At 71.0% G+C, this 112,801-nt stretch carries 110 protein-coding genes, 1 tRNA gene and 3 pseudogenes (2 of these 114 cut by a window edge); 70 read left to right on the top strand and 44 right to left on the bottom strand.

What is annotated here, in order from left to right; translation table 11 throughout:
- Together OG598_RS24915 and OG598_RS24910 are read right to left on the bottom strand one after the other, a co-directional pair.
- Positions 1-183, bottom strand: partial view of a hypothetical protein gene (locus OG598_RS24915; protein WP_328651316.1) — the beginning only. It extends 540 nt beyond the left edge of the window; only the first 183 of its 723 coding nucleotides appear in the window; the start codon lies at positions 181-183; its stop codon lies off the left edge, out of view.
- Between the two features lie 79 nt (positions 184-262).
- Complete coding sequence (locus OG598_RS24910) at positions 263-481, bottom strand: helix-turn-helix transcriptional regulator (protein ID WP_328651315.1); 219 nt, start codon at positions 479-481, stop codon at positions 263-265.
- Positions 482-1,010: 529 nt separating this feature from the next.
- Between OG598_RS24910 and OG598_RS24905 the strand changes: the two genes are divergently transcribed.
- Positions 1,011-1,226 (top strand): hypothetical protein, encoded by a 216-nt coding sequence (locus OG598_RS24905; protein ID WP_328655428.1) that lies wholly within the window; start codon positions 1,011-1,013, stop codon positions 1,224-1,226.
- Here the strand turns inward: OG598_RS24905 and OG598_RS24900 are convergent.
- From OG598_RS24900 to OG598_RS24885, 4 genes are all read right to left on the bottom strand, one after another.
- A complete protein-coding gene (locus tag OG598_RS24900; RefSeq protein WP_328651314.1) occupies positions 1,223-1,906 on the bottom strand; it encodes a recombinase family protein in 684 nt (227 codons plus the stop codon). The genes OG598_RS24905 and OG598_RS24900 overlap by 4 nt on opposite strands.
- A gap of 8 nt (positions 1,907-1,914) precedes the next feature.
- Positions 1,915-2,181, bottom strand: a complete 267-nt coding sequence (locus tag OG598_RS24895; RefSeq protein WP_328651313.1) for a hypothetical protein — start codon at positions 2,179-2,181, stop codon at positions 1,915-1,917.
- 75 nt (positions 2,182-2,256) lie between these two features.
- The gene (locus OG598_RS24890) at positions 2,257-2,502 is read right to left on the bottom strand and encodes a hypothetical protein (RefSeq protein ID WP_328651312.1); all 246 of its coding nucleotides are present in this window, start codon (positions 2,500-2,502) and stop codon (positions 2,257-2,259) included.
- Between the two features lie 94 nt (positions 2,503-2,596).
- On the bottom strand, positions 2,597-2,890 hold the full coding sequence (locus tag OG598_RS24885; RefSeq protein WP_328651311.1) for a hypothetical protein: 294 nt from the start codon (positions 2,888-2,890) through the stop codon (positions 2,597-2,599).
- Positions 2,891-3,014: 124 nt separating this feature from the next.
- On the opposite strand from OG598_RS24885, the gene OG598_RS24880 reads away from it, so the two are divergent.
- Complete coding sequence (locus OG598_RS24880; protein ID WP_328651310.1) at positions 3,015-3,686, top strand: hypothetical protein; 672 nt, start codon at positions 3,015-3,017, stop codon at positions 3,684-3,686.
- A 2-nt stretch (positions 3,687-3,688) separates the two neighbouring features.
- Here the strand turns inward: OG598_RS24880 and OG598_RS24875 are convergent, their stop codons facing one another.
- On the bottom strand, positions 3,689-5,350 hold the full coding sequence (locus OG598_RS24875) for a recombinase family protein (protein WP_328655427.1): 1,662 nt from the start codon (positions 5,348-5,350) through the stop codon (positions 3,689-3,691).
- On the opposite strand from OG598_RS24875, the pseudogene OG598_RS24870 reads away from it, so the two are divergent.
- The 6 genes and pseudogenes from OG598_RS24870 to OG598_RS24845 all read left to right on the top strand — a co-directional run.
- Positions 5,338-5,775 (top strand): annotated as a pseudogene (locus OG598_RS24870) (ATPase, T2SS/T4P/T4SS family); the annotation flags it as partial. The gene OG598_RS24875 and the pseudogene OG598_RS24870 sit on opposite strands and share 13 nt — an antisense overlap.
- Positions 5,776-6,206: 431 nt before the next feature.
- On the top strand, positions 6,207-7,070 hold the full coding sequence (locus tag OG598_RS24865) for a type II secretion system F family protein (protein ID WP_442931367.1): 864 nt from the start codon (positions 6,207-6,209) through the stop codon (positions 7,068-7,070).
- 80 nt (positions 7,071-7,150) lie between these two features.
- Positions 7,151-7,797, top strand: a pseudogene (locus OG598_RS24860) (type II secretion system F family protein).
- A 22-nt stretch (positions 7,798-7,819) separates the two neighbouring features.
- Complete coding sequence (locus tag OG598_RS24855; protein WP_081883916.1) at positions 7,820-7,987, top strand: DUF4244 domain-containing protein; 168 nt, start codon at positions 7,820-7,822, stop codon at positions 7,985-7,987.
- Positions 7,988-8,034: 47 nt separating this feature from the next.
- Complete coding sequence (locus tag OG598_RS24850; RefSeq protein ID WP_328655425.1) at positions 8,035-8,430, top strand: TadE family type IV pilus minor pilin; 396 nt, start codon at positions 8,035-8,037, stop codon at positions 8,428-8,430.
- On the top strand, positions 8,424-8,843 hold the full coding sequence (locus OG598_RS24845) for an Rv3654c family TadE-like protein (protein WP_442931366.1): 420 nt from the start codon (positions 8,424-8,426) through the stop codon (positions 8,841-8,843). The genes OG598_RS24850 and OG598_RS24845 overlap by 7 nt, the downstream gene beginning before the upstream one ends.
- 421 nt (positions 8,844-9,264) lie before the next feature.
- Here the strand turns inward: OG598_RS24845 and OG598_RS24840 are convergent, their stop codons facing one another.
- From OG598_RS24840 to OG598_RS24830, 3 genes are all read right to left on the bottom strand, one after another.
- Positions 9,265-9,843, bottom strand: a complete 579-nt coding sequence (locus OG598_RS24840) for a hypothetical protein (protein ID WP_091395469.1) — start codon at positions 9,841-9,843, stop codon at positions 9,265-9,267.
- Positions 9,844-10,006: 163 nt separating this feature from the next.
- Positions 10,007-10,216 (bottom strand): hypothetical protein, encoded by a 210-nt coding sequence (locus OG598_RS24835; protein ID WP_328651309.1) that lies wholly within the window; start codon positions 10,214-10,216, stop codon positions 10,007-10,009.
- Between the two features lie 99 nt (positions 10,217-10,315).
- Positions 10,316-12,688, bottom strand: a complete 2,373-nt coding sequence (locus OG598_RS24830; protein WP_442931531.1) for a DEAD/DEAH box helicase — start codon at positions 12,686-12,688, stop codon at positions 10,316-10,318.
- A 188-nt stretch (positions 12,689-12,876) separates the two neighbouring features.
- Here OG598_RS24830 and OG598_RS24825 point away from each other — a divergent pair, with 188 nt between their 5' ends.
- The 9 genes from OG598_RS24825 to OG598_RS24785 all read left to right on the top strand — a co-directional run bounded on the left by OG598_RS24825 (position 12,877) and on the right by OG598_RS24785 (position 23,192).
- A complete protein-coding gene (locus OG598_RS24825) occupies positions 12,877-13,233 on the top strand; it encodes an STAS domain-containing protein (RefSeq protein WP_091395433.1) in 357 nt (118 codons plus the stop codon).
- Positions 13,230-13,667, top strand: coding sequence for an ATP-binding protein (locus tag OG598_RS24820; RefSeq protein ID WP_238684776.1), 438 nt, complete (start codon positions 13,230-13,232; stop codon positions 13,665-13,667). Before OG598_RS24825 ends, OG598_RS24820 begins: the two co-directional genes overlap by 4 nt.
- 316 nt (positions 13,668-13,983) lie before the next feature.
- Complete coding sequence (locus OG598_RS24815; RefSeq protein ID WP_328651307.1) at positions 13,984-16,344, top strand: sodium-translocating pyrophosphatase; 2,361 nt, start codon at positions 13,984-13,986, stop codon at positions 16,342-16,344.
- A gap of 103 nt (positions 16,345-16,447) precedes the next feature.
- A complete protein-coding gene (locus OG598_RS24810; protein WP_328651306.1) occupies positions 16,448-16,987 on the top strand; it encodes a hypothetical protein in 540 nt (179 codons plus the stop codon).
- Positions 16,978-17,724, top strand: a complete 747-nt coding sequence (locus tag OG598_RS24805) for a hypothetical protein (protein ID WP_442931365.1) — start codon at positions 16,978-16,980, stop codon at positions 17,722-17,724. Before OG598_RS24810 ends, OG598_RS24805 begins: the two co-directional genes overlap by 10 nt.
- A gap of 442 nt (positions 17,725-18,166) precedes the next feature.
- Complete coding sequence (topA, locus tag OG598_RS24800; RefSeq protein WP_328651305.1) at positions 18,167-21,001, top strand: type I DNA topoisomerase; 2,835 nt, start codon at positions 18,167-18,169, stop codon at positions 20,999-21,001.
- Between the two features lie 168 nt (positions 21,002-21,169).
- Complete coding sequence (locus tag OG598_RS24795; RefSeq protein ID WP_328651304.1) at positions 21,170-21,799, top strand: TetR/AcrR family transcriptional regulator; 630 nt, start codon at positions 21,170-21,172, stop codon at positions 21,797-21,799.
- Positions 21,796-22,095 carry a hypothetical protein gene (locus tag OG598_RS24790; protein ID WP_328651303.1) on the top strand — a complete coding sequence of 100 codons (300 nt, stop codon included), beginning with the start codon at positions 21,796-21,798 and terminating at the stop codon, positions 22,093-22,095. The genes OG598_RS24795 and OG598_RS24790 overlap by 4 nt, the downstream gene beginning before the upstream one ends.
- Positions 22,092-23,192, top strand: a complete 1,101-nt coding sequence (locus tag OG598_RS24785; RefSeq protein ID WP_328651302.1) for a GDSL-type esterase/lipase family protein — start codon at positions 22,092-22,094, stop codon at positions 23,190-23,192. Before OG598_RS24790 ends, OG598_RS24785 begins: the two co-directional genes overlap by 4 nt.
- A gap of 26 nt (positions 23,193-23,218) precedes the next feature.
- Here OG598_RS24785 and OG598_RS24780 read toward each other — a convergent pair whose 3' ends face one another.
- Positions 23,219-24,535 (bottom strand): D-arabinono-1,4-lactone oxidase, encoded by a 1,317-nt coding sequence (locus OG598_RS24780; protein WP_328651301.1) that lies wholly within the window; start codon positions 24,533-24,535, stop codon positions 23,219-23,221.
- 226 nt (positions 24,536-24,761) lie between these two features.
- Here OG598_RS24780 and OG598_RS24775 point away from each other — a divergent pair, with 226 nt between their 5' ends.
- Complete coding sequence (locus OG598_RS24775) at positions 24,762-25,367, top strand: TetR family transcriptional regulator (protein ID WP_328651300.1); 606 nt, start codon at positions 24,762-24,764, stop codon at positions 25,365-25,367.
- Positions 25,368-25,417: 50 nt separating this feature from the next.
- On the opposite strand, the gene OG598_RS24770 is transcribed toward OG598_RS24775, so the two are convergent.
- Positions 25,418-26,626: an amino acid deaminase/aldolase gene (locus tag OG598_RS24770; protein WP_328651299.1), complete on the bottom strand. Its 1,209-nt coding sequence runs from the start codon at positions 26,624-26,626 to the stop codon at positions 25,418-25,420.
- A 307-nt stretch (positions 26,627-26,933) separates the two neighbouring features.
- Here OG598_RS24770 and tmk point away from each other — a divergent pair, with 307 nt between their 5' ends.
- The 6 genes from tmk (at position 26,934) to OG598_RS24740 (ending at position 32,917) form a co-directional block, all read left to right on the top strand.
- Entirely contained in the window at positions 26,934-29,033 is a 2,100-nt protein-coding gene (gene tmk / locus OG598_RS24765; RefSeq protein WP_112677647.1) for a dTMP kinase, read from the top strand.
- The gene (locus OG598_RS24760) at positions 29,033-30,295 is read left to right on the top strand and encodes a DNA polymerase III subunit delta' (protein ID WP_328651298.1); all 1,263 of its coding nucleotides are present in this window, start codon (positions 29,033-29,035) and stop codon (positions 30,293-30,295) included. The genes tmk and OG598_RS24760 overlap by 1 nt, the downstream gene beginning before the upstream one ends.
- 122 nt (positions 30,296-30,417) lie before the next feature.
- Positions 30,418-30,747 (top strand): YbaB/EbfC family nucleoid-associated protein, encoded by a 330-nt coding sequence (locus OG598_RS24755; RefSeq protein WP_007454690.1) that lies wholly within the window; start codon positions 30,418-30,420, stop codon positions 30,745-30,747.
- A 1-nt stretch (position 30,748) separates the two neighbouring features.
- Positions 30,749-31,054, top strand: a complete 306-nt coding sequence (locus OG598_RS24750) for a type VII secretion target (RefSeq protein ID WP_328651297.1) — start codon at positions 30,749-30,751, stop codon at positions 31,052-31,054.
- Positions 31,054-31,734 carry a hypothetical protein gene (locus tag OG598_RS24745; RefSeq protein ID WP_328651296.1) on the top strand — a complete coding sequence of 227 codons (681 nt, stop codon included), beginning with the start codon at positions 31,054-31,056 and terminating at the stop codon, positions 31,732-31,734. The genes OG598_RS24750 and OG598_RS24745 overlap by 1 nt, the downstream gene beginning before the upstream one ends.
- 343 nt (positions 31,735-32,077) lie before the next feature.
- On the top strand, positions 32,078-32,917 hold the full coding sequence (locus OG598_RS24740; RefSeq protein WP_238684762.1) for a PSP1 domain-containing protein: 840 nt from the start codon (positions 32,078-32,080) through the stop codon (positions 32,915-32,917).
- A gap of 160 nt (positions 32,918-33,077) precedes the next feature.
- Here the strand turns inward: OG598_RS24740 and OG598_RS24735 are convergent, their stop codons facing one another.
- The gene (locus OG598_RS24735; RefSeq protein WP_328655423.1) at positions 33,078-34,772 is read right to left on the bottom strand and encodes a metallophosphoesterase family protein; all 1,695 of its coding nucleotides are present in this window, start codon (positions 34,770-34,772) and stop codon (positions 33,078-33,080) included.
- Between the two features lie 204 nt (positions 34,773-34,976).
- Here OG598_RS24735 and OG598_RS24730 point away from each other — a divergent pair.
- Positions 34,977-35,050: transfer RNA gene (locus tag OG598_RS24730), tRNA-Thr, on the top strand.
- A 32-nt stretch (positions 35,051-35,082) separates the two neighbouring features.
- Here OG598_RS24730 and OG598_RS24725 read toward each other — a convergent pair.
- From OG598_RS24725 to OG598_RS24705, 5 genes are all read right to left on the bottom strand, one after another.
- Positions 35,083-35,334 (bottom strand): tyrosine-type recombinase/integrase, encoded by a 252-nt coding sequence (locus OG598_RS24725; protein WP_328651295.1) that lies wholly within the window; start codon positions 35,332-35,334, stop codon positions 35,083-35,085.
- 51 nt (positions 35,335-35,385) lie between these two features.
- A complete protein-coding gene (locus tag OG598_RS24720; RefSeq protein ID WP_328651294.1) occupies positions 35,386-36,681 on the bottom strand; it encodes an MFS transporter in 1,296 nt (431 codons plus the stop codon).
- Between the two features lie 303 nt (positions 36,682-36,984).
- Positions 36,985-37,203: a hypothetical protein gene (locus OG598_RS24715; RefSeq protein ID WP_328651293.1), complete on the bottom strand. Its 219-nt coding sequence runs from the start codon at positions 37,201-37,203 to the stop codon at positions 36,985-36,987.
- Between the two features lie 79 nt (positions 37,204-37,282).
- Positions 37,283-38,158 carry a patatin-like phospholipase family protein gene (locus OG598_RS24710; RefSeq protein ID WP_328651292.1) on the bottom strand — a complete coding sequence of 292 codons (876 nt, stop codon included), beginning with the start codon at positions 38,156-38,158 and terminating at the stop codon, positions 37,283-37,285.
- 84 nt (positions 38,159-38,242) lie between these two features.
- Entirely contained in the window at positions 38,243-38,887 is a 645-nt protein-coding gene (locus OG598_RS24705; protein WP_328651291.1) for a class I SAM-dependent DNA methyltransferase, read from the bottom strand.
- A gap of 71 nt (positions 38,888-38,958) precedes the next feature.
- Here OG598_RS24705 and OG598_RS24700 point away from each other — a divergent pair, with 71 nt between their 5' ends.
- Together OG598_RS24700 and OG598_RS24695 are read left to right on the top strand one after the other, a co-directional pair.
- The gene (locus OG598_RS24700; protein ID WP_328651290.1) at positions 38,959-39,366 is read left to right on the top strand and encodes a VOC family protein; all 408 of its coding nucleotides are present in this window, start codon (positions 38,959-38,961) and stop codon (positions 39,364-39,366) included.
- Between the two features lie 31 nt (positions 39,367-39,397).
- Complete coding sequence (locus OG598_RS24695; RefSeq protein ID WP_328651289.1) at positions 39,398-39,952, top strand: DUF4240 domain-containing protein; 555 nt, start codon at positions 39,398-39,400, stop codon at positions 39,950-39,952.
- Positions 39,953-39,967: 15 nt separating this feature from the next.
- Here the strand turns inward: OG598_RS24695 and OG598_RS24690 are convergent, their stop codons facing one another.
- The gene (locus OG598_RS24690) at positions 39,968-40,585 is read right to left on the bottom strand and encodes a pyridoxamine 5'-phosphate oxidase family protein (protein ID WP_328651288.1); all 618 of its coding nucleotides are present in this window, start codon (positions 40,583-40,585) and stop codon (positions 39,968-39,970) included.
- Between the two features lie 165 nt (positions 40,586-40,750).
- Here OG598_RS24690 and OG598_RS24685 point away from each other — a divergent pair, with 165 nt between their 5' ends.
- The 3 genes from OG598_RS24685 to OG598_RS24675 are packed head-to-tail and all read left to right on the top strand — an operon-like array spanning position 40,751 to position 42,920.
- Positions 40,751-41,254: a DUF2231 domain-containing protein gene (locus OG598_RS24685; RefSeq protein WP_328651287.1), complete on the top strand. Its 504-nt coding sequence runs from the start codon at positions 40,751-40,753 to the stop codon at positions 41,252-41,254.
- Entirely contained in the window at positions 41,254-41,805 is a 552-nt protein-coding gene (locus tag OG598_RS24680) for an Hsp20/alpha crystallin family protein (RefSeq protein ID WP_328651286.1), read from the top strand. The genes OG598_RS24685 and OG598_RS24680 overlap by 1 nt, the downstream gene beginning before the upstream one ends.
- Positions 41,806-41,813: 8 nt before the next feature.
- A complete protein-coding gene (locus tag OG598_RS24675; RefSeq protein WP_328651285.1) occupies positions 41,814-42,920 on the top strand; it encodes a glycosyltransferase family 9 protein in 1,107 nt (368 codons plus the stop codon).
- Between the two features lies 1 nt (position 42,921).
- On the opposite strand, the gene OG598_RS24670 is transcribed toward OG598_RS24675, so the two are convergent.
- Both OG598_RS24670 and rfaE2 read right to left on the bottom strand, forming a co-directional pair.
- Entirely contained in the window at positions 42,922-43,800 is an 879-nt protein-coding gene (locus OG598_RS24670) for a glycosyltransferase family 2 protein (RefSeq protein WP_328651284.1), read from the bottom strand.
- Entirely contained in the window at positions 43,797-45,632 is a 1,836-nt protein-coding gene (gene rfaE2, locus OG598_RS24665) for a D-glycero-beta-D-manno-heptose 1-phosphate adenylyltransferase (RefSeq protein WP_328651283.1), read from the bottom strand. Before rfaE2 ends, OG598_RS24670 begins: the two co-directional genes overlap by 4 nt.
- Before the next feature lie 181 nt (positions 45,633-45,813).
- On the opposite strand from rfaE2, the gene OG598_RS24660 reads away from it, so the two are divergent.
- Together OG598_RS24660 and OG598_RS24655 are read left to right on the top strand one after the other, a co-directional pair.
- On the top strand, positions 45,814-46,359 hold the full coding sequence (locus OG598_RS24660) for a type 1 glutamine amidotransferase domain-containing protein (protein WP_328651282.1): 546 nt from the start codon (positions 45,814-45,816) through the stop codon (positions 46,357-46,359).
- 205 nt (positions 46,360-46,564) lie between these two features.
- A complete protein-coding gene (locus tag OG598_RS24655) occupies positions 46,565-48,241 on the top strand; it encodes an MDR family MFS transporter (RefSeq protein WP_328651281.1) in 1,677 nt (558 codons plus the stop codon).
- A gap of 64 nt (positions 48,242-48,305) precedes the next feature.
- On the opposite strand, the gene OG598_RS24650 is transcribed toward OG598_RS24655, so the two are convergent.
- A complete protein-coding gene (locus OG598_RS24650) occupies positions 48,306-48,938 on the bottom strand; it encodes a TetR/AcrR family transcriptional regulator (protein WP_328651280.1) in 633 nt (210 codons plus the stop codon).
- A 125-nt stretch (positions 48,939-49,063) separates the two neighbouring features.
- Here OG598_RS24650 and OG598_RS24645 point away from each other — a divergent pair, with 125 nt between their 5' ends.
- Complete coding sequence (locus OG598_RS24645) at positions 49,064-50,098, top strand: aldo/keto reductase (protein ID WP_328651279.1); 1,035 nt, start codon at positions 49,064-49,066, stop codon at positions 50,096-50,098.
- Between the two features lie 35 nt (positions 50,099-50,133).
- Here OG598_RS24645 and OG598_RS24640 read toward each other — a convergent pair whose 3' ends face one another.
- Positions 50,134-50,625 carry an NUDIX domain-containing protein gene (locus OG598_RS24640; RefSeq protein WP_030334282.1) on the bottom strand — a complete coding sequence of 164 codons (492 nt, stop codon included), beginning with the start codon at positions 50,623-50,625 and terminating at the stop codon, positions 50,134-50,136.
- Between the two features lie 71 nt (positions 50,626-50,696).
- On the opposite strand from OG598_RS24640, the gene OG598_RS24635 reads away from it, so the two are divergent.
- Complete coding sequence (locus OG598_RS24635; RefSeq protein ID WP_328655422.1) at positions 50,697-52,331, top strand: fatty acid--CoA ligase; 1,635 nt, start codon at positions 50,697-50,699, stop codon at positions 52,329-52,331.
- 183 nt (positions 52,332-52,514) lie between these two features.
- Here OG598_RS24635 and OG598_RS24630 read toward each other — a convergent pair whose 3' ends face one another.
- The 6 genes from OG598_RS24630 to ku form a co-directional block, all read right to left on the bottom strand.
- Positions 52,515-53,525, bottom strand: coding sequence for an NADPH:quinone reductase (locus tag OG598_RS24630; protein WP_328651278.1), 1,011 nt, complete (start codon positions 53,523-53,525; stop codon positions 52,515-52,517).
- Between the two features lie 28 nt (positions 53,526-53,553).
- Positions 53,554-54,207, bottom strand: coding sequence for an HAD family hydrolase (locus OG598_RS24625; RefSeq protein WP_328651277.1), 654 nt, complete (start codon positions 54,205-54,207; stop codon positions 53,554-53,556).
- Between the two features lie 32 nt (positions 54,208-54,239).
- The gene (locus OG598_RS24620) at positions 54,240-55,067 is read right to left on the bottom strand and encodes an SCO6745 family protein (protein ID WP_328655421.1); all 828 of its coding nucleotides are present in this window, start codon (positions 55,065-55,067) and stop codon (positions 54,240-54,242) included.
- Between the two features lie 189 nt (positions 55,068-55,256).
- Positions 55,257-55,925, bottom strand: coding sequence for an FKBP-type peptidyl-prolyl cis-trans isomerase (locus tag OG598_RS24615; protein WP_328651276.1), 669 nt, complete (start codon positions 55,923-55,925; stop codon positions 55,257-55,259).
- A gap of 146 nt (positions 55,926-56,071) precedes the next feature.
- Entirely contained in the window at positions 56,072-56,710 is a 639-nt protein-coding gene (locus tag OG598_RS24610) for a DUF4241 domain-containing protein (protein WP_328651275.1), read from the bottom strand.
- Positions 56,711-56,783: 73 nt separating this feature from the next.
- A complete protein-coding gene (gene ku / locus OG598_RS24605) occupies positions 56,784-57,824 on the bottom strand; it encodes a non-homologous end joining protein Ku (RefSeq protein WP_328651274.1) in 1,041 nt (346 codons plus the stop codon).
- An 85-nt stretch (positions 57,825-57,909) separates the two neighbouring features.
- Here ku and ligD (OG598_RS24600) point away from each other — a divergent pair, with 85 nt between their 5' ends.
- Both ligD (OG598_RS24600) and ligD (OG598_RS24595) read left to right on the top strand, forming a co-directional pair.
- The gene (gene ligD, locus OG598_RS24600; protein ID WP_328651273.1) at positions 57,910-58,851 is read left to right on the top strand and encodes a non-homologous end-joining DNA ligase; all 942 of its coding nucleotides are present in this window, start codon (positions 57,910-57,912) and stop codon (positions 58,849-58,851) included.
- Complete coding sequence (ligD, locus tag OG598_RS24595; protein WP_328651272.1) at positions 58,841-59,755, top strand: non-homologous end-joining DNA ligase; 915 nt, start codon at positions 58,841-58,843, stop codon at positions 59,753-59,755. The genes ligD (OG598_RS24600) and ligD (OG598_RS24595) overlap by 11 nt, the downstream gene beginning before the upstream one ends.
- A 56-nt stretch (positions 59,756-59,811) precedes the next feature.
- On the opposite strand, the gene OG598_RS24590 is transcribed toward ligD (OG598_RS24595), so the two are convergent.
- On the bottom strand, positions 59,812-62,118 hold the full coding sequence (locus tag OG598_RS24590) for an esterase-like activity of phytase family protein (RefSeq protein ID WP_328651271.1): 2,307 nt from the start codon (positions 62,116-62,118) through the stop codon (positions 59,812-59,814).
- 54 nt (positions 62,119-62,172) lie between these two features.
- Positions 62,173-63,252, bottom strand: a complete 1,080-nt coding sequence (locus OG598_RS24585; protein WP_328651270.1) for a hypothetical protein — start codon at positions 63,250-63,252, stop codon at positions 62,173-62,175.
- Positions 63,253-63,396: 144 nt separating this feature from the next.
- Here OG598_RS24585 and OG598_RS24580 point away from each other — a divergent pair, with 144 nt between their 5' ends.
- The 6 genes from OG598_RS24580 to OG598_RS24555 all read left to right on the top strand — a co-directional run bounded on the left by OG598_RS24580 (position 63,397) and on the right by OG598_RS24555 (position 72,197).
- Entirely contained in the window at positions 63,397-64,149 is a 753-nt protein-coding gene (locus OG598_RS24580) for a TIGR03089 family protein (RefSeq protein WP_328651269.1), read from the top strand.
- A 159-nt stretch (positions 64,150-64,308) separates the two neighbouring features.
- Complete coding sequence (locus OG598_RS24575; RefSeq protein ID WP_328651268.1) at positions 64,309-65,271, top strand: zinc metalloprotease; 963 nt, start codon at positions 64,309-64,311, stop codon at positions 65,269-65,271.
- A 245-nt stretch (positions 65,272-65,516) separates the two neighbouring features.
- Entirely contained in the window at positions 65,517-66,236 is a 720-nt protein-coding gene (locus tag OG598_RS24570; RefSeq protein WP_328651267.1) for a hypothetical protein, read from the top strand.
- Positions 66,237-66,387: 151 nt separating this feature from the next.
- Entirely contained in the window at positions 66,388-67,533 is a 1,146-nt protein-coding gene (locus tag OG598_RS24565) for a hypothetical protein (RefSeq protein ID WP_328651266.1), read from the top strand.
- Between the two features lie 80 nt (positions 67,534-67,613).
- Positions 67,614-71,318: a carbohydrate-binding protein gene (locus OG598_RS24560; protein ID WP_328651265.1), complete on the top strand. Its 3,705-nt coding sequence runs from the start codon at positions 67,614-67,616 to the stop codon at positions 71,316-71,318.
- 159 nt (positions 71,319-71,477) lie between these two features.
- Positions 71,478-72,197, top strand: a complete 720-nt coding sequence (locus OG598_RS24555; RefSeq protein WP_328651264.1) for a hypothetical protein — start codon at positions 71,478-71,480, stop codon at positions 72,195-72,197.
- Positions 72,198-72,341: 144 nt separating this feature from the next.
- On the opposite strand, the gene OG598_RS24550 is transcribed toward OG598_RS24555, so the two are convergent.
- On the bottom strand, positions 72,342-72,713 hold the full coding sequence (locus OG598_RS24550) for a DUF4267 domain-containing protein (RefSeq protein ID WP_112735691.1): 372 nt from the start codon (positions 72,711-72,713) through the stop codon (positions 72,342-72,344).
- An 89-nt stretch (positions 72,714-72,802) separates the two neighbouring features.
- Between OG598_RS24550 and OG598_RS24545 the strand changes: the two genes are divergently transcribed.
- Complete coding sequence (locus OG598_RS24545) at positions 72,803-73,378, top strand: TetR/AcrR family transcriptional regulator (protein WP_328651263.1); 576 nt, start codon at positions 72,803-72,805, stop codon at positions 73,376-73,378.
- A gap of 30 nt (positions 73,379-73,408) precedes the next feature.
- On the opposite strand, the gene OG598_RS24540 is transcribed toward OG598_RS24545, so the two are convergent.
- On the bottom strand, positions 73,409-73,675 hold the full coding sequence (locus tag OG598_RS24540; protein ID WP_328651262.1) for a hypothetical protein: 267 nt from the start codon (positions 73,673-73,675) through the stop codon (positions 73,409-73,411).
- A gap of 489 nt (positions 73,676-74,164) precedes the next feature.
- On the opposite strand from OG598_RS24540, the gene OG598_RS24535 reads away from it, so the two are divergent.
- On the top strand, positions 74,165-74,374 hold the full coding sequence (locus OG598_RS24535) for a winged helix-turn-helix domain-containing protein (protein ID WP_328651261.1): 210 nt from the start codon (positions 74,165-74,167) through the stop codon (positions 74,372-74,374).
- 315 nt (positions 74,375-74,689) lie between these two features.
- Here the strand turns inward: OG598_RS24535 and OG598_RS24530 are convergent, their stop codons facing one another.
- Positions 74,690-76,369 carry a DNA repair helicase XPB gene (locus OG598_RS24530; protein ID WP_124854244.1) on the bottom strand — a complete coding sequence of 560 codons (1,680 nt, stop codon included), beginning with the start codon at positions 76,367-76,369 and terminating at the stop codon, positions 74,690-74,692.
- Between the two features lie 172 nt (positions 76,370-76,541).
- Between OG598_RS24530 and OG598_RS24525 the strand changes: the two genes are divergently transcribed.
- Positions 76,542-77,420 (top strand): L,D-transpeptidase family protein, encoded by an 879-nt coding sequence (locus OG598_RS24525; protein ID WP_328651260.1) that lies wholly within the window; start codon positions 76,542-76,544, stop codon positions 77,418-77,420.
- A 97-nt stretch (positions 77,421-77,517) separates the two neighbouring features.
- Positions 77,518-77,754, top strand: coding sequence for a hypothetical protein (locus OG598_RS24520; RefSeq protein WP_328651259.1), 237 nt, complete (start codon positions 77,518-77,520; stop codon positions 77,752-77,754).
- Positions 77,755-77,784: 30 nt separating this feature from the next.
- Here OG598_RS24520 and OG598_RS24515 read toward each other — a convergent pair whose 3' ends face one another.
- Positions 77,785-80,268 carry a helicase-associated domain-containing protein gene (locus OG598_RS24515; protein WP_328651258.1) on the bottom strand — a complete coding sequence of 828 codons (2,484 nt, stop codon included), beginning with the start codon at positions 80,266-80,268 and terminating at the stop codon, positions 77,785-77,787.
- A gap of 83 nt (positions 80,269-80,351) precedes the next feature.
- On the opposite strand from OG598_RS24515, the gene OG598_RS24510 reads away from it, so the two are divergent.
- Both OG598_RS24510 and OG598_RS24505 read left to right on the top strand, forming a co-directional pair.
- On the top strand, positions 80,352-80,975 hold the full coding sequence (locus OG598_RS24510) for an HAD family hydrolase (protein WP_328651257.1): 624 nt from the start codon (positions 80,352-80,354) through the stop codon (positions 80,973-80,975).
- A 27-nt stretch (positions 80,976-81,002) separates the two neighbouring features.
- Positions 81,003-81,389 carry a cold-shock protein gene (locus OG598_RS24505; RefSeq protein WP_124816498.1) on the top strand — a complete coding sequence of 129 codons (387 nt, stop codon included), beginning with the start codon at positions 81,003-81,005 and terminating at the stop codon, positions 81,387-81,389.
- Here OG598_RS24505 and OG598_RS24500 read toward each other — a convergent pair.
- Positions 81,350-82,198: a 1,4-dihydroxy-6-naphthoate synthase gene (locus tag OG598_RS24500; RefSeq protein ID WP_328651256.1), complete on the bottom strand. Its 849-nt coding sequence runs from the start codon at positions 82,196-82,198 to the stop codon at positions 81,350-81,352. The two genes, OG598_RS24505 and OG598_RS24500, sit on opposite strands and share 40 nt — an antisense overlap.
- A gap of 440 nt (positions 82,199-82,638) precedes the next feature.
- Here OG598_RS24500 and OG598_RS24495 point away from each other — a divergent pair, with 440 nt between their 5' ends.
- Positions 82,639-83,508, top strand: coding sequence for a helix-turn-helix domain-containing protein (locus OG598_RS24495; RefSeq protein ID WP_328651255.1), 870 nt, complete (start codon positions 82,639-82,641; stop codon positions 83,506-83,508).
- Positions 83,509-83,616: 108 nt separating this feature from the next.
- Here OG598_RS24495 and OG598_RS24490 read toward each other — a convergent pair whose 3' ends face one another.
- Complete coding sequence (locus OG598_RS24490; RefSeq protein ID WP_328651254.1) at positions 83,617-84,267, bottom strand: futalosine hydrolase; 651 nt, start codon at positions 84,265-84,267, stop codon at positions 83,617-83,619.
- A complete protein-coding gene (locus OG598_RS24485) occupies positions 84,264-85,865 on the bottom strand; it encodes an MFS transporter (RefSeq protein WP_328651253.1) in 1,602 nt (533 codons plus the stop codon). The genes OG598_RS24490 and OG598_RS24485 overlap by 4 nt, the downstream gene beginning before the upstream one ends.
- An 88-nt stretch (positions 85,866-85,953) precedes the next feature.
- On the opposite strand from OG598_RS24485, the gene OG598_RS24480 reads away from it, so the two are divergent.
- A complete protein-coding gene (locus OG598_RS24480) occupies positions 85,954-86,793 on the top strand; it encodes a DUF3027 domain-containing protein (protein ID WP_328651252.1) in 840 nt (279 codons plus the stop codon).
- Between the two features lie 36 nt (positions 86,794-86,829).
- Here the strand turns inward: OG598_RS24480 and OG598_RS24475 are convergent, their stop codons facing one another.
- The gene (locus OG598_RS24475) at positions 86,830-87,075 is read right to left on the bottom strand and encodes a DUF2530 domain-containing protein (protein ID WP_091395273.1); all 246 of its coding nucleotides are present in this window, start codon (positions 87,073-87,075) and stop codon (positions 86,830-86,832) included.
- Positions 87,076-87,163: 88 nt separating this feature from the next.
- On the opposite strand from OG598_RS24475, the gene OG598_RS24470 reads away from it, so the two are divergent.
- The 5 genes from OG598_RS24470 (at position 87,164) to thpR (ending at position 91,760) form a co-directional block, all read left to right on the top strand.
- Positions 87,164-88,642, top strand: a complete 1,479-nt coding sequence (locus tag OG598_RS24470) for an NCS2 family permease (RefSeq protein ID WP_328651251.1) — start codon at positions 87,164-87,166, stop codon at positions 88,640-88,642.
- A gap of 114 nt (positions 88,643-88,756) precedes the next feature.
- On the top strand, positions 88,757-89,206 hold the full coding sequence (locus tag OG598_RS24465; RefSeq protein ID WP_030486369.1) for a MarR family winged helix-turn-helix transcriptional regulator: 450 nt from the start codon (positions 88,757-88,759) through the stop codon (positions 89,204-89,206).
- 72 nt (positions 89,207-89,278) lie between these two features.
- Positions 89,279-90,562, top strand: coding sequence for an MFS transporter (locus OG598_RS24460; protein WP_328651250.1), 1,284 nt, complete (start codon positions 89,279-89,281; stop codon positions 90,560-90,562).
- 96 nt (positions 90,563-90,658) lie between these two features.
- A complete protein-coding gene (locus OG598_RS24455) occupies positions 90,659-91,168 on the top strand; it encodes a hypothetical protein (protein WP_328651249.1) in 510 nt (169 codons plus the stop codon).
- A gap of 13 nt (positions 91,169-91,181) precedes the next feature.
- Positions 91,182-91,760 (top strand): RNA 2',3'-cyclic phosphodiesterase, encoded by a 579-nt coding sequence (gene thpR, locus OG598_RS24450; protein WP_328651248.1) that lies wholly within the window; start codon positions 91,182-91,184, stop codon positions 91,758-91,760.
- Here the strand turns inward: thpR and OG598_RS24445 are convergent.
- Positions 91,730-92,497 (bottom strand): helix-turn-helix domain-containing protein, encoded by a 768-nt coding sequence (locus tag OG598_RS24445; protein ID WP_328651247.1) that lies wholly within the window; start codon positions 92,495-92,497, stop codon positions 91,730-91,732. The genes thpR and OG598_RS24445 overlap by 31 nt on opposite strands.
- A 239-nt stretch (positions 92,498-92,736) precedes the next feature.
- On the opposite strand from OG598_RS24445, the gene OG598_RS24440 reads away from it, so the two are divergent.
- Both OG598_RS24440 and OG598_RS24435 read left to right on the top strand, forming a co-directional pair.
- Entirely contained in the window at positions 92,737-93,402 is a 666-nt protein-coding gene (locus OG598_RS24440) for a DUF4097 family beta strand repeat-containing protein (protein ID WP_328651246.1), read from the top strand.
- 15 nt (positions 93,403-93,417) lie between these two features.
- Positions 93,418-94,248, top strand: a complete 831-nt coding sequence (locus OG598_RS24435; protein ID WP_328651245.1) for an alpha/beta fold hydrolase — start codon at positions 93,418-93,420, stop codon at positions 94,246-94,248.
- Between the two features lie 54 nt (positions 94,249-94,302).
- Here the strand turns inward: OG598_RS24435 and sepH are convergent, their stop codons facing one another.
- The 3 genes from sepH to OG598_RS24420 form a co-directional block, all read right to left on the bottom strand.
- Positions 94,303-95,379 carry a septation protein SepH gene (gene sepH, locus OG598_RS24430; RefSeq protein WP_112581816.1) on the bottom strand — a complete coding sequence of 359 codons (1,077 nt, stop codon included), beginning with the start codon at positions 95,377-95,379 and terminating at the stop codon, positions 94,303-94,305.
- A 185-nt stretch (positions 95,380-95,564) separates the two neighbouring features.
- Complete coding sequence (gene serC / locus OG598_RS24425) at positions 95,565-96,692, bottom strand: phosphoserine transaminase (RefSeq protein ID WP_328651244.1); 1,128 nt, start codon at positions 96,690-96,692, stop codon at positions 95,565-95,567.
- Positions 96,693-96,888: 196 nt separating this feature from the next.
- Positions 96,889-97,995: a citrate synthase 2 gene (locus tag OG598_RS24420; RefSeq protein WP_328651243.1), complete on the bottom strand. Its 1,107-nt coding sequence runs from the start codon at positions 97,993-97,995 to the stop codon at positions 96,889-96,891.
- 278 nt (positions 97,996-98,273) lie between these two features.
- Here OG598_RS24420 and pdxH point away from each other — a divergent pair, with 278 nt between their 5' ends.
- From pdxH to OG598_RS24385, 7 genes are all read left to right on the top strand, one after another.
- Entirely contained in the window at positions 98,274-98,903 is a 630-nt protein-coding gene (gene pdxH, locus OG598_RS24415; protein WP_328655420.1) for a pyridoxamine 5'-phosphate oxidase, read from the top strand.
- Positions 98,900-100,198, top strand: a complete 1,299-nt coding sequence (locus OG598_RS24410) for an MFS transporter (RefSeq protein WP_328651242.1) — start codon at positions 98,900-98,902, stop codon at positions 100,196-100,198. Before pdxH ends, OG598_RS24410 begins: the two co-directional genes overlap by 4 nt.
- Before the next feature lie 18 nt (positions 100,199-100,216).
- Positions 100,217-101,146 (top strand): aldose 1-epimerase family protein, encoded by a 930-nt coding sequence (locus OG598_RS24405; protein ID WP_328651241.1) that lies wholly within the window; start codon positions 100,217-100,219, stop codon positions 101,144-101,146.
- The gene (locus OG598_RS24400; RefSeq protein WP_328651240.1) at positions 101,146-101,748 is read left to right on the top strand and encodes a nitroreductase family protein; all 603 of its coding nucleotides are present in this window, start codon (positions 101,146-101,148) and stop codon (positions 101,746-101,748) included. Before OG598_RS24405 ends, OG598_RS24400 begins: the two co-directional genes overlap by 1 nt.
- A gap of 187 nt (positions 101,749-101,935) precedes the next feature.
- Positions 101,936-102,241 carry a type II toxin-antitoxin system VapB family antitoxin gene (locus tag OG598_RS24395; RefSeq protein WP_030329612.1) on the top strand — a complete coding sequence of 102 codons (306 nt, stop codon included), beginning with the start codon at positions 101,936-101,938 and terminating at the stop codon, positions 102,239-102,241.
- A gap of 44 nt (positions 102,242-102,285) precedes the next feature.
- Positions 102,286-103,449, top strand: a complete 1,164-nt coding sequence (locus OG598_RS24390) for an acyl-CoA dehydrogenase family protein (RefSeq protein ID WP_328651239.1) — start codon at positions 102,286-102,288, stop codon at positions 103,447-103,449.
- Positions 103,450-103,548: 99 nt separating this feature from the next.
- Entirely contained in the window at positions 103,549-104,412 is an 864-nt protein-coding gene (locus tag OG598_RS24385; RefSeq protein ID WP_328651238.1) for a DUF4230 domain-containing protein, read from the top strand.
- Between the two features lie 100 nt (positions 104,413-104,512).
- Here the strand turns inward: OG598_RS24385 and OG598_RS24380 are convergent, their stop codons facing one another.
- Positions 104,513-104,722: a PspC domain-containing protein gene (locus tag OG598_RS24380; protein WP_030486383.1), complete on the bottom strand. Its 210-nt coding sequence runs from the start codon at positions 104,720-104,722 to the stop codon at positions 104,513-104,515.
- Positions 104,723-105,093: 371 nt separating this feature from the next.
- Between OG598_RS24380 and OG598_RS24375 the strand changes: the two genes are divergently transcribed.
- The 6 genes and pseudogenes from OG598_RS24375 to OG598_RS24350 form a co-directional block, all read left to right on the top strand.
- Positions 105,094-106,464: an L-serine ammonia-lyase gene (locus tag OG598_RS24375; protein ID WP_328651237.1), complete on the top strand. Its 1,371-nt coding sequence runs from the start codon at positions 105,094-105,096 to the stop codon at positions 106,462-106,464.
- 72 nt (positions 106,465-106,536) lie between these two features.
- Positions 106,537-107,364 carry an ABC transporter permease gene (locus tag OG598_RS24370; protein ID WP_328651236.1) on the top strand — a complete coding sequence of 276 codons (828 nt, stop codon included), beginning with the start codon at positions 106,537-106,539 and terminating at the stop codon, positions 107,362-107,364.
- Between the two features lie 142 nt (positions 107,365-107,506).
- Positions 107,507-108,112 (top strand): annotated as a pseudogene (locus tag OG598_RS24365) (ABC transporter ATP-binding protein); the annotation flags it as partial.
- Positions 108,109-110,169, top strand: a complete 2,061-nt coding sequence (locus OG598_RS24360; protein ID WP_442931364.1) for a DUF5941 domain-containing protein — start codon at positions 108,109-108,111, stop codon at positions 110,167-110,169. The pseudogene OG598_RS24365 and the gene OG598_RS24360, both read left to right, overlap by 4 nt.
- A 14-nt stretch (positions 110,170-110,183) precedes the next feature.
- Positions 110,184-112,394 carry a bifunctional glycosyltransferase/CDP-glycerol:glycerophosphate glycerophosphotransferase gene (locus OG598_RS24355; protein WP_328651235.1) on the top strand — a complete coding sequence of 737 codons (2,211 nt, stop codon included), beginning with the start codon at positions 110,184-110,186 and terminating at the stop codon, positions 112,392-112,394.
- A 128-nt stretch (positions 112,395-112,522) separates the two neighbouring features.
- Positions 112,523-112,801, top strand: the 5' portion of a protein-coding gene (locus OG598_RS24350) for an ABC transporter ATP-binding protein (RefSeq protein ID WP_091397356.1). It continues 1,020 nt past the right edge of the window; 279 of the gene's 1,299 nt are visible here — the first part of the coding sequence; it begins with the start codon at positions 112,523-112,525; the stop codon falls past the right edge of the window.

Genomic DNA, 112,801 nt, shown 5'->3' with positions numbered 1-112,801 from the left:
AATCGATAGGTAGACATAGATGTTCTGAAACTCAAAGTCCACGATGACGTAAGGGCGAGTCTGCTCGCGATGGACTCTCTGGGCGTGCCGTAGTTGCCGCCAGGCCAAGAATCCGCCAACAAGGATGGCGAGGTAGCTGCCGATGGCGGCGTAATCCGTGGCATCCAACTCTGGCAGTTTCAAGGATCCCTCCCCCGAGCTACCTCTTGCCGCAGAATCGGGCTGACCGTGCACGACCCTGGGGTTGCGTTACCGGCTGCGCTCAGGCTGGGGCTTCGTCCTCGTCGATGGGCCGAGGCTGGCGGTACTGCTTGATCCACGCCTCGACGTCCTCGGCCAACCAGACCTTCGTGCCCCGCAGCTCCTGGTACGGCTTCGGGAAGGTGGGGTACCGGGCGAGCTGCTGGAACCGCTGCCGCGAGACGCCCAGGCGCTCCGCGATCTCATACGGCCCCATGAGCTGACCTGGCCCTCGGTCCATAGCCCGAACGTAAGGCGACTCGCCCTTTCCTTTCGGCTATTGCCAGTTGACTAATCCGACCGTGGCGACGACCGTGGGTGCATGACCCGACGTGTCACTTTTGCGGAGCATCTGACGGCAGTAGCCATGACCCTGGCCCGGAGGCACAAGCCGGTGTGGTCGTGGATCAAGTGGCGGACCGTCTGCAAGTGCGGGAACGAACTGCCGTGTCGGGCCAGACACAAGATCCCGATCAACCGGGGTCACTGGCCAGGTGAGAGCTGATGACCGCGCACGGGCCGGTCGTCCCGCTGTGGCTGTGCGAAATCTGCCAGCGCCCCTGGCCCTGTGCCACACGCCGCGTTGAGCTGCTTGATGAGTACGCCGCTTCGCCGGTAGCCCTCCGGATCTACATGAGGTCGCACCTGGTGGCAGCAACGCAGGACATGTCCTGGGCTCCGGAGGGTGCCTTGCGTCGCCGGTTCCTCGGGTGGTTGGCGTGAAGGCCGGCGACCTGCTGATCATTGACCGAGCGGCCAGCGTGCAGTTCATGCGCCCCATCAAGTTCCGGGTCATCCGCCAGCTCGACTGGATCACCTACGACGGGTGGGTGTGGCTCGACGGATACGAGATCAACGACCGGGGCGACGCCGTCGCTCGACGGTCGATCTTCGTCATGAAGGCCGGGCTGCGATCCGCCCCGGCACCCGTGGTGGTTGGGCAACCGGGGCGGAAAAGGGCTCCCAGCCGTCGCGTGACGGCCTAAGCCGTACCGGCGGGTGCCGGTGGCCGGGTCCGCGCATTGGGGTCGCCTCCGGACCGACCGAGAACGCCTCGGACCGTTGAGCTGTGCCACCGGTCGCCACCGTGCGCGGTCGGCACCCGATCGGCGTTGAGCTGGTCAGCGATGGCCCGGAGCGTGTGGTCCTTGGAGCGCAGTCGACGGATGCGCCGGATTACGGGCTTGGGGACGAGGATGGGTCGCCCCAGCTTGACGCCGGACTCCTTCGCTTCCGCGAGGGCTTCCACGGTCCGCTGACTGATGATCTCGCGCTCCCACTCGGCAACGCTCATGACGATGTTGGCCACTAAACGACCGTTGACTGTAGACGTGTCGATGCCGAGATCCAGCGCCACGACGGACCATCGTTGTTTCTTCGCCAGGCGTAGCACCTGGGCAAAGTCCGCCACCGACCGCGACAGCCGATTGAGCTTGGCGATCACCAGGCCGTCTGCCTGCCCGGCCGCGAGTTGGGCCAGAGCCCACGTCAGACCCTCCCGGCGGGTGTGAGCACCAGTAGCGCCATCGTCGGCAGGCGCCCACACCAGGTGCCAGTCGTTCGCAGTGGCAGCGTTGCGGATGGCCGTGCGCTGCGCCTCGATGCCATACGCCGGATCGTCCGGGCGCTTGCGGTTCTTCTTGGACCGCCGGACGTAGGCGACCATCGTCCGCATCAGTCGCCCAGGGTGTCAGTACGGATCAGGCCGTGATCCTCGGTCCCGTCGTGCTTGTCCTTGCCGCAGGCGATGCACGGGGGAGTGACCTTCCCTAGGAGCAGCGCCGCTTTGGCGTGGGACTGGCCGATGCGAGCGAGCAACGCCCGTGCCTGGACGAAGTCGTTGTGCGCCAGGCGATCCCTCGCCGCCTCGTGCGCCCGGTCAACCTGCACCTTGAATCGATCGAACGCGGCCAGCATGTCGGGCTCTTGTTGGGTGGTCATTGGTCCACTTCCTTCCGAATGGATCAAGGCCCCGGACGCGGAGAGGTAAACTCCGGCCGGGGCCTTTCGCGCGGGTTATTTGGCGGCTTGCTCAGCAGCCTTCGTGTGGTTGGCCCGGCACGCAGCTCGGCCCTTGAGGTCGCGGGGGTGTCCACACTCCGCGTGGTTCAAGCGGCCGTTCTCAGCGACCGTCGGTGCGAAATCCGGCTTAGCCGCGGTGGCCCTCTTGGCCGGGGTCTTGCGGGTGGCAGCTTCGGTGGCCTTCGCGGTGATGGTCTTGGCGGGGGTCGGCTCCGTCATGGTGTCCTCCGTGGTCGTCACGCTCCGTAGTGGAGCGAAGCCAACGTAAGACGACTCCCGGCCAGTCCCTAATACCCTTCCCAACTGCCGGAGACTTGGCCTCCAACTACCGGGATCACGCCGCCACCCACACGCTGGGTAGGGAGCCGGTGAGGTTGCGCATGACTTTCCGTCCACGGGGGGTGTCGATCAGCGCGTCATTCAACCAGTACGAAAAAGAGGTGGAGGAACCGTCAATGCGGCGGAAGGTGTCGCCCTTGAAGGTGAACGTGTCGTGTGGTTGCGCTGCACCACCTGACCGCTTGAATTCCTTAGGTGCGCCATCCTCAGTGGTCACGACCAACCGTAGTCCACGGTTCTTCAAGCAGAAGTACAGCGGACGGCCCTCGAACATCGACTCATCAATCATGACTCCCGACCCTAGACACCATCAGACCCCCCGATACGAAACGTTTGTGACGCAGCTCACGCCTGCCAAACCATGGGCTGTCGCGTGATCAGGGGGTGTCGCATCGAGGTCCTACCCTGGCCGGGTGCTTGCTGCTGAGGCTCCGAAGATCACCGACTGGATGCAGGCGTGGGGGAGCCTGGCTGGTCTGGTGATGTCCACGGCTGCCGTGATCTTCACGGGCCTGCTGTTCCGTCATGAGATCCGGGTGCGACGCGAGGAGCAGCGAGACGGTGAAGCTGCTCAAGCTCGGTTGATTGTCTGCGGCGTTGCAGAACTGGATGTCCGGGGCGATGAGGTCCGCGGTGCCTTTTGGTATGTGGCAAACCACAGCTCAGCCCCCATTTTCGACTTAAAGGCGTGGATCGTCGCTAACTATGCGGCGACCGGAGTCATCTTTGAGGGTGACGAGGAGCTACAAACCCTTCACGTTCTCGAGCCGGGGCAGACGCATCGCGGGAGGTTGAATTTTCTAGATACATACTCGGCGGAGACGGTGGGTCTCGACCATGTGGCCTGCGCCGCAGAATTCTATGATGGTTTTGGACTTCAATGGAGAAGGGAAGGAGGGCTGCCCCCTGAGCGAATAGTCGAGTTTGATGACAAGGAGCAGAGTTTACTTAGTCTGACCTGGTCGTATCTCTGGGTTTTGTCTGACCCTTTCAAATTGCTCTGGGGTAAGGTTCTCGCCATGAAGAGTGCGGCCAGTCTTCATATGCAACTTGCGGTGCTCAAGCGAGCGAAGCGCCGAAGGTAGGCTTACGCCCACCACTGCACGTCGACCCGCTGGCCAAGTACCTGCCGGCGGTGTAGGTCCAGCCGCTGACTGAACGCCCCCGGGTCTTCGTCTCGGGTCGGGGTCAGGTTGGTTGCCACACCTGCCGGGTGCCGGGACACGTCGATGCGCTCGATGACCGAGCCGATGATGGTGCGCTTCCAGGTGTTGTCCTTGTCGTTCCACACCTTGCGCAGCTCGGTGCCGGACGGCAGGCGGGTGTGGACACGCGCACGGGTCGTCTTGGCGAGCGCTGCCCGGTCGGCGTCTACCTGCTTTATGATCTTGGATCGGCGTCGGCGGTATTCGATCTTCGTGATCTCTTCTGCGTCGTACTCGTCCTCGACCCGTTCAAGTAAGCGTTCTCCGTCACCGATCGACTTGCGCAAGGCTTGTTCGGCCTCGTCGATGTCGTCGGCCTGCGCAGACATGGCGGTACGCAGCTCGGGAGAGTCAGCGGCATGAAACACCTGCTCAAAGATGTATCTCTCCAAGTGCGCCATCTCGATCCTCATGCTGCCGCAGCCGCCGGTAGCCAACTGGTTGCAGACGAACGACACCCGGCGTACCCGCGTACCGCGCACAACTCGGGTGCTGGTCATCGACACCATGACTCGTCCGCAGGGCTTGCCATCACGACAGTCGGCCTGATCCTCCTTCGGGTGGTCGCACTCGTCGTGTCGCACTCCGGCGCAAAACACCAGGCCCGACAGGGAGTACTTCCTGGCGTTGCCGTTGTTGAACCCTCGTAGCTTTCGCTCGGGTGCGGCGAGCAGAGTGCAGACCCGCTCCCAGTCCTCGCGGTCAACGATCGCCTTCCACGTCGCCTCGTAGAGCTGCCCGTCGAGTTCCCGGTAGCCAGCGATCGTGGGGGAGGTGACCACCCGTTTCAAGGTCCGGGGGTGCCAGGCCGACTCCTCGTCGGCCTTGACGCGTCTGCCTCTGTCGTCCCGAACAAACCCGCCGGACTCAGTCCGAGCGTATTGCTTCCAGCCCGTGCGCCGGCCCTGACGATTCCAGTCGGTACAGATGCCGTACAGCGACTCGCCAGCCAGCAGACGATCGATCGCGTCCTTCACCCAGGCGGCATGTTCGGGGTGTGGGCGGAGATCGACCACACGCTCCCGGCCTTTGACTACCTCCTTGATCGCCAGGAAGCCGAACGGTTGCGTACCGCCGTGCCACTCGCCGTTCTCTGCCCGCTGTTGCGCAGCTCGGGACACCCGCTCCGATATCTCCTCCGCTTCCTCCGCGTCGCGTCGGGCGTCATCACGGGCACGGCTACGACCCCTGGCGGTGGTGTAGTCGATGTCGCCAGCCTTGACCGTGGAGATAGGAATCTTGCGTTCCTTGAAGAGCGGGATCAGCCGCTCGTGTTCCATCGGACGACGGGTGAGGCGCGAGGTCGAGTAGGACAAGATCGCGTTGAACTCGCCTGCCTCAACGCGCCGGATCATGTCCTCGAAGCCGGGACGTGGTTTGGTTGAACGGGTGGACGCGCTGATGTCGTTGTCTACAAACACTTCCAGCACATCCCAGCCGAGCCGCTGGGCGAGGGCCTCACAGTCCTGCCGCTGACGGGCTACGCCCAGCTCACGGCCTTCCTTGTCTCGGCTGATTCGGCAGTAGATGGCGGCGCGTTTCATCTCCACGGCCGGATCGTACGCCGGGGTTTGAAACAATGTCACTGGCACTGCTGGCCGCGCTCAACACCGGCCATGACGGGGGTGCCGGCACCCTGCACGCCAACACGCCGTCGGACGTGCCGGCCCGGTTGGAGGCCCTGGGCATGTTGGGTGGGCTGCCTCGCGCCGCGCTGCACGCCCAGGTGGCCGCCGCGTTGCAGGTGCTGTTCCAGGTGCGACGCAGCGACCGGGGTCGCGTCCTGGAGTCGGTCTGCCTGCTGCTGCCCGAGGGGCCCGAACGGATGGTGACAGTGGTGCCCGCCTGGGTGCGCGGCACCGGGCTCGGTCTCGCCGCCCGTGCTCTCGGGGCGCTGCTGCGGGAGCGTGGGGTGGCGGTGCCGCCCATCCTCAGCGAGCCCTGGCCCGGATCGGCGGGTCCGGCATGACCGCCGAGACGATGCTGGTGGCGGCGCTGCTCCTGGTCGCTGCTGCCCTGGTGGCGTGGCCCGTACAAAGCATTCGGACCCGCCGACGTCGCGTGCTGGCACCGGGACGGAGGGCCGGCGGCGTCGATCCGGATGACGCCCTGGTGCAGTGGATCAGGGAACTCGGTCGCACGCCGGACGGGCCAGCCGACGGCACTGGCGCCGCCCCGACCTTGGGTCATCCGGCCGGCATCGGGTTCGAGTCGGCAACTACCGCGGGCGCCAACGGAAGACGGACGGCACTCGGCTGGCCCGACCGGGACGTCACCCGCAGCCCGAGGTGGCCAGGAGCGGCAGACGGGTTCACGCGTCCGGAGGGCCCCACGCGCCCGCCGGCCCGCCGGGATCCCCGACGCCCGACCGGCACCGCCCGCCCCGAAGTGGCCCCCGCCATGCTCGATGCCGAACGACGGCCGGGCGCATCGGCGACCACGGTCACGTTCGGTGTGAGCGGCGTGGACGCGGCCGGTCGGAACGACGTCTCCGGCCCGGCAACCACCGACGGGCACGGCGACCTGGACGCCGGCTGCCGGGGCGACACGTCCGCCGGGGCGGCGGCCGACGGGTGCGCGATCGCCGACTGCCGCGCCCACGGGCGCATCGGCCCGACCGACAGAAGGCCGGGTACGCCTCCGTCGGTGCGCATCTCGCGATCGACGACCCGCGTGCTGCCGGTGGTCGGTCTGCTCGGCGGCGGTGTGGGCACCGTGATTGGCGGTCCGGTGGCCGCGGTAGCGATGGCCGGGTACGGCACGCTGGCCGTGCGCGCCGGGCTGCGTTGGCGAGTAAACCGGAGCGCCGAACGGGAACGACGACGAGGGCTGGACCAGCTCTGCGGCCTCGCGGCGGACCTACGGGCCGGCCTGCCCGTCCCACACGCGCTCGACGTCACGGCCGTCGGAAGTGACGGGGCGAGCCGCCTACGTCAGCTGACCTCGGCGGCGGTGCGCTTGGCAGACCGGACCGGTGCGCCGCTGGCGGAGCTTCTGGAGCGGATCGAGGCGGACGCTCGGGCGACCGACCGGGGTCTGGCCGCGGCGGCGGCCCAGGCGGCCGGTGCCCGGGCCACGGCTTGGCTACTGGCGGCCCTGCCGGTTGGCGGGATCGCGCTCGGGTACGGCATCGGCGTCGACCCCATGGCGGTGCTTCTGCACAGCACAGTCGGCGGCGCTAGCGCGGTTGTCGCGGTCGCCCTTCAGGTCGTGGGCCTCCTCTGGGCAGAACGGCTGGGCGCGACACCGGGACGAACCGGATGACGGCCCACGGCCCATCCGGCCAAAGCAGCCCGGGGAGCCAAGGCAGTTGGGCCGGCCAACGCAGCCCAGTCGGCCGGCCCATCTCGACGAGCCGAGCCAGCTCGGTGAGCCAGCTCAGCTCAACCAGGCGGCGGCGGCCGGACGTGATTCGGCTCGTGGCGGTGCTGGCCGGGCTCGCGGTGGCCATCGTCGTCGAGGGCTGGCTCGGCTGCTCGGCGCTCTCCCGGCCGCGTTCCTGCTCGATGTCCTGTTGCGGCGGATCGAGTCGCCCGCTGTGCGTAGGCGGCGGCAGCAGGAGGCCGCCGACCTACCGCTCGCCGCCGACCTTCTGGCCGCGGCGATGCGGGCGGGCGCTCCGGTGGATCGCTCGGTGTTGGCCGTCGCCGAGGCATTGGACGGACCGCTCGCCGGCCGGTTGGCTCGGGTCGGCCGCACGCTGCTGCTCGGTGGCGGCCCAGCGGAGGCATGGTCCGCGCTGGACGGCGTGCCCGGCGCGGAGCGTCTGACCGCGGCGGCGTTGCGCTCGGCCAACAGTGGTGCCGCCCTGGCCGGCGCACTGACCCGGCTCGCCGACGACCTGCGCGCCGACCGGGCCACCGCTGCCGAGGCGTCGGCCCGCCGGGCGGGTGTGCTCATCGTTCTGCCGCTGGGGCTCTGCTTCCTGCCGGCGTTCATTCTCGCCGGACTCGTGCCGGTGATCGTCGCCGTTCTCGGCGATGTGCTCTGACCCATCGAGAAGGGAAACAGTCATGCGCAAACTCATCGCTCGTCTGCGCGGCGATGCCGGGATGAACACGGCCGAGTACGCCGTGGGCACCCTCGCCGCGGTCGCCTTCGCCGGGATCCTGTTGAAGGTGCTGACCTCCGGCAACGTCCAGTCGGCGCTGACCGCCGTCATCGACCGGGCGTTGAAGTGATCGAGCGCCGGCGGGCCGGCCGCAATTCAAGGTCGAGTGTTCCCGGGCTGGCGGCACGCGGCGGGCGGAGACTTCGCGTCCTCCGGCGGACCGTTGGCTGGGACCGGGGGTCCTTCACCGCCGAACTGGCGGCCGGCCTGCCGGCGCTGCTCCTGCTCCTGCTGGCCGGTCTGACCGCTGTCAACGCCGTCAGCGCACAGGCGGGCTGCCTGCACGCGGCCCGGGAGGCTGCGCTCGCCGCCGCCCGGGGCGCCGACGGCAGCGCGGAGGGTGGCCGGGCGGCGCCGCCGGGGGCGGCGGTGTCGGTGTCAGTCGACGGCGACCGGGTGCAGGCGACGGTACGGGCACCCGTCCGGACGTTGGGCGGCCGGCTACCGCGAATCACAGTGGTCGCCACCGCCGTCGCCGCCGTCGAACCGGGCGCGCACGAGGGGAGTTGGTAGTGCGAAGAGATCCATCACCCCGCTCCGCTCCAGAACCGGCTGCAGGAGGGCTCGTTGCTGGCCCGCCGGACCCGCAGCGAGGTGGCGCGACGATCCTGCTGCTGGCGATGGGGATCGTCTTCGTGGTGTTCGGGACGTTCGGCGCCGCCATCGTCGCCGCCGGAATGGCGAGTCAGCGGGCGGCGGTAGCAGCCGACCTCGGTGCGCTGGCCGGGGCGGCGCGAGCGCTCGACGGCGATGCGGTGGCCTGCGCGTCCGCCGCTGACCTAGCCGGTCGCAACGATGGCCGGCTGGTCGGCTGTCACCTCGACGGGTTGGACGTGCTGGTGACGGTCGAGGTGGCGTTCACGCCACTACCCGGCCTGACCCGGGTGGCCGCGGCGAGCGCCCGCGCCGGCCCGGTGCGGGGCTGACCCTCACTGGCCGGCGCCTGCTCAAGAAGGCAAGGGCCTGGTGGGATTGGTGGGTGCTGTGGAGCTGAATCGGTTACGACATCAAGGGTGATGCGTTTACGACATCAGCTCCAAAGGGGGACCGGAACCCGTCAGGGCCGAGCCACCAATGGCCTCTCGCCTGAGGAGGGTGCACGCCCTGCAGGCCGGGGCATGCGGTCCAACGGCCTCCCGCCCGGCCGAGCGCGGTCCAACGGCCTCCCGCCCGGCTGGGCGCGGTCCAACGGCCGGCCTGCCGGGCGCGGCCAGAGCAGAGCCCGGCCCGACGGCCCGCCGGCCGGGACTTGGTCGAGGTCCAGGTCCCGGCCGGCAGCCGAGGATTGGGTGGCCGCGCCGGCGGCCGTGGAGGGTCGCCGCGCCGCCCTGGTCCGGGCCGGGTGTGTCAGCGGGCCTGGAGCGCGTCGAGGGCGACGGCCATCGCGATGACCAGCCGGCGGTCGATCTGCGGGTTCTGCACCTCGACGATGTACTTGTCGCGCAGGCCCCACTTCTTGACCACGGTGAAGACCGGCTGGCCGTTCGCGGTGAAGTCGAAGTGGTACGGCAGCCAGGACAGCGAGTCGACGAATCGACGCAGCAGTGCCACGGGCATGCTGCGCTCCTGGCCCGTCACCTGCGGCAGGCCGCCCTGCTCGACGTGCCAGGTGGACCGCAGCAGCGACTGGGCGAAGTCCTTGCGGAACAGGCCGATCGGGTTGCCGGCCGCGTCGGTGACGTCGTACGTGGCGCCGAGGTCGATGCGCTGGCGGGCCTTGAAGCCGAGCAGAGGCTGCTGCTTGGAGTCGTCCGTGTAGATGGTCACCTGCTCCTTGAAGGCGAGCCGCTTCTGCTGCGCGAACGCCAGCAGCTCACCCTCGGTGCCGTCGGGGGAGACCGCCCGGACCTCGTACTGGTTGACCATCATGCGCAAGCGCTGGCGGATGTGGAACTGGTGCTGACCCTGCAAGTTGTCGAGCTGCATGTGTACTCCTCTGGGTTGGTGCGCCGGAGTCTCGCACAGCCCGACAAGCACCGCCCTCCCTGCTGCCCATGATCAGTTGCTGCTGGGTAGCCGTCGAGGTCGCCGGACGACTACCCAGCACGGAGTGATCACTGGTGCCCTAGCAGGATCACTCCGGAAGACCTCAGCGACTGTCGACGGAGGTCGCGGCCCGCAGCGACCAGGTGTTCAGTACCTGGTGGATGCCGCGCAGCCGCTCGTTGATCTGTTCCAGCCGTTCCGCCTGGGCCAGGGCGGCCAGTGCCGACCCCAGCGCGATCTGCTGGTCGAGGGTGAGATTGTCCTGGTCGATTGTGTAAAGCAGGTCGACGGTCTCGGCGATGGTGTCGGCCACAGCTTCTCCTCGGGCACGGGGGGCGATCAGCAACATTGGCATCGATGGAAGCGCTCCCACACCATTGTGCCCCGTGCCATGCCGATTCATGCAAGCCGCTCAGTCCGGCAGGTTCGTCAACACCACGTCGAGCACCCGGATCGCGTCCGGCTTGGAGAGAGGATTGTTGCCGTTGCCGCATTTCGGTGACTGCACGCAGGACGGGCAGCCGGCCTCGCAGCCGCACTCCGCGATCGCGTCCCGGGTGGCTCGCAGCCATGCCGCCGCCGTCCCGTACGCCCGCTCGGCGAACCCGGCGCCACCCGGATGCCCGTCGTAGACGAAGACGGTCGGCGCCTCGGTGTCCGGATGCATCGCGGTGGAGAGCCCGCCGATGTCCCACCGGTCGCAGGTGGCCATCAGCGGCAGCAGGCCGATCGCGGCGTGTTCGGCGGCGTGCAGCGCACCCGGCACGTCGGCCGGCTGGACCCCGGCGAGGGTCAACGACTGCGGCGACAGGGTGAACCAGACCGCCACCGTGCGCAGCTCCCGGCTGGGCAGGTCGAGCGGCCGGGTGTCGATCACCTCGCCGGTGGCGATCCGCCGCCGCTGGTACGACACCACCTGGCTGGTCACGTCCACCTCGCCGAGGAACATGCCGACCGGTCCGGCGTCCACGTAGGAGCGCACCGACACCACTGACAGGTCGGTGACGTCGCGGGCGTGGGTGGACCAGTCCGGCTCCTCGGCGCGTACCAGCGCGCAACCGTCGGCCAGGTCGAGCTGGTCGACCACGTACGAGACGCCCTGGTGCAGGTAGACCGCGCCGGAGTGCAGCAGGAAGTGCGACGAGCCGCCGTCGACGGTGCCGAGCAGCCGGCCGGTCGACGACTCCACCACGGCGACCGGGGCCCCGCCCTCGCCGCGCAGGTCCACCTCGGGCCGCTCCCGGTGCCGCCAGTACCAACCGGTGGGCCGCTGCCGCAGCGCCCCCGCCGCGACCAGCTCGTCGACCGCCTCCTTCGCCCCCTCGCCGAACAGCACCAGGTCGGCCGGGGTGAGCGGTGCCTCCACCGCAGCGCAGGCCAGCTGCGGTGCCAGCACGTACGGGTTGGCCGGGTCGAGGACAGTCGCCTCCACCGGCGCGCCGAAGATCGCCTCCGGGTGGTGCACCAGGTAGGTGTCCAGGGGGTCGTCCCGGGCCACCAGCACCGCGAGGGCCTCCTGTCCGGAACGCCCGGCGCGGCCCGCCTGCTGCCACAGCGACGCCCGGGTGCCCGGGTAGCCGCAGATCAGCACCGCGTCGAGCCCGACCAGGTCCACGCCCAGCTCCAGCGCGTTGGTGGAGGCCAGGCCGAGCAGGTCGCCGTGCAGCAGGGCCCGTTCCAGCTCGCGTCGCTCCTCCCGCAGGTAACCGCCCCGGTAGGCGGCCACCCGGTCGCCGAGCCCCGGAACGGCGTCGTCCAGCGCTCGACGCGCGTTGGCGGCCACCACCTCGGCACCCTTGCGGGAGCGGACGAACGCGAGGGTGCGTACCCCCTCGGCGACAGTGTCGGCGAGCAGGTCAGCGGTCTCGCGCAGCGCAGACCGACGGACCTGGTGAAGCTCGTCGTGCTCGCCGGTGGCCTGTGGCGGCACCGGGGAAGAGGCCGACGAGTCGGGTGGCAGCAGCGGCGGTTCCCAGAGCGCGAAGGTCACCCCGCCGCGGGGGGAGGCGTCCTCGGTGACCGCTGTCACCGGCAGGCCGGTCAGCCGTCCGGCCGCGGTGGCCGGGTCGCCGGAGGTGGCCGAGGCGAGCACGAACACCGGGGTGGCCCCGAACCGGGCGCACTGCCGACGCAGCCGACGCAGCACGTGTGCGACGTGCGAGCCGAACACGCCCCGGTAGGTGTGGCACTCGTCGATCACCACGTACGCGAGTCGGCGCAGGAAACCGGACCATTGGGCGTGCCCGGGCAGGATGCCGTGGTGCAGCATGTCCGGGTTGGTCAGCACGAACCGGGAGTGCCGGCGGATCCACTCCCGCTCGGTGCGCGGAGTGTCCCCGTCGTAGCAGGCGGGGCGTACCCCCTCCAGCTCCAGCGCGGCGACGGCGCGCAACTGGTCCGCGGCGAGCGCCTTGGTCGGCGCCAGGTAGAGCACCGTGGCCCGGGGGTCGGCGAGCAGTGTGGCCAGGGCGGGCAGCTGGTACGCCAGTGACTTGCCGGACGCGGTGCCGGTGGCGACGACCACGTGCTGGCCCTCGTACGCCAGGTTGGCCGCCTCGGCCTGGTGCTGCCAGGGCGCGACCACGCCGCGCCCTGTGAAGGCCGTGCGCAACTCCGCCGGTGCCCACGACGGCCACGGCGCGGGCACGCCGGCGCGGGCCGGCACCCGCTCGACGTGGGTGACCGGGTCGGCGGCACCTCGGGCGCGTAGCCGGCGCAGCAGGTCGGCCGGCGCTGGCCCGGGGCCGGGACCAGCGGATACGGTGGCCGCGGACGACGACTCCAGGTCGTGGCGCGGCGTGCCGCGCGCGGAGCTGAAGTCGTTGGAGGTCACGCCCTGCACTCTCGCACTGGTGTTCGGAGATGAAAAGTCGGACACCGGGGTAAGGGGAAGCCTCCGCTGGCGTCCGCAGGCCGTCCCGGCGGTAGTGGTTAGATGCCCACGAGAGTTTACGGCTCTGGCGAGGAGGACCGATGGAGCTGTCACTGGCGACCCGCACCGTGGGCGAGCACACGGTGCTCGAGGTCGGTGGTGAGGTGGACGTCTACACCGCGCCCCGACTCCGTGAACGACTCCTCGAACTGATCGACGGTGGGGCCCGTCACGTGGTGGTCGACCTCGGTCGGGTGGACTTCCTCGACTCCACCGGGCTGGGCGTGCTGGTCGGCGCGCTCAAGCGGCTCCGCTCGGCGAGCGGTTCGTTCGCGCTGGTCTGCGACAAGGAACCGCTGCTCAAGATCTTCCGGATCACCGCGCTGGACCAGGTGTTTCCGCTGCACCCGACGGTCGACGCGGCGATCAGCGCCGACTCGGCGGGCGCCGGCGCGTGATGGCGACAGTCAAGCTCTCCTTCTCGCCCGCTCCGGTGCACGTGCGCACCGCCCGGCTGGTCGGCGTCGCCGTCGCCCGGCGGGCCGGGGTGCGTGAGGACCTGCTGGACGAGGTGCGCCTGGCCATCGGTGAGGCGTGCACGCGCGCGGTGGCCCTGCACCGGCAGTACGGCCTGGCCGACCCGGTGCTGGTGGAGATGTCCGACGGTGGCTCGTACGCCGTGCGGGTGGTGGACCGGGCGCCGATCGAGGCTGGCATCGGTCTGACCGCGCTGCCGCCGGACGAGCTGGCCAACGAGGCGCTGACCGATGAGGCGTTGACCACCGGCGTCGGGTTCGCGCTGCTCGCCGGTTTCGTCGAGGACCTCCAGGTGCGCCCGGTCGACGAGGGCATCGGCACCGAGGTACGGATGGTGTGGCCGGTCGGCCGCTGATCGATTCCGCTGCGTAGGCCGCGTCCCCTGCTGGGGATGCGGCCTTCTTTGCATGGATGGGGCCCTATATCAGATTTCGTTTCATAACACAGCGACGAAGATCATCGCGACACGGTGCCACCTGGGTGTGACCTCCAACACTGCGGAGGGCTACAGTACCCGGGTTGTCAGCAAGTGACCTATCCCGCAGCCAGCGGGTATGGGTGTTCATCGCTGGTCCGCTGGTGGGTTGGCGCGCGCTTGCGAGTCCGCATCCAGGCGTCGGTCAGTGCGTCTCCACTCACCGGCGCGATTGTTCGGTAACAGGAGGACACAGATGTCCGGGACCTTGGCCGCCGACGGCGGCGGGCTTTCCCTTACCGGAAGCAATGTCACCTACGTCGTCATCGCCGCGGTTGTCGCGCTGGTGGCACTCGGTTTCGCTGCCGCCCTGACGAAAACGGTGCTGGCCGCTGGTAAGGGCACCGAGAAAATGCAGGAGATCTCGGGGGCGGTCCAGGAGGGCGCCTCCGCCTACCTGCTCCGGCAATTCCGCACCCTGGCGATCTTCGTCGTCGTCGCCGTCGTGCTGCTCTTCCTGCTTCCGGTGCACGACACCGACGGCAGTGAGTTGGCTGTGAAGATCGGCCGCTCGCTCTTCTTCGTGGTGGGCGCCCTGTTCAGCGCGTTCATCGGCGGCGCCGGCATGTGGCTGGCCACCCGCGCCAACCTGCGCGTGGCCGCCGCCGCACGGGAGCGAGTAGGCGGCCGCGAGGCCGCCATGAAGATCGCATTCCGGACCGGCGGCGTCGTCGGCTTCCTCACCGTCGGCCTCGGCCTCTTCGGTGCGGCGCTGGTCGTCCTCGTCTACCGGGGTGACGCGCCCACGGTGCTGGAGGGCTTCGGCTTCGGCGCCGCGCTGCTCGCGATGTTCATGCGGGTCGGCGGCGGCATCTTCACCAAGGCCGCCGACGTCGGCGCCGACCTGGTCGGCAAGGTCGAGCAGGGCATCCCCGAGGACGACCCCCGCAACGCCGCCACCATCGCCGACAACGTGGGCGACAACGTCGGTGACTGCGCCGGCATGGCCGCCGACCTGTTCGAGTCGTACGCGGTCACGCTGGTTGCCGCGCTGATCCTCGGCCGCGCCGCCTTCGGCGAGCAGGGCCTGGTCTTCCCGCTGATCATCTCCACCATCGGCGTGCTGATCGCGATGGTCGGCGTCTTCATCACCCGCCTGCGCGCCTCCGACCGCAACGCCCTGACCGCTATCAACAGGGCCTTCTACCTCTCGGCGGTGCTCTCCGCGGTGCTGGTGGCCATCGCCGCCTACGCGTACCTGCCGGCGACCTTCGGCGAGTTCGAGGACGGTCTCACCACCGCCAGCGGAAATCCGCGACTGGTGGCCATCGGCGCTGTCGTCATCGGCATCGTGCTGGCCGCCGCGATCCAGGCGCTGACCGGCTACTTCACCGAGACCAACCGGCGACCGGTGCAGGACATCGGCAAGAGCTCGCAGACCGGTGCGGCGACGGTGATCCTGGCCGGCATCAGCATCGGCCTGGAGTCGGCTGTCTACTCGGCGCTGCTGATCGGCGCCGGCGTCTTCGGCGCCTTCCTCCTCGGTGGCACCTCCATCACGCTGTCGCTGTTCGCTGTGGCACTGGCCGGCACCGGCCTGCTCACCACGGTCGGCGTGATCGTCGCGATGGACACCTTCGGGCCGATCTCCGACAACGCCCAGGGCATCGCCGAGATGTCCGGCGACATCGACGAGCACGGCGCGCGCACGCTGACCGAGCTGGACGCGGTCGGCAACACCACCAAGGCGATCACCAAGGGCATCGCGATCGCCACCGCGGTGCTCGCCGCGACCGCGCTGTTCGGCTCGTACACCGACACGCTCAGCAGCGCCTACGCGACGGCCGGCGTGGGCGACGTCGGCAACGAGATCCTCAACGCGCTGAACGTGGCGAACCCGCGCAACCTGGTCGGCCTGATCATCGGCGCGGCGGTGGTCTTCCTCTTCTCCGGGCTGGCCATCAACGCGGTGTCCCGCTCGGCCGGTGCCGTGGTGATGGAGGTCCGCCGGCAGTTCCGTGAGCTGCCCGGCATCATGGACGGCACCCAGCGCCCGGAGTACGGCAAGGTCGTCGACATCTGCACCCGGGACGCGCAGCGCGAACTGATGACCCCCGGCCTGCTCGCCATCCTGGCGCCGATCGCTGTCGGCTTCGGCCTCGGGCCCGGCGCGCTCGCGGCGTACCTGGCCGGTGCGATCGGTGCCGGCACCCTGATGGCGGTGTTCCTGTCCAACTCCGGTGGGGCCTGGGACAACGCCAAGAAGCTGGTCGAGGACGGCGCGTACGGCGGCAAGGGCTCCGAGTCGCACGCCGCCACTGTCATCGGCGACACCGTCGGCGACCCGTTCAAGGACACCGCCGGCCCGGCGATCAACCCGCTGATCAAGGTGATGAACCTGGTCTCGCTGCTGATCGCTCCCGCCGTGGTGGCCTGGAGCGTCGGCGACGAGCGCAACGTCGGCCTGCGGCTCGGCATCGCGCTGGTCGCGACGCTGATCATCGTGGCGTCGGTGGTGTTCAGCAAGCGCAAGGGCATCGCGATGTCCGACTCGGACGCCGATGGCAACACCGGCGCGGGCAGCACCGATCACCGCCCGGAGACGGTCAACGCCTGATCCACCAACGGCCCGGGGTCCCCGGTCGACGTAGCCCGTCGACCGGGGACCCCGGCCGTCCGGCCCGATGCCACACCTGGCCAAAGGCCGTACGCTGCAACGCATGCGTACGTGCCGGGCGTCTGCCGCCGGAAAGCTCACGGTGGTCCTGGCCACGATCGTCGTCCTGGCCGGCTGCGGCGGGGGTCCCAGCCCACGGGCCTGGGCGGCCTCGGTCTGCGGCGCCCTCACCCCGTGGCGCTCCGAGATCAACAAGCTGACCAGCAGCACCGACGAGCAGATGACCGCGCAGACCACGCCGGCGCAGGCCAAGGAGAACCTGGTGCGGCTCTTCGACGGGGCGGAGCAGGCCAGCGAGGCCGCGCGCCGCAAGGTGGAGAAGGCGGGCATCCCGGAGGCGGAGAACGGCGAAGCCATCTCCGCGGGTTTCCGTAGCTCCCTGGGGAAGATGCGGGACGCGTACGGTCGCGCCCGGGACACCATCGACGGCCTGGGCACCGGCGAGCCGACGGTCTTCTACGACGGCGTGCGGGCCGCCGTGGCGACCCTCAACAAGGAGTACGACGCCAGCGCGCTGGACACCAGCAAGCTCAACTCCGAGGAGTTGAAACAGGCATTCGACGAGGTGCCGGAGTGTCGCTGAGCGGGCTCGGTGACACCGGGAAGGCGCAGCCGCCCCCGGCGCTGTTCCCCGCGCCCGAGTCCGACACGCCCACTCCCGGGCGACGCCGCGGCGGCGCGCCGCAGATCCGCCCGTCGCAGGACGGCTCGGTGCAGAACAGCCCGCCCCAGACCGACGACGCGGGCCGACAACTCGTCTTCTTCGGCGCGGACGCGGCCGAACCGACAGTCGCCGACCTGGCCGGGCTGCTCGCCGGGCCGGGTGAGGTGGTCCGGATGGGCGGCACCGCCCGGCTCTCGGTGCAGGTGGACGCCGCCTGGCGGGTGCACGTGCTCGTCGCCGAACTGGCGTCGCGCGGGTTGGCGGCGAGCTGGGAGCCGACCGAGGGCGCGCGACACGCCGTTCGTACGTCGTACACCCGGGTCTTGAAGCCGCTCGCGGCCGCCTGGCTGCACGGTACGACGAAACGCCCACCGGCCGCGTTTCACCTGACCGGCCGGCGGCTGCGGCTGTGGCTCGCCGCCGCCGGGACGCCGGAGCCTCCGGACTGCTTCCTGTTGCGGCTGGGCGCCGACGACCAGGAGTGTTGGGAGCCGATCGGCGTGGCGCTCGCCTCGGCGGGGCTGGCTGGGACGCTGCTCGGCCCGGCCGAGGGCGGCCCGGCGTACCGGATCGCCGGCCGCCGCCGGTTGGCGCGACTCGCCGAGCTGGTGGGCGGAGCGCCGAACTTGGCGCCGCCCGAAGCCTGGCCAACCTGATCCACTGCACCTTCACCGGGTCGATCATGGAGTTGTGCTGGGGGACGTATTGCTCGTCCGGGGTTAAAACGCCCACCATAAGTCCATGATCGACGGGGTTGGGCGGCGGCCCGGGGGTGTGCCGGCCGGGTGTCCGGTGCCGGACAGCCGGCGGGTCGATCCAGGCGGAAAACGGGCGGCTCGCACCTCGGTCATGGGCCCGCCATCGTCACAGTGACCCGCTTCGAGCCCTACCCACGGTGTACGGTGGCGCCGTCCGGCAGTGCCGAGCGCGGCGGGGCGGCGTCGACAGCCGCGTCGAAGCGGTTTGCGGCCCGCGAAACCCGAAACGCGGGCGGCGCGTTACGTTGGACATCCGGACCGCCGGTGCGACGGCGGGGTCGAAAGCGGTCGCTGTCCGGGCGCCGGCAGACCACGAGCAGGAGTGAGGTCGGGGAGAGACGTGCCGAGCAACGCTGGAACCACCCGTCTGGTCATCGTCGAGTCACCGGCGAAGGCCAAGACGATCTCGGGCTACCTTGGCCCGGGGTACGTCGTGGAGGCCAGCTTCGGTCACGTCCGCGACCTGCCGCGCAACGCCGCCGACGTGCCGGCCAAGTACAAGAAGGAACCCTGGGCCCGGCTCGGGGTGGACGTCGACAACGGCTTCCAGGCGCTCTACGTCGTCTCCGCCGACCGTAAGCAGCAGATCAGCAAGCTGGTGAAGCTGGCCAAGGAAGTCGACGAGATCTTCCTGGCGACGGATGAGGACCGCGAGGGCGAGGCCATCGCCTGGCACCTGGTCGAGACGCTCAAGCCCAAGGTCCCGGTCAAGCGGATGGTCTTCCACGAGATCACCAAGCCGGCGATCCAGGCGGCGGTGGCCAACCCCCGGGAGATCGACCGCGATCTGGTCGACGCCCAGGAGGCGCGCCGGATCCTCGACCGCCTGTACGGCTACGAGGTCTCCCCGGTGCTGTGGAAGAAGGTCATGCCGCGGCTCTCGGCAGGCCGGGTGCAGTCCGTGGCGACCCGCATCGTGGTCGAGCGGGAGCGGCAGCGGATGGCCTTCCGCACCGCCGAATACTGGGACATCCTGGCCACCCTCGCGGTGGCCAACGCCGGTGAGGGCCCGCGTGCGTTCAACGCCACGCTCATCGCGCTCAACGGTGACCGGATCGCCACCGGTAAGGACTTCGAGCCGACCACCGGTCGGGTGAAGCCCGGCGCCGGTGTCGTGCACCTCGACGAGAGCGGCGCCCGTGGTCTCGCGGCCCGGCTGGAGGGGCGGCCGTTCACCGTCACCCGCGTCGAGGAGAAGCCCTACCGCCGTCGCCCGTACGCGCCGTTCATCACCTCGACCCTCCAGCAGGAGGCGGCTCGCAAGCTGCGCCTGTCCTCGCAGCAGACGATGCGCACCGCGCAGCGCCTGTACGAGAACGGCTACATCACCTATATGCGTACCGACTCGGTCAACCTGTCGGAGACCGCCATCTCGGCGGCCCGCCGACAGATCGTCGAGCTGTACGGCGAGCGCAGCGTTCCGCCGGAGCCGCGCCGCTACACCGGCAAGGTGAAGAACGCGCAGGAGGCGCACGAGGCGATCCGCCCGGCGGGGGACAACTTCCGTACCCCGGGCGAGGTGGCCAAGGAGTTGTCCGCCGAGGAGTTCAAGCTCTACGAGCTGATCTGGCGGCGCACCATCGCCTCGCAGATGACCGACGCGGTCGGCTCCAGCGTGTCGGTGCGCATCCGGGCGGTCTCCACCTCGCAGGAGGAAGCCGACTTCGGCGCGACCGGCAAGACCATCACGGACCCGGGCTTCCTGCGCGCCTACGTCGAGTCGAGCGACGACGAGAACGCCGAGGCCGAGGACGCCGAGCGCCGGCTGCCCACCCTGGTCAAGGACCAGCCGCTGACCGCCGACGAGCTGGCCGCGCAGGGCCACCACACCCAGCCGCCGTCGCGCTACACGGAAGCGTCGCTGGTCAAGGCCCTGGAAGAGCTGGGCATCGGTCGCCCGTCCACCTACGCGTCGATCATGCAGACGATCCAGGACCGGGGGTACGTCACCAAGCGCGGCCAGGCGATGATCCCGACGTTCCTGGCCTTCGCGGTGATCGGGCTGATGGAGCAGCACTACCCCCGCCTGATCGACTACGACTTCACCGCCACCATGGAGAACGAGCTGGACGAGATCGCCGGCGGCGACCACGCGGCCGTCGACTTCCTCACGGCGTTCTACTTCGGCAGCTCCAACGGTGCCGGCGACCAGGACATCGCCCGTTCCGGCGGGCTCAAGAAGCTGGTCACCGAGAACCTCAGCGACATCGACGCCCGCAGCGTCAACTCCATCCCGCTCTTCACCGACGACGACGGCCGCGAGGTCGTCGTGCGGGTCGGCCGCTACGGGCCGTACCTGCAACGGGAGCTGCCCGGCGGCGAGCAGCCGGCACCGGCAACGGGTGAGGGCGAGGAGGGTGGCACCCAGGGTGACCGGGCGCCGATCCCCGAGGGCCTGGCCCCGGACGAGCTGACCCCGGAGAAGGTGCACGAGCTGTTCCTGGGCGGCAGCGGCGAGCGCAAGCTCGGCGACGACCCCGGCACCGGCGAGCCGATCGTGCTCAAGTCCGGCCGGTTCGGCCCGTACGTGTCCAGCGGCGAGCGGAAGTCGTCGCTGCTGCGTACGCAGACCCCGGACTCGCTGACCCTGGAGGAGGCGCTCAAGCTGCTCAGCCTTCCCCGGCTGATCGGTGTCGCGCCGGACGGCGTCGAGGTCTTCGCGAACAACGGTCGCTACGGCCCGTACGTCAAGCGGGGCGAGGAGTTCCGTTCGCTGGAGTCCGAGGACCAGATGTTCACCGTCGGTCTGGACGAGGCGCTGGCTCTGCTGGCCGCCCCGAAGGCCCGTGGACGGCGAGCCGCGGCACCGCCGCTGCGCGAGATGGGCGTCGACCCGGCGACCGAGAAGCCGTTGGTGATCAAGGACGGCCGGTTCGGCCCGTACGTGACCGACGGGGAGTTCAACGCGTCGCTGCGGCGCGGGCAGACGCCGGAGGCGCTGACCATCGAGGAAGCGTCCGAGATGTTGGCCGAGAAGCGGGCGAAGGGTCCGGCGCCGCGGAAGAAGGCGGCGGCGAAGAAGGCGCCCGCGAAGAAGGCCACGGCCACCAAGAAGACGGCCGCCGCCAGCAAGTCCACTGCCGCGAAGAAGACCACCACGGCCAAGGCGACGGCGGCGAAGAAGGCTCCGGCGAAGAAGGCCGCCCCGCGCAAGGCCGCGACCAGCACCGAGTAGCCCTTCGCGCCGTCTGATCCGTCGGGTGGCGCTGTTCCGACGCTCCAGATCTTGGACAGTTTCCGTTCAGGCAAGACGGAAACTGTCCAAGATCTATTTTGCGGTGTTTCGGGTCACGCGAGAGGCTGGTCCTTCGCTGTTTCGCCGGTACCGCCGTACCGTATGGCCATGCCGATTATCCGCAAGAGGCGTGCGGGCGGAGAGAAGCGGGACGCCGTTCTCGACGCCGTGGCAGGCGTGCTGGCGACCCGCGGGTACGAGAACACCCGCTTCACGGACGTGTCCGCGGCCGGCGGGGTCGCGATCAGCACCCTCCAGACCTACTTCGGCTCCCGCGAAGACATGATCATCGAGGCCATGCAGGTGTTCACCGACCGGGAGGTGGAGGCCCTGCGGGCCGTCTCCGCCGCCGAGGACGATCCGTGGCGACGACTCGTCGCGCTCGTCGACCGGAGTTTGCACAACTCGGAGCAGACCCGGCAGGTGCTTGTGGAGTTCTGGCGCTCCGCGATGCGCGACGACGAGCTGCGCGACTACAGCGCCACAGTGCAGGAGCGGTACCGGGCGCCCTTCCTGGCCGCCGTCCGGGAGGGCGCCGCCCTGGGTGCGTTCACGCTGGCCCACGACGCCGAGGCAATGACGGACCTTCTGCTCTCGGCGCTGGCCGGTCTGATCATCTCCCGGGTCCAGCACCACCCCATGCCGGTACCCGCGGACTTCCGCGATGTCCTCCTGACCCAGCTCCGGCTGATGCTGGGCGTCAACGGCTTCCCACCCGAACGGATCGAGGCACGATGACCACAGTCGAAATCACCCGCTTTCGCGTCCCCGCCGAGCGCGCGGACGCCCTGCTGGCCGCGCGGCCGGCGATGCTGCGCGACTTCCAGGCCGATCGTGGCGGCTTCCTCGACGCGCGACTGATCCGGCTGGCTGCCGACGAGTGGTTGGACATCGTCTTCTGGGGCTCGTCCGAGGACTACGCCGAATCCCGCCGCCGGGGGGCCAACCTGCCCGGCATCCAGACGTTCTTCTCCCTGATCGATTCGGTGATCAGCATGGAGGAGGGCACCACCACCGACCTGGACCAGCCATGATCTGGACCGCCGGTTTCCGTACCGGGGTGCTCAGCCCGTACGAGCGGCTCCAGTTCAGCGAACCCCGTGGCTTCGCCGACCAGACCATTCGTCAGGTGCTGCACCTGGCCGGCGGCGGGGAGGCCTTCCGGGTACGGCTGACGAACCGCTACGGCCGCACTCCGTTGACCATCGGGGCTGCCACTGTCGCCGTCGGTGACCAGTGGGTCGCTCTCACCGTCGACGGCGCGGAGCGCCACGTCATCCCGGCGGGTGAGGAGGCTGTCACCGACCCGGTGGACATCCCCGTCGCGGCCGGCACGGACCTGGTGCTGAGCCTCCACCTTCCCGAGCGGACCGGTCTGGCCACCCATTCGCACAAACCGGCCGAAGTCGCCCGGATAGCCGACGGCAATCACGTCACGTCGCCCGTACTGGCGGGGGCCGAGCAGGTCGAGGCCCGGTTCTACCTCGCGGGCGTCGACGTGCTCGCTCCCCGGGGCACCGCCGTCGCCGTGGCCTTCGGCGACTCCTGGTTCGAAGGGGTCGGCACCACGACGAGCGCGAATCGTCGTTCGGTCGACGTCCTCAACCGGCGTCTGAAGCGCGGGTGGGTGGTCAACCAGGGCATCGCCGGGAATCGTCTCCTGCGCGACGGCGTCGGCGAACACGCGCTGGCGCGCTTCGACAGTGACGTTCTCTCCATCCCCGCCCTGACCCACGTCCTGGTCCACTTCGGTATCAACGACCTCGGTCTTCCGGTCATGTTGGGCGAGCCGGCCGTCACCGCCGACGCCCTCGTCGACGGCTTCCGTGCGCTGGCCGACCGCGCCCACGGCGCCGGTCTGCGGATCGTCGTCGCCACCATCGGCCCCTTCGCAGGCGCCGGCCCGGAGATCAGCACCCCGGCGGGCCTCGCCACCCGACGCGAGGTGAACGACTGGATCCGTACGACGGACACCTTCGACGCCGTCTTCGACGTGGCGCGCGCTGTCGCGGACCCGCACGCCCCCGACCACATCCACCCGGCGCTGGACAGCGGCGACGGCATGCACCTGAACGACAGGGGCGCGGAGGCGATGGCCGACGCGGTGAACCTTGCCGATCTGGCGCTCTAGCGCTGGTCACACACCGGCGGGAGCTGTCAGACCCCGAGGACGTGGTTCAGGTGGGGGTTGGTGAAGACGCGGTGGGGGTCTAGCCGGTCGCGAACGGCCTGGAAGTCCGCGAAGCGGGGGTACGCGGTGGCCAGCGAGGCGGCGTCGCGGTAGTGCAGCTTGCCCCAGTGCGGGCGACCGCCCAGCCCGGCGGCCATCTGCTCGAAGGCCCGGAAGTACGGCTCGTACGGCATGCCGACGTACTGGTGCACGGCGACGTAGGCGTTGTCCCGGCCGTAGCCGTGCGACAGCCAGATGTCGTCGGCGGCGGTGAATCGCACCTCCACCGGAAAGAGCACCTTGAACGGCAGGCCGTCCACGATCCGCTGGAGCGCGGCGAGCGCCTCGGGCAACGCCTCGCGGGGCAGTCCGTACTCCATCTCCACGAAGCGGACCCGGCGCGGCGTGCAGAAGACCCGGTCGGAGCGTCCGGTGTACTGGCGTTCGGTGAGGGCGCGGGCGGAGACCGCGCTGATCCCCGGGGCCAGCGCGGGCACGGCCCGGCCGAGTCGGCAGGCGCCGGCGAAGACCCGGTTGGACAGGAAGTCGTCGTCCACCCAGCCGCGCCAGCGGGACAGCGGCCGGTCGTTGGCGGGTACCCGGTCGTTGGCCTTGACCTGGACCCGGGACGTGTACGGGAACCAGTAGAACTCCACGTGGTCGTGCCGGCCGATCAGCTCGGGCAGTTCGCCGAGCACGCCGGCCAGCTCGGCCGGGCGTTCGTGGGCGCGCAGGACGAAGGCGTCCACGCAGCGCAGGGTCACCTCGACCAGGACGCCGAGCGCGCCGAGTGACACCCGGGCGGCGGCGAGGACGTCGGGATGCTCGTCGGCGGAGCAGCGCAGAACCTCGCCGGTGCCGGTGACCACTGTGATCGCCTCGACGAAGGTGGAGAGGCAGCCGTAGCCGGCTCCGGTGCCGTGGGTGCCGGTAGAGATGGCCCCGGCCACGGTCTGCGCGTCGATGTCGCCGAGGTTGGGCAGCGCGAGGCCGTGCCGGGCGAGCAGGCCGTTGAGCGCGTGCAGGGTCATTCCCGCCGGAACGGTGACCAATCGGTGTGCGACGTCCACGCTGACCATGGTGTCCAGGTCGGACAGGTCCATCCGACGGTCGTCGGCGAGCGCGACGGCGGTGAACGAGTGGCCGCTGCCCGTCACCCGGATCCGAGCGCCGTCGGCCACGGCAGATCGGACGGCTTCTGCGACGTCGGTCGGCGAGCCGGGGCGCAGGATCGCGCTGGCGCTGCCACGCTGGTTCCCGGCCCAGTTGGACCATCCAGCCCCGAGCGGTGCGGTGCGGACCATGCGCACTCCTCATTCATGAATATGAACTGACTTCATATCAGGAACGTTCTAGCTGGTAAATACCGCAATTGCGATCCGCTCGTTGTACCGGTAGTCACGGACTCGTGACGTGGAGATATGTTCATCCGTCGAAGGGGGGTGGCGCAGAGTGTCCACACCAGCCGCCACGACCGGGCCGCTGCGCCGCGTACCGGTGCAAGGTCGAAGTGTCGCGCGGGTACAGCGCATGTTGGATGCCTGCGCCGAACTCGTCGACGAGGTGGGGTACGAGGGGCTGACCACCACCCTGCTCGCCGAGCGGGCCGAGGTGGCGATCGGGTCGGTCTACCAGTTCTTTCCGGACAAGCGGGCGATCGTGCAGGCGTTGACCCTGCGGACGATGGAGTCCTACCTCCAGCGCCTCGACGAGCGGTTCGCCTCCGACGAGATGACCCACTGGTGGGACGGCGTCGACGCGGGCATCGACGAGTACATCACGATGCACCGCACCGTCCCGGGCTTCCGTACCCTGCACTTCGGCGACGTGGTCGACCTGCACCTGCTCGACGAGCAGCGGGACAACAACGGCGTGATCGCCGACCAGTTGGCCCGGGTGCTCACCGAGCGTTTCGGGCTCACCGACGTGCCCAAGCTGCGCTTCGTGCTGGAGATCGCGGTCGAGGCGGCGGACGCGCTGATCAAGCTCGCGTTCCGCCGGAAGCCCGAGGGCGACGAGCGGGTGCTGCTGGAGGCGAAGGCGTTGATCCGGGAGTACCTGCACCGCCAGGTCGACGGCCCGGACAACGGCCGGTCCACAATCGGCAAGCAGGCTGAGGCGCCCCAACCCGCCTGAATCCGCGTGCGGCGCGGGCCTCGGCCGGCGGTGAGGGCGGCTGTCCGGTCTCAGAGGAAAGCCTGCCCCTCACCCCGGTAGGTGGGGACGGTCGCCACCACCGCGTCGCCCTCGACCAGGTGCAGCTCGTTGACCCGTTCACACAGCTCACCTGCCTTGGCGTGCCGGAACCACACCCGGTCGCCGACGCTCAGCCCGGCCGCCGCCGCTCCGGACAGTGGAGTCTGCACCTCGCCGGCGCCCTCGGTGCCGACCAGCTTCAGCCCCGCCGGTAGCCACGGCCGGGGCAGTCGACTGTCGGCGGCCGGACCGGAGGCGATCCAGCCACCGCCGAGCACCGTCGCCAGCTCCGGCGTCGGTCGGCGGACCACCGCGCAGGCGAAGAACGCCGCAGGGGTGGGCCGCCAGGCGCGGTACGCGTCGAACAGCGTCGGCCCGTACAGGCCCGATCCCGCGGTGACCTCGGTTACCGCGGGATCGGCGCTGGTCGCGGCCACGCTGCCGGTGCCGCCGCCGTTGACGAACTCCAGGTCGGCGTGCTCGCGTACCGCGGCGACCGCCGCGCCACGGCGGGCCAGCAACTCGCGGTACGACCCGCGCTGGGCCAGCCTGATCGCGCCGGCCAGCAGCGTCTTGCCCGGCGGCGCGTCACCCAGGCCGGCGATCTGCGCCTCGTACGACATCAGCCCGACCAGCCGGAAGCCGGGCCGACCGGCGACGGCTGCGGCGAGCGCGCCGGCCGCCCGCGCGCTGTGCACCGGCGAGCGGCGGACGCCGACGTGCACCCGCCCGCGCAGCGGTCGCCAGGAGGCGTCCAGATCCAGGCAGAGCCGCAGTTCGGCACGCTGCCCCGGAGCCGTGACGGCGTCGATGAGGTCGAGTTGGCCGGTGCTGTCGATCATCAGGGTGATCGCGGTGGCGAGCGTCGGGTCGGCGCCCAGCTCGGCGAGGGCGGCCCGGTCCGCGCTCGGGTACGCGACCAGCACGTCGTCGCTGACGCCGGCACGGACCAGCCAGATCGCCTCGGGCACTGTGAAGGCCATCACGCCGTGCCAGCCGGGCCGGGCGAGTGCTCGACTGATCAACTCCCGGCTGCGGACCGACTTGCTGGCGAGGCGGACCGGTTTTCCCGCGGCGCGATCGGCCAAGGCGACCGAATTGGCGTCGAAGGCGGTGAGGTCGACCACCGCGTACGGGGGGTCGAGGTGGGCAGTCGCCCGATCCAGGCGCTCGCGAAGTTTGTCGCTTTCGATGGCCACGTGTGCACGCTAACTGTCTGACGGAGAATGCGAAATACCCTCGCGTACGTCCGGGCTGCGGTCGGTACCTCCGGCGGCCTAGGCTCAGCGAGCAGGAGAATGTTGCCCGGGGGGTGGCCCCCGCCGGGTCTAGAGTGTTGCACCGGAGGTGCCCAGCGATGGGCCGGCACGTGGAGGTACGGCCATCGAAAGCCAGAACAGCGGCGAGTCGCCCGGCGTGTCGCGCTCGGGTGACCAGTCGGACAACGCCGCTCAGCAGCCCAACGGCGGTCAGGTTGATCCGTCCGGTTATGCCGCGATCCGGTCCGTGCTGCGCATCCGGCCGTTCCGACGGCTCTGGATCGTGCTCGGCGCGGCCTCCTTCGGTGACTGGCTCGGCCTGTTGGCCACCGCCCTCTTCGCCGCCTCGCAGGTGCAGGGCAGCACCGCCCAGGGCGCGGCGTTCGGCGGGGTCACCGCGATCCGGCTGCTGCCCGCGCTGGTGCTCGGCCCGGTGGCCGGCGTCTTCGCCGACCGGTTCGACCGGCGCTGGACGATGGTCATCTGCGACCTGCTGCGCTTCGTGCTCTTCGCGTCCATCCCGCTCTACGCCCTCAGTGGCGCCGCGGGCGGCCTGGTGGTCGGCTGGGCGCTGATCGCCACCTTCCTGATCGAGTCGCTCACCCTGCTCTGGATCCCGGCCAAGGAGGCCGCGGTCCCGAACCTGATCCCGCGGGCCCGGCTGGAAGCTGCCAACCAGCTCACCCTGATCACCACCTACGGCCTCACGCCGGTCGCCGCCGCCATCGGCCTTGCCGTGCTCGACCGTGGCGTCCGTGGTGCCGTCGGCGGCGACCTGCCCTCCTGGGCCGAGCCGGCCCAGCTCGCGCTCTGGTTCAACTCCTTCTCCCGGCTCGCCACCGCACTGGTGGTGGCATTCGGGATCAAGGAGATCAGCGAGGCGCAGCGCGGCGAGGCGGAGCGTGCCGAGCAGAGCATGTTCCGGCAGTTCTCCGAGGGTTGGAAGTACATCGGTCAGACCCCGCTCGTCCGCGGCCTGGTGCTGGGCATCTTCGGCGCGTTCGCCGGCGGCGGCATCGTGGTCGGCACCGCCAAGTTCTTCGCCAACTCGCTGGGCGCCGGCGACGCCGCGTTCTCACTGCTCTTCGGCGCGATCTTCGTCGGCCTGGCGCTCGGCATCGGGCTCGGCCCGATGGTCGTCAAGGAGATGTCCCGGCGTCGCTGGTTCGGCATGAGCATCGTGCTGGCCAGCGCCGCCGTGATGACCCTCGCCTTCGCCATCCACCTGTCCATGGCGATCGTCGGCGCGGTGCTGGTCGGCGCCGGCGCCGGGATGGCCTTCCTGGCCGGCACCACGCTGCTGGGCGGCGAGGTGGCCGACGAGGTGCGGGGCCGGGTCTTCGCTGTGGTGCAGATCGGCACCCGGCTGGTGCTGATCCTGGCCATCGGGCTGAGCAGCGTGTTGGTCGGTGTCGGTGGCTCCCGCAAGCTGGAGATCGCCGACCTCGGCATCTCCGTCTCCTCCACCCGACTGCTGCTGCTCGCCGCCGGTGCCGCCGGCATCTTCGCCGGGATCAGCGCGTTCGGCCAGATGGACGACAAGAAGGGCGTCCCGGTCCTCGCCGACCTGTGGGGCTCCATCCGGGGCCGTCCGCTGATGCCCGCCGAGCCGTTCGTCTCCGCCGGGCTCTTCGTGGTCTTCGAGGGCGGCGAGGGCGCGGGGAAGTCCACCCAGCTCACCGCGCTCTCCGAGCGGCTGCGCGGTCACGGCCGAGAGGTGGTGGTCACCCGCGAGCCGGGGGCCACCGGCGTCGGCCGGCGCATCCGGTCGCTGGTGCTGGACACCTCCGGCGACGACGCGCCCTCCCCCCGGGCCGAGGCGCTGCTCTACGCCGCCGACCGGGCGCACCACGTGGCCACAGTCGTCCGGCCCGCGCTGGTCCGGGGCGGCGTGGTGATCAGCGACCGGTACGTCGACTCGTCCCTGGCGTACCAGGGCGCCGGCCGGACACTGCCCGTCGACGAGGTCTCCTGGCTCTCCTCCTGGGCCACCGGTGGGCTCAAGCCCGACCTGGTGGTGCTGCTGGACGTCGAACCGCGCACCGGTCTGTCCCGGGTGGCCTCGCGCAACACCGGCACCGACCGGCTGGAGGCCGAGTCGGTCGCCTTCCACGAGCGCGTCCGGTACGCGTTCCTCGACCTCGCCGCCGCCGACCCGAAGCGCTACCTGGTGCTCGACGCGTCCCGGCCGGCCGACGAGATCACCGGGCTGGTGGTCCGGCGGGTCGAGGAGATGCTCGGCAAGCCGGGCGGCATCGTGCACCCGCGGCCGGCGCAGGGCCCGGACACCTCGGTGCAGCCTGAGTTATCCGACGCGGAGCTGGTGACGATGGAGCACAAGACCTGATGCCGGACGTCTTCGCCGACCTCGTCGGCCAGGACGAGGCGGTGGTCGAGCTGCGGCGCGCCGCAGCCGCGGCCGCCGCCGTGCTGCGTGCTGGCGCGGCCGCGTTGGTCACCGCCGGCAGGGCCAGCGGTGACGCGTCAGCTGCCGACGACGCACAGGCCGGCGCGGTGGACCCGTCCACCGGGATGACGCACGCGTGGATCTTCACCGGGCCTCCCGGCTCCGGCCGCTCGGTCGCCGCACGGGCGTTCGCCGCCGCACTCCAGTGCGCGCACGGCACCGGCTGCGGTGAGTGCCCCGGCTGCCACACCACGATGGGCGCCACCAACGCCGACGTGCGGATGGTGGTGCCGGAAGGGCTCTCCATCGGCGTCGGCGAGATGCGCGCCCTGGTGCTCCGCGCGGCCAGCACCCCGTCCGGCGGGCGCTGGCAGGTGGTGGTCATCGAGGACGCCGACCGGCTCACCGAGGCCGCCGGCAACGCGCTGCTCAAGGCGATCGAGGAACCCCCGCCGCGGACGGTCTTCCTGCTCTGCGCCCCGTCCACCCACCCGGACGACATCTCGGTGACCATCCGGTCGCGCTGTCGTGTCGTACCCCTGCGGCAGCCGCCGGCCGCCGCGGTGGCCGAGGTGCTGGTTCGTCGGGACGGCATCGCGCCCGACGTGGCGCAGTGGGCGGCGGCGGCCGCGCAGGGCCACGTGGGTCGGGCCCGCCGGCTGGCCCGCGACCCGGAGGCCCGCAAACGACGCGAGGCGGTGCTCGCGGTGCCCCGCCGGTTGACAGGTGTCGGCGCGGCGTTCGACGCGGCGTCCGCACTGATCGAGGCGGCCGAGGCGGAGGCCGAGGCGTCGGTCACCGAGGCCGACACGACCGAGCGGGCGGCACTGGAGACCGCGCTCGGCGCGGGCGGCACCGGCCGGGGCGCGGCCGGTGCCATGCGAGGCGCTGCCGGGCAGCTCAAGGAGCTGGAGAAGCGGCAGAAGTCCCGCGCCACCCGCGCCCAGCGGGACGCACTCGACCGGGCGCTGGTCGACCTCGCGGGCTTCTACCGCGACGCGCTCACCATGGCGCTGCGCGCACCCGTCGCCCCGGTGCACACCGACACTGCCGCGCTGGCCGGTGCCGGCGCGCAGAAGTGGGACGCCGAGGGGGCGCTGCGCCGGTTGGAGGCCGTGCTCGCCTGCCGTGCGGCGATCGAGGCGAACGTCAAGCCGCGGATCGCGGTCGAGGCGATGATGCTCGCCCTCTGGAAGGGCTGACCCGCACCTCCCGGCCGTTGTCCACAGGCATCGACAGGCCCGATTGCGGTGCGGTACGGTCCCTGTGCCGTGGTGACGGTGGCACCACACTGAGTGATGGATCACCCGGGAGGAGTCGGCCGATGCCGCGGGGGGAGATCGACGAAGCCTGGATCGAGGAGGCGGTGCGACGCTACCGTCGGATCGAGTCCCTCCAGGCCGAGTTCGACCAGGCGGTGTCGACCGTCGAAGTGACCGTCCGCTCGCCGGATGGCCTGGTCGAGGTGGTGGTCACCGCCGGTGGACGCATCACCGACGTCCGGTTCCTCGGGCCGCTGCACACCCGCAGCCCGCGCGACGTGGCCGGTTCCGTGCAGGCCGCGGTCACCGCGGCGGCCGACGCCGCCGAATGGGCCCGGGAAAAGCTGCACAACGAGACGTTCGCCGCCTACCGACCGCTCGCGGGGGCCTGAGATGGACACACTGCGCGCGCTCTCCGCCCGACTGGACGAGGCGAGCGCCACGCTCACCGTCGTTTCGCACACAGTCACCGCCAGCGATCCGGCCCAGACCGCGTTCGGCGCCGACGCACCCGGCCGCCCGGGCGAGATCGGTCGGGCACTGCACCGGCAGTGGGCCACCGCCACCGACGACCGGGCCCGGGAGGCCCGCGCCGCGGCCGGTCGACTGGCCGCCGCCGCAGCGGCCGTACGCGAGGCCGCCGACCGCTACGCCGAGGTCGACCGGGCGGCCCGTCGCCGACTCATCGGGGAACCGTGATGGACGCGCTGGACCGGCTCGCCGAGCCCGGCCTCGACCTGCTCCGCCGGGTGGACAGACTGATCGCGGCCGGCGTCCCCGAGGGGCACCGGGTCTGGCCGCTGCTGCGCCGCATGCAGGTGCTGCCGGGCGACGCGGTTCGCAGCTTCCTCGACCTGCACCCGGTGCCGCTCGCCAGCGCCGGCCACGCGGTGCGCCGGCTCGTCCGGGGGTACGACGACGTCTCCGCCGCGCTCACCGACTCGGTGCTCTGGTCCGGGCCGGCCGCCACCGCGTACGGGCAACAGCGGGCAGCGCTGCTACGCCACCTCGACGAGGGACCGGACAGCCTGGTCGGGCGACTCGAATCCACAGCCGGTTACGCCGACGCCCTCGCCGACTGGGTGGAAGGCAGCCGTCTCGCGCTGGCCCGCACGTTGGCCGACGTGCTCCGCTCGGCCGAAGCGGTCGCCGTGGTCGCCGCCACCGCCACCGGTGCGTCGACGCGCCCCGGGCCGGTCGGGCCCGGAGTGGCCGACGCCGCCGAGATCGCCGCACGGGTGCTGGCGGTGCTCTGCGTCGCGTACGACGGTGCGGAGACGCTGCTGCGTCAGTGGGCGCCGAGCCTGGCCGAGACCGCCTGGCGTCCGCCAACGGACGGACGACCCCGCTACGACCAGCCCACCCGGGTCGGCTGGTAACCGAGCCCGGCCCTCCGGCCGTGGCGGTGTTGCACCGGACCCCGGTCCTCTGGCTGTGGCCGCGTCGCCTCGGACAGGCCACGGCGTCGCTCGCGGGCGCTCGACCTGAAGCCGACGCCCACGGCGACGCCGTGGTCTTCCCCCTGCACCCCCCGCAGGTCTGCCTCCACTCAACGCCGCCGAGGCACGTCTTGTCTCCTGCCCGGCCGAGGATTCAACCGTCCGGGCGAGTCGCAACGGCACGACGGGACGCCCGGCAATCGGTCGAGTCGACGGTCATGAATGGCGGCGGGGCGTGGCCGGCCGCTGCGCTTCGCGGCGTGACCCGTCGTAGGGTGGGGGGATGGGCATGCTCTGCGCGGTCAGCTTCAACCGGTACGGGCGGCTCTACTACCTCGACCCGGGTGAGTTGCGTCCGCAGGTGGGCGACCGGGTGCTGGTGCCCACCGATGACGGGCCCGAGGTGGCGGAGTGCGTGTGGGCCGCGCAGTGGGTGACCGAGGAGACCGACGGCTTCCCCCGCCTGGTCGGGCTGGCCGGCGACGACGACCTCCGCCGGGACGAGGCGTTGCGTCGGCGCAAGGCCGAAGCCAAGGTGGCCGCGAAACGGCTGATCCGCTCGCACGGCCTGCCGATGAAGGTGGTGGCGGTCGACCATGTGCTCGGCTCCGCCGAGAGCGGCGGTGAGCGCAGCACCGTCTACTTCACCGCCCCGCACCGGGTGGACTTCCGTTCCCTGGTCCGCGACCTGGGCGCGACCCTGCACTGTCGGGTGGAGCTGCGCCAGCTCTCCGCACGCGACTCCGCGCGGGTGCAGGGCGGCATCGGCTCCTGCGGTCGGGACCTGTGCTGCGCCACGTTCCTCACCGACTTCGAGCCGGTGACCATCCGGATGGCGAAGGACCAGGACCTACCGCTCAACCCGCTGCGCATCTCCGGCGCGTGCGGACGGCTGATGTGCTGCCTCAAGTACGAGCACCCGCTGTACCAGCGCTTTCAGGAAACCGCCCCGGCGGTCGGCAGTCGGGTTTCCACCCCCGAGGGTGACGGTCGTGTCGTCGGCCACAGCGTCCCGAGAGACGCGGTGACGGTACGCCTGGACGCGGACGGCTCCCGCTCAATGTGCTCGCGCGCCGACGTCTGCGGTTCCCGCCAAGCCCACGACCAGCAATACACCCCCTAACCCCGGCCCGTCCCGCTCCCCTTCCCCGCCGGCCCCGGCTCCCGGGCGTCCGTCCCGCCCGCCCCTCAGCCCAGTTGATCAAGAAGTTTGCGTCAGAAATCGCGTCTCTCGTGACGCAAACCTCTTGATCAACTTGGGGAAGGGGGGTGGGTGGGGTGGGTCAGTGCAGGACTTTGGGGGGTTCGGTTAGGTGGGGGGTCAGGGGGGACTTGGGGATCAGCCAACTCTGGGTGGGCGACTGGTCGGGGTTCACCTGCCAGTCGCGGGAGACCCGGTCCACCCCCAGCGGGTAGATGGTCAGCGTGCCGTCCGGGTCGATTCGCAGTCGCAGGAACGACTTCGAATCCTCGATGCCCTGGCCGGCGAAGAGCTCATTGACGTTCACTCCGAAAGACCCCGCCACCAGCAGGTACGCCGCGACCAGTTGACTGGCGACCAGACCGATCACCGGGCCGTAGAGCACCGCTGCGGCGACCGCCGGCAGCGGCCACGGCCAGTCGTAGAACGGCAGCGCCAACCAGACCCAGGTGCCGGCCGCCGCCAGGGCCACCTGCGCCACGCCGTGGCCGACACCGAGGATCCAGTGCCGGGCGTGACGTTTGCCGCTCGCGCTCGGCGGCTTGGCGAACAGGGCCGCCGCGATCACCGTCACGAGCACCATCACCACCAGCGGGACGCTGAACAGCCGCTGGTTGGTGCTGTCGGCCCAGTTCGCCGTCGCACCGGCCATCGCCAGCATCAGCAGGGTGTGCAGGGTGCCGAGCAACGTGGTGAAGCCGGGGTTGCGGAACGGCAGCCGGGGAAAGATGCCCCAGCCGTAGCGGCGCGACCGCGCGGCGTCCGGGTAACGGGCCACCAGGTCGTACGGCTGCGCCGAGCTGGCCTTGCGGGTCAGCGTGTCCCGCGGTGGCACCTCGATGCGCTCCGGCAGCTTGTGCGTGGGGTAGAGGTACGCGCCGCCACCACCGCAGGTGATCAGCTCCCGGTCCGGCCCGGAGTAGCGGGCGTAGTGGTGCAGGTCGCCCGAGAGCAACAGCCGCACCCGCGCCCCGGTCGGGTCGATGATCGTGCGGATGAAGTAGTCGATCGAGTCGTACGCCGTGGGGTTGTCGGCGGCCTTGACCCAGGTCGGCGCTGGCGCCGCGATGATCACCTTGGACTCCGGCCCGAGCCGCCGGGCCACCTCGTCGAAGTAGGCCAACTGCGGGTCGTCCAGGTACGAGCCGGACTGGTCGTCCACACCGAGCAACCACCAGTCGGCCGGCAACTCCACGGCGAAGTACGACCGGGACTGCCCGGTGCCCCAGCCCGCGAAGTTGCGGTCCCGGGAGCGGACGAACAACCGCAGGAACGCGGTGAGGCCGTCGTACCAGTCGTGGTTGCCCGGCACCGCGAAGAGCGTCGGCTTCTCGGCCGGCGCCACCGGCAGGGCGGCCTGGTAGGGGCCCTTGCAGCGGTCCTCGTACGCGGCGTAGGCCGCCGACGGATACACCTGGTCGCCGCCCATCACCAGGGTCTGCGCCCGGGGCAGGCGGTGCCCGTCGACGGTCAGCTCGGGCTGCGCCAGCAGGTACGCCACCGAGTAGGTGGCATTGAAGCCGTCACCGAGGTCGGCCACGTAGTCGAGCCAGAGCCCGCCGTCCGGCCCGACCTGGCGGAAGACGCCGTCGCCGAACGCGTTCTGCAACTCGCGCTTGTCGAGGTACGCCCCGAAAAGCACCGCCAGCAGCGTCCGGATGCCGGTGCTGATCAACAAAAACGGCGCCAGCCACGGCACCGGCTTGCGCGGCGTGAAGCCCAACTCCAGCGGGTCGGTGCTGCGCGGCCGGTGGGCGGCGCGTTCACCGGCCGGCACGCGGTCAGGGCGTTCGGTCGTGTCGTCCTGACGTTCGGGGTGGTCGCGTTCGTCGCTCACCCGCCGCAGCGTAGTCCCGGACCCGATCATCCGCTGTCCGGTAAGCGTCCAGATGGCGGCCGATGTCCGGTTGGTGCTGGCCGACGCGGCGGGGGTATCCGGTTCGGTCGGTGCCGCCGGGGTGCCGTACACTTGCTGATCGTTGCCGCCTTAGCTCAGTCGGCTAGAGCGACGCACTCGTAATGCGTAGGTCGACGGTTCGATTCCGTCAGGCGGCTCGGTACGGAAGCCCAGGTCATTGGCCTGGGCTTCACCGTTTCCCGAGGTCGACGACACCGCCACCGGCCGTGCCAGTCCGCAAATAGTCCGCATCCCGCGCCGCGACCGCCTCGTCCAGCCGGTTGGCGACCGCGTCCAGGTCGTCACCGAACAGCCCCGCGTACACGTCCAACGTCATCGACGCCGAAGCGTGCCCGAGCATCCGCTGAACCGCCTTGACCTTCGCACCCGTCGCCACGGCCAGACTCGCCGCCGTGTGTCGTAGGTCGTGCGGAGTCAGCACGCTCTTCCAAACTGACGGTGCGGCTGGCCCCGAGGAAGTCTTGCTGCCGGGTCAGGCGCGGGCTGCTGATTCGGCGGGCGTGGTGGCAGGGTCGTCATCCGGTCCACCGTCGGGTGACGGGGCCTGCGCTCTGTCGGCAGCGCGGGCGGGAGCTACCGCCTGTAGCCGGCGGACGTCCCGGCTGGCCAGCATGCCGAGGACGGCGAGCACCACCAACGTGGCGAGGATCAGCAGCGTGTCGCGGGTGCCGATGGCCGCGGCGACCGGTCCGACCGCCACCTGGCCGAGTGGGATGGCGACCCATGACCCCAACATGTCGTAGGAGTAGACGCGGGCCAGTCGGTCGGCCGGGATGTGTTGCGCGATTGACGTGTCCCAGGCGACGGCGAACTGTTCGACGGCGATGCCGACCGCCAGTCCGGCCGCAAGGAGTACGACGATGGTGGGCGCTAGGGCCAGCCCCAACAGCAGGAACGACTCGGCGAACATGCAGGCCACCCCGAGCAGCAGTAGCCGGCGCACCCGGATCCGCAGGGCGATCAAGCCGCCGACGACCATTCCGGCGGTTTCGGCCGCCAGCACCACGCCCCAGGCGCTACGGCCGATCGTCTCGTCCGCGACAGCCGGGCCGAGCACGTTCACGCCGCCAGCGAGGGCCGCGTTGAGGATCATGAAGCCGAGCACCACCACCCAGACCCAGGTCCGCGCGGTGAACTCGGTCCAGCCCTCGCGCAGGTCGGCGACGATGCTCGTGCGGGTGCTCGTCGCTGCCGGCGCAGCGACCCGGACTCCGGTGAACGCCATTGCCGCGATAGCGAAGGTGAGCGCGTCAACGGCGAGGCCCCAGCCGGGCCCGACGGCGGCCACCAGGAGGCCACCGAGCGCGGCCCCGCCGATCATGCCCGCGTTGATGCCGAGCCGGATGAGCGCGTTGGCCGGCTGGATCAGCTCCGGCGGCACGGTCTGCGGCGTCGCGGCGGCCGAGGCTGGCTGGGCCAGGGCGCTCACGATGCCGTTGGCTGCACCGAGCGCCAGCAGCAGCGGGATCGTCGCCGTGCCGGTGAGCACCAGGGCGGCCACCGCCGCCTGGGTCAGCGCAGCCAGCACATTGGAGCCGACCAGGACCAGCCGGCGCGGAATCCGGTCGGCCACCACCCCGCCGAAGAGTACGAACAGCACGGTCATCAGCGATCTCGTGCCGACCACCAGGCCCAGGTCGCGCACCGAGCCGGTCAGATCGAGGACGGCGAAGGCCAGCGCGATGGGCGCGACACCGTTGCCCAGCATGTTGACCAGCCGGCCAGTAGCGAGGTAGCGGAACGCGCTATACCGCAGCGGAGCCAGCATCAGTCCTCCATCGGGAACAGGACAACGAAGGTCCAAGTAAGCGGTGATCGACGCACGGGTGGTGGAAGGGACAGGCGTAATGATCGGCTTACCGTGCCGTCCGGTCGAGCGATTCTTTCGACAGCAGAAGTGACCGCGCAATTTGGTTGACCAGGTCGACGGGGCGGGCATCTTGATCTCGTAATGCGTAGGTCGACGGTTCGATTCCGTCAGGCGGCTCGGTACGGAAGCCCAGGTCATCGGCCTGGGCTTCTGCCGTTTCCTGAGGTCGCCGGCAGTCTGGCGTAGCGCCGAACGGGCTTTCTACCGCAGCATGTCGACGTCGCCGGTTTCCTGATCGACAGCCACCCGCAGCGGCCATCCGAAACTCACGACGTGACAACGCCGTACACCGGTCACTGTCGCCACCTGCTCGACTGTCACCCCCTGCACGCTCGGCGGTTCGCGCGGATCCTGACGCTCGGTCAGGCGGCCGGCCAGGAATCGCATCGCGATCTGGACGGCCTCATCGGTGTCGACCACGAGCCGACACTACGTAGTGAAGGCTCAGGCCGGCCATGGCCTCCGTCGTCTTCGGACCCGCCGGCCGCAGCGCGGGGTGTCAGCCTCGCGCTTCCGGCCCCGGCATTGTCTGGGCAAGGGCGGCGGCCACTCGGGGCGCCTCGCGTCGGCCCTGATCGCGGGCTGCGGCCACGAGCGCGGGCACGACGGATCGGTCCATCACGCTGGTCCCCTGTGCTCGTTTGGAGGCCGGGTCCCGGAGCAGCACCTCCACCCGGCGATCCGTTCCCAGCGCGGCTCGCTGCTTGTCGATGCGCGCCCAGGGTCCGATGGCGGCGGTGCTCGGCGCGAGGGCGATGACCGGGCCGTTTCCGGGGGCGAGGTCGAGGTTGAGTGTCGACCGCATGCCGCCGTCCATGTAGCGGCGGTCGCCGATGCTGACCGGGGCCGCGGAGATCGGCATGGCGCAGCTCGCGGCGACGGCGTCCACCAGGGGGACGCCGTCGTGCCTGGTGATGGTGCGGCTGGCGCCGGTCTCGGTGTCGACGACCAGGATGCGAAGGTCCACGTCGTACGGCCAGGCATGGTTGGGCAGGCGGGCCTCGACTATCCGCCGCTGCCGGGACGGGTCGTCGATGCGTGCGGCGAGGGCAAGTCGACCGAGGCGGCGAGCGGCCTGCTCGGGGTTGCGCGCGAACAGTTGTGCCCGCGCGAGCCGAAGCAGGTGGAGGAGGCCCGGTGCGGGTGAGGTTTCGTGGGCGACACCGCCGCGCTGGCGCTCGAAGAGTTCCGCGAGGGGGGTGCCGCTGGAGAGCTGGGCGCCCACAACAGCACCGGAGCTGGTGCCGATGAGGACGGCATCCGGGGCCACTGTCACTCCCTCGTCCGCGAGCCCGGTGAGGATGCCGACCTCCCAGGCGATGCCGGCCACTCCACCGCCACCGAGCACCCAGACGGGCCGCACGTCGTCCGTCATCAGTCGCCCCATTCGACGTCGAATACTGCAAACGCTGTACGCAGTTGAGGCTAGCAGCGGCGGGAGAGGATTGACAACGGGCGATCAGGGCTCCCGTCGTCCGACGATGACGCCGCCGAGCCGGCTCTCCGCCGAGGTGACTGTGGTCTGCGAGTCGATCGTGAAGCCGCTCTGGCGTAGCAAGGCCGCCACCTGCGCTGGCTGCCGACGGTGGACGTGCACGTTCATCGGGTGCCCGCCGTAGCCCTCGGTCTTGACTGTCGTTTCGTCGCCCACGTGGAAGCCGAGCAGCAGCGGGCCACCGGGGCGCACCACTCGCCGGAAGTGGGCCAACACGACACCGATCTGGTCGTCGGGGATGTGGATGAGGGAGTACCAGGCGACCAGGCCGGCGACCGAGTCGTCGGCCAGATCGAGGTCGGTCATCGAGCCGACCTCGAACCTCAGCTCCGGGTGGTCACGGCGAGCCACGTCGATCATTCCGGGCGAGAGATCGATCCCGAAGGCGTCGACGCCGAGCGTGTGCAGGTGGGCGGTGATTCGCCCCGTCCCGCAGCCCGCATCCGCTACCGGCCCGCCGCCGGCACCCTGTACGAGTTCGGCGAACGAGGCCAGGGCGGCTCGTTCGTACGGTGCCTCCGCCAGGAGGTCACGTACCAGGTGCGCATAGCTGACCGCGACCGTGTCGTAGGAGGTGCGGGTCGCTGACAACCAATCGTCTACGGTCACGAGGCCAACGCTAATTCAGCGGCACACTGATGCCTGACCGTGCCGAACCGACAGTTTGGAGGCATCCACCAATGACTTCCGCGCCGGTGATCGTGAGTTTGCCCATCGCCGACCGGGCTACCTCCTACCGCTTCTATCGGGACGGGCTCGGCCTCGACCCCGTGGGTGAGTTGGCCGACGACGGCATCCCGGAGCCGTTGCAGTTCGTGATCAACGACGGGCTCCGGCTGATGCTCATCCCGACCGGTGGCTTCGGCTGGGTGATCGGCCGGCACGAGGTCGCCCCGAGGGGCCAGAGCGAATGCCTGTTCAACCTTGGTGTCGCTTCCCCGACCGAAGTGGACGCGCTCGTCGAGCGGGCGCGCGCCGCCGGGGCCGAGATCATCACCGAGACGGCAGACCAACCCTGGGCGTACGCGGGCGTCTTCGCGGACCCGGACGGTCACTTGTGGATGGTGTCCGCCGGTTCGGAGTCCTGAAACCGTCGGTGGTGGTGGTTACGGTCCGACGGTGACCGTGACCACCGATGCCCCTGGGACGCTGCCCACCCCCGCCGACGAGGCCCGGCTGTGGGCACTCGTCGAGGCGGCCTGGGCCGAGTTGGGCGCCGAGCCCTTGGCGCTGCGACAGGCCCTCATCGAGCGCGACCCCGCTGGCGACCACGGCGACGACGATGACGCCCCCGCTTACGCGATCGACGCCTGGCTTGATGCCTTCCTGGACCACCTCGGGCAGTTGACCGTCGAGCTGACCGGGCCGGAGTTGACGGATCTCGACCGGGTGGTGGAGCGCAAGCTGCACGACATCGATCGGGAGGACATCCACGAGGTGACCGACGGGTCGGACGACGGCTTCCTCTACGCCCGGGGTTTCATCGTGGCCCTGGGGCGGTCGTACTACGAGGCGGTCCTCGCCGACCCCGCGATGGCGCTGCTGGACGCCGACTGCGAAGGCATGTGCTACTTCTTCGCGCACCTGCACAACGACCGGTTCGGTTCGTGGCCGGAGACCGGCTCCGGGATCTCCCGGGAGTCGTTCGGCAACCCGGCCGGCTGGTCCGCCTGATCGTTGCCATCCGCGCTAGGCGTAGATCTTCGTGGCGTACGCCGGGCCGTAGTGCTGTTCCAGGTCTTCGAGGCTCTCCGTCGGGGCCTCGACCTCCTTGATCAGGCGTGCTCGGGACGGCAGCGCCTCGGGTTGCCAGGTCTCCGGCCGCCACAGCGCGGATCGCAGGAACGCCTTCGCGCAGTGGTAGAAGATCTGCTCGATCTCCACCACCACGGCGAGCACCGGCCGGTGCCCCTTGACCACCATGTCGTCGAACCAGGACGCGTCGCTGACCAGGCGGGCCCGCCCGTTGATCCGCAGCGTGTCGGTCCGCCCGGGGATCAGGAAGAGCAGCCCGATGTGCGGATTGTCGAGGATGTTGCGGTAGCCGTCGGCCCGCTTGTTGCCGGGCCGCTCGGGCAGCGCGATGGTCGTGTCGTCCAGCACCAGGGCGAACCCGGCCGGGTCGCCCTTGGGCGAGACGTCGCAGCTGCCGTCCGCGCCGGCCGTGGCCATCAGACAGAACGGCGAGGCACCGAGCCACTCGCGGTCCCGTTCGTGCAGCCGGGTGCGTTCCTTGTTGGCGGCTCGCGTGCTCGGCGCGCCGAGAAGCTCGCGCAACTCCTCGTGCGAGGTGATCTCCACCGTCACGTTGATCCTCCCTCAGCCGTTGACCCGGTGGCGGGCACCACCGTCGTCAGCCTAGGCCGCCGTGACCAGCGCGAGGTTTGTGCCTGGTCGCCGGGGGTACGGCCTCACCGACGCGCCCGCCGCACGAGACCGTTCCGCAGGACGACGACCAGTGGAGGCCGGGAGATGGAGAGCCGACTCAAGGTGCTGGGTCACCCAGTCCATCCGATGCTGGTGATGTTCCCGGTCGCGCTGCTGGCCACGGCGGTGCTGTTCGACGTGGTGGACACCGTCGGCGGTCCCGACTTCCTCGGCGAGGTCGCGTACTGGAACATCACCGTCGGCCTGATCGGCGGCCTGCTCGCCGCGGCGGCCGGCACATTCGACCTGCTGGCGATCCCGACCGGCACCCGCGCCAAGCGGGTGGGTCTGCTGCACGCGGGTGCCAACGTCGCGGTGATCCTGCTCTTCGCCGCCGTGTGGGCGGTGCGGCTCAACGCGGATTCCCGGGCGGCCGGCGGGGCACTGGTCGCCATCGAGGTGGTCGCGCTGGCGATTCTCGGCATCAGCGCCTGGCTCGGTGGCGAGTTGGTCGACCGGCTCGGTGTGGGCGTCGACATCGACGCCGGCCTGGACGCGCCCAGCTCACTACGGCCGCCGACGGCCGCCCAGCGGATCGGAGAGGTGTGATGAGCGAGCAGCAGTTCGGCGGCTTCGGCCGGGGGTGGCGGGGCAACCGGCAGCAGGGCTGGGACCCGATGGGGGAGTTGCAGTCGCTGCGCTCCGAGTTGAGTCGCCTGGTCGGTGGTCGCGGTGGGGCGTCCGACGTCGAGTTGACCGAGACCTCGGACGGCTGGGAGGTCGTCGTCCGGCTGCCCGGAGTGGCGCCGGAGGAGGTGGCCGTCGAGTTGGACGACCGCGAGTTGTGCGTGCGGGCCCGCTCGGAGGCGGAGGTCAACGCCGACCAGGGCATCCCCGGCGGCTTCGAGACGCGCGGCTTCGAGTACCGGGTCAACCTGCCGGCGCGGGTCGACCCGGACAGCATCGACGCGGTGATGGACCACGGCCTGCTCCGGGTCCGGCTGCCGCGGGCGACCCGGCCCGCGCCGCGCACCATCACCGTCGGCCGCACCGGGCCGCGCTCCGGCGACCTCTCCACGGGTACGCCGATGCCAGCCGATCCGGCAGCGGACCGGGAGTTGCACCGCCCGGACACCGCCGGCGAGATCGACCGGCCGTAGCGGCCCGGGTGGTCACCCCGTCCGTGCTCGGCCCGACGGCCGAGCGCCTTCCCGACGTGCGGCGGATCGCCGTGCTGCGCGCCAACGCGCTCGGTGACTTCATCTTCGCCCTGCCGGCGCTGGACGCGTTGCGCAGCGCGTACCCGTCGGCGGAGATCGTGCTGCTCGGGGCGCCGTGGCACGCGAAGCTCTGGCGCGACCGGCCCGGCCCGGTGGACCGGGTGCTGGTGGTGCCGCCGGCGGCCGGCATCCGTACGCCGGAGCCGGGCGAGCCGGAGTCGTCGATCGACGACTTCGTGGCCGCTGCCGCCGGTGCGGAATTCGACCTGGCGGTGCAGATCCACGGCGGGGGTGCCAACTCCAACCCGCTGATCGGTCGGCTCGGTGCCCGGTTGACTGTGGGCCTGCGCGCCGACGACGCGCCGCCGCTGGACCGCTGGCTGCGCTACGTCTACTACCAGCACGAGGTGATCCGCTACCTGGAGGTGGTGGCGCTGGCGGGAGCGCCGGCCACTACGATCACGCCGACGCTGGCGGTGACCGACGCAGACCGGGTCGAGGCGGCCCAGGTGCTCGGCCCGGCGAGCCGTCCCCGGGTGGCGTTGCATCCGGGTGCCACCGACACGCGCCGCCGCTGGCCCGCCGAGCGCTTCGCCGAGGTGGCCCGTGCGCTGCACGAGGACGGCTACGAGGTGCTGGTCACCGGCACGCCCTCCGAGCAGGAGGTGGTGGACCGGGTCGTCGCTGCGGCGCAGGCGCCGGTGCGCCCGCAGGTGGGCACGCTCAGCCTGGGTGGGCTTGCCGGCTGCTACGCCGACTGCGCGTTGGTCGTCTCGAACGACACCGGCCCGCTGCACCTGGCCGCCGCTGTGGGCGCGCCCACCGTGGGCATCTTCTGGGTCGGCAACCTGATCAACGGGGCCAGTCCGCTGCGCGGTCGGCACCGGCCGATCGCCTCGTGGACTGTGCACTGCCCGGTCTGCGGTGTCGACTGCACACCGGGCATCTATCCGCACCGGCCCGGCGACGGTGACTGCCCACACCGGGACTCGTTCGTGACCGACGTACCGGTGATCGAGGTGCTGGAAGCCGCCCGGGAGTTGCTCACCCGGTAGGTCAGGCCGGCTGCGGGGTGTCCTCGTCGGCGAGGACGACCTCCCACGCCTCCACGTCCCGGTCGGTGACAGTGGTGGGGGACTCCAGGTGGTACGCGCCGCTGGGCAGGATGCCCGCGCCGCCGTAGCGGGACAACACGGCGAGCTGCGCGGCAACGTCCTCGCCCTGGTGCTTCTCCTGCACCCGACGCCAGAAGTCGAAGCCGCCGGCGTCGACGAGCTTGGCCCTGTCGTAGAGCACGCACCCGCCGATCCAGGAGACCTTGTACGCCCGCCACGCCCCCGGCGGCAGCGCCAACTGCTCGGTGATGTGCAGCAGGTTCGCGGCCGAGTGGATTCGGGCCCGGTTCCACTCCGGGGTGTCGGGTCGGATCCGCTCCGGTGTGGGCGGGCCGGCCCACTCCTCGTAGTGGCGGTGCGATTCCGGCCGCACGTCGTCGGTGTACGAGAGCCCGTGCACGCCGTTGCCGACGAACCCGCAGCCCAGCTCACCGATCGCGGTGACCAGTCGGTGCAGCGCACCCGGTTCCAGCCAGATGTCGTCGTCGAGGCTGAGGACGTACCGGGCGGCCGAGGCGGCGAGCAGGTACGCCCGGTGTTCGGCCAACCCTCGTCGGGGCAGCCGGCGGGTCAGCAGCACCGGGTGACCCCGGTGTCGCAGCGCCCGGACCATGGTGGCCGCGGCGGGATGCGTGTACGCCGGATCCCCGTCGGACTGGTCGCTGACGACCACGCCGAAGCCGGGTACCCCGTCCTGGGCGGCGAGCCCGCCCAGGGTGACGGCCAGCTCGGCGGGCCGGTTCCGGGTCGGGATCAGCACGTCCACCAGCCGGTCGGCGCGGAACTCCTCCGGGGTGCCGAGGTCCAGGGGGCGGTTCACGACGCCTGGGTGCGGGTGCGCAGCGACGGGTCGGGCTCCCGGTCGTCGATGTGCGGCGACGGGTCCTGGCTGTGCGACCGGATCCGCTCGATGATCGCGGAGGTGGACCGGTCCGGCACGTACCCCAGGGTGCGCACCTGGCCGCCCAGCCGGCGCACCAGCGGCGCCTCCGGCACCAGCTCCGGCGGATAGTCGCCGCCCTTGACGTACACGTCCGGTCGGACCGCCTCGATCAGCGCGGCCGGTGAGTCCTCCTCGAAGACCACCACGTGGTCCACGCAGGCGAGCGCGGCGAGGAGGGCACCCCGGTCCTCGACCGGGTTGACCGGCCGGTCCGGGCCCTTCAGCCGTCGTACGCTGCCGTCCGAGTTGACCGCCACGATGAGCAGGTCGCCCAGTGCGCGGGCCTGCTCCAGGTAGCGCACATGCCCGCGGTGCAGCACGTCGAAGCAGCCGTTGGTGAAAACCACCGACCGTCCCGCCTCGCGGTACTCGGCGACGATCGCGTCCAACTCGTCGCCGCCGACCAGCGCGGGGTGGCTCGTGGTGTCGGTCGGCTGATCCAACGCGGCGAGCAGGTCGTCCCGTCGGCATACGCAGGTGCCGGTGTCCGAGACGGTGATGGTGGCAGCTAGTTGGGCGAGTTGCGCGGCGGTGGGCAGGGGCGCGTCGGCGGCCAGGGCCAACGTCATCGCCGCCAGGTACGCGTCGCCGGCGCCCACGGCGTGACTTGCCGGCACCGGAGTGCTGTGGCTGCGTCGTGGCTCCCCGTCGGCGCCGCCGACCACAGCGCCCTCGGTGTCCAGGGTCACCGCGACCACGTCGGCGCCGGTGTGCGCACGCAGCTCGGCCAGCCGCGACTTGGCCAGGACGGCCCGGTCGACGCCCTCTCCGGCCCGGGTGTTCACTGTGACGCCGGTGCCGGTGACGCTGAGCCCGTCACCGGTGAGGGCGACCCGTCCCTCGCCCGGGGTGGGCTCGCCGACCGGCCCCGGGCGGTCGGCCCGGCTCAACTCGGCGGCGGTGTCGTCGGCGCGTACCGCCCCGGGGGCCGCGCCGGCGGTCATCTCGGACGGTCCGTCGACGGGGTCGCCGTCCGGGTGTTCCAGGTGCAGTTCGGTCCCGCCGGTCGGTCGGGTCGTACCGCCCGCGCGGGCCAACAGCCGGGTCGCCTCGGCGAAGCTGGGGGTGACCACCGTCGGCGCGAGGCCCCGCCAGTCGGCCAGGTCGTGGGCATCCAGCGCGACAGTGGCGTACCGCTGGCGGTTCTCGACCAGCCACGCGCGGACCGGCGCGGGCAGCGCGCCCAGGCCGTAGTCGCAGACCACCAGGGTCGGCGCCTCCCCACCGGCGGCGGCGCGCAACTCCTCGGTGGCGCAGCTCAGGGCGGTGAGCAACCGGCTCACCCCGTCGTGGTCCAGGGCGTCCTCCGGGTCGCCGGAATCCTCACGCAGCAGGATCTGGTTGCCGGCCAACATCCGCCGCTTCACCGGGGTGGGTCGCCCGGGTTGGTTGACGGTGCGGTCCCAGACGCTCGCGCGGTCCAGGCAGTCGTGCAGTTCGTCCCCGGCGACGTCGGCGCCGACCGGTGCCACCAGCACCGCCCGGCCGCCGAGAGCGGCGACGTTGACGGCGGTGTTCGCGGCTCCACCGGCGGCGGAGATCCGCCGCCGCAGGGTGAGGACCGGGGCGGGCGCCTCCCGGCAGAGCCGGTCGGAGTCGGCGAACCGCCATTCGTCCAACATGGCGTCACCGACGATCAGGACTGGGCGTCCGAGCCAGCTCTCCACGACGCTGGCGAACCGGCGCTGCTCCGCTGCTGCTCCTGCCATGCCTCCCCGGGTCCCCAGCGGCCTGGCGGACAAACCTGCGCGCCGAGCGGTCCGCCGCTGGTCAGGGGGTCTTCGGTGGCTCCGTGACCGGTCCGAGCCGGTCCGACACCTGTCCGACCTGTTTCGGGCGTTCGAGGGCGGGAAGGGGATTGAGGTACCCCCGGAAAGGAGATGTACCGAGATGGCAGCGACATTGCAGGGCAAGCGGATCGCCTTCCTGGCCGCCGACGGCGTCGAGGAGGTCGAGTACGTCCAGCCACGCGAGGCGGTCGAGACCGCTGGCGCGACGGCCGAGCTGGTCTCGCTGAAGCCCGGCTCCATCCAGTCCTTCAACCACCTGGACCACTCCAAGACGTACGACGTGGACGTGACAGTCGACAAGGCCGACGCCGCCGGCTACGACGCGCTGGTGCTGCCCGGAGGGGTGGCGAACCCGGACTTCCTGCGGGGCGACCCGGACGCGGTGCGGTTCGTGAAGGCGTTCTTCGACGCGGGCAAGCCGGTCGGGGTGATCTGTCACGGCCCGTGGACGCTGATCGAGGCGGACGTGGTGCGCGGCCGGCGGATCACCTCCTGGCCCACCCTGCGTACCGACCTGACCAACGCCGGAGCCACCTGGGTGGACGAGGAGTGCGTCACCGACGGCAACCTGACCAGCAGCCGCAAACCCGACGACCTCCCCGCCTTCTGCGCAGCAATCACCAAAACCTTCACCACAACCCCCTAACCCCTCAGACCCGGCCCTCCCCCCGGGGCCCTTGCCCCGGTGATCAAGAGGTTTGCGTCAGGAACGCCGTGCGTCATGACGCAAACCTCTTGATCAACGCCAGGAGGCGGGGGCGCTGGGGGCGGGAGCGCGGAGCGGGTGCGGTACCGGGTTGGTTTTTTGGTGGTTCGGCGCATGTTCTGCGGCTCGCGGGATAGAAGGCCACATGACCACCGAAGCCTCGGATGTGCCGGTGCTGAACCGTCAGCAGATCCGGCTGCTCATGTTGGGCCTGATGACCGGCATGCTGCTGGCCGCACTCGACCAGACCATCGTTGGTACGGCGCTGCCGACCATCGTGGGCGAGCTGGGCGGGATCAACCACTACTCCTGGGTGGTCACCGCGTACCTGCTCGCCTCGACCGCGTCGACACCGCTCTACGGCAAGATGGCCGACCTGTACGGGCGTCGGCCGGTCTTCCTCTTCTCGATCGGCACGTTCCTGGTCGGGTCGTTGCTGGCCGGGCTGTCACAGAACATGACCCAGCTGATCGTCACCCGGGGCATCCAGGGTCTCGGCGCCGGTGGTCTGCTGACCCTCGCGTTCACCATCATCTCGGACGTGGTGTCACCCCGGGAACGTGGTCGGTACCAGGGCCTGTTCGGCGCCGTCTTCGGGATCTCGTCGGTCGCCGGCCCGCTGGTGGGCGGTTACTTCGCGGAGACCGACTGGCGGTGGATCTTCTACATCAACGTGCCGCTGGCGATCCTGGCGATCGTCGTCTGCTACCACGTGATGCGGTTGATCCCGTTCGAACGTCGGGACCACTCGATCGACTGGCTCGGCGCCGGCCTGCTGGTGGCCGGGGTGAGTTCCCTGCTGCTCGCGCTGAGCTGGGGCGGCAACGAGTACGCCTGGGGCTCCGGCGTGATCATCACGCTCTTCGTCGTCGGTGCGGTGCTGGGGGTGCTCTTCGTCCTCCAGGAGGCCCGGGTGGCCGAGCCGATCCTGCCGTTGCGGCTGTTCCGGAACGCCACCTTCGCGTTGGCCAACTCGGCCCTGCTCATCATCGGTCTGGTGATGTTCGGTTCGATCATCTTCATCCCGCTGTACCTGCAGATCGTGAAGGGCGCCTCGCCGACCCGCAGCGGTCTGCTGATGCTGCCGATGATGGCCGGCATCATCATCACCTCGATCCTGACCGGCCGCGCGATGACCCGGATCGGCCGGTACAAGTGGTTCCCGGTGGCCGGTTCGGTGACCCTCCTGGTCGGCATGTTCCTCTTCACCCAGTTGGAGGTGGCCACCTCGCTCTGGGTCGCGTTCGGGTTCATGGTGGTGATCGGCGTCGGGCTGGGCCTGTGTATGCAGTCGCTGATCCTGGCGGTACAGAACGCGGTCTCGGTACGCGACCTGGGCGCCGGCACCTCCTCGGCGACCTTCTTCCGGTCGCTGGGCGGTTCGTTCGGGGTGGCGATCCTCGGCACTGTGCTCTCGTCCCGGCTGACCGGCGGGCTCGCCGACCGGTTGCCCGGCGCGATCGCGCAGCTCCCGCCGCAGGAGCAGGCCGCGGTGGCGGCGAGTGGCGGCGCCAACATCTCGATCAACGACCCGGCCACCATCCTGGCCCTGCCGGGGCCGGTGCGCGCTGCCATCCAGGGCGCCTTCGTCGACGCGCTGGACATGGTCTTCCTGACCGCTGGCCTGATCGCGATCGTGGCGGTGGTGGTCACCCTGACGCTGCCCAACACACAGCTGCGGGGCGCCGGCCCGAAGGGTGCCACCGGTGGCGCCGACCCGCTCGGCGGGGAGGCCCCGGCTCCGGGCGGCAAGCCGTTGACCCGCGAGTCGAAGGAGGAAGCCGCCGCCGACATGGAGGCCAAGTCCCAGACGATGATCTGAGCGTCTCGACACCGACCGCCCCGGACCGCTCCGGGGCGGTCGGCGTCAGCCGAGCCACAGGTGGTCAGGCGGGGCGGCGGTAGGCGCCGTACCACCAGGTCGCTGCCAACTCCCGGGCGGCTGCCGCGTCGGTCTCGGGGTCGGCCGAGGTGGTGCTGACGTGGTCGGCGAGGAAGCGGTCGCCGCCGACCACGATCAGCCGGCTGGCCGTCGTCACGTCCAGGTCGGCGGGGGTACGCCCGGCCTGCTGCTCGACCCGGAGCGCGTCCTCGGTGCGACCCACGAACTGCTCCAGCCCGGCCGCCCAGAACTCCCGGACCACCTCGTCGTACGCGGCGACCTCGCTGACCGCGGCCAGCACCGGGGCGTACGTCCGGTATATCCGGATCACGTCGGCAAAGACCTCGGTGAGCCGCGCGAGCGGGTCGCCGGGGCCGCCCGGGTCCCACTCGCCGGTGCGGTCGAACGAGCTCTCCCGCATGGTGCCGGCGAGGCGCATGAGCAGTTCGGTCTTGTCCCGGAAGTGGGTGTAGAAGGTCGACCGCGCGACGCCGGCCTCGGCGGCGATCCGCTGCACGCCGAGGTCGGTGAAGCGGATCCCCTCCTTCAGGAGCCGTTCGGTGGCCGCCAGCACCCGCGCTTCCACGGCCGCGCGTCCGTCGGGGTTGCGCGGGCGGCGGCGGGTGATCGAGGGCATAGCCGGAATCCTAGGTGGCCGGGGGTCGGGTCGGCGACGTACGCTCGTTGCCGGACACAGTGTCCGACATAGTGACCACGGAGTGCCTGACCTCGGCCTCCGACCCATCATGAGGAGCAACACACGTGAAGTACCGACTGCTGGGCACCACCGGGGTGTACGTCTCGGAGATCTCGCTCGGCGCGATGACCTTCGGCGGCAGTGGGCACCCGCTCTGGGGCACCCTGGGTGGGCTGGCGCTGCCCGAGGTGCAGCGGCTGGTGGACACCGCGCTGGACGCGGGCGTCAACTTCGTCGACACCGCCGACGGCTACAGCGACGGCGAGAGCGAGGAACTGCTCGGCAAGGCGCTCGGCAAGCGGCGACGCGACGTCGTACTGGCGACGAAGGTGCACTCCCGGACGGGCCCCGGCCCGAACGACGTCGGCACCTCCCGGCTGCACATCATGCAGAACCTGGAGGACAGCCTGCGCCGACTGGGCACCGATCACATCGACCTGTACCAGATCCACAACTTCGACCAGATCACTCCCATGGAGGAGATGCTGCGCGCGCTCGACGACGCGGTCCGGCAGGGCAAGGTCCGCTACATCGGCGCCGCGAACTTCGCCGCCTGGCAGATCTCCAAGGCCCTGGGTATCTCCGCCCGGGAGAAGTTGGCCGGGTTCGTCTCGGTGCAGGAGTACTACTCGCTGCTGGGCCGGGACGTGGAACGCGACGTGGTGCCGATGGCGCTCAACGAGGGTGTCGGACTGACCGTCTGGAGCCCGCTCGCCGGTGGTTTCCTCTCCGGCAAGGTCAGCCGGGACGGTGCCGTCGCCGACAGCGGCGCGCGTAGCGCCCAGCCCGGTTACGCCAGCTTCACCCCGTTCGACCCCGAGCACGCCTTCGGGGTGGTCGACGTCCTCAAGGGTGTCGCCGAGCGGCACGCTGTGAGCCCGGCCCGGGTGGCGGTCGCCTGGTTGCTGTCCCGACCGGCCGTGACCAGCGTGATCGTCGGTGCCCGCAAGCACGATCAGTTGGTCGACAACATCGCCGCCTCGGATCTCACGCTGACCGAGCAGGACCTCACCGAGCTGGACGAGGCCACCAAGCTGCCCGTCGCGTACCCGAACTGGATCCAGGAAGGGTTCTTCGCCGGGCTCCGGCTGCCGCAGTGAGGCACGGCCCCGGGGTCGGTGGCTCCGGGGCCGCACTACTTGAGGATGAGCCGGTTCGTCTGCTCGAAGACGTCCAGGTCGGCAAGGGTCTCGATGACCGACGTGGAGAGTGGGGCGGGAAACCGGTCGCGGGCGAAGAAGCCGGCGTCGGTGGTCTCGTCGGTGACCCGGGCCAACTGCCCGTCCCACTCCTCCACCTTGAACGCCGTCGTGAACACCTGGTACGTGTGGCCGTACATGTTGGTGCTCGTCCGGTCCGGGCCGGTGTAGAGGGCGAACGCGCAGACCCGCAGCGCGCGCAGCCCGGTCTCCTCACGGACCTCGCGTACCGCGCAGTCGGCGATCGACTCGCCCAGCTCCATCGCGCCGGCCGGCATGGCCCACTGGCCGTTGTCCGAGCGTTTGATCAGCAGAATGCGTCCGGCGTCGTCGTTGACCACGGCACGGGCGCCGACGAACATCAGCGTCCGGTCCCCGGCGAGCGCGCGCAACTGCCCCACGTACGAGTCGGCCCAGGAGATGCTCACCTGCGACAACTTACGGGGGTTCCCAACGTGTGACCGCCGACACTAGCTTGTTACCCATGCGTAGCACGATGATGGACGCCCCTCTGCAGATCTCCCGGATCCTCGACCACGGTGCAGCGGTGCACGGGACGGCCGAGGTGGTCACCTGGACGGGTGCCGAACCCCGCCGGATGACGTACGCCGAGGTGGGCCGGGCCGCCGCTCGGCTGGCACACGGGCTGCGCGACGAGTGTGGGGTGACCGGCGACGAGCGGGTCGCGACCTTCATGTGGAACAACAACGAGCACCTGGTCGCCTACTTCGCGGTGCCGAGCATGGGCGCGGTGCTGCACACGCTCAACATCCGGCTCTTCCCCGACCAGGTCGTCTACATCGCCAACCACGCCGAGGACCGGGTGGTCCTCGTCGACAGCACGCTCATCCCGCTGCTGGCCCGGGTGATCGGTGAGCTGACCACCGTGCGGCACGTCGTGGTGGTCGGCGGCGGCGACCCGGCGCCGCTGGTGGCGGCTGCCGGCGACCGGATCACAGTGCACCACTGGGACGCGTTGCTCGCCGACCGGCCCGACACGTACGACTGGCCCGAGGTGGACGAGCGCGACGCCGCCGCGCTCTGCTACACCTCGGGCACCACCGGCAACCCGAAGGGCGTGGCCTACTCGCACCGGTCGATCTATCTGCACTCGTTGCAGGTCTGCATGCCGGAGGGTTTCGGTCTCGGGCCGACCGACCGCGAGCTGGCCATCGTGCCGATGTTCCATGCCATGTCGTGGGGCCTGCCCTACGCGGCCTTCCTCTCCGGCGCGTCGCTGATCATGCCGGACCGGTTCCTCCAGGCCGCGCCGATCGCCGAGATGATCGCCGCCGAGCGGCCCACGCTGGCCGGCGCGGTGCCGACCATCTGGACCGACCTGCTGGCCTACCTGGACACCCACGACGTGGACACCTCGTCGCTCGGTGAGGTCATCGTCGGCGGCTCGGCGTGCCCGCCGGCGCTGATGCACGCGTTCGACGAGCGGCACGGGATCGACGTCATCCACGCCTGGGGCATGACCGAGATGTCCCCGCTGGGGTCGGTCTCGCGCCCGCCCGCGGGTGCGACAGGTGAAGAAGCCTGGCGCTACCGCTACACCCAGGGGCGGGTGCCGGCCGGCGTGCAGGCGCGGATCGTCGGCCCGTCGGGCGACCCGATGCCCGCCGACGGCACGGCAGTGGGCGAGTTGGAGGTCCGGGGGCCGTGGGTGACCGCCCGGTACGTCGGTGACGACGCCCCGGACGAGGAGAAGTTCCGCGACGGCTGGCTGCGTACCGGCGACGTGGGCACCCTCTCGCCGGACGGGTACATCAACCTGACCGACCGCGCCAAGGACGTGATCAAGTCCGGCGGTGAGTGGATCTCGTCGGTGGAGTTGGAGAATACGCTGATGGCCCACCCTGCGGTGCTGGAGGCGTGCGTGGTGGGGGTCCCGGACGAGCGATGGGACGAACGCCCGCTGGCCACAGTGGTGGTCCGGGAGGGCGCTTCGGTGACCGCCGAGGAATTGCGGGACTTCCTGGCCGGGTCGGTGGCGCGGTGGCAGTTGCCCGAGCGCTGGGCGTTCATCGACACGGTGCCGAAGACGAGCGTCGGCAAGTTCGACAAGAAGGTCGTCCGTTCGCGGTACGCCGAGGGCGAGCTGACTGTCCGGGAGCTGACAGCCCCGTAACGTTTTCCCCGGCACTGTCGCCTGTTGGGGCGGGAGTACTCCTGAACCCTCCCCAGGGGCGGCCCCGGCGTTCGCACCGCGCCGGGGCCGCCCGCTCCACGCGGGGTGACCCGCACCGTCATTGTTGCGAAAGTTGTTCGCTTCTGTCCTGCTGACGGGGAAATCGGGTGGTCAGCGACCCGATCAGGCGTCGCTGGTGGTGATGAGCACCTTGCCCACCGTCGAGTCCTCCACCGCCTGGTGCGCCGCGGCCGCCTCCGCCAGCGGGTAGTAGTGCAGCGGCAGGCCGGCGTCCGCGCCGACCCGGATGCCACCCTGGCTGGCCGCCGCCGCCACGTCCTTCACGCCCTGCGCCTTGGCCGCCTTCGGCTCGGTGTAGACCAGGACGAACTGCCAGCGGGCGTTCGGGGCCATCATCGCCCGGATCGGGATGCTCACCTCGTCCCCGCCGTCGTCGGCGTACATGCAGACCGCGCCGCCGTGCCGCAGCACCCGTACGTCGACCGAGGCGTTGCGGGCGGGGGAAACCTCCACGATCGTGTGGACCCCGTCGGGGGCGATCTTGTGGACTTCCTCGACCACGTCCTGCTCCCGATAATTGATCACGAAGGAGGCGCCGGCCGAGGCTGCGAGCTGCGCCTTCTCCGCGCTGCTCACAGTGGCGATCACAGTGGCGTCGGCCCAGCGGGCGAGCTGGATCGCGGCGTTGCCGACCGCGCCCGCGCCGCCCTGCACCAGCACCGTGTGATCCGCCAGCGCGCCGGCCCGCAGCGTGTCCGGCATGAACTCGCCAGCGGTCAGACAGCGGTGCGCGGTGAGGAACGGGATGCCCAGGGCCGCGCCCAGCTCGAACGGGGCGGCGCCGAGGCGCACCGCCTGCCGGACCGGCACCAGCGTGTACTCCGCCGTCGTGCCCCACTGTCGCTGCCAGGCGGCCTCCCAGACCCACACCCGCTCACCGATCAGGTCGGGGTCGACCCCCTCGCCGACCGCCTCGACCACCCCCGCGCCGTCCTGCCCGGGAATCTGCCACCCGTTCGGTGGGGCGTTGCGGCGGGACTTCCAGTCGGTCGGGTTGACCCCGGAGACCGCCATCCGCACCAGGACCTCTCCCGCACCCGGCTCGGGCACCGGGCGGTCGACCAGACCGAGCACCGAAGGGTCGCCGTTGCGCTCGTACACGATGGCCTTCATCCGTGGTCTCTACCCGGCTCGATCCCTGTCAACCCAGCTCGTCCACCAACTCCGGGGTCAGCTCACCGATCGCGTCCAGCGACACCACCGCCAGCCCGGCGGCGTCCGGGTCGAGCGGGTACGAGCCGTGCGGCACCGCCACCACCCGCATCCCCGCAGCCGCGGCGGAACGCACCCCGTTGGACGAGTCCTCCACTGCCGCACACCGGGTCGGGTCGACGCCGAGGCGCTGCGCGACGCTCAGGTACACGTCCGGTGCGGGCTTGCCCCGCTCGGTCTGCTCGGTGGAGAGGGTCGCGCCGAACGCGTCGGTCAGGCCGGTCGCGGCCAGCGCCGCCTCGATCAGCCGGGTCGGCGACGAACTGGCCAACCCGAGCGGCCACCGCGCGGCCAGCCGGCGGACGACCTGGTCGGCGCCGTCGATGAGGGGTACGTGGTCCCGGTAGCGGCGGGTCATCTCCTCGACCACCTCGACGGCGACCTGCTCGGCGGTGCGGTCGACGCCCAGCTCTCCGCTGAGGTAGTGGGCCCACTCGCCGGTGCTCATCCCCATGAGCCGGCGTTGCGTGTCCGGCTGCCACGTCCCGCCGTGCGCCGCCACGTACGCCCGGCGGACCTCCTCCCACACCGGCTCGGAATCCACGATCACGCCGTCCAGGTCGAAGACCACCGCATCAGTCACGGGCCTATCCTGCCCGACCGGTGGGCGCCCGGTCAGCCGGGCAACGCGGGCAGACCGAGCGGGCTGCCCTCGGGAAGCAGGGTGTGACCGGACCGGGCGATCGGCTCCAGCAGCTCCCGGAGCCGGTCCGTGTCGTGGGCGCCGAGCGCCTGCCACGGGTGCGCGGCGGCCCGGTCGGTGGCGTCCTCGATGGCCTGGAACTCGGCCCGGGCGTGGTCGGTGGGCGCGCCGTCCCCGGTCAGCCAACCCCGCTCGGTGAGCCGCTCGCGGGCGGCGTGCCACTGCTCCTCGGACCAGCCCCGGCCCAGCAGGTACTGCGGCGACGAACCGTCCAGCGCGACCCGCCCGGTCAGCGTCTCCACCGGGTCCAGGCCGGCGGCCACCAGCGCCGCCACGTGCCCGTCCCCCCGGTGCTCGCGCAGCGTGGTGGCGGCCTGCCAGAGCCGCGCCAGCGGGTACTCGCCGGCCGGGAGGGCCGCGTTGGCAGCGCCGAGCACCCGACCGGCGGTCTGCGCCGCCGAGGCGGCCCGCTCCAGCAGGTCGGCGGCCTCCACCAGGTGCGACTCCGGAAGCTCGTAGGTGAGCTCGGCGAGCGCCTGCACCGCACCGGTCAGACGGGCGCGCAGCGCCTCCTGCGGGGTGGCCAACCGCCACACCGCCGGCAGCGCGCGGGCCACCATCGGCGGCGCGAAGTTGAAGAAGGCGGCGATCACCGGGGCAGCCTCGGCGGCGCCCAGCGGCGCGGCCCGGCCGGCGAAGTAACCGCGCCAGTAGCCGCGCAGCCCGACCGCCTCGTACGCGGCCCGGGCCCGGGGGTGGAGGTAGGTGACGGTGTGCACCGGCTCGAAGTACGCCCACATCGACCGGGCCGTCCGCCCAGGCTCGTCCAGCGCCGTCACATGCACCTCCGCGTCCCGGTTCCGGATGCTCACCCCGGGCGGCGAACCGCCCGGGGTGACGCCGAACCTACTGCCGCTGGGTGACGGGCCGGAAGCCCCATGTGAACAACTCCATCGCGTCCCGGCGACAACCGGGACGACCCGGACAGGTCACTGGGCGGCGAGCACGTCCACCACGAAGCGCAGCGGACCCTCGGGAGCACCCTTGGCGGCGGCGTCCTTGCCGTAGGCCAGCTCCGACGGGATGTCGAGCTGCACCCGGCTGCCCACTGTCACCCCGACCAGGCCCTGGTCCCAGCCCGGGATGACCCGGCCGACGCCGATCGGGAAGGTGGCCGGCTGCCCGGCCTTCCAGGAGGAGTCGAACTCCTTACCGTCCTTGTAGAACACGCCCACGTAGTTGGTGGTGATGTTCTGGCCCTTCTGCACGGCCGGGCCCTTGCCCTTGATCACCGGGGTGACAGTGAGCTTCTTGAGGTCACCGGTGCCCGGCGTCACCGCCGGCTTGGTGCCCAGCGCCGGGTCGGCGCCCTCGGGCAGCTGCGGAGCGGGGGGCGCACCGGCCTCGTCGGGGGCCGGGGCGGAGGCCGAGGGGGTCGCGTCGGCCTGGGTCTTGGGCTTGTCGTCGCCCCCGCCGATCGTCACGAAGACACCGATCAGCACCCCGACCACGGCGACGGCGGCGAGGCCGCTGGCCCACGCGTTGCGCTTGCGCCTCGCGTCGGCGGCCTTCTTCTCCGCCAACTGGGCGGCCAGGCGGCGCCCCGACTTGGTTGCCGGGCTCTGGTCCGGGCCCGTCTGCTGCGTCCGCTCGCTCACGTCGTCGACTCCCTGCTGCGAAGTGTGGCCGGCACCCGGTGCCGGGGGGAAAGCCGACGCACACGGTACCCGCACCGCGGCCTACCGTGCCCGCCGCCGACGCCTCGGATCGCCCAGCGCGACAGTTCCGGGGCTTTCCCGGGCGGTTATTCCGGGACGACCATGAAGTTGGTCACGAACGACGTGATCCGTCCGTCGGCGGTACGGCCGATCCAGGTGCCGTAGCAGCCGTCGCCCCAACCGGTGGCCACTGTGACGACGTTGGCACCGCTGGCCTCGTCCAACACGGCGGTGATCAGCCCCGGGACCGGGGACGAGGGCAACTTGTCGGGGATGAAGACCTGCTCGACCCGGTCGTAGTCCCAGCCTTCCAGGACGGCGAGCGCTGTCGGGTCGGCGAGGGTGCCGGCGCCGGCGTCCACCCCGTAGCCGAAGTAGTCGTCCGCGCCGAGCGTGGCGACGTCCTGGTCGCCCGCGACGGCCGGCTCCCAGCGGATCGTCGGCTCGTCGGAGACCACCAGCTGAAACGCGGCCACCCGCCGGTCCACCTCGGCGTCCTCCCGGAGCACCACCGCCACCCAGGCGCGAGTGGCGTACCGCCCCGGCGGCACCGTGACAGTGAACGGCTCCGCCTCCGGGCAGACCAGTGGGTCACACCCGACCACCTGGCCGGTGGGCAGCACGACGTCGCCCGCCGGGTGAACCTCGATCAGGTACCCGCCGTGCTGGTCGGTGAAGCGAGCGCCGGGCGTCAGCAACCGGTCCAGATCAGGGGTGTACGGCATGGGGGCTCCTCCGGTCGCCAGCGGCCGGCGGAGCGTACCCGGCGAGGCGGACACCGCCGCCGCTGCCGTACGGTCAGGCGCTCTTGCGGGGTGCGGTCTTGCGTGCGGCGGTCTTCTTCGCCGGCTCCGCCTTCTTCGCGGCGGTCTTCTTGGCAGCGGTCTTCTTCGCCGGCTCCGCCGCCTTCTTCTCGGCCGTCTTCTTCGCGGCGGTCTTCTTCGCAGGTGCCTTGGCCGCCTTCTTCTCGGCTGCCTTCTGCGCCGACCGGGCCGACGAGATGGGCGTCGGCTCGCCGCCGCCACCGCCACCGCCACCACCGCCGCGGGCGGGCTGCTCGCCGCGAGCCGCCTTGGCACGCTCCACCGAGGCCTTCAACGCCGCCATCAGGTCCACCGCCGCGGCCGGGGCCTCCTCGACCTCCTCCGGCTGGACGACCTCCCGACCCTCCACCTTGGCGTCGATGACCTCCTGCAACGCGGCCCGGTAGTCGTCGGTGAAGACGTCCGGCTCGAACTCGCCGGTCATCGAGTCGATCAGTGAACTGGCCATGGCCAGCTCCGGCGGGCGCACCTTGAGGTCCTCGTCGAGGAAACCGAAGTCCGGGGTACGGATCTCGTCCGGCCAGAGCATGGTGTTGAGCAGCAGCACACCCTCGCGGACCCGCAGAGTGGCCAGTTGCTCCCGCTGACGCAGCGCCACCTTGACGATGGCCACCCGCTCCGAGTCGATGAGCGCGTCGCGCAGCAGCACGTACGGCTTGGTCGCCGCGCCCTCCGGCTCGAGGAAGTACGCCTTGTTGTAGAGGATCGGGTCGACCTGCTCGGCCGGTACGAACTCCAGCACGTCGATAGCGCGGGAGCTGGTCAGCGGCAGATCGGCGAAGTCCTCGTCGGTGAGGATCACCATCTCGCCGCCGCCGATGTCGTAGCCCTTGGCGATGTCGTCGTAGGTGACCTCTTCGCCGCAGACCGAGCAGGTGCGCTTGTAGCGGATCCGACCGCCGTCCTCACGGTGCACCTGGTGGAACCGAATGTCCTTCTCCTCGGTCGCGGAGTAGAGCTTCACCCCGATCGAGACGAGCCCGAACGACACGGCTCCCTTCCAGATGGCACGCATCCTGCGCTCCCTTCCCCGGTATCGACCATGCTCGCATCCGAAAGAACCGGACGCGAGGTGTTCGGGCTGCTACTACAGTCGGGTCGTGCCCGGCGCGCCGCTCAAGCCGATGCTCGCGATGACCGGGCCGCTCCCGGCGGGTGACGGCTGGGCGTACGAGTTCAAGTGGGACGGCGTCCGCGCCCTGGCCGACATCTCCGGCGGCGGTCAGCACCTGTATGCCCGTTCCGGCGTGGAGATCACCGCCGCGTACCCGGAGTTGGCCACCCTGCCCGAGCAGGTCGACGACGCGCTGCTCGACGGTGAGGTGGTGCTGCTCGGTCAGGGCGGGCAGCCGTCGTTCACCGCGCTGGCCGAGCGGATGCACGTCCGGGACCGGGCCAAGGCGGCCCGGTTGGCAGCGGTCATGCCGGTGACGTACATGATCTTCGACCTGCTCCGGCTCAATGGCGACGACCTGACCGGCTGGCCGTACGAGCGCCGCCGGGAGGCCCTCGACGCGCTCGCGCTCGGTGGCCTCCGGTGGGCGGTGCCGCCGATGTTCGCCGACGGGCCGGCCACCTACGAGGCGGCCGGGGAGCACGGCCTGGAGGGGGTGATGGCCAAGCGGGTCGGGGCCGTCTACCGCCCGGGGGTGCGCTCGCCGGACTGGGTGAAGGTCAAGCTGGAGGTGACCGGCGACTTCGTCGTCGGCGGTTGGCGACCGGGCGCGCGCCGGATCGGCGGCCTGCTGGTCGGGGTGCCCGGCCCGGACGGCCGACTGATCTACCGGGGTCGGGTCGGCGGCGGGATCGGCGCGGCCATCGAGCGGCAGCTCCTCGCCGAGCTGGAGCCGCTGCGCTCCGGCGTGTCACCGTTCGCGCCGGGTGTGCCGCGCGAGGATGCGCGGGGCGCCATCTGGGTAACACCCCAGGTGGTGGTGGAGGTGAAGTACGGCCAGCGCACCCCCGACGGCCGGCTGCGCTTCCCCCGGGTGCTGCGGTTGCGCCCGGACAAGCCTCCGGAGGAGGTCGACGATGCCGGCTGAACGGCTACGGGTGGACGTCGAGGGTCGCGCGTTGGAGTTGTCCAACCTGGACAAGGTGCTCTATCCGGCGGCCGGGTTCACCAAGGGGGAGGTGATCGACTACTACACCCGGATCTCCCCGGTGCTCCTGCCGCACCTGCGGGACCGGCCGCTCACCCGGATCCGCTTCCCCAACGGGGTGGACGACAAGTCGTTCTTCGAGAAGAACACGCCGGCCGCGACCCCGGACTGGGTGCGGGTGGAGAACCTTCCCGCGCCCGGGTCGACGAAGGGCCGGGAGACCATCGACTACGTGGTAGCCGACGACCTGCCCACCCTGGTCTGGCTGGCCAACCTCGCCGCGTTGGAGCTGCACACACCGCAGTGGAAGGTGGGTGAACCCCCGGACATGATGGTCATCGACCTGGACCCGGGCCCGCCGGCCGGGCTCGCCGAGTGTTGCCCGGTGGCGGTCCTGATGCGCGACCGCCTCGCCGACGACGGCATCGAGTCGTACCCGAAGACGTCCGGCAAGAAGGGCATGCAGCTCTGCTGCCCGATCGCCGGCACCCAGTCGTCCGACCTCGTGTCCGACTACGCCCGACGGATCGCCCAGGAGCTGGAGAAGGCCCACCCGAAGTTGATCGTGTCGAAGATGGCGAAGAACCTCCGACCGGGCAAGGTCTTCATCGACTGGAGTCAGAACAACGCGGCGAAGACCACTGTGGCGCCGTACTCGCTGCGGGCCCAGTCGGTGCCGTCGGTGTCGACGCCGCTGACCTGGGACGAGGTCGAGGCCGGCGCGCGCGGCCGGAAACCGGCCGTCCGCCAGTTCACCGCCGCCGAGGTCCTGGCCCGGGTCGAGGAGTACGACGACCTGCTCGGCCCGCTGCTGAACGGCGGCCCGGAACTGCCCACCCGCTGACGGGAGCACGGCCCGACGTCCACGCCTGTGGACGCCGGGCCCTGTCGGCTGGTGGGTCAGCTGCGGCCGAAGACCTTGCGGCTGGAACCGAGGCGCAGCAGCACCGTCTCACCGGTGGCGTCCTTGACCCCGTCGTTGTCGGTGATCGCGTACACCTCGCCGTTGCCGGCCACGGTCAGACCCTCCAGCTTCTCCTGGGTCCACCCGTTGCTGGCGCGCAGCGCGGGCAGCACGTCGACGGCGAGCGTCTTCGGCAGCACTGTCAGCGGACCCGTCGCCGCCGCACCGGGCAACGGCACCGTGTAGATCCGCTTGACAGTGGCGGCCGGGCCGTTCAGCTTGTCCCGTTCGATGACCGCGAGCCGGTCACCGACCACCGTGATCTCGGAGAGGCCCATCCAGTCGCCGGGCACTGTGGTGGCCCCCAACTGGTAGCCGAACCAACTCCAGGTGCCCGCTACGACGTCGTACCGGCCGAGCCGGACGATGCCGGCCGGGTCGGTGCTCAACTCCCGCTGTACGGCAACCCAGACGATCTCCCGGCCCTGCCGGTCAACGGTCGCGGTGACGCCCTCCAGCCCCTGCTTGCCGAGGCCGGCGGCGACCTCGGCGGGCAGTGCGACGGTCTGCCGGGTCACCCCGGCGGCGTCGAGCCGAACCAGCTTGTTCTCCGCGCCCTTGGCGCCCTCCACGGCAAGCCAGAAGCCGCCCTGTGGGCGGGCGAAGATGCCCTCCGCGTCGTACCCGACCGGAGCGCCGGCCGCGTCCCGCACCGGCAGCGCACCGGTGATCACTGCTGGGGTCCGTTTCGCGTCGACGGTGAGGATGCGGGTCTGGGCGTACGCCGCGTCGGTGACGCTGTAGAGCTGGTCCCGCTTGCCCGGGACGGCGCTCAGCGCGCCGAGCGCTCCCCAACCGGTGGGCGTGCCGGCCCGGTCCGTGCCGGAGACGATGCTCGGGAATGCCGGAGTGGCAGTGCCGAGCTGGAAGAGCGACACCGAGGCCCGAACGTTGACCGAGGCGTCGTCCTCCTCACTGGAGACCGCGAGCAGCCCGCGCGACGGGATGGGCAGCAGCCCTTCCGGCCCGTTGGTGGTCGGCAGCATCTGCTTGAAAACCGGCCGGGTGGGGTCGTCCAGGTCGTAGACGGCGACGAAGTTGCTCCGCTCCGAGCCGACGAAGGCGTACCGGACGCCGTCGTACTCGGCGACGGCCACGCCCTCCGGCTCGGTGCCCTTCTTGCCGGCCCGGTCCTCGTTGTGCAGCCCGTACGCGACGGCGAGCCGCTCGAAGGTGTTGCCGGCGTCCCAGGCGACGCGTCCGCCGAGGCTGTCGAAGACCGACCAGCCACGGGTGCCGCCGTGCCAGTCGCCCTCGTTGGCGGTGGCGAGATAGCGGTCGTCGACCCAGGCCACCGCGTCCGGCTCGCGCGGCACGTCGGTGATGCCGCCGGTCAGGTCGATGACACCGTCCTTCTTGGTGTCGATGCCGCTGATCGTGGCGGTGCCGGCGCTGAACACCTTGGTGATCCGGCCGGTGGGCAGGTCGATCAGGGCGACGCCGTTGTTCTCCTGAAGCGTCACGGCCAACTGGTTGCGGCCGTTGATCGAGACGTACTCCGGCTCGGGGTCGGTCGGCGCGGCGAGGCCGGCCTGCGCCAGCGCGGGCAGCGCCGTGCCGTCGGCCCCGGTCAGCGCGACCGGCCGCAGCCGCCAACCGGCCGGAGGCTTCCCGGCCAGGTCGACGATCTGCACGAAACCAGCGGGCGCCTGGGGCAGGTCGCCCTCTTCGCCGCCGGGCGGGGTGGCCTCCTCGTCGCGCTCGTTCTCGATGGCGATCGCGGCGTACCGCTTGTCAGTGCTGATCGCGATCGAGTCGGGCTGACCGCCGAGATCGAAGCTGGCCACCCGCTCGCGACTGGCCAGCTCGATCACGTCGAGGCGGCCGGACGGTTCGGTGTAGCTGGCGCTGGTGTTCACCACCACGAGCACGTACCTGCCGACCACGGCGACCGAGGTCGGCTCGTCCTCGGCGTTGCCGAGTTGGGCCAGGGAGAGCGTGCCGAGGCCGCGCGGCCGGTCGGCACGGGAGATGTCCAGAAAGCCGATGCGCCGGGCCAGCGCGTCGGTATGGATCAGGGTGCGACCGTCCTCGCTGACCGCCGAGATCTCGGCGACCGTCGCGGTCGTCGGATCCTCGCCGGCCGGCCGGTTCTGGAACACCGGGTACGTGGCGACCCGGTCGAAGGCGAGCGACATGCCTGGATGGTGGTGCCCGCCGGCCGATGCGGGGGTGGCCCCGGTCAGGCTGGCGGCGGCGACACCGGCTGCGGTGAGCGCCGTGAATGCTCTTCTGAGAGTCAAGGACTTCCTCCGTTAGGTCGTACCCGCACGGAGGCTGACAGTCGTCGGGGAGCATCAGCTTGCGGCGACGTGAACAGCGGGCGAAGCACGCGACCGCCACCAGGCGCCGCCGACCAGGGCGATCGTGATGACGGTGACCGCGACGTCGCCGGCCAGGGCCGCAGCCGGGCTCGCCGGGGAATACGGCGGCACCACGTACGCGAACGCGGCGGCGGTGACCAGGCCCGCGGTGCCGGCAACGAGCACGTGCCGCTGCCCCCAACCCTTGCGGGACGACCAGTAAGCGATCAGGGCGCCGGCGGCAGCGGCAAGCGTCAGTGCGATGGCCACCCCTGCCCAGCCGGGCGTCAGGTCGCCGCCGATTCGGACGAGGACGACAAGCAGACCCACCCAGAGCGGGTGCGGTGCCCGACGGGCCCGGCGCGGGTGGGGGTGACGCCAGCGGGGCAGCAGGGCTACCGCGACGAGGGCGACGACCACCACGGCGGCGAAGGCCAGTTGGAGCGGGCTGGCCAGGAAGCCCTTCCGGCCACTGTCGGAGAAGATCAACAGACTGCCGAGCAGGTAGAGCACGCCCACCGCGGCGAGACCGGGTCGGCCCAGCCACGGCCGCAGCCGCCGTTGCGGCCCGAGGAACGACTCGATGAGCACGATCGGCGCGCAGATCGTCAGCACTATGTGGTTGCCCACGTAGTCGAACGCCTGCCGGAGGCTGAATTCGAGCCCCGGCACCAGCGTCGCCTCGGCGGCGGCCCGGGTGTCGGCGTACTGGGTGTCGTCGAGGTAGTCGGGGTTGAACAGTGACTGGTCGACCAGCCCGGCCTGGAGTACGCCGAACGCGGCGGCGAGCAGCACGATGGTCGGCCAGCCCGCGCCGAGGTGCCGGGCGGTCTCCCGGATGAGGATCGCCGCGCCGCCGTACATCGGGCCCAGGAAGATCAACACCGGCAGGAAGTCGTCGATGGCGAAGCCGCCCCACGAGCACTCGGCCGCCCACGGCGCGAGCAGCAGCAACGCGATCACCGGCAGGAGCCGCCGACGCAGAGGCAGACGGTCGGCGGTGGCGAAATGGTCGGTGGCGGGATGGTCGGTGGCGGGATGGTCGGCGGTGCCGGGGTCGGGTGCGGTTGGCATGGGAGCTCCTCGGCGACGCTTTGGGGATCGTTCCCCGCACCGTGCCCGGGCCACCCGGTCACCCGATACGGCCATCGGCCGACGACCGGTGCGACCAAAGTCGTTGAGTACTGTGGTGCCGACGTCGACCCGGGGAGCGTGGAGATGCAGCCAACCGTCACGGCCGACCTGGCGGCCCGGCCCGTCGAGGCCGAGCGTCCACTGCTCAGCTACCGCGACGAGGCGACCGGCGAGCGCGTCGACCTGACGGCACAGCAGGTCGGTCAGTGGGCGGCACGCAGCGCGAGCCTGCTGCGGGACGGCTGCCGGCTCGGCCCCGGCAGCCGCGTAGCGGTCCTGCTGCCGCCGCACTGGCGTACCGCAGCGGTGTTGTTGGGCGCCTGGGCCTCCGGCCTGGCGGTGTCGTTCCGACCGCGCGCCACAGCGGGCCTCGCGGTGCTCGAACCGGGCGGCGACCGGCCGTTCGACGCGGTCTTCGTGACGCCGGAGCGCCAGGACGACTGGCTGGAGGACGTGCCGGACGCGCCGCACCGCTATCTCGTCGGCACCGGTCCGGGGCGGCTGGACGACGTGCCGTTGGGCTGGTTGGACTGGTCCGCCGAGGTGCTCCGGCACGGCGACGGCGCGCCCGACCACACGGCCATCCACCCGTCGGACCCGGCCACCGCTGACGGCACCACCTACGGGCAGTGGGGTGCGCTCGCCCAGGAGTTCGCCACGATGCTGGACCTGCGCGCCGGCGACCGCCTCCTGGTCGACGCCGCCGAGACCGAGCAGCCGCTGAAGTGGTTGCTCGCGCCGCTCTCGGCCGGTGCGTCCGTGGTGATCAGTGCCAACCTCGACAAGGCGCGGCGGGACGCGGTCGTCGCCGCCGAACAGGTGACCCGGGTCCTCTGAACGTCGCCGGAGCGGCCCAAACAGCGCTGGCCGACCCGGTTCCGTTACGTCGCCATCTGCCCTGCTCAGAGGGTCTTTTGTCGATGCCGTCGGCGTGTTCTCATACCGAACAGCGACGTCATCGACCACGCACCGCCTCCCTCATCGAAAGGTGCACCGATGCGCAGAAGATCGACCTTCCGACTGGCGGTCCTCACCGCCACCGCCGCGACGTTCCTGGCGTCCGGCGGTGCCTCCGGGGCGCTCGCCACTGCCGCGCCCGCGCCCGCCTCCCCGGGCGTCACCGCGTGTGAGCCGGGCGCCGACGCGCACGGCGCCGCCCGGCTGGCCGAGGGCGCCACCGCCCAGGAGCCGGAGCTGTACTCCACCAACGAAGCCAAGGCATACGGCGTGATCAAGGACGCGCCGCGCCTACCGAACGGCAGCGTCACAGTGCCGACGGTCTTCCACATGATCTCCGACCACCCGCTCACCGCGGCCGAGACGACCAGGTGGAACACCCTGATCGCCGCGCAGTTGGCGGTGCTCAACGACTCGTTCGCGGGCCGCACCGCGGGAGACGCCTCCAACACTCCGTTCCGGTTCTCGCTCGTCGACACGACGTGGACGGTGAACAGCGCCTGGTACACCGTCGTGCCGGGCAAGAACGAGCGGGACATGAAGAAGGCGCTGTACACCGGCGACTCGGAGACCCTGAACGTGTACGCGGCCAACATCGGCGACGGGCTGCTCGGCTGGGCGTACTTCCCGAAGGGTTACAACAACGGGCGCGACTACATCGACGGCGTGGTGATGCTCGACGAGTCGATGCCGGGCGGCACGGCCGGCAAGTACGCCCTGGGTGACACGCTGACGCACGAGGTCGGGCACTGGCTGATGCTGGAGCACACCTTCGCGCACGGCTGCTCCGCGTCCGGCGACTTCGTCGCGGACACCCCGCGCGAGGCGGCGCCGCAGTTCGACTGCCCGGTGGGCGCGGACTCCTGCACCGCGCCCGGGCTCGACCCGATCCACAACTTCATGGACTACACGCAGGACTCCTGCATGAACATGTTCACCGCCGGGCAGGCCGACCGGATGAGTGACGCCTGGGTGGCGTTCCGGGCCGGCGGCGCCGGGTAACCACCCGCTTCCAGGGGTTGGCGGGCCGCGCTGAGTGGCCCGCCAACCCTTTTCTGTCGCACTCACCCGCCTCGCCGCTGGTTCAGCCATTGCGCGCGGAGAGGCGCAGTTGATCAACTAACTGTTCACCCCCGCTGCGCCCGTTTCTCATCAAGCTCGCCTGGCGAGTTCGCCAGCGCCCGGCAGGGTCACTGAACGGTCGCGCCCACCGGCGTGCCACAGCACCTGTAGACCGGAGCGCTGGCATGCCCTCAACCGCACGGTGGCCCCGCCGCGTCGTGATATCGGTGGCGTTCACCCTCACCCTGCTGGCCATGGCGGTTCCTGCCGGAGCACACCCGTACGGCTATCCGCAGACCGTGACCGTCGCGGCGGACGCGACCCGCCCCGCGGTGGTCCGCCTGACGTGGAAGGCGGGCGGCGTCGACGAACTGACACTGCTCGGCGTCCGGCTCGGCCTGCTGCCGCAGGACCGTGTACTGCTCGACGGCGCGATCTCGTTTCAGGCTTCGGACGCGACAGTGCTCGCCTCGTCCCCGTCATTCGCGACCTATTTGCTCAGGCAGATGACAGTCAGCAGCGGCGGACACGCGTGCGCCGGCACCGTCGACCCGCCGAGCGATCTCGCGGGCTCCGGTGTGGACGTCGACTACCTCTGCGCGGGGCCGATCGGCGCGGCCCGCATCGAGGTCCGGATGTTGAGCGACCTCGACCCCGCGTACCAGACGGTGGCGACCGGCCCGTGGGGCCAGCGCCATGTGTACGGCCCCGACCGGTACGCCCACGACTGGGCGCTCGGCGACGCACCCTCGGCGCCTGCTGCGGGCGTTGCCGACCACGGCCGCGCCACCGCCTGGAAGGTCGCCGGCAGCGTCGGCCCCCTGCTGTTCATCGCGGCCGTCGTTCCGCTGCTGCGACGTCAGGTACGTCGCCGACGGATCGCCCGCGCCCGACCGTCGTCCTGAGACCGGCCACCCGCTCTGGTCCCCGTGCCCGCCGCGGTCGGCATTCCGGTGCTCGGCGTCTGCGGTTCTTCGCACCCAACAAAGGAGAAACCTCGCCATGACGCACGCTTCACGTGCGCGTAGGAAGCGAACACGCGGACTCCTGTCCGCGGTGGCGCTCCTCCTCGTCGCCGGACCGGCGACGACCCTCAGCCCCACCCTCGCAGGAGCGCAGGCGATCCCGACCAGCGGTAACGCGCCGCTGATCAGTCTGAGTAACGGGCAGAACCTCGAAGGTGAGGTTCCCGTCGTCGTCGAGCCGGTCACCGAGAACGACTCGGTCACCACCCTCGCCGTCGACGGCGACCGGATCGGTGCCGACAAGACCGCCGGGACCGCCCACTTCGCCTTCGAGATGGGCGGCAACGGCACCGAGGCCCGCTACCGCAACTACATCACCGTCAACGGCCACACCGCCGACGCCGACCGGGTGTACCTCCCGGACATCCCGGGCGGGCAGGTCGGCACGCTCGACTTCCCCGGTGACTGGCTCCAACCCGGCTCGAACACCATCACCGTCCAGGCCGGAGCGAACTGGGTCGACTCGACCACCAAGACCGCCGTCGGCTATGAGGAGTTGCCGAACGGTGAGGGTGGCCGCTGCCCCAACTACGACGACTACGCGTTGAGCAGCATCAGTCTCAGCCTGCTCGGCGTGGTCGCCGACGGCGAGCAGAACCTGTTCAGCTACAGCTTCGGCGACGGCACCTGCGGCAGCTCCGCGAAGCTGCTCAAGCAGGCCCTGACCTTCGTCATCTCCGGTGAGCCGGGCAGCACGTCAGGCCTGCGCGCCGACCTGGACACCACCAGGCTCACCAACGGTACGCACACGGTCAGCGCGACGACCCAGTCGGGCGCGAAGACGTCAGTGACCGTGGACGTCAACAACTCGCCGGTCGGCGCGGCTGTCGTCACCCCGGGTGACGGTGCCCGCATCCGTGGCACGCGGCCTGTCATCGCCGCGCTGCCCACCGGCGGCAAGGACCACGTCGAGTCGCTGGCCGTCGACGACAAGCCCGCCGAGAACGCCGAGGCGCTGGCCACCGGCACCGCCACCCTCGGTCTCCGCGTCGAGGCCGGCAACTCCATCGAGGCCCGCTACCAGAACTACGCGCTCGTCAACGGCCACCGGGTCGATCTGGGCGGCGACTATGGCGCCACCGGCGCCGAGGACGTCAGGCTGGCGTTCCCGACCCGGTTCCTGCACCTCGGTGACAACGTCGTCGAGGTCCGGACCGGCGACTACAACGGCACCTGAACGGCGCGACCTGCGCCAACCACGACGACTTCACCCTCACCCGGGAGGCGACGAGCCTCACCCTGAGCACGGCGGGCACGGTGACGGCCGGCACCACGTACGTCGTCACCACCAGCGGCACGACCGTGACGAAGGCGGAGACGACCGCTGCCACGTTGGCGCTGGGCGACGGCACCTGCGCGGCCAACAGGGACGCCGAACTTCACTTCACCATCGACGGCGCCCCGACGACCCGTACGGTCGACACCCTCGGCAGCGGCGGCGACGCGCACCTGAAGGTGTTCGTCGGCGGCAACGGCAGCGACAACGGGTACGACAACAAGGTGCTGATCAACGGCATCCCGCTGGAGATCGGCATGTGGGAGAAGGAGACCGCCGACCTCACCTTCCCGAACGAGTGGCTGGTGCCGGGCGTCAACGCCGTGGAGTTCGTCGCGGGCAACGACCACGGCAGCGCCAAGCCCGGCGGCTGCGACAACTTCGACGACTTCACGCTGCGGGACTTCCAGCTGCTGCCGACCGACGCGAAGGCGACCCAGCTGACCCGCTCGGTCGCGCAGACCACCGTCACCATCGGCTCGGCGAGCTACCCGGCCGGTTCGCAGGTGACCACGTACGTCGGCGACGGCACCTGTGGCAGCAGCTACAACTCGGTGCTGACCAAGGTGGTCCTGTTCGACGTCACGGCACCCGACGGCGCGGCGCTGCCGGCGCTGGGCAAGCGCGCCGACGTGGACACGACGGCGATCGCGGACGGCGCCCACACCATCAAGGCGGTCGTCGGGGACAAGACCTCGACGCGGCGTTTCACCACCGACAACACCGCCCCGGAGGTCGAGAGCAGTGTCCCGGCGGGCGGGCAGCGGCTGACCTCGACCGTCGCCCTCAACGTCAAGATCAAGGACGCTTCCGGGGTCGTCGGCACGCCGGCCATCACCCTCGACGGCGTGGCCGTCAAGCAGGGCGACCAGATCGGCCACGGTCTGCCGGCCGGCGAGCACACCATCGCCCTGACGGCGACCGACGCGCTCGGCAACACCGCCACCCGCGAGGTGCGCTTCAGCAGCGCGAGCATCCCGGACGTTCCGAGCGAGCTGAACTCGACAGTGAAGAGCACCGACCCGCTCTCGGCCGAGCTGTCCGCCCGGATCCCCGGCGCCGAGGGCGTCGGACTGACCGCCACCTTCACCAAGGCGGACGTGGTCGTGCCGACGGGCGGTTACCAGGGCGAGGCGGCCGACGTGCCGACCACGCTCGACGTCCAGCACGACAAGTTCGTCGACGTCACCTCGCTGCGCCCGCTCGACGGCGCGACGATCGACACCCCGTCCAGCCGTGGGGTGATCTTCCAGCGGTACGACCTGCCGCTGGGCGCGACCAGGCAGCAGCCGACTCTGCGCTGGTCGGGCACCATCGACCCGGCCCGGATCGTGGCGCTGCGGGCGTGGGACCCGGCCACGAAGAAGTGGGTCGTGCTGACCAGTTCGCGGGGGCAGGCCGGGCAGGACACCGTCCTGACCGCGCAGATCGAGGCCGGGTACCGCGACGGCGGCGTGGTGCACGTGCTGGTCACCGGCGAGGATCCGTTCGCCGACGACCTGTCGCCGCACGACGCGTCGGCGCAGAACGACAAGGACCGCTTCGAGGATCCCGCGTCGTACGACTTCTCGCTGGCGCACTTCACCGACACCCAGTACGTCACCGAGGGTGCGGCCGGCGGAACGTACGACGACTTCGACGGCAACGCCGAGCCCTCGGACGTCGAGACGGCCGAGGAGCAGGCGATCTGGTCGGCCGCGTACCGCGACCAGATGCAGTGGATCGCCGACAACGCGGCCAGCCGCAAGATCGCGTACGCCGCGCACACCGGCGACGTCATCGAGAACGACTACTACGACCCGCTGGCCAAGAACCCGGACGGCTCGCTGAAGCGGCCCGGTCTGCACGAGCAGGTCGAGAAGGAGCTCGCCACCGCGTCGGGCTTCCAGAAGATCCTCGACGACAACGGTGTCGTCAACCAGGTCATCGCCGGCAACCACGACGATCAGTTGGGTGCCGAGACGGGCCCCACGTCCCGGTTCAGCCGGACGTTCAGTGCCGACCGGTACTACGGGACGGCGAAGGGCTGGCCGAAGGGCACCGAGTACCACGCGTGGGACGAGGTGACCAACGCCGACGGGTCCGTCACGCCGGGCAAAGACAACCAGAACAACTACCTGCTCTTCTCCGCCGGTGGCCTGGACTTCGTCGCTGTCGGCCTGTCGTACGGCGTCACGCCGGCCGAGGCCAAGTGGGCTGACTCGATCTTCAAGCGGTACCGGGACCGCAACGGGATCCTCCTCTCCCACGATTACCTGAAGCCGTCGGCCAACCCCGACGGTCGCGGGGCGGACTTCTCCGCACCGGACGGCTCACCACTGTTCAAGCAGGTCGTCGAGGTCAACCCGAACGTCTTCCTGGTCCTCGCCGGACACGAACACGGCGTCGGCACCAACCTGAAGTCGAAGATCGGCGTCACGGTCAGCCACGACGTCGTGGAACTGCTCGCGGACTACCAGTTCTACACGGTCACCGCCGCCGAGCTGTGGCCGTCGCGGGTCGCCCCGGACGGCACCATCGACGTCAACGGCGACGGCACCCCGGACCACAAGGCCACCGACCGGTTGCAGTTCGGCGCGAGCTTCCTGCGCCTGCTCCAGTTCGACGTGGACCGGGCCGAGATGCACATCGACACGTACTCGCCGTTCCTCAAGAACTTCGGAGCGACCGAGTACGACATCCGCCAGGACGGCAGCCAGCCGAAGCCGCGGTACAACGGCTCGGAGGACAACCTGACACTGCCGGTGGACCTCAGCACCCGCAAGACGTCGTTCACCACCGACTCGCTCGCCGCGTACGTGCCGTCGGGCACGATCGGCACCGACGAGGTGACCTCGAACGGCGTCGCCACCACGACCTGGGGCAATCTCCTGCCGGGCACCTCGTACGGCTGGATCGTCTCCGCGAAGAGCGCCGACGGCGGCGAGGCGGTGGCCCAGCCGGCCGTGTTCGGGACCGCCAAGCAGGTCCCGACGATGACCGTCACCGCCGCCCCGAGCACGTGGGGCACCGCGGCGACGGTGACAGTGCGGGTCGCGGCCGGCAGCACGCCGGTCACCGGCACTGTGGAGCTGCGCGAGGGTACGACCGTCCGCGGTTCGACCACTGTGACCAACGGGACCGCGACGTTCACCCTCCCGGTGGGCCTCGCGGGCGGCCAGCACACGCTCACCGCGTCGTACGAGGGCGACGACCACCTCACCTCGGCGCAGGCCACCGCCGTCCTGACGGTGAACCTGCCGGCGCAGTGGAGTTCGTCGACCGTCTACAACGATGGCGACCGGGTCACCTACCAGGGTCGGGTCTTCCGGGCCTCCTGGTACACGAAGAACCAGAAGCCGGGTGCCGACGCCAACGGCGCGTGGCAGGAACTCGCCATGACCGAGGACGGTACGACGATCTGGACCGCGTCGCGGATCTTCAACTCCGGTGACGTCGCGATGTACGACGGTCGGAAGTGGCGGGCCCAGTGGTACACCCGCAACCAGAAGCCGGGTGACCGCAACGGCTCCTGGGAGGAGATCGCCCCGACCCCACCGGACAACAGCCCGGCGGCCTGGACGCTCACGAAGGTCTACAACGCCGGTGACCGGGTGTCCTTCAAGGGCCACGTGTACGAGGCGAAGTGGTGGACGCGCGGCCAGGAGCCCGGTGACAAGTTCGGCCCCTGGAAGCTGATCAAGTAGTCGGGTTCGCGTGACGCCGGCCCGGGATCGCCTCTGGTCCCGGGCCGGTGCGCGTCTCGTCACCCGTCCGGTGGAGCCCACACGTTTCCGCCGTCTCTCACGTTTTCCTGCCTCCTAGGCTGCGCCGAAGGCCGATATGGGTGGCGGAGGGCGATTGTGGTGTCGAGGCGTACACGTCGGATGGTGGTGTCGGCAGTGGCCGGCGGTCTGTTCGCCCTCGGGGTGGTCGCGCCCGGTCCGGCGGCAGCGCCACTGCCTCGCGCGGCCCAGGCCGACGGCCCGACCGTTCCCGAACCGCGCGAACCGCGCCCACCGCTGCTCCCCGCCGACTTCCAGGGCACCGGCCGGTACATCGTGCGTGACCTCGGCATCGACGTGCCGTTCTCCTGGCAGGGCCGCGACGGCAACAGCCAGATGACCGCCGGCGGCCCCGAGCACCCGATCTGGTTCACGAACCTGATCTACGAGAACACGCTCTACACGCTCACCTACAGGTGGCCGAACATCCCGCTGTTTCCGCCCCGCGCGTGCAGCAAGATCCCGGGGTTTTTCAACCGGCAGATCTTCAACGACAAGCTGAAGACCGCCCGCTACGTGGGGCCGGAGATCCTCCAGGGTGACCAGGACCGGCACGTCGACCACTGGCGGGTCGGGGTGGTCGGCGGCTCCACTGTGCCGGGGGAGTTCTTCCGGTTCCCGATCGCGCTCGGCGACATCTACGTCGACCAGCACGACCCGAGCCGGTGGTGGCAGGTGTTGCAGTTCGGCCTGCAGAACCTCTTCGACCCGGAGCTGGACGAATGGTTCACCATGGACACCTTCGAGCACCGCCCCGGCGAGGTCACCCTCCCCGACCGCTGCCCGCCCCCCACGCCGTGACCCATCCTGCCGCCGCCCGCCCCGCGCGTTGATCGACTCGGCTTTCATGAAATCGGGGCATCAACACGCTTCGGATGCCGCGACTTCCAGGAAGCCGAGTCGATCAAGGCGCGCGGGCCCCGGCCGGGTTGGGGCCGGGTCTGGTTACAGGGCGAACAGCAGGGCGGCGTCCAGGAGGACGACGAGGGCGGTGGCGAAGTGGATGCCGAACGCGACGGCCTTCGTTCCGCCGTTCCGTAGCACGATGACTGTGTCGCCCAGCGGGACGAGCGCGACGATCAGCATGAACCACGCGACAGCGTCGGCGGTCGTGAAGGCGATCAGGGCGAGGCCGAGCAGCCCGAACGTGAGGTCCTTGAGTCCTTTGACAGTCAGGTAGGCGGGGTCGCCGTCCGGGCGGGCCGGAACGCCGTACCCGGCGGCTGCGGCCTGCGGTACCAGCAGGAACCGCGCACCGATGAAGACGACGAAGAGGCTGAGTACGACGGCGAGCCCGTAGGCGAGGGGTGCCAGCATGAGTCTGCTCCAGTTCCTAGCGCTGCTAGATACAAGAGCGACGCTAGCAGAGCGTCGAAAGGAACGCTAGCGCTGCTAGGGTTGCTGTCATGTCGACTCAGGGGCGCCGGGAGCGCGAGCGGGCGGAACGGGAACGGGCGATCATCGCCGCAGCACGCGACCTGGCCCTGGCGGAAGGCTGGGACGCGGTGACCACCCGGCGGCTCGCGGCCGAGATCGAGTACAGCCAGCCCGTCCTCTACAGCCACTTCAAGGGCAAGGACGCCATCATGGCGGCCGTCGCCGTCGAGGGTTTCGCCGAACTGGCCACCACGCTCGTCTCAGCCCGAGCGTCGGCCGCCGATCCCCGTCAGGCGGTCGCCGACGTCGCCGCGGCGTACGCCGCTTTCGCCGAGCAGCGGCCCGCGCTCTACGACGCGATGTTCACCCTCGCCGTGGACCTGCCGTTCGCCAGCCAGGACGTGCCGACCGACCTGGCCCGAGGCTTCGCCGAGTTGGCCGAGACGGTGCGCCCATTCGTCGGGGAGGACGACCTGGAGGCGGTCACCGAGACGTTCTGGAGCGGCCTGCACGGGCTGGTCACGCTGATGCGCAGCGGCCGGCTCCGCCGCGCCGACCACGACCGTCGGCTCGCGGTGCTGGTGGATCGCTTCTCCTCGCGCTGATCGTTGCCGTCGAGGTCGGGCGCGCCGAGTTCACCGACCGCCGGGCCTGGGCGTGCGTCGGGCGCAGGGCGCGAGGTGGTCGACCGGCAGGGCGCACCGCGCGCCGCCGGACAGTGGCCGATCGCAGAAGACCCAATGTCGTACGCCCTGCTGGTCCTCCGCCGAAACGGTCACCCCGCCCGGCTCGACCCGCGCGCTGAGCCGGACCAACACCCGAGCTGCGGTACGCGCGAAGATCCTGGCGCGCAGCAGGTCGGGCGCGATGATCGGCAGGTGGATCACCCAACGCTCACTCATCGGTAGCGGCACCGATCGAGGATCTGCCAGGGCTGCGGCGACTCTTCCCGCCTTCTCGTCGGAGGCGGTTCGTCGCGTCGACTCGCCAGCCGACTCGTCTGGTTGCGCACGTGGCTGCCCTTCGTCGGATGGGATCGACGTGGAGGAAGGGGCGGTCTCCGCCGGTTGCGCTCGGCGGAGACCGCCCGCCCGCGGCCGTCCGGGGGGTACGGCAGCAGGGCCGCGCCGGGGGAGCGCGGCGAGTGGGTCTCGACGGGTCGGATCTCGGCGGCGATGCGAAACCAGTACGAGAGGCGCCAACCGACCGCAGCAGCACCGCATCACCGAGAGCGACGCTACCGATACTGAGTCACCTATGTCAAGGACGTCTCCGAGTCACCTACCCACCTACGTCACTCGCGCTACATGCGTTGCCTACGTCGAACTGGCTGATCAATACTGGGCGAGCCAACCGACTGCAAGGGGCTCCACGTGCCTATCCCGCCCACAATGGACGAGCTGCTCGACGATCTCCTGAAAAAGATCAAGGACGGGACCTATGCGCAGGGGTCACAGCTTCCGTCCGGGCGCGTGCTGGCAGACGAATACGACGTCTCGCAGTCCACGATCAGCCGGGCGGTGGCGAAGCTGCGGAAAGAGGGCGTGCTCGTCGGGCGTCCGGGGCGCGGGGTTTTCGTCGCGGACGCCCGCAAGCGCTGACCCTCGCTGGCTGCCCGGAGCGCGTTGCGCGGGCGTGACTGCCTGAAGCGTTCCGAGGCGTGGCTGCCGGGAGCGCGGTGCGCGAGGCGGGGCTGCCAGGCGTTGCCCGTGGCCGCCGTCCACGCCGGGCGGCTGATTCGTCTACGACATCAGCTCCATACCGAGCGCGTGAGACACCCCGTCCCCGCCCCGCGCCCGCACCCACCGCGCCCGCACCCACCGCGCTGATCGACTCGGGTTCCAGGAAATCGGGGCATCACAGCGCCCCGGACACCGCGACTTCCTGGAAACCGAGTCGATCAAGGCGAAAAAGCGTCAGTCGACGGTCGGGAGCTTCGGGCCGAGGACGTCGTCGGCGTCGACGATCGTGTACGCGTACCCCTGCTCGGCGAGGAAGCGCTGCCGGTGCGCCGCGTACTCGGTGTCGATGGTGTCCCGGGACACCACTGTGTAGAAGTGCGCCTGTCGACCGTCGGCCTTCGGTCGCAGCACCCGACCGAGCCGCTGCGCCTCCTCCTGGCGTGACCCGAACGTCCCGGACACCTGGATCGCTACCGCCGCCTCGGGCAGGTCGATCGAGAAGTTGCCGACCTTCGAGATCACCAGGGTCCGCAGCGAGCCGGACCGGAACGCGTCGAACAGCCGCTCCCGCTCCTTGTTGGTGGTCGAGCCCTGGATGATCGGTGCGTCGAGGTACTCGCCGAGCTGGTGCAACTGGTCGATGTACGCGCCGATCACCAGCACCTGGTCGTCCGGGTGCCGGTCCACCAGTGCCTTGACCACCGGCAGCTTGGTGCGGGCGGTCGCCGCCATCCGGTAGCGCTCCTCGGCCTCCGCTGTCGCGTACGACATCCGCTCCGCGTCGGTCAGTGTCACCCGGACCTCGGTGCACTCGGCCGGTGCGATCCAGCCCTGCGACTCGATGTCCTTCCACGGCGCGTCGTACCGCTTGGGCCCGATGAGGCTGAACACGTCACCCTCGCGGCCGTCCTCGCGTACCAGGGTCGCGGTGAGGCCCAGCCGGCGGCGGGCCTGGAGGTCCGCTGTGAACCGGAAGATCGGCGCGGGCAGCAGGTGCACCTCGTCGTAGACGACCAGGCCCCAGTCGCGGGCCCCGAAGAGGTCCAGGTGGGTGAACGCGCCGCCGCGCCGCGAGGTGAGCACCTGGTACGTGGCGATGGTGACCGGGCGGATCTCCTTGCGCTCGCCGGAGTACTCGCCGATCTCCTCCTCGGTCAGCGAGGTGCGGGCAATCAGCTCCCGCTTCCACTGCCGGCCGGCGACCGTGTTGGTCACCAGGATCAGGGTTGTCGCCTTCGCCTCGGCCATCGCCGCCGCGCCGACCAGGGTCTTGCCGGCGCCGCAGGGCAGCACCACCACCCCCGACCCGCCGGCCCAGAACGCCTCCACGGCCTCCCGCTGGTACGAGCGCAGCGTCCACGGCTTGCGCCCGTCCTTGCCGGCCTCGGCCAGCTCGATCGGGTGCGCCTCACCGTCGACGTAACCGGCCAGGTCCTCCGCCGGCCAGCCCAACTTGAGCAGCGCCTGCTTGAGCCGGCCACGCTCGGACGGGTGCACCCGGATGGTGTCGTCGTCGATCTTGTCGCCGAGCATCCCGGCGAGCTTCTTGCTCTTGGCCACCTCGATCAGCACCAGCCGGTCCAGTGCGCGCAGCACCAGCCCGTACGCCGGGTCGTTGGCGAGCTGAAGCCGGCCGTACCGGTCCATCGTCTCGGCCACGTCCACCAGCAGCGCGTGCGGCACCGGGTAGCGGGAGTACTTGAGCAGCGAATCGACGACACCCTCGGCGTCGTGCCCCGCCGCGCGGGCGTTCCACAGACCCAGCGGCGTCAGCCGGTAGGTGTGCACGTGCTCCGGCGAGCGTTCCAGCTCCGCGAACGGCGCGATCGCCATCCGGCAGGCCTGCGCGTCGGGGTGGTCGATCTCCAGCAGCAGGGTCTTGTCCGACTGCACGATCAGTGGTCCACCGCTCACGCCAGCGTCCTCTCCTCGGTTGGCCGACCGGCCGGAACGGGTCGCATACCCGCTGCTGGCCGACCATCCAGTGTTGCACGATGCGGGACTGCGAAAGAAAGATGCTCACCGGACGCAACCGTGATGGCACTCACGAACGTCTAGTAAAGGGACGACTGTCTGGGGAGGGCCCATGAAGCATGTCCGGATCACTTCCCGACTGGTTGCCCTCGTGGTGGTCGTGCTGGTCGGCGCGGGAGCGTGCGCGTTCGATCCGCAGTCCGGCGGGAGTGGTGGCGGGGGAGCCGCCCCGGCCGGTGCGGCGGAACAGGCAACGGGGGCGGGCGACACGCCCGGGCCCGACCAGCACGGCCGGCCCACCCCGGCCTCGCCCACCCCGAAACCCTCCCGGAAACCCACGCCGAAGCCGACCCGCCCGGCACCCACGAAAACCCCCGGCACCGGTACGCCGACCGTCGCCGGCTGCCCCCAGGGGCAGCACCAGCGGGCGGTGGAGACCCACCTGGCCCGGTTGGGCGGGTTCGGGGCGGTGACAGTGGACGGCCGGCAGTCCGCCGCCGACTGCGCGGCGATCAAGAAGTTCCAGAAGAGGTACGGCATTCGCCCCGTCGAGGGTCGCGCCGGACCCACCACCCTCGACGTGGCCCAGCGCCTCGCCACCACCGACACGACCCGCTGCAAGGCCGGCACCGGCACCACGTTCTGCGTCGACCTGACCCGGCAGACCGTCTGGGCGCTCCGCGGCGGCAAGGTGATCATGGCACCGACGGTGACCCGCACCGGCATGTCCGGCTACCGCACCCCGGCCGGCACGTACGCCGTCAACTACCGCAACCCCAAGGAGTGGTCCAACCCGTACGAGGTGTGGCTGCCGTACTGGCAGCACTTCACCCAGGGGATGGGCTTCCACGAGACCACCACGTACCTGCACGAGAAGTCGATCGGCTCGCACGGGTGCGTCAACCTGCTGCACGCCGACGCGGTCCGGATGTGGGAACTCGGCAAGGTCGGCACCCGGGTGGTGCTGATCGGCCGGCGCCCCGGCACCTGAGTGACACGGAGCGAATCGCAGCGATAACCCCCTGTCCGACCGGACTTTCGAGTGTCACCCTTGGAGTCCAGGGCCGGACCGGGCGGGGAGGCTGGGCATGACGGTCGACCGTGAGGTGATCGCGGAGCACGAGCACGCACCACCCGACGAGGTGTCCCGAGCGACGGTGATCGCGTACGCAGTCGCGGCGACGCTCCTGCTCGGGTGGTTCCTCTTCGGCTGGCTGGTGCTCCAGCAGGGCTTCGTCGACTCGGTCGGGGAATCCGCCGGTGCCGGCTTCGCGCTGCTGCTGATCATCTCGGTGGTCGGCACCGTACGCCGCAGCCGTCGCTGACCGACGACGCCCGCGCGGTGGCGCCGTCGGTCAGTCCGCCACCACCGCCGCGGTGATCCGGTGCAGCGCGAACGTGTGCAGCATCTCGGTCCGTTCGTCCTCGGCCCGCAGGTAGCCGGCACCGATCGAGACCGGCTTGAGCAGACGTGACGCCGTCGCCCCGTGCGCGTCGACGTAACCCACCCAGACCAGCGCCTTGTCCCGGACCGCCTGCTGGAGCACCGCCAGGGCCTCGCTGTGGGTGTGCGCCGGCACCGGTCCGCCGCCCAGCCCGGGCGCGCCGCCGCGCACCACCGCCGGCGCCCGTCGGGCGGCCCGCGCCGCCGCGTCGCCTCGCCGGATGTGCTCCACCACGCCGAGCAGCCGGGGCATGGGCAGCTTCGGGGCGGCCAACGGGTCGATCGTCCGGGTGGTCACCGACACCCGGGGCGGTGCCCGCCGGATTCGTGGCCGGGCCAGCACCGTGCTGCCGGTGCCGTCCTCCTGCACCGGGGCGTACCCCGCGTCGCGCAGCGCGCCCAGCAGCCGACCGACCTGGTACTGGGTACACAGCACCGTCGGCGCGAGCCGGCGCAACGCCAACGACTCCAGCCGCCGGTCGGCCAACACCTCGCTGATCAGCGTCTCGTCGTCGCTGCGCAGGTACGCCCCGGCCAGGCCGACCCGCAACCCGCCGTGCTTACGGGCCACGTCGTCGATCAGGTAGGTGAGCCCCTGCGGCACCGGGGTACGTGACCGACGCCGGAACACGTCGTGCAGGTCGTCGGCCGTGTAGCCGGAATCCAGTGCCCGCCGCACGCTCGCCGTGGTGACCCGGTGCACGCTGGCCCCGCCGGCCGACTCCAGCTCGGTCATCGCCTCCAACTCGACGGCGAGCGCCGGCTCGGGTGGGCCGGGCACCACCACTGTCAGGTCGGCCTGCACCAGGAAGTGGTCGACCGGTGCGGGCAGCAGCGCGTCCAGCGCCCGTGCGGCGTTGGACGGGTCGCCACTCTCGACGTCGGCGTGCACGCCCAGCGGGTCGTCACCCCGCCCGTCGGTCGACGTCAGGTCCCCCAGCAGCAGCCGACCGTACGAGGTGAGCGCCCCCAGCCCCGTCACGCCCAGCTGAGCGGCCTCGGCCAGCACCTCCCGGTGTGCGGCGTCCCGGCCCCGGCTGCGACGCGGAGCCCGCCAGTCCAGCAGCTCCTGCACCTCCTCCGGGGTGGGTGCCGTCGCCGGCTCCAGATCGGCGAGTACGCCGAGCACCGCCCGTCGGGTGGCCGGCACGCTGGCCCGCTCGGCCTCGGCGGAGAGCGCGGTGATCGGCCGGTCCCGGTCGTCACGGCGGCCCACCAGCCCCACCTGCCGGGTCATGGTCAGCCACGCTCGGGCGAGCTGCTCCCAGCGTTGGGCCAGCGAGGCGGCCCGCCACACCTCGTACCCGCCGGTCGGCAGCACCTGCTGATCCGCCCCGTACCGGCCGGTGGTCGCACCGGGCATCTCCAGCTCACCGAGGAGCCCCGCCGCGTACGCCACCTCCAGCAGCAGCGCGGTGATCGGTTCGTCCAGCCCGGCGGTGCGCGCCAACCGGCGCAGGTCCCGTACACCGATGCCACCCGAACGCAGCACCGGCGCGGGCTCGTCGCCGAGCTGCTCCAGCAGCCCTTCGGTGTGCCGGACCACCTCCATGGTCTGCCCGGCCCCGGCCGAGTCGACCGCCTTCGGCTCGCGCGGCGCGGCGGCCACCGGCGGTGGGCTGGTACGCAGCGGCCCGAGGGGGCCGCTGTCGCGGCGCAGCAGCAGGCCGACCTCGCGGGGCAGCTCCACCGTTCCGCTGGCGGTGGACGAGCCGGTCGTCGCCGGGACCAGCAGTCTGTTGTCGACGAGCCACCGCACCGGGGAGCCGGTCGGCGCGCCACCGTTGGTCGGGTCGGAGAGGACCGGGTCCGCCGCGCCGAGCGGCGGCGCCTGCAACGCTCCCGGCGGCACGCTGCCCACCGGCGGGCCGGCCGCCAACCGGTCCAGGATCGCCCGGGCCGAGGGCGGGGCGGCGAGCACCGTCCGTCGGAGCTTCGCCGGGTCCGCGCAGAGCGCGGCCGTGCGCGGGTCCAGCTCAGCGGCCGGTCGGCCGAGCCCAGCGGGGTACGGGGAGACTTCGTCGACGGCGGGCAGCACCTGGAGCGCGTGCTCCGGGCCGTACAGCAGGAAGAGCGCACGCAGTCGGCCCACGGCGGCCCGGACGGCCGTCGGAGCCGGCGGTTGCGGCCCCGAGGTCGCCATCGCGAGCACGGTGTCGGTGGCAGTGGTGGCGTCGTCCGGACTCCGGGTGAGGCGGGCGGCGTCGAGGATCTGGAGGGTGAACTGGTCCAGACCGTCCAGCGCGCGGGCCACGGAGACCCGGGACTGGGCTCGGATGGCCAGGGCGGAGACGTCGGCCGGCACGGGCACGACGAGGTCGGGCCGCAGCTGGAGGAGCGCGGCCAGTGACTCGTCGGGCAGCGACCGCAGGTGGTCGGCGAGTGAGGTGGTCATCGTCTTTCCACGCTAGCCCGGCACCGGGCTTCCGCGCCCCTCGGACGTCCGGTCGACTGGGAGTAGCCGGTACGTTTCTCGACATGCCCGCACTGACCGTCGGATTCGACCTCGACATGACCCTGGTGGACTCCCGCCCCGGCATCGCCGCGGCGTACCGGGCGCTGACCGCGAGGACCGGCGTGCCGGTCGACGCCGAACTGGCGGTGTCCCGGCTCGGGCCGCCGCTGCGTACGGAGATCGCGCACTGGTTCCCGCCGGAGCAGGTCGAGTCGGCCGTGCGGGTGTATCGCGAGCTGTACCCGGCGTACGCGATCACCCCGACGCTCCTGCTGCCCGGCGCGCGGGAGGCCATCGAGGCGATCCGCGCGCGGGGTGGCCGGGTGTTGGTCGTCACGTCCAAGATGGGCCGGTTGGCCCGGTTGCACCTGGATCACCTCGGTCTCGCTGTCGACGAGTTGGCCGGCGACCTGTTCGCCGAGCAGAAGGCGACAGCTCTGCGGGAGCACGGCGCGACCCACTACGTCGGTGACCATGTGGCGGACATGGTGGCGGCGGCAGCGGCCGGGGTGCCCGGCATCGGTGTGGCGACCGGCCCGTGCTCCTCCGACGAGCTGCGCGAGGCCGGGGCGGAAGTGGTGCTGAACGAGCTCACCGAATTCCCAGCGGCGCTCGACGGGATGATCCAGCTAGCCTTGGAGCAGTAGCGGCTCAAGTGAAGCAGGGGTTTTCAGGTGCCTACGGGTCGAGTGAAGTGGTACGACACGGCCAAGGGATACGGCTTCGTCACGAGTGACGAGGGCGGCGACGTGTTCCTGCCCAAGGGGGCGCTGCCGGCGGGTGTCACCGACCTCAAGGGTGGCCAGCGGGTCGACTTCAGCGTGGTGGACAGCCGCCGGGGCGCGCAGGCCATGGGGGTCAAGCTGCTGGACGCGCCGCCGTCGATGTCGGAGCTGCGCCGTCGGCCGGCCGAGGAGCTGCACGGCCTGGTCGAAGACATGATCAAGGTGCTGGAGGCGAAGGTCCAGCCGGACCTGCGCCGGGGTCGGTACCCGGACAAGAAGTCCGCGCAGAAGATCGCTCAGCTGGTCCACGCGGTGGCCCGCGAGCTGGAGGTCTGAGGCACCAGGCCGGCGGTGGCGGCCCGGTCGAGCAGTGCCGCCACCGCGGCGAAACCGGCCTCGCCCAGGTCCGCGGTGAACTCGTTGACGTAGAGGCCGATGTGCCGGTCGACCACGTCGAGCTCCATCTCCTGGGCGTGCGCCAGCACGTACTCCCGGCTGGCCGCCGGGTCCGCCCAGGCCTGCCGGACCGACTCGCGGACCCAGCCGGCCGCGGCCTCCGGGTCGACGGCCCCACGCCGGGCCAGGATCGCGCCGAGGGGGATGGGGAGGCCGGTGTCGGCCTCCCACCATTCGCCGAGGTCGACAAGGGCGCTCAGGCCGTGCCGGTGGTAGGTGAACCGGGCCTCGTGGATGACCAGCCCAGCGTCGTAGCGCCCAGCCGCCACGCCCGGCATGATCTCGTGGAACGGGACCACCTCGATCCGGGCCGGCGGTCGCCCGGCCGACCAGAGCCGGAACAGCAGGTACGCGGTGGTCCGGTCGCCCGGCACCGCCACCGTGGCACCGGTCAGGTCGGTGCGGTCCGGCCCGCCGTCACGGTCGCCCCGGGTGAGCACCAGCGGACCGCAACCGCGACCCAGGGCACCGCCGCAGGGCAGCAGGTGGTAGTCGTCGAGCAGCCAGGGCAGCGCCGCGAAGCTCACCTTCACCAGGTCGAACGCACCTCGCTCGGCCGCCGTGTTGGTGATGTCCACGTCGGCGTACGTCACCTCGACCGGCGGCGCGCCGGGCACCCGCCCGTGCACCAGAGCGTGGAAGACGAATGTGTCGTTGGGGCAGGGCGAGATCGCCAGGGAGAGCGCCACACCCTCACGGTAGCCCCGCCCTCCGCCCGGGGTCCGTGCCCACCCCACGACTGTGATCCGCGACCGTGCCGCACAGCTGTGATCGGCGTCGGAGCGGCACAGCTGTGATCGGCGTCGGAGCGGGGCGGCCGTGCGAGCTGCGGCGGACGCCGCCGGGAACAACGCGTGGAACGACTGGTCGAGCAGGGTCGACCACCCATCCCGGTCTCCCTTTGGAGTTGATGTCGTAAACGAATCGCCCAGAGTGGGTGAGCGTGGTCCGGAACTGGGCCGTGGTGTGCACCTCGGCGGGACAGGACGTCTGGTGATGCCGCGAACGATTCAGCTCCAAAGGGGTCGCGGGAGTAGGTCATCCACCGGTCGGCGAGGTTGTCCACAGCGTTATCCACAGGCTGGCGCAGGGTGTTGATAGCTCGCTGACCGGCCGGGACCATCGGCCTGTGACCGAGGCGAGTGACCACACCGACGAGGCCGGCGGAACCGATCTCGGGCAGGCGCTCCGCGCGCTGCGTCGGCGGGCCGATCTGAGTCAGCGGCAGTTGGCCGAAAAATCCGGGGTGCCGCAGCCGACGCTTGCCCGGATCGAGTCCGGGCGGGCGGTCGATCCCCGATTCCGGACAGTGGAACGCCTCGTCCAGGCGGCGGGTGGGACATTGGCCGTCGGCGTCCCACCATCCGTCTCCGGCGTCACCGAACCCACGCCGGTTCCGCACGACGACATGCGCGACGAGGCGGGCCGCCGATACCCGGCCCACCTGGACGTCTGGCCGGTCCACGAGCCTCGGGACTGGCCCGGTGCCTGGTGGGCGGAGTGGTACCGGTTGCCACCCGAGCGGTATCCGCTCCCGCTGCCACCGGCGGCGTACGAGCTGAACCGGCGCTATCGCGACAATCGGCGCTGGGCTGCCGAGGTCCGGCGGACCGCGCAGGTGCGTCGGGTGATCGGTAGCGACCTGCCGACCACCTGCTGGCGATACGTCGCCGAGCTTCCCGACGGCACGCTGGTTGGTGAGCTGCGGGCCCATGAGCGGAGCCCGTTCCTGGAGTACGGGGAGTGGCATCCGCACCTGCCGGAGCGGGAAATGGTGCTCGACAGCGTGCTTGTCGACGCCCGGTACCGCCGGTTGGGGCTCGGGCGTCGGCTGGTCACCGCGCTGGTGACCGCTATGCGCGAGGCGGGCATCGACGATGCGGCCGCTATCGCCGAGGGATCCGGCACCGACCTGCTGCGGGCGTGCGGCTTCGAGATCGAGGCACGCCGCCCGGCCGCACTGCGCCTGGGCCGCCCGGGCAAACGCTGGTTCTCCTGACCGTCGCCCGGGTCAGCGCAGCGCCGGGTCAGCGCAGTGCCGGGTCAGCGCAATGCCGGGTCAGCGCAATGCCGGGTCAGCGCAGCGCCGGGTCAGCGCAATGCCGGGTCAGCGCAGCGCTGGGGCTGCTGCGGTCAGGGCGGTCAGGGCTTCACGCAGCCGCCAGGCGTCCCGGTCGCGGGGGCCGATCGGGTTGGAGATGGTGCGCAGTTCGGCGAACGGCACCCCGGCCTGCGCCGCGGCGACCGCCACGCCGTACCCCTCCATGGCTTCGGCGACCGCTTCCGGATGCCTGCGGCGCAGCTCGTCGGTGCTGGCCGTGGTGCCGGTGACGGTGCTGACAGTGAGCACCGGGCCGGCCGTGGCCGTCGGGAGGGCGGCTCGCAGTGCCGCCAGCAGGCCCGGGTCCGCCTGCACCCTGCTGCCCGCACCGAGCAGCGCCGACGGCATGCCCAACTCGTCGACCGGGATGAAGCCGTCGGGCGACTCGGCGCCCAGGTCGGCGGCGATGCTGGCGGTGCCGAGCACCGTGTCGCCGACCCCGGCCCGCCCGGTGAAGCCGCCGGCCACGCCGGCGCTGACGACCGCACGGTACGGGCGGCCGGCGGCCTCGGCCAGCGCCAGCAGCCGGGCGGTGGCCGCACCGGCGACGGCCGGACCCACACCGATCGGGGTGACGGTCACTGTGTGGTCGGTCAGCCCGGCGCGGACCGCGTCCGCCTCGGCGGGAACCGCCGTCACCACCAGCAGACCGGTCACGAGAGTGAGCCGGGGGACTCGCGGCGGGTTTCGTCGTCGGCCCCGCCACCCGGGCCGCCAACGGCCGACGACGGGCGGTAGATGTGGTAGCCCGGCGGGGCGAGGCTCGGGTCGTCGTACTGCGGTGGGCTGGTCTGGGCCGGCGCGGGCGAGGTTGGTGTGGGGTCCCCGGGCTCGTCCGCAGGCTCGTCCTCGGTCAGCTCGTCGTCACCGAGCGGTCGGCCGGCCAGCTTCTCGCCGCGCAGCCGGGCGGCGGCCAGCACACCCCGGATCGCGGCCAGTACGCCGACCCCGGCGGCCACGGCGATGCCCATCCGGCCATCGAACGGCACCAGCCCGAGCCCGCCGCCGGCGACGAAGGCGAGCATGAGCACAGTCTCGGAGTGGGCGAATGAACTGGCCCGCAACCGTTCGGGGATGCGCTCCTGGATCGAGGCGTCCACCGCCAGCTTCGCTATCCCGCTGGCCAGCGCGGCGACCAGGCAGAGCAGGGCGACCATCAGCAGCGAGAACTGGATGACGGCGAGCACCGCCACCCCGGCCACGATGATCATGCTGCTGGACTGGATGGCGGTCGGGCGGTGGATGCGCAGTCGGGTGCCGATGGCGGTGGCCAGGAAGGTGCCGACCGCGAGCGCGCCGCCGACCACGCCCAACGCCCACTCGGCGCCCAGATCCCGGCCGAACACCACAGTGGTCAGGTCGCCCTTCTTGATCGCGAAGGCGAGGAAGAGCAGCAGGAAGCCGTAGAGCGCGCGTAGCGTCGCCGCGCCGATCAGGGTGGCGATCACCAGCCGGCCGGACGGTCGGCCCCGGCCCAACGGTCGGTCGCCACGGCGGCGGCCCAGCGCGCGCAGTGGCCGGGGGACCCGCTCCGGTGGCTCCGAGTCGGCCTTCGGTGGCAGCCGCAGCGAGATCACCATGCCGACCAGGAAGATCAACGATGCGACCCGTAGCGGCCACTGCGGCCCGAACCAGAACGCGGCCAACCCGATCGGCGCCACCAGCGCACCCGCGACAGTGCCGTAGACGCTGGCCCGGGCACCCACCTGGGACAGGCCGAGGCCCTCCGGCAGCAACCGGGGCACCGCCGCGGAGCGGGCCACGCCGTACGCCCGGGAGAGCGCGAGCACCCCGAACGCGGCCGGGTAGAGCCCGAAGCCGTGGATGTAGTCGGAGATCAACCAGGCCAGGAAGGCGCGGCCGAGCATCGTCGCGGCCAGCGCGTACCGCCGGCCGTGCCGGAAGTGATCCAGCAACGGGCCCACCACCGGGGCGAGCATCGCGAACGGCACCATGGTCACCAGCAGGTAGAGCGCGACCTTGCTGCGGGCCTCGCCGAGCGGCACGTTGAAGAAGATCGTGCCGGCCAGGCCGATGGCGATCAGGGTGTCACCGGCGCAGGAGAGCGCGTGCAGGTCGAACAGGCGAACCATGCCGACCTCGCCGCCGGCACCACGGGCGCGGGCCCGACCGGCCCGGCGGGTCACCCAGCGGCCGCTGCCCACCGAACCGCGCAACAGCAGACGGATGGCGCGAATGCCGGTGCCGACGGTCCGCCCGAGGACGGAACGCCCGGAGCGGGAGTACGACGGCATGTGCACCATCCTCGCCCATCTGATCCGGGTACGCCGCACCACCGCTGGGAAAGGTTCCCCGGGAGTCCCTGTCACCCCTGCGGGGCGCATGGGGAACAATGGTCGGGTGACCAGGCCCGTCTCCACCCGTGCCGCCCGTCTCGACCAGGTCTGCGCCGCCGCCGTCGAGGTGGCCCGCGCCGGCATCACCGAGGTGGACGCCGACGATGTCGGCGACCACCTGCAGGTCGTTGCCGAGGGCGATCGGCTGGTCACCCACTACTTCGAATGTCGCCTCGCCGGCTACAACGGCTGGCGCTGGGCGGTCACCGTCACCCGGGTGCCGCGCAGCAAGACGGTGACCATCTGCGAGACGGTGTTGCTGCCCGGCCCGGACGCGCTGCTCGCGCCCGGTTGGCTGCCCTGGCAGGAGCGGCTCAAGCCGGGCGACCTGGGTCCGGGCGACCTGCTCCCGACCTCGCCCGACGACGATCGACTGGTCCCCGGTTACCTGCTCTCCGACGACCCGGCGGTCGAGGAGACGGCCTGGGAGTTGGGCCTCGGGCGCGCCCGCGTGCTCTCCCGGGAGGGCCGCATCGACACGGCGCAGCGCTGGTACGAAGGTGACCACGGCCCGGCCGCGGCCATCTCGTCCGCCGCTCCGGCCGCCGCCCGCTGCGGCACCTGCGGCTTCTATCTGCCGCTGGCCGGTGCGATGCGGCAGGCCTTCGGGGCCTGCGGCAACTTCTACGCCCCTGACGACGGCCGGGTGGTGAGCGCCGACCACGGTTGCGGCGCCCACTCCGAGACGTTGATCGAGACGGCCGAGACCGCTGTCGAAGAGCTGCCCACGGTGTACGACGACAGCGCGGTGGAGGCCATGTCGGTCAGCCGGGCTCCGGGCTCGGTGGAGGCCGCTGAGCCGGCGGAGCCGTACGGGCACTCCTGATCGTCCGCGCCGGAGTGCTCCGGCGCGGCGGCCAGCTCACCTCGCGCGGCGGCGTCGTCGGTTGGCGTCGTGCCGCATCATCACGGCGAGGCCCGGGAAACCCCACAGGAAACCGGCGAGGCAGGTCCAGAGCCAGTTCTGGTGACCGTGGTCGGTCAGCCAGCCCCGGAAGAAGATCAGCAGGACCAGCCCGGCCACCGCCCACGCGATCAGCCCGGCGAGGGCGAACGGCACCATCGGCGGATCCAGTGGTGCGGGCCGCGGTGGCTGCTCGTTCGGCATTCGGCAAGCGTACGGGATCTACTTCCCCTGCCCACCGACGATCTGGGACGATGCGCGCGACAACTGGAAGATCACCTGCGAGGACCTGATGGCCGTAGCGCCGCCCGAGAACGGCACACCTTCCAACCCCGCTCATCCGCGTAACGGTTTCGACCGGTTCTTCGAGATCTCCGCCCGTGGCTCGACGTTGAGCCGTGAGGTACGCGGTGGCCTGGCGACCTTCTTCACGATGGCGTACATCGTGGTGCTCAACCCGCTGATCCTGGGCGGCGCCGTCGACGGTGACGGCAAGAGCCTTCCGATTCCCGCGCTGGCTGCGGCGACCGCGCTGGTCGCCGGCCTGATGACCATCCTGATGGGTGTGGTCGGCCGGTTCCCGCTGGCGCTCGCCGCCGGTCTGGGTGTCAACGCCCTGGTGGCGTACGAGATCGCTCCCGAGATGACCTGGGCAGACGCGATGGGTCTGGTGGTGATCGAGGGTTTGATCATCGCGGTGCTGGTGCTGACCGGTCTGCGGACCGCTGTGTTCCGCTCGGTGCCGACCCAGATGAAGAGTGCGATCGGGGTCGGCATCGGTTTGTTCCTGACCATCATCGGCCTGGTCGACGCCGGCTTCGTCCGGCGCATCCCGGATGACGCCAACACCACGGTTCCGGTCGGCCTGGGCATCGGCGGCAAGCTGGTGAGCTGGCCGATGCTGGTCTTCGTGGTGGGCCTGCTGATCACGCTGGTGCTGGTGGTCCGTCGGGTGAAGGGCGCGATCCTGATCGGCATCCTCGCCTCGACGGTGCTCGCGGTGATCGTGGAGGCGATCGGCAACATCGGCCCGTCGTTCGTCAACGGTCAGCCCAACCCGAAGGGTTGGTCGCTGAACGTGCCGGAGCTGCCGAAGTCGGTGGTCGACCTGCCGGACCTGTCGCTGCTCGGCAAGTTCAACGTGCTGGACTCGTGGGGCCGGGCCGGTTGGCTGGTCGTGCTGATGTTCATCTTCACGCTGTTGATCACGGACTTCTTCGACACCATGGGCACGATGGTCGCGGTCGGCCAGGAGGGCGGCCTGCTCGACGAGCAGGGCACCCCGCCGAAGGCCAAGGAGATCCTGCTTGTCGACTCGATCGCTGCGGCGGCCGGCGGTGCGGCCAGCGCCTCCAGCAACACGTCGTACATCGAGAGCGCGGCTGGTGTCGCGGAGGGTGCGCGGACCGGCGTGGCCAACCTGGTCACCGGCGCGCTCTTCCTGCTCGCGATGTTCCTGGCGCCGCTGGTCGTGATCGTGCCGTTCGAGGCGGCGTCGACGGCCCTGGTGGTGGTCGGGTTCCTGATGATGACGGCGGTGCGGACGATCGACTGGTCCGACTACGAGATCGCCATTCCGGCGTTCCTCACCATCGTGCTGATGCCATTCACCTACTCGATCTCCAACGGGATCGGCGCTGGTCTGATCACCTTCGTGGTGGTCAAGCTGGCGCGGGGCAAGGCCCGGGAGATCCACCCGTTGCTGTACGGGGTGGCCGCGCTCTTCGTGCTGTACTTCCTGCGTGGGCCGATCGAGTCCCTGGTGCTCTGAGGCGCGTCCGGGCGGGGAGTCGATTGGGATTCCCCGCCCGTACCATGTGAATCCCCTCGTGAGCCTGGTCATAACGGATGTCGTTAGCCAGGCTCATTAGTTAAGCTAACTACTGTGACGGAGCGGACGGTGACGGCGGAACGCGTGCCACCGGCGCAGCTGGCTCCCCAGCTGCGTGATGCGATCACCCGACTCAACCGGCGGGTCCGACAGGCCCGACCGGTCGGCGACCTCACGGTCACCCAGGTCTCCGCGCTCACCAGCCTGCGGCTGGCGGGCGCTATGACACCCCGTGAGCTGGCCGACGTTGAGCGGGTGCAGCCGCCGACGATGACCAAGATCGTCGGAAAGTTGGAGGACCGCGGCCTCGTGCGGCGGACACCCCATCCGACCGACGGGCGACAGGTCATCCTCGCGGCGACCGAAGGAGGGCAGGCCGTGCTCGACCAGTTCGAGCGGGCCCGCGACGAGTGGCTGGCCCACCGGCTGGCCGCACTCGACGAGGACGAACGGGAGACCCTGCAGAGGGCCGCCGAGATTCTTCAGCAGCTCGCTCGCGCCTGAGCCGTACCCGCGCCACCGGGTCCGTGCCGTCACGTGTCGATGACGCGTACGTCCGGAGGAGGCGCACCAAGAGTGCAGGCGAAGCTGAGCACGATGTTCCAGTCCCTACAGGTCCGCAACTACCGCCTCTTCGCATCCGGGCAGCTGATCAAGTTGATCGGCGTCTGGATGATGTTCATAGCCCAGGACTGGCTCGTCCTCGAGCTCTCCAACAACTCGGCGACCGCGCTCGGCGTGGTCACCGCCTGCCAGTTCACCCCGGTGCTCCTGCTCACCCTGCTCTCCGGCCGGCTCGCCGACCGGTACGACAAGCGGGTGCTGCTCTTCGCCGCAAACGCCTTCTGGAGCCTGCTGGCACTCGGCATGGCGATGCTGGTCCTCACCGACCTGGTGCAGCTCTGGCACGTCTTCGCCTTCGCCGCGCTGCTCGGCACTGCCAACGCTGTGGAGACCCCGGTCCGGCAGGCGTTCGTCTCCGAACTGGTCGGCACGCCGCTGCTGCCCAACGCGCTGTCGCTGAACGCCGCCGTGTTCAACTCTGCCCGGATCGTCGGCCCGGCCGTGGCCGGCCTTGCCATCGCCGCGTTCGACGTCGGCCCGGTCTTCCTCTTCACCGCCCTCAGTTCGGTCGCGCCCCTGGTCAACGTGGTCCGGATGCGTACGACCGAGCTGCACCGCGACGCCCTACTGCCCCGCGACGAGCGGGCGTCCGCCCGGGTCGTCGACGGGCTGCGGTACGTGTGGCGTCGCCCCGACCTGCTGCTGCCGATGGCGATCATGTCGGTGATCGGCATGTCGTTGTTCAACTTCCAGCTCACCCTGGCCGCGTTGGCGAAGACGGTATTCCACACCGGCGCCGCCTCCTTCGGCCTGTTCAGCACGGCGCTTGCCGTCGGCGCGCTCGGCGGCGCGCTCAGTGGCACCGGTCGCCGTAGCCGCCCGTCGGTGTGGCTGGTGCTCGGTGCGGCGATCGCCTGCGCCAGCTTCGGCACCCTGGTCGGCCTCTCCACTGCGTACTGGCTGGTGGTGGCGCTGCTGGTGCCGACCGGCTTCTGCATGGTCTTCTTCGCCCAGGCCGCCAACCAGCGGATCCAGATGGGCGTCGACGCGGCCTTCCGGGGACGGGTGATGGCCCTGTGGGTGCTGGTGTTCCTGGGCACCAACCCGGTCGGCGCGCCGCTGATCGGCTGGGTCGCGGAGCACTACGGTGCCGGTGCCAGCATCTGGATGGGTGGGCTCATCTCGCTGGCCGCCGCGGTGATCGCCCTCACCTGGCAGCTCCGCCACTCCGGTGCCCGGCTGCGGTTCCGGGTGCTGCCGATGCCCCGCTTCTACGTCACCTCCACCGACTGCTGAGGTTTACCACCGGCGCCGGCCGCGTCCGGATGCGCGGATCGCGCGGATGCGGCGAAACCGGTGGCGGGGTGGCACGGTGGGGCTTAGCGTCGATACGTGGGAGTCGGACGCGCGCTGATGCTGGCCCTGGCGTTCCTCGCCGTGGCCACTCTGCCGGCGGCGTTCGCCCTGCTCTTCTGCTACGACGAGATCCTCGACCGGGTGGTCTGCGGCTGGTCCGAGTGGCGTGACCGCCGCCGGGAGAAACGCACCATCGCCCGTCTCGACCGTGCCATCGAGGCCGACGCGCTGACCCGGGACATCGACCTCAGCGAGTTCGATCGCGCTGACCGCCGGCCGCTGGAGCAGCTCGCCGCCGACCTGCGCCGTCTCGGCGGTCAGCGGGTCGGCGGCGGCGGTCGCTCGATGGTCTGGCACAGCGCGCTGCTCCAGGCGTACGACGACCGGCTCCGCCTCGCCTGCCGCGCCCTCGGCATCGCCGAACACCTCGCCGAGCTGGAGGGCGTCGATCAGGAGATCGAGCGGGTCCGGGTGGAGGGCGTGCTGCACGCCGCCGGGCTGGCCCTTCCGGCGGCCCGGGCTGGGCTTCGGCAGCGGCACCGCTGACCGGCCGCACGCCGTGCGACTCTTCGTCGCGGTCCGCCCGTCCGTCGAGGCCGTCAATCATCTCGCCGCGCAGGTCGCCCGTCTGCGCGTCGCGGCGGCGGCCGTCGCCGGCGTCGACGTCCGGCTCGCCGACCCGGCCGACCTGCACCTCACAGTGGCGTTCCTGGGTGCCGTCGAGTCCGACCGGCTGGTCGAGGTGGAGAGTGCGCTCGGCTTGGCCGCCGAGCGGTTCCGGGACGGTCGGGACGCCGTACCCCGGTTGAGTCTCGGCGGCGGTGGCCGGTTCGGCAGGGGCCGATCCACAGTGCTCTGGGTGGACCTGCGGGGCGAGGTCGAGGCGTTGCACGTGCTTGCCGGGCTGATTCGGTCCCGGCTGAGCCACGGCCGGCTGCCGTGCGACGAGAAGCCGTTTCGGCCGCACCTGACAGTCGCCCGGCCCGGTGACCGGATGGACCCGGCCGACGTCGAGGCCGACCGGGCCAGCCTGGACGGGTACGAAGGGCCGTCGTGGGCGGCATCGGAGCTGCAGCTGGTGCGCAGCCACCTCGGCGGCCGACCGCGCTACGAACGGATCGCCGCCTGGTCGCTGTGACCCGGCGACACGTCGCTGGTCGCTGTGGAAGGCCTGCTGCGGAGAAGCTCGCGGGCCTGTTCGGCGGCGCGGGTGATGCTCTCGCTGATGAAGTCGAGGAAGCGGGCGATGTTTTCCAGTCGGGCGGCGGCGGGGGTGTGCGCGCCGAGGAGGGCGACACCCTGGCGTGCGGTCACGACGAGATGGTCGTTGGCCCGAGCACTGGCGATCGTCGCCTGGTAGAAGAGCTCGTCGTCGACGAGGTAGCGGTCGCGGCGGCGTTCGTCGCGTTGGCGGCGGACGAGGCTCTGGCTCTCCAGGAAGGTGATCGCCTTGGAGATCGACGCCGGGCTGACCTGGAGGCGCTGGGCGAGCTCTGACGCGGTGAGGCTGCCCGAGTCGGTGAGGAACAGGTTGGCCAACACCCGGGCCGCCATCTTGTTCAGACCGGAGGCCATGAGGACCGTGGTGAACGTCTCCTCGTAGTCGGCCACGGCCTGGGCGTCGCGTCCGTCTGGTCGACGGGCCGCCTCGGCCCCACGGGAGGGGGCGGGCTTGCGCCGGTGGGCGCGGCGTTCGGTCGCGTGGTGGGCCAGATCGGCGCGGTAGCCGGTGGGGCCGCCGTTGCGCATCACCTCACGCGTGACAGTCGAGGTGGGACGGTCGAGGCGTCGGGCGATCTCGGCGTAGGGGAGGCTGTCGGCCAGCCCCAGCGCGATCTGCTGGCGTTCCTGCTGGCTGAGCCTGCCTCCCGGCATCGCGATCTCCCTCGTGGTTCCCGTAGGGCGGCGGCCCTCGACTCCGCCACCATAGCGTTAACCCACATATCAATGCAACGACGACCGAGATGTCGTTGCATTAGATTCGGGGTCGTTGCAACAATTTCACGAGCTTGAACAGGTAAAACACGCTCTCGCTGCAACGAGGTTGTTGCAGAATCTGGAAAGCAACGTAGCGTTTCCCACATCAGAAACAAGCGCCAGCCTGGGAGACCACGATGCAGACGTTCGACACCCCCGCCCCCATCTCCGCCGTCCTGGACATCCCCGCCGGACGCATCCAACTCATCGCCGCGGACCGCGCCGACACCACGGTCGAGGTCCTCCCGGCCGACCCCGCCAAGAGCAGCGACACCAGGGCCGCCGAGCAGACCACGGTCGCCTACGCCGACGGTGTCCTGCGAATCACTACCGCACGTCCCATCAACAAGCTCTTCGGACCCTCCGGCTCCCTGGAAGTCACCGTCCGGGTGCCCGCCGACTCCCACGTCGAGGCCAGGGCCGCCAGCGTCGAACTTCGGGGCGTCGGCCGCCTCGGTGACGTCGCCGTCGACGGGGCGTACCGGGCAATCAAGATCGACGAGGCCGCGAGTGTCCGCCTCACCGCTATCGACGGTGACGTCGAGGTCGGCCGGCTCAACGGCCCCGCCGAGATCAGCACCGCCCGGGGTGACATCACCGTCGCCGAGGCCATGCGCGGCACAGTCGTCCTCCGTACCCAGTCCGGCGACATCTCGGTCACGGCGGCGGCCGGCGTCTCGGCCGCCCTGGACGCCGGCACCGGCCACGGCCGCGTCAGCAACGCCCTCAAGAACGACGGCACCGTCGAGCTCGACATCCACGCCAGCACCATGCAGGGCGACATCCACGCCCGCAGCCTCTGAGAAGGACGGACCGAGATGACCAACAACAGCATGTCCTCGACCAGCTCGGCGTGGACCGGCATGGTGCCGGTCGACGACACGGCCCTGGCCGTCACCGACACCGGCGGCCCCGGCATCCCGGTGGTCTACCTCAACGGCCAGTTCGCCACCCAGGGCTACTGGCGGCGGGTCATCGCCGAGCTGGGCACCGAATTCCGGCACATCACCTACGACGAGCGGGCTCGCGGCAGGAAGTCGAAGCGCTCAGTCGACTACTCGTTCGAAGCGGCAGTCCGGGACGTCGACGCCGTTCTCGCCGCCCGTGGGGTGGCGCAGGCGGTGCTGGTGGGCTGGTCCTACGGAGCGGTGGTCGGGGCTCACTGGACCAACCGGAACCCGGAGCGGGCCCTGGGCGCGGTGCTGGTCGACGGCGCGTTCCCGCACGACTGGCTCGACGAGGCCATGGCGCAGCGGATCCGCAAGATGTTCCGACGGATGAACCTGTTCATGCCGCTGCTCCGCCCGACCGGCCTGACTCCACGGATGAACGCCGACCAGATGGCGGACAGCAACATCGAACTCGGCGAACTCTCCCGCGAGCGCGAACTGGGCCCGGTGCTGGACGCCATCAGCGTCCCGGTGCGGTACGTGGTCGCCTCGGGAACGTCCCTCGGCAGTCGCGGAGACGAGCAGGAGCAGATTCGCGCCAGCCTCGACGCGGTGACCGCCCGCAACCCGCACATCACCATCGGGGCGAAGGTCGCCAGCAACCACGGTGCGATCCTCAAGAAGGACTTCCGCGCCGTCGCCGAGGCCGTACGCGGGGTCGCCGCCCCTCATCGCGAAGGGGCCGGAGACATTCGGTGAGGTCCGAACGCTCGCGTTGACGGGTGACGCACTGTCACCCGTCAACGCGACGCGTCAGGAAGATTCGCGGGCGGCCGGGCCGCTGCCGAAGAGCACGTCGTCCCAGCTCGGCAACCGCTTGCGCGGCTTGCCGTTGGCGTCGGTGGACTCGCCGGAGGCCGCTGCGGCGGCCGTCCTTCGGGGCCGCAGCACCGCCAGCGACGGCACGGCCGGCACCTCCTTGGGCGCGTCCGAGTCGTCGTCGAAGGCCGACCCCTGGCCGCCGCCGAGCAGCGCCGCGGCGCCCCCGCCGACGGGCCGTTGACGAGGAGCGTCCGACCCGGCAAGAGCAGCCGGGGTGCGCGGCTCAAGGCCACGGCCCGACGAGCCGCCGAGCGGGCGGTCCAGTGAGGCGAGCAGCGCGTCACGGCCAGCCCGGATCGGATCGCGGCCCTGGCGCGGGTGCTCGGACGCCGCAGGCAACCCGTGCCCACCACGACTCGGCTCGCCACGCGACGGGCCGGGCAGGGCGTGCCCGGTCCGCTCCGGTGCCGGCTCCTGGCCGAGGATCGGCGTGGGCCGCTCGGCGCACAGGTACTGCGCCATGTCGTCGTGCGGCGTGACCACCTGGCGGGCCTTGTCCATGTCCCAGATGGCCTGGGCGGTGGCCTTGCCCGACGGCCAGGTGGCGATGATCCGCCAGGTGCCGTCGTCGCGCCGGTAGGCGTCCCAGGAGATCTTCTCGGTGTCGATGCCGTGCTGGCTCAGCCGACCGTTGACCACCTCGGCGAGCGGGGTGGGCTTCTCCGCGCCCTTGAGGCGGGTGCGGCGGGCGTGCTGGGCGAGCATCGCCCGCTCCTGCAACACCGGGCCGGCATAGCGCAGCACCCGGTCGACCGGCACCCCGGCGATGCGGGCGACATCCTCGGCGGACTCACCGGAGCGGATGCGGGCCTGGATGTCCCGAGGAGACAGTGAGGGAATCGGATCGACGGTGCTCGGTGCCACCGCGAGCGGCGGGGCACCCGGCTCGGGGTGCATCACGCCGGCGATGCGTTCGTCGATCGGCAGGGCGAGGAGTCGCCCCACCTCGTCGGCGAGCACCAGGGCCTGACCGTCCTCGGAGAGGGCGACGAAGCGTACTGGGCGCATAGCGTTGCCTCCGTCCCGCTTCGCTGACCGCACGCCACGAGTCGGCCACCCAGGCGTCTCGGACCACCGTACGCGCATCTGCCTCGGGGTGGGGGAAGCGACACCCCGCATGTCGTGACTGAGCTGCGGCGATGATCACGGTCGGTGTCCGTGGAGGCCCCAACGGACACCGACCGTGACGAACGTCAGAGTCGCTCGACCACGTAGTCGATGGACGCGGTGAGCGCCTCGACATCGGCCGGCTCGACGGCCGGGAACAGCGCCACCCGCAGCTGGTTGCGACCGAGCTTGCGGTAGGGCTCGGTGTCCACGATGCCGTTGGCGCGCAGCGCCTTGGCGATCGCCGTGGCGTCCACCGAGTCGGCGAAGTCGATGGTGGCGACCACGTTGGAGCGCAGCGCCGGGTCGGTGACGAACGGGGTCGCCACGCTGGACCGCTCGGCCCAGCCGTAGACCGCGGCGGCGCTCTCGGCGGTGCGCTTCGCCGCCCAGGACAGGCCGCCCTGCGCGTTCATCCAGTCGGTCTGCTCGGCGGCCAGGAAGATCGTGGCCAGCGCAGGGGTGTTGTAGGTCTGCTCCAGCCGCGAGTTGTCGATGGCGGTGACCAGGTCGAGGAAGGCGGGGATGTAGCGCCCGGACGCCTTGATCTCGGCGGCCCGGTCCAGTGCGGCCGGGGACATCAGAGCCAGCCAGAGACCGCCGTCGGAGCCGAAGCACTTCTGCGGGGCGAAGTAGTAGACGTCGGTCTCACCGACGTTGACCTCCAGGCCACCCGCGCCGGAGGTCGCGTCGACAAGCAGCAGCGCGCCCTCGTCGGCACCGGCCACCCGGCTGATCGGGACGGCCACGCCGGTCGAGGTCTCGTTCTGCGGCGTCGCGTACGCGTCCACGCCGGACTCGGCGACGAGGGTCGGCGCGCTGCCCGCGTCGGCCTTGCGGACGGTCGGCTCACCCAGGAACGGGGCGTCCTTGACGGACTTGGCGAACTTGGCGCCGAACTCGCCGAAGCTGGCGAACTGGGCCCGGTCGCGAATCAGGCCGAAGGTGGCGACCTCCCAGAACGCGGTGGTGCCACCGTTGCCGATCACCACCTCGTAGCCCTCGGGCAGCGAGAAGAACTCGGCGATGCCGGAGCGCAGCCGGGCCACCTGGTCACGGACCGTCTTCTGCCGGTGCGAGGTGCCGAGGTAGGTGGTCGCGACCTCGGCGAGAGCGGACACCGCCGCCGGGCGGACCTTGGACGGGCCGCAGCCGAAGCGTCCATCGGCGGGCTTGATCTCATCGGGAATCCGGATGATCGGTGCGTCAGCCACGGTCTTGAAGATCCTTCCGCAAGGGCGAGGGCGGGCCCGGCGACACTGCCGGCCCTCATCCTCGCACCCGGACCGAACGGCGATGGCCGGGGTCCCGGCGGTCGGTCTGAGTCCTTCGCCACAGTCGGCTCCGGTAACCGACGAAAAGGGCCCCTCCTCGACGTCCGGCGTCGAAGAGGGGCCCTTGCCTACCAGCTCAGACGCCGTGCGGGATGGCCGCCCAGCCCTCGACGTCGGACGGCTTGCGGGTCTCCGGGCCCATGTAGAGGGCGGACGGGCGGACCAGCCGCTGCAGGCGCTTCTGCTCCAGGATGTGCGCGCTCCAGCCGCCCATCCGCGCGCAGGTGAACATCGAGGTGAACATGTGCGCCGGCACCTCGGCGAAGTCCAGCACCACTGCCGACCAGAACTCGACGTTGGTCGCCAGCACCCGGTCCGGGCGGCGGGCCTGAAGCTCGGCGAGGGCGGCCTTCTCCAGCGCCTCGGCGATCTCGAACCGCGGCGCGCCCAGCTCCTTGGCCGTGCGCCGGAGCACTCGGGCGCGCGGGTCCTCCGCACGGTAGACCCGGTGGCCGAAGCCCATCAACCGCTCGCCGCGGTCGAGGACGCCCTTGACGTAGCCCTCCGCGTCGCCGCTGCGCTCCACCGCCTCCAGCATGCTGAGCACCCGGGACGGGGCGCCGCCGTGCAGCGGGCCGGAGAGGGCGCCGATGCCCGACGAGATGCAGGCAGCCGCGTCCGCCCCGGTGGAGGCGACGATGCGAGCGGTGAAGGTGGACGCGTTCAGGCCGTGCTCGGCGGCCGAGATGAAGTACGCGTCGACGGCCTTGACGTGCCGCGGGTCGGGCTCGCCGCGCCAGCGCTTCATGAACCGCTCGACGATGGTCTGCGCCTTGTCGATCTCCTTCTGCGGGACCGCCGGCAGGCCGAGGCCGCGGGCGGACTGGGCGACGAAGGAGAGCGCGGTCACCGAGACCCGGGCGAGATCCTCACGGGCCTGCTCGTCGGAGATGTCCAGCAGTTGGTCGAGACCCCAGTACGGGGCCAGCATGGCGACCGCGGACTGCACGTCGACGCGGATGTCACCGGAGTGCACCGGCACCGGGAACGGCTCCGCCGGCGGAAGGCCCGGCCCGAACCGGCCGTCGACCAGCAGCGCCCAGACGTTGCCGAACGACACCTGGCCGATCAGATCCTCGATGTCGACTCCGCGATAGCGCAGCGCACCGCCCTCACGGTCAGGTTCGGCGATCTCGGTCTCGAAGGCGACGACGCCCTCCAGCCCGGGTTTGAAATCGGCCATGTCGCTCTCCTGGATCTGGTCGGTGCGCCCGATCGCTCATCCGGCCCGATCGGCCGAGCGCCTTAGGCGACCCTCAGGGATGTGTTCGGAACATACTGCCTGCTGAGTAAGGGATACGCGACCCGCTGCGACTGTGCTGCACGCGACATCCCCGGACGCGCATTCTCCGCGCGGCTCAGTGAGACTGGGCAGGGCGGGCTGGTCAGCGCGGGAGGGTGCTGGCGGGGCCCCCGAGAAGGAGTGGGGACGTGACGGGTGACACACCCGCCCCGGCCGCGATGCGTAACGAGTACGCCGCGGACCTGGGCCTGACCGAGGCTGACCTGGCCGTCGACTGGCACACCCAGTTCGACGGCTGGTTCGCCGACGCGGTGGCCTTCGGGCTACCCGAGCCGAACGCCATGGTGGTGGGCACCGCCGACTCGGCCGGCCGGCCGAGCGGGCGGACGGTGCTGCTGAAGGGGTACGACCCGGAGGGCTTCGTCTTCTTCACCAACCACCTGTCGCGCAAGGGCGTCGAGGCGACCGCCAACCCGTACGCCAGCCTGGTCTTTCCGTGGTTTCCCATGCAGCGTCAGGTGGTGGTCGCCGGACGGGTCGCGCCCGTCGACCGCGCCACGAGCGAGGCGTACTTCGCCAGCCGGCCGCGCGGCTCCCAACTGGGTGCCTGGGCCAGCCCGCAGTCGCAGGTGGTGTCGGGTCGGGCGGCGCTGGAGCAGCGGTACGAGGAGGTGGCCGAGCGGTTCGCCGACCAGGCCGAGATCCCGACCCCGTCGCACTGGGGCGGGCTGCGGGTCCAACCCGAGTCGGTGGAGTTCTGGCAGGGCCGGGCCGGCCGGTTGCACGATCGGCTCCGCTTCCGTCGGCTGGACGAGGGTGGCTGGATCGTCGAGCGGTTGGCGCCGTGACGGGTGTGCGGGAGACCCGGCCGCGCGCAGCGCGCCGCTGGGCGATCGACGTACGTCCGCTGCGGGTTCCGGCGTACCGCCGGCTCTGGCTCGGCAACACGGTGGCGATGTTCGGCTTCCAGTTCACCGCCGTCGCGGTGCCGGTGGAGATGTACGCACTGACCCGGGACTCGTTCTGGGTGGGGCTGCTGGGTGTGGCTGCCTTCGTACCGTTGCTGGTCTTCGGGCTCTGGGGTGGCGCGGTCGCCGACGCCCGCGACCGGCGTGCGGTGCTGCTCGGCGGCTCATTGTTGCTCTGGGCATCCACTCTCGGGCTGCTGCTCCAGGCGGTGCTGGACGTGGGCAGCCCGGTGCTGCTGCTGGCGTTGATGGCGTTGCAGTCGGTGGCCTTCGCGATCAGCTCGCCGGCCCGCAGCGCCATGCTGCCCCGGCTGGTGCCGGAGGACCTGGTGGCGTCCGCCACCACGTTGAACTACACGACCTTCACCGCCGCCTCGGTCGCCGGCCCGCTCGCCGCCGGTCTGATCCTCTCGGCCTCGCCGGACACCACTGTGGTCCTGCCGATCGCCTACGGGCTGGACGCGGTGCTGTTCACAGCGATGCTCTGGGCCGCCCTGCGGCTGCCCTCGCTCCCGCCCGAGCCCACCGCCGACGGCCAGGTCCGGCGTGCCGGTCTGGCCAGCGTCGTCGACGGGTTCCGCTACCTGGCCACCACCCCTGTCCTGCTGCTGTCCTTCGGGGTGGACCTGATCGCGATGATCCTCGCCATGCCCCGGGCGCTCTTTCCGGAGATCGCGCACGAGCGCTTCGGTGGCGGTGGCTCGGTCGGTCTGCTCTACAGCGCCATCGCGATCGGTTCGATGATCGGTGGGTTGACCTCCGGCTGGATCGGCCGGCTCCGCCGCCAGGGGCTCGGCCTGGTGCTCGCGGTGGTCGGCTGGGGCCTGGCGATCGCCGCGGCCGGGTTGGCCCACCAGCTCTGGCTGATGGTCGTGCTGCTCGCCGTGGCCGGCGCCGCCGACCTGATCAGCGCGGTGCTGCGTCAGTCGATGCTGCTGGTCTACGCACCGGACCGGATGCGCGGCCGACTCCAGGGCGTGAACACCGTGGTGGTGGCGGGTGGCCCGCGCCTGGGCGATCTGCGCGCCGGCACCATGGCCGCCGGGTTCGGTGGCGGGGTGGCCTGGGTGGCCGGTGGGCTCGCCTCCGCGGTGCTCGTGGTGGTGCTCGCTGTCGCGTTCCCGGCGCTGCTGCGTTACCGGGCGGCGACGGCGTCGAGCGACAACCGGACCTGACCGGTTAGTGTCGCCGGCATGGAAAGCCCCGATCCGCGCCCGTTCTCCGGCGCCCAGTGGACCATCTCCGCCGCAGGCCACGAGGCCGTCATCGTGGAGATCGGCGGTGGGCTCCGGACGTACCGGCACGACGGTGTCGACCTGCTCGACGGGTACCAGACCGACGAGGTCTGCCCCGGTTGCACCGGGCAGGTGCTGGCGCCCTGGCCGAACCGGATCCGCGATGGTCGCTACTCGTTCGACGGGCGGGCGCACCAGCTTTCGCTCACCGAGCCGGAGCGGCACGTGGCCATCCACGGGCTGGTCAACTGGGTGCCGTGGCAGTTGCTGGAGCAGTCGGCGGACGCCGTGACGGTTGGCTACGACCTGCCGCCGCAGCCCGGCTACCCGTGGCCGCTGCGGCTGCGCAGCCGGTGGAGCGTCGACGCGGACGGGCTGCGCGCCGAGCACGAGGTGACGAACATCGGCGGAGAGCTGGCCCCGTTCGGCTTCTCCGTGCACCCGTACCTGCAACTGCCGGGCGTCGCTGTGGACGACCTGGTGATGCGGCTGCCCACCCGGAGCCGGGTGCTGGTGGACGGTCGGCTGCTGCCGGTGGGGGTGACCCCGGTGGCCGGCACCGAGTACGACTGGACCAGCCCCCGCCGGATCGGCGCGGCAGTGCTGGACTCCTGCTTCGGCGACGTGGTCTCCGACGCCGACGGCGGTTCGTCGGTGAGCCTCGCCGCGCCGGACGGTTCGGCCGCTGTGAGCATCTGGGCGGACGCCGAGTTCGGCTGGTGGCAGGTGTTCACCGGGGATGCCCTCACCGGTGAGCGGCACCGTCGCTCGGTGGCGGTCGAGCCGATGACCTGCCCACCGGACGCGTTCCGGTCGGGCAAGGACCTGCTCACCCTCAAGCCCGGCACTACCTGGCGAGGTGCCTGGGGCATCCGCCCCGGCGCCTGATGGAGTTCGCCGAGGTCGTCCGCCGTCGGCGGATGGTGCGCAACTACGACCCGGACCGCCCGGTCCCGCCCGACGTGGTGGACCGGTTGCTCGACCACGCGGTCCGCGCGCCGTCGGCCGGCTTCGCCCAGGGCTGGGGTTTCCTGGTGTTGGAGGAGCTGGCCGATCGGGACCGGTTCTGGGCCGCCACCACCCCTGATGGGGGTGGGCGGGAGCGCTGGCTCGCGGGCATGCGCAGGGCACCCCTGATCGTGGTGCCGCACGCCAACGAGTCGGCCTACCTGCGGCGGTACGCCGAGCCGGACAAGGGCTGGACGGATCAGTCCACGGACCGGTGGCCGGTGCCGTACTGGCACGTGGACGCCGGGTTCGCGGCGTTGCTGATGCTGCTCACCGCGGTGGACGAGGGGCTGGGGGCGTGCTTCTTCGGCATTGCGCCGCAGCGGCTCGCCGCCTACCGGGACGCGTTCGTCGTGCCGGCGGAGTATCAACCCGTCGGCGCCGTCACAATCGGTTACCGTGCGGCCGACCATCGGTCACCATCGTTGCGCCGTGGGCGCCGTCCGATGGACGAGGTAGTGCGGCGCGGCCGGTGGAACTGAGCCGGACGTCCCGTTCGTCCGGTTGAGGATCGGACGAGCGATAGCGAAACTGACATCAGGGAGCAGAACGTAGCGTGCGCTGGGCGGCTAGGCTGGCACGGTCATCGGTGCCGCGCCGCGCGGTGCCCGCCGCGGCCCGGCTCGGCGCCGTCGGTCGGCCCGGCCACGGGGAGGGGAGCGTGCCGTCGTGATCTTCAGAGCGGTCCGGGACGGGCGTCCCTATCCGGAGCACAATCTGACGCTCAAGCAGTGGGCGGAGATCCCGCCGCGGCCACTGCGCCTGGATCAGATGATCACCACCAAGCGCGAGTTGGCGCTGGACAAGCTCCTCGCCGAGGATTCCACCTTCTACGGTGACCTCTTTCCGCACGTCGTGCAGTGGAACGGTGGGCTCTACCTGGAGGACGGGCTGCACCGGGCGCTGCGCGCCGCCCTCCAGCAGCGCAACCAGATCCACGCGCGGGTGCTGGTGCTCTCCGAGCCGATCGAGTGACGAGCCCTTCTTTCTGACGCTGAACCTTCGTTAGGGTGGCGTCCATGACGGCTGCGCTGGACCTGCTCGACCTGGACCCGTCGCTCAGCGAGGAGGAGCGGCAGATCCGCGACGTCGTCCGCCAACTCGTCGACGACCGGGTGCGACCCCACGTCGCCGACTGGTACGAGGACGGCAAGGTGCCCGCCCGGGAGCTGGCCCGCGAGTTCGGCAAGCTCGGCCTGCTCGGCATGCACCTGACCGGCTACGGCTGCGCCGGCGCCTCCGCTGTCGCCTACGGACTGGCCTGCCAGGAGCTGGAAGCCGGCGACTCCGGCCTCCGCTCCCTGGTCTCCGTGCAGGGATCGCTGGCCATGTACGCCATCTGGCGCTACGGCAGCGAGGAGCAGAAGCAGCGGTGGCTGCCGTCGATGGCCACCGGTGAGGCGATCGGGTGCTTCGGCCTGACCGAGCCGGATCACGGCTCCGACCCCGCCTCGATGGCCACCCGGGCCCGCCGCGACGGCGACGACTGGGTGCTCACCGGCGGGAAGATGTGGATCACCAACGCCCCGATCGCGGACGTCGCGGTGATCTGGGCGCGCACCGACGAGGGCGTACGGGGTTTCGCCGTACCCATGGACACTCCCGGCGTCACGGCCCGGGAGATCCGCCGCAAGATGTCGCTGCGCGCGTCGGTCACCGGCGAGATCGTGCTCGACGACGTCCGGCTCCCGGCCGACGCCCAACTGCCCGAGGCGGTCGGGCTCAAGGCGCCGCTGAGCTGCCTCACCGAGGCCCGCTACGGCATCGTCTGGGGCGCGCTCGGCGCGGCCCGCGACTGCCTGGAAACCACACTGGCGTACGCGACCACCCGTACCCAGTTCGGTCGCCCACTGGCCGGCTTCCAACTCACCCAGGCGAAGCTCGCCGACATGGCCGTCGAGTTGGTGAAGGGGCAACTGCTCGCGCTGCACCTGGGCCGGCTCGCCGACGCCCGGCGGCTGCGGCCCGAGCAGGTCAGCGTGGGCAAGCTGAACAACGTGCGGGAGGCCCTGGTCATCGCCCGGCAGTGCCGCACCATCCTCGGTGCCAACGGCGTCTCCGGTGAGTACCCGGTGATGCGGCACGCCAACAACCTGGAGAGCGTGCTGACCTACGAGGGCACCTCCGAGATCCACCAACTGGTCATCGGGCAGCGCCTCACCGGTCTCTCCGCGTTCGCCTGACCTGCTCGTTTGTCGCTTCCTGGCGCTCGCCGCGCGACTGTCGTATCGGGGCCGTACCGTCATTGACAGACGACTTGTCTGACGAGGACGGTGAGCGTGATGGCCCGCGACGCTGGCAGCAACGAGCCCACGAGAGAGTTCCCCGGTTACCCGACCGGTGACGATCTCAAGGCGCGGTCGACCGCGACACCCGACTGGACCACTGATACGCCGGGTGGCCCCGGCGAGCCGGCCGGTCCCGGTGGGCCCGCTGGCCCCGGCGGGCCTGGAGGTCCCGGTGGCCCCACGAGCGGTGGCGACGGCCCCGTCGGTGGCGGTGGCGGTGGGGCGGCCCGAGGTCTGCTCCTGCTGCTCGGCGCCGCCGCGCTGGCCGTGGTCGTGCTGCTCGGCATCCAGGCGACCGGGATCCTGCCGGAGTTCCGCAACCCGTTCGCCAAGGAGCAGACCGACCGCAGTCAGCCACCGCTGCTGAAGTCGATCCAGGACCTCAGCCGGTACGTGGCAGCGGAGGGCAACTTCCAGGTCGTGGTCGACACGCAGAACGACCGGCGCAACGTTCCGGACTTCCTGCTCAACGAGCGCACCCTGTTCGTCGGGGCCGGCAGCGTCGAGGCGTACGTCGACTTCACCAAGATCGCTGAGGGCGCCATCGTCCAGTCCGCCGACGGCAAGTCCGTCGAGATCAAGCTGCCCGCGCCGCAGCTCGGTGAGACCAACCTCGACATGGAGAAGAGCTACGTCTTCGCCGAGCAGCGCGGTCTGCTCAACCGACTCGGTGATCTGGTCGGCAACGACCCCAACCGGCAGCAGCAGGTCTACCAGCTCGCCGAGGACCGGATCACCGCCGCCGCCCGGGACAGCGGGCTCTCGGCTCGCGCCGAGGAGAACACCCGCAAGATGCTGGAGGGGCTGCTCCGCTCCCTCGGCTACCAGCAGATCACCGTCACCTACATAGCCCCCTGACCTGCCCCCGTACGCCGAAGCGCCCGCACCGACTTCCGTCGGAGCGGGCGCTTCCGTGTGATCCCCCGCGGGTGGGCCTACCTGGGGTGTGCGGGGCGGGTCAGTGGCCGGTGGAGGCGAGGTAGCGGTCCTCGTTCGGCATCAGCACCCACAGGATCAGGTAGACGATCACCTGGGTGCCGGGCAGCAGCAGCGACAGCAGGAACAGCAGTCGGACCATTCCGGCCGACATGCCGAACCGCCGCCCGAGGCCGGCGCAGACACCGGCGATCATGCGCCCCTCGCGGGGCCGGACCAGTTTGCGACTCATCGTCGTACTCCCACTCTGCGGCGGTGCGCCGCGTCTGCAATCCACGGTAGAAAGGGATGGCCACCTCGCCCTCGGTCCCGAGGAGGATCGGCGACCCGTGGACCCGTAGGTGCTTTACCCGGGCAGCCCCCCGCTGACGCCTCCCCGCCGCGCCCGGCCACCGCGCGCCGCCGCCGGGCGGGAGACGGTGGTCGGGTGTTCACGTCCCGGACCGGGTGGGCGGTGAGCTGGGCGGGTAGGCTGGCTGATCGGCCTTCCACACCCCGGAGGGCCGACACCCATACCCCGGACGGTCACCTCGGGGCCGTCAGACCGGCGGTCACGACCCGGCCGGGTCCCGTACGCCGGGACGACGGCGAGGAAGCGCAGCCATGATCAGTGTTTTCGACCTCTTCAGCGTCGGTATCGGGCCGTCCAGCTCACACACTGTGGGGCCGATGCGGGCCGCGCGGACGTTCGTCGGCGGGCTGAAGGCCGACGGGCTGCTCAGCGACACGGCGCGGGTGCAGGCCGAGCTGTTCGGCTCGCTGGGCGCCACCGGGCACGGCCACGGCAGCGGTCCGGCGGTGTTGCTCGGGTTGGCCGGCGAGTCACCGGAGACCGTCGACACGGACACCGTCGGTCCTCGGGTCGAGCGGATCCGGGCCGAACGGCGGCTCAACATCCTCGACGCGCACGAGATCGACTTCGACCCGGATCGGGACCTGACGCTGCACCGCCGCCGGTCGTTGCCGTACCACCCGAACGGAATGACCTTCGTGGCGTACGACGGGGCCGGTGCCGTGTTGCGCAGCCGCACCTACTACTCCGTCGGCGGCGGGTTCGTGGTGGACGAGGCGGCGGCCGGGGCGGACCGGATCAAGCCGGACAGCACTGTGGTGCGGTACCCCTTCCTGACCGGGGCGCAACTGCTCGACGTCACCACCCGCACCGGGCTGTCGATCAGCGAGGTGATGCTGGCCAACGAGCGTTCCTGGCGCAGTGAGGCGGACATCCGGGCGGGTCTGCTGGAGATTTGGCGGGTGATGCAGGAGTGCGTGCAGCGCGGCTGCGAGCGCGACGGTGTACTCCCCGGGGGGTTGAAGGTTCGGCGGCGCGCGGCGGAGCTACGGCGCGGCCTGGAGGCGGAGGCCGGGTCGGCCGACCCGTTGCACGTGATGGACTGGGTGACGCTGTTCGCGCTCGCTGTCAACGAGGAGAACGCCGCGGGCGGCCGGGTGGTCACCGCGCCGACCAACGGCGCGGCCGGGATCATTCCGGCGGTGCTGCACTACTACACCCGGTTCGTGCCGGACGCCGACGACGAGGGTGTGGTGCGGTTCCTGCTGACGGCGGGGGCGATCGGTGTGCTGTTCAAGGAGAACGCGTCGATCTCGGGCGCCGAGGTGGGCTGCCAGGGTGAGGTCGGTTCGGCGTGCTCGATGGCGGCGGCGGGGCTGGCCGAGGCGCTCGGTGGCACCCCGGAGCAGGTGGAGAACGCGGCCGAGATCGGGATGGAGCACAACCTCGGGTTGACCTGTGACCCGGTGGGTGGCCTGGTGCAGATCCCCTGCATCGAGCGGAACGCGGTGGCTAGCATCAAGGCGATCACGGCCGCCCGGCTGGCGCTGCGCGGCGACGGGGTGCACAAGGTGTCGCTGGACAAGGTCATCAAGACCATGCGGGAGACGGGCGCCGACATGAAGGTCAAGTACAAGGAGACGGCGCGTGGCGGTTTGGCCGTCAACGTGATCGAGTGCTGAGTCCGGTCGATTCGGGGCAATCGTTCACCGACTGCTAACCTGTCGTCCGTTTCAGGAGGCGGGAGGCTCGCGGTGACCTCTGGCGTCGCGGCGTTGTGGTCGCACCGCAACTCGCTGCGCATCCTGGTCAGGCGGGATCTCGCGGTCAAGTACCAGCAGTCGGTGCTGGGTTACTTCTGGTCGTTGATCGAGCCGCTCGGCATGGGCGCCATCTACTGGTTCGTCTTCGGGGTGCTCTACTCTCGCGACACCGGTCGGCACCTCGGTGAGGCGGCCGGGTCGTACCCGTTGTTCCTGATCACCGGCATCTTCGCCTGGATGTGGACCAGTTCGGCGCTGAGCGAGGCGACGAACGCGCTGACCGGCCAGTCCCGGCTGATCACCACGATGAACGTGCCGCGTCAGGTCTTTCCGATCGGCCGGGTCACCGGCCGGTTCGCCGAGTACGCGGCCGGCCTGCCGATCCTGATCGCCATCGCGGTGATCTACGCGGTGCACGGTCGGATCCACCCCGGTTGGTCGCTGCTCTCCCTGCCGCTGGCGGTGGCCGTCCAGGCCGTCCTGTTGACCGGGCTCGCCCTGCTGCTGTCCGCGTGGAACGTGCTGATGCGCGACGTGGAGCGGCTGATGCGGCTGATCATCCGGGTGCTCTTCTACGCCACGCCGATCATCTATCCGCTCAGCCTGGTCCGGGAGTCCGGGCTGCCCGGCTGGTTGAAGGTGGTGTACGAGCTGAACCCGCTGGTCGGGATCTTCCAGCTGCACCACGCGATCTGGTATCCGGACGAGTTCCCGGACGCCCGGCTGCTCGCCACCACGGTCGTCGGCAGTGTGCTGGTGCTGGCCGCCGGTTGGTGGTCGTTCCGCCGGTTGGAGCCCGCCGTGCTCAAGGAGCTCTGAGGTGGCCGCGCCGATCATCGAGGCCGACGGCCTGGGCATTCGGTTCGTCCGCAACCGTCGCCGCCAGCTACGGCTGCGGGAGTTGTTCATCCACCGGGGCGCCCGTGGCGCGTTACCCGGCCAGTTCTGGCCGTTGCGGGACGTGTCGTTCACCATCGAGCCCGGCGAGACCGTCGGGGTGATCGGGCGCAACGGCACCGGCAAGAGCACACTGCTGCGGCTGATCGCCGGGGTGCTCATCCCCGATGAGGGCGGCATCCGGGTGCACGGCGCGGTGGCGCCGTTGCTGGAGTTGTCCGCCGGTTTCTCCAACGACCTGACCGGGCGGGAGAACCTGCACCTGGTCGGTGGGCTGCACGGACTGTCGACGGGCTACCTGAAGCGGCACTTCGACGAGATCGTCGAGTTCGCCGGTGAGCAGGTGGAACGGGCCATCGACACGTCGGTGCGGCACTACTCGTCGGGGATGAAGGTGCGGCTGGGCTTCGCGATCATCTCGCACCTGCCGCACCCGATCCTGCTGATGGACGAGGTGACAGCGGTCGGGGACGCGGAGTTCCGCAAGAAGTGTTACGCGACTATTGATCGTCTGCTCGGGGAGGGGCGCACGCTGGTGCTGGTGTCACACAACGAAAAGGACCTGACCCGGTTCTGCCGTCGGGGGTTGTACCTCGACGCGGGCCGGTTGACGCTCGACGGCACCATCGCCGAGGCGCTCGACGCGTACCACGCCGCGGTCCCGCGGTGACGCTCGCGATCGTGCTCGCCGCCGGGACGCCCGCGGCGGGCCTGACCACTGCGACCGGTGAGCCGCTGGCCGACCGGTTGGCCGCCCAGTTGCGCCTGGCCGGGGCGGACGAGGTGCGCTTCGCCGCCCACCTCGACGAGCTGTCCGACCTGGTCACCACCGCGACCGCCCCGGTGCTGATCACCGGCACGGACCTGGTCGCGCACACCGCCGTACTGCGGCACCTGGCCACCAGCCCGGTGGGCCCCACAGTGGCGCTGGTCCTCGGCGACCCGCCGGTGCCCGGTCGGACCGCAGTGCGCGAGGAGCGCGGCCAGGTGGTCGACGCCGGCGCGTTGGACGCCCTCGACGGGGCCGCCACCGGCGTGTTCGGCGGGGCGCTGCGGGTCGGCGTGGACGACCTGCCGACCCTCGCGGCCGCCGCCCGGGCCGCCGCGTCCGGGATGCTCCCCGTCGCCGCCCCGATCGGCCCGGCCGGCGACGTGGCGCCGCTGCCGGCGAACGGCGGGGCCGGGTCCGGGGGGTCGGTAGCGGCCGGTGGCCCCGGGTCCGCCGTCGACCGGCTCTTCGCCGGCCTCGCGGGGCTCGGCACCCTGATCTTCGCCCAGCGGGTACGCCTGCTCGTCGCCCACCGGGTCGAGGACCAGGCCGGGCTGACCGCTGCCGAGGCGGCGGTGACAGCTGTCGACGAGGACCGGGCCGAGCTGCGGCTGTCGGTGAAGGAGAAGGACGACTTCTTCTCCACCTACTTCGTCAGCACCTGGTCGCCGTACGTGGTCCGGCTCTCGGCCCGGCTTCGGCTCACCCCGACCGGGGTGACGGTGATCTCGGTGCTCTTCGCGTTGGGCGCGGCGGTGCTGTTCGGGGTCGGTGGGCGGCCCGCGCTGGTCGGTGGCGCGGTGCTGCTCTACCTGGGCTTCGTGCTGGACTGCGTGGACGGCCAACTGGCCCGCTACACCCGGCACTTCAGCGCCTGGGGTGGCTGGCTGGACACGATGGCGGACCGGGCCAAGGAGTACCTGGTCTACGCCGGGCTGGGCTTCGGGGTGAGCCACGCCGGGCTGGGCAACGGGTGGGCGCTCGCGATCGCCGCGATGACGTTGCAGACCGTCCGGCACATGACGGACACCTGGTACGGGGTGCTGCACGACGAGGCGGCCCGTCGGCCGCGGACGGCGACGAACGCCAGCGGCGGGATCGGTGACCGGCTCAACGCGGCGTCGACAAGGGTGCAGGCGGACACCGGCTCGGTGTCGTACTGGCTGAAGCGGACGGTGGTCTTCCCGATCGGTGAGCGGTGGGCGCTGATCGCGCTGACAGTGGCGCTGTTCAACCCGCTGGTCAGCCTGATCGCCGTGCTGGTCTGGGGGGTGCTGGCGTTCGCGTACACCGGGGCGCTGCGGACGCTGCGGGCCCGCTGGATGTGGGTGCCGGTGCTGGACACCGTCGACGCCACCCTGCACCGCGACGACGGGCCGCTGGCCCGCTGGTTGCCTGTGGTCCGCCCGATGGGGCCGCTGACCCTGGCGGTGATCGCCGCGCTCGGCCCGGCGGTGCTGCTGGTCGGGGCGCTGCTGAGCGACGCGCCCGAAGGGCTGCGCTGGGCGGTGCCGGTGGCGCTGCTGGTGCTGCTGGTCGGCGGCCTGGGCGCCGGGGCGGCGCACAACGGTCCGCTGGACTGGCTGGTGCCCGCCGCGTTGCGGGCTGCCGAGTACCTGTTCGCCATCGCGGTCGGGGTGGTCGGCGAGGCGCCCGGCTGGCTGATCTTCGGGTACGTCTTCGTGCTCACCGTGCACCACTACGACCTGACCGCCCGGCTGGAGAAGCGACAGGCGGCACCGCCCCTGCACGCGGCGACGCTGGGCTGGGAGGGGCGCTCGGTGCTGCTGGCCCTCGCGGCGATCGCCGGTATTGCGGGTATCGGACTGGCTACACTCGGTGCGTACCTTCTCGTGGTTTTCGTGGTGAGCGTCGTCCTGGCCTGGTTCGTGCGACCGGCCCGTAGCGCGCGGGCGTCGGTGGCGCCGGCGGGCGCTGGAGGTGCCGCGCCGCGCTGACGGAGGGCGGCCGGATGACTCTGATCAGCTTCGTGGTGCCGGCCTTCCGGGTGCAGGGATACCTGCGGGAGTGCCTGGACTCCATCCTCGGTCAGCCGGAGACCGACATCGAGGTGATCGCCGTCGACGACTGCTCGCCGGACGCCAGCGGCGACATCATCGACGAGTACGCGGCCCGCGACCAGCGGGTCCACTCGGTCCGGCTGTCGGAGAACGTCGGCCTCGGTCCGGCCCGGAACATCGGGCTGGACCGGGCCGTCGGCGAGTACGTGTGGTTCCTCGACGGCGACGACTGGCTGGCTCCGGAGTGCCTGACCGAGGTCGCCGAACGGTTGCGGGTCACCCGCCCGGACGTCCTGCTGGTCGACCACGTCCGCACCCACTGGAACGACACCGCCACCCGCAGCGCGATGGCCGAGGTGTTCCCCGAGTCGCCGGGCCCGGACACCTTCCGCCTACGGGACCGGCCGCAGGCGATGCACCTGCTGCACACCGCGTGGAACCGGCTGGTCCGTCGGGAGTTCCTCACCGATCTGGGGCTGCGCTTCGCGCCCGGCTGGTACGAGGACGTCTCGTTCAGCTACCCGGTGCTGATGGCCGCGCACCGGATCGGCGTACTGGACCGGGTCTGCGTCAACTACCGCCAACGCCGTGCCGGCGCGATCACCCGGACCCGGGGTGACCGGCACTTCGAGGTCTTCCCGCAGTGGCACCGGGTCTTCCACCTGATGGATTCGTGGGGGTCGGCGACGGAGGCCCTGCGGCCGGCGGTCTTCGAACGGATGATCTGGCACTACCTGACGGTGCTCGGCAACGGTCAGCGGATCGCGCCGGAGCTGCGGGAGGCGTTCTTCGCGCAGATCACCGCCGACTACGAGCGCTGGCTGCCGGCCGGCGGCTATCCGGTGCCGGACGGGGTGGAGGGGATCAAGCACAAGCTGGTGGCCTCCGGCCGGTGGCGCACCTTCAGCGCGTTGCGGGCCGCCAGCCGGGCCCGCGACGCCGCCCGCCGGCGGGCCCGCACCGCGCGGCGCACCGTCGGCCCGGTCGCCCGGCGCGGTGCCCGGCTGACCAGGGACGGGCTGCTGCGCGAGTACTACCGGGCCGAGTTGCGGCGGCCGGTCGACCCGACGCTCGCGGTGTACGCGGCGTACTGGTACCGGGGTTACTCCTGCAACCCGGCGGCCATCTACGAGGTCGCCCGCCGGTTGGCGCCGGGGGTGCGCGGGGTGTGGGTGGTGCGCCGGGACCGGGTGGAGACAGTGCCGGCCGGGGTGGAGTACGTGGTGGCGGGCACGCCGGCGTACTACCGGGTGCTCGCCCGCGCGCGGTGGCTGGTCAACAACGTCAACTTTCCGGACTTCGTCCGCAAGCGACCGGAACAGGTGCACGTGCAGACCCACCACGGCACGCCGGTCAAGGTGATGGGGCTGGACCAGCAGCGCTACCCGATCGGCGCGGGCCGGATGGACTTCGCCGGGCTGCTGCGCCGGGTGGACCGCTGGGACTACAGCGTCAGCGCCAACAGCTTCTCCACCCAGATGTGGGACCGGGCGTACCCGGCCACGTACACCACACTGGAGGTGGGGTATCCGCGCAACGACCGCCTGGTCACGGCCAGCCCGGACGAGGTGCGTCGACTCCGCGCGCAGTTCGGCCTCGACCCCGACGAGCCTGTCGTCCTGTACGCCCCGACGCACCGCGAGCACCTGCCCGGCTACCGGCCGCCGTTCGACCCGGACCGGTTCGTCGAGGCGCTGGGTGATTCGGGCCGGCTGCTGATGCGCAGCCACTACTTCCACGACCGTGATCGACGCCCCGGACAGCCCAGGGACTGGGATCGGGTTCGTGACGTCAGCGGCCATCAACGGGTGGAGGATCTCTACCTGGTGGCGGATGTGCTGGTCACCGACTACTCGTCGGCCATGTTCGACTATGCGGTGTTGGACCGGCCGATCGCGCTCTACACCCCGGACTGGGAGGCGTACCGGCTGGCCCGGGGGGTCTACTTCGACGTCACCGCCGAACCGCCGGGCGCGGTAGCCTCCACTTTCGCCGATCTGCTCGACCTGTTCCGTACCGACGGGGTGCGCTCGGACGCGGCGACCAAGGCCCGCGAGCATTTCCGGGCCCGGTTCTGCACGTTGGACGACGGGCGGGCGGCGGAGCGGGTGGTGCGGCGGGTGTTCCTCGGGGAGCCGGGCGAGCGGTCCACGCGCTGCTGATCGCGGCTTCTGTCGTGTAATAGCAGTGTCATCGATCGAACATGAGACGTTTACCCGATGTCACAAACCCATGATCCTGGTCACAGTCTTGTGGGGTTCGGCCGACGACGCGCGCTGGGGGGAAGACGGTGAGCACCGTCACGCTCAAGGATGTGACCAAGGTTTTCCGGGACGGCACGCTGGCCGTCGACAGCATCAACCTCGATGTGAACGACGGCGAGTTCATGGTGCTGCTTGGGCCGTCCGGGTGCGGCAAGTCGACGGTGCTGCGGATGATCGCCGGGTTGGAGGAGCCGACCACCGGCGCGGTCATGCTCGACGGGGAGGTGGCGAACGACCTGCCCCCACGGGACCGCAGGATCGCCATGGTCTTCCAGGACTTCGCCCTCTACCCGCACATGACCGTC

Source organism: Micromonospora sp. NBC_00330 (genome assembly GCF_036136635.1).
GTDB classification, from domain to species: domain Bacteria; phylum Actinomycetota; class Actinomycetes; order Mycobacteriales; family Micromonosporaceae; genus Micromonospora; species Micromonospora salmantinae.
Note: the sequence above shows the minus strand (reverse complement) of the source record. Positions and strands in the feature narration are given on the sequence as shown.

Coding starts and splice junctions, on each gene's coding strand:
- OG598_RS24910 (WP_328651315.1), bottom strand. CDS start 481: ATGGACCGAGGGCCAGGTCAGCTCATGGGGCCGTATGAGATCGCGGAG.
- OG598_RS24905 (WP_328655428.1), top strand. CDS start 1,011: ATGCGCCCCATCAAGTTCCGGGTCATCCGCCAGCTCGACTGGATCACC.
- OG598_RS24900 (WP_328651314.1), bottom strand. CDS start 1,906: ATGGTCGCCTACGTCCGGCGGTCCAAGAAGAACCGCAAGCGCCCGGAC.
- OG598_RS24895 (WP_328651313.1), bottom strand. CDS start 2,181: ATGACCACCCAACAAGAGCCCGACATGCTGGCCGCGTTCGATCGATTC.
- OG598_RS24885 (WP_328651311.1), bottom strand. CDS start 2,890: ATGATTGATGAGTCGATGTTCGAGGGCCGTCCGCTGTACTTCTGCTTG.
- OG598_RS24875 (WP_328655427.1), bottom strand. CDS start 5,350: ATGAAACGCGCCGCCATCTACTGCCGAATCAGCCGAGACAAGGAAGGC.
- OG598_RS24865 (WP_442931367.1), top strand. CDS start 6,207: ATGCTCGATGCCGAACGACGGCCGGGCGCATCGGCGACCACGGTCACG.
- OG598_RS24855 (WP_081883916.1), top strand. CDS start 7,820: ATGCGCAAACTCATCGCTCGTCTGCGCGGCGATGCCGGGATGAACACG.
- OG598_RS24840 (WP_091395469.1), bottom strand. CDS start 9,843: ATGCAGCTCGACAACTTGCAGGGTCAGCACCAGTTCCACATCCGCCAG.
- OG598_RS24825 (WP_091395433.1), top strand. CDS start 12,877: ATGGAGCTGTCACTGGCGACCCGCACCGTGGGCGAGCACACGGTGCTC.
- OG598_RS24815 (WP_328651307.1), top strand. CDS start 13,984: ATGTCCGGGACCTTGGCCGCCGACGGCGGCGGGCTTTCCCTTACCGGA.
- OG598_RS24810 (WP_328651306.1), top strand. CDS start 16,448: ATGCGTACGTGCCGGGCGTCTGCCGCCGGAAAGCTCACGGTGGTCCTG.
- OG598_RS24795 (WP_328651304.1), top strand. CDS start 21,170: ATGCCGATTATCCGCAAGAGGCGTGCGGGCGGAGAGAAGCGGGACGCC.
- OG598_RS24790 (WP_328651303.1), top strand. CDS start 21,796: ATGACCACAGTCGAAATCACCCGCTTTCGCGTCCCCGCCGAGCGCGCG.
- OG598_RS24785 (WP_328651302.1), top strand. CDS start 22,092: ATGATCTGGACCGCCGGTTTCCGTACCGGGGTGCTCAGCCCGTACGAG.
- OG598_RS24780 (WP_328651301.1), bottom strand. CDS start 24,535: ATGGTCCGCACCGCACCGCTCGGGGCTGGATGGTCCAACTGGGCCGGG.
- OG598_RS24775 (WP_328651300.1), top strand. CDS start 24,762: ATGTTGGATGCCTGCGCCGAACTCGTCGACGAGGTGGGGTACGAGGGG.
- OG598_RS24760 (WP_328651298.1), top strand. CDS start 29,033: ATGCCGGACGTCTTCGCCGACCTCGTCGGCCAGGACGAGGCGGTGGTC.
- OG598_RS24755 (WP_007454690.1), top strand. CDS start 30,418: ATGCCGCGGGGGGAGATCGACGAAGCCTGGATCGAGGAGGCGGTGCGA.
- OG598_RS24750 (WP_328651297.1), top strand. CDS start 30,749: ATGGACACACTGCGCGCGCTCTCCGCCCGACTGGACGAGGCGAGCGCC.
- OG598_RS24745 (WP_328651296.1), top strand. CDS start 31,054: ATGGACGCGCTGGACCGGCTCGCCGAGCCCGGCCTCGACCTGCTCCGC.
- OG598_RS24740 (WP_238684762.1), top strand. CDS start 32,078: ATGGGCATGCTCTGCGCGGTCAGCTTCAACCGGTACGGGCGGCTCTAC.
- OG598_RS24720 (WP_328651294.1), bottom strand. CDS start 36,681: ATGCTGGCTCCGCTGCGGTATAGCGCGTTCCGCTACCTCGCTACTGGC.
- OG598_RS24710 (WP_328651292.1), bottom strand. CDS start 38,158: ATGACGGACGACGTGCGGCCCGTCTGGGTGCTCGGTGGCGGTGGAGTG.
- OG598_RS24700 (WP_328651290.1), top strand. CDS start 38,959: ATGACTTCCGCGCCGGTGATCGTGAGTTTGCCCATCGCCGACCGGGCT.
- OG598_RS24685 (WP_328651287.1), top strand. CDS start 40,751: ATGGAGAGCCGACTCAAGGTGCTGGGTCACCCAGTCCATCCGATGCTG.
- OG598_RS24680 (WP_328651286.1), top strand. CDS start 41,254: ATGAGCGAGCAGCAGTTCGGCGGCTTCGGCCGGGGGTGGCGGGGCAAC.
- rfaE2 (WP_328651283.1), bottom strand. CDS start 45,632: ATGGCAGGAGCAGCAGCGGAGCAGCGCCGGTTCGCCAGCGTCGTGGAG.
- OG598_RS24660 (WP_328651282.1), top strand. CDS start 45,814: ATGGCAGCGACATTGCAGGGCAAGCGGATCGCCTTCCTGGCCGCCGAC.
- OG598_RS24655 (WP_328651281.1), top strand. CDS start 46,565: ATGACCACCGAAGCCTCGGATGTGCCGGTGCTGAACCGTCAGCAGATC.
- OG598_RS24650 (WP_328651280.1), bottom strand. CDS start 48,938: ATGCCCTCGATCACCCGCCGCCGCCCGCGCAACCCCGACGGACGCGCG.
- OG598_RS24635 (WP_328655422.1), top strand. CDS start 50,697: ATGGACGCCCCTCTGCAGATCTCCCGGATCCTCGACCACGGTGCAGCG.
- OG598_RS24630 (WP_328651278.1), bottom strand. CDS start 53,525: ATGAAGGCCATCGTGTACGAGCGCAACGGCGACCCTTCGGTGCTCGGT.
- OG598_RS24620 (WP_328655421.1), bottom strand. CDS start 55,067: ATGTGGGCGTACTTCGAGCCGGTGCACACCGTCACCTACCTCCACCCC.
- OG598_RS24610 (WP_328651275.1), bottom strand. CDS start 56,710: ATGCCGTACACCCCTGATCTGGACCGGTTGCTGACGCCCGGCGCTCGC.
- ku (WP_328651274.1), bottom strand. CDS start 57,824: ATGCGTGCCATCTGGAAGGGAGCCGTGTCGTTCGGGCTCGTCTCGATC.
- ligD (WP_328651272.1), top strand. CDS start 58,841: ATGCCGGCTGAACGGCTACGGGTGGACGTCGAGGGTCGCGCGTTGGAG.
- OG598_RS24585 (WP_328651270.1), bottom strand. CDS start 63,252: ATGCCAACCGCACCCGACCCCGGCACCGCCGACCATCCCGCCACCGAC.
- OG598_RS24580 (WP_328651269.1), top strand. CDS start 63,397: ATGCAGCCAACCGTCACGGCCGACCTGGCGGCCCGGCCCGTCGAGGCC.
- OG598_RS24575 (WP_328651268.1), top strand. CDS start 64,309: ATGCGCAGAAGATCGACCTTCCGACTGGCGGTCCTCACCGCCACCGCC.
- OG598_RS24570 (WP_328651267.1), top strand. CDS start 65,517: ATGCCCTCAACCGCACGGTGGCCCCGCCGCGTCGTGATATCGGTGGCG.
- OG598_RS24550 (WP_112735691.1), bottom strand. CDS start 72,713: ATGCTGGCACCCCTCGCCTACGGGCTCGCCGTCGTACTCAGCCTCTTC.
- OG598_RS24545 (WP_328651263.1), top strand. CDS start 72,803: ATGTCGACTCAGGGGCGCCGGGAGCGCGAGCGGGCGGAACGGGAACGG.
- OG598_RS24540 (WP_328651262.1), bottom strand. CDS start 73,675: ATGAGTGAGCGTTGGGTGATCCACCTGCCGATCATCGCGCCCGACCTG.
- OG598_RS24535 (WP_328651261.1), top strand. CDS start 74,165: ATGGACGAGCTGCTCGACGATCTCCTGAAAAAGATCAAGGACGGGACC.
- OG598_RS24525 (WP_328651260.1), top strand. CDS start 76,542: ATGAAGCATGTCCGGATCACTTCCCGACTGGTTGCCCTCGTGGTGGTC.
- OG598_RS24520 (WP_328651259.1), top strand. CDS start 77,518: ATGACGGTCGACCGTGAGGTGATCGCGGAGCACGAGCACGCACCACCC.
- OG598_RS24515 (WP_328651258.1), bottom strand. CDS start 80,268: ATGACCACCTCACTCGCCGACCACCTGCGGTCGCTGCCCGACGAGTCA.
- OG598_RS24510 (WP_328651257.1), top strand. CDS start 80,352: ATGCCCGCACTGACCGTCGGATTCGACCTCGACATGACCCTGGTGGAC.
- OG598_RS24485 (WP_328651253.1), bottom strand. CDS start 85,865: ATGCCGTCGTACTCCCGCTCCGGGCGTTCCGTCCTCGGGCGGACCGTC.
- OG598_RS24480 (WP_328651252.1), top strand. CDS start 85,954: ATGGGGAACAATGGTCGGGTGACCAGGCCCGTCTCCACCCGTGCCGCC.
- OG598_RS24475 (WP_091395273.1), bottom strand. CDS start 87,075: ATGCCGAACGAGCAGCCACCGCGGCCCGCACCACTGGATCCGCCGATG.
- OG598_RS24470 (WP_328651251.1), top strand. CDS start 87,164: ATGGCCGTAGCGCCGCCCGAGAACGGCACACCTTCCAACCCCGCTCAT.
- OG598_RS24445 (WP_328651247.1), bottom strand. CDS start 92,497: ATGCCGGGAGGCAGGCTCAGCCAGCAGGAACGCCAGCAGATCGCGCTG.
- OG598_RS24440 (WP_328651246.1), top strand. CDS start 92,737: ATGCAGACGTTCGACACCCCCGCCCCCATCTCCGCCGTCCTGGACATC.
- OG598_RS24435 (WP_328651245.1), top strand. CDS start 93,418: ATGACCAACAACAGCATGTCCTCGACCAGCTCGGCGTGGACCGGCATG.
- sepH (WP_112581816.1), bottom strand. CDS start 95,379: ATGCGCCCAGTACGCTTCGTCGCCCTCTCCGAGGACGGTCAGGCCCTG.
- OG598_RS24420 (WP_328651243.1), bottom strand. CDS start 97,995: ATGGCCGATTTCAAACCCGGGCTGGAGGGCGTCGTCGCCTTCGAGACC.
- pdxH (WP_328655420.1), top strand. CDS start 98,274: ATGCGTAACGAGTACGCCGCGGACCTGGGCCTGACCGAGGCTGACCTG.
- OG598_RS24405 (WP_328651241.1), top strand. CDS start 100,217: ATGGAAAGCCCCGATCCGCGCCCGTTCTCCGGCGCCCAGTGGACCATC.
- OG598_RS24400 (WP_328651240.1), top strand. CDS start 101,146: ATGGAGTTCGCCGAGGTCGTCCGCCGTCGGCGGATGGTGCGCAACTAC.
- OG598_RS24390 (WP_328651239.1), top strand. CDS start 102,286: ATGACGGCTGCGCTGGACCTGCTCGACCTGGACCCGTCGCTCAGCGAG.
- OG598_RS24385 (WP_328651238.1), top strand. CDS start 103,549: ATGGCCCGCGACGCTGGCAGCAACGAGCCCACGAGAGAGTTCCCCGGT.
- OG598_RS24380 (WP_030486383.1), bottom strand. CDS start 104,722: ATGAGTCGCAAACTGGTCCGGCCCCGCGAGGGGCGCATGATCGCCGGT.
- OG598_RS24375 (WP_328651237.1), top strand. CDS start 105,094: ATGATCAGTGTTTTCGACCTCTTCAGCGTCGGTATCGGGCCGTCCAGC.
- OG598_RS24355 (WP_328651235.1), top strand. CDS start 110,184: ATGACTCTGATCAGCTTCGTGGTGCCGGCCTTCCGGGTGCAGGGATAC.